At 37.6% G+C, this 115,343-nt stretch carries 98 protein-coding genes and 5 tRNA genes (2 of these 103 running past the window's edge); 62 read left to right on the top strand and 41 right to left on the bottom strand.

Annotated features, from left to right (window positions below; genetic code table 11):
* A protein-coding gene (locus ACY2A0_RS03415) for a hypothetical protein (RefSeq protein WP_461788197.1) crosses the window boundary here: on the top strand, positions 1 to 908 show its 3' portion. Its footprint begins 535 nt before the window's first position; 908 of the gene's 1,443 nt are visible here — the last part of the coding sequence; its start codon lies off the left edge, out of view; the stop codon is at positions 906 to 908.
* Positions 909 to 969: 61 nt separating this feature from the next.
* Here the strand turns inward: ACY2A0_RS03415 and ACY2A0_RS03410 are convergent, their stop codons facing one another.
* On the bottom strand, positions 970 to 2,121 hold the full coding sequence (locus tag ACY2A0_RS03410) for a hypothetical protein (RefSeq protein ID WP_461788196.1): 1,152 nt from the start codon (positions 2,119 to 2,121) through the stop codon (positions 970 to 972).
* Between the two features lie 404 nt (positions 2,122 to 2,525).
* The gene (locus ACY2A0_RS03405; protein ID WP_461788195.1) at positions 2,526 to 4,277 is read right to left on the bottom strand and encodes a lysophospholipid acyltransferase family protein; all 1,752 of its coding nucleotides are present in this window, start codon (positions 4,275 to 4,277) and stop codon (positions 2,526 to 2,528) included.
* Positions 4,278 to 4,337: 60 nt separating this feature from the next.
* Between ACY2A0_RS03405 and ACY2A0_RS03400 the strand changes: the two genes are divergently transcribed.
* From ACY2A0_RS03400 to ACY2A0_RS03270, 27 genes are all read left to right on the top strand, one after another.
* A complete protein-coding gene (locus tag ACY2A0_RS03400) occupies positions 4,338 to 5,246 on the top strand; it encodes a ComEA family DNA-binding protein (RefSeq protein WP_461788194.1) in 909 nt (302 codons plus the stop codon).
* A gap of 78 nt (positions 5,247 to 5,324) precedes the next feature.
* Positions 5,325 to 5,852 (top strand): adenine phosphoribosyltransferase, encoded by a 528-nt coding sequence (locus ACY2A0_RS03395; RefSeq protein ID WP_461788193.1) that lies wholly within the window; start codon positions 5,325 to 5,327, stop codon positions 5,850 to 5,852.
* Positions 5,853 to 6,095: 243 nt separating this feature from the next.
* The gene (locus ACY2A0_RS03390) at positions 6,096 to 7,250 is read left to right on the top strand and encodes an acyl-CoA dehydrogenase family protein (RefSeq protein ID WP_461788192.1); all 1,155 of its coding nucleotides are present in this window, start codon (positions 6,096 to 6,098) and stop codon (positions 7,248 to 7,250) included.
* A 180-nt stretch (positions 7,251 to 7,430) separates the two neighbouring features.
* Positions 7,431 to 7,625 (top strand): 30S ribosomal protein S21, encoded by a 195-nt coding sequence (gene rpsU / locus ACY2A0_RS03385; protein ID WP_461791028.1) that lies wholly within the window; start codon positions 7,431 to 7,433, stop codon positions 7,623 to 7,625.
* A 128-nt stretch (positions 7,626 to 7,753) separates the two neighbouring features.
* Entirely contained in the window at positions 7,754 to 8,638 is an 885-nt protein-coding gene (locus ACY2A0_RS03380) for a tyrosine-type recombinase/integrase (RefSeq protein WP_461788191.1), read from the top strand.
* A 13-nt stretch (positions 8,639 to 8,651) separates the two neighbouring features.
* The gene (hpf, locus tag ACY2A0_RS03375) at positions 8,652 to 8,999 is read left to right on the top strand and encodes a ribosome hibernation-promoting factor, HPF/YfiA family (protein ID WP_461788190.1); all 348 of its coding nucleotides are present in this window, start codon (positions 8,652 to 8,654) and stop codon (positions 8,997 to 8,999) included.
* Positions 9,000 to 9,429: 430 nt separating this feature from the next.
* Positions 9,430 to 9,502: transfer RNA gene (locus tag ACY2A0_RS03370), tRNA-Thr, on the top strand.
* Between the two features lie 37 nt (positions 9,503 to 9,539).
* Positions 9,540 to 9,625, top strand: a tRNA-Tyr gene (locus ACY2A0_RS03365).
* Positions 9,626 to 9,698: 73 nt separating this feature from the next.
* Positions 9,699 to 9,771, top strand: a tRNA-Gly gene (locus tag ACY2A0_RS03360).
* A gap of 87 nt (positions 9,772 to 9,858) precedes the next feature.
* Positions 9,859 to 9,930: transfer RNA gene (locus ACY2A0_RS03355), tRNA-Thr, on the top strand.
* Between the two features lie 121 nt (positions 9,931 to 10,051).
* Positions 10,052 to 11,239, top strand: a complete 1,188-nt coding sequence (gene tuf / locus ACY2A0_RS03350) for an elongation factor Tu (protein WP_113638756.1) — start codon at positions 10,052 to 10,054, stop codon at positions 11,237 to 11,239.
* Positions 11,240 to 11,299: 60 nt separating this feature from the next.
* Positions 11,300 to 11,373, top strand: a tRNA-Trp gene (locus ACY2A0_RS03345).
* Between the two features lie 113 nt (positions 11,374 to 11,486).
* Complete coding sequence (secE, locus tag ACY2A0_RS03340; RefSeq protein WP_113638757.1) at positions 11,487 to 11,678, top strand: preprotein translocase subunit SecE; 192 nt, start codon at positions 11,487 to 11,489, stop codon at positions 11,676 to 11,678.
* Between the two features lie 15 nt (positions 11,679 to 11,693).
* Complete coding sequence (gene nusG, locus ACY2A0_RS03335; protein ID WP_461788189.1) at positions 11,694 to 12,236, top strand: transcription termination/antitermination protein NusG; 543 nt, start codon at positions 11,694 to 11,696, stop codon at positions 12,234 to 12,236.
* 179 nt (positions 12,237 to 12,415) lie between these two features.
* Positions 12,416 to 15,250, top strand: a complete 2,835-nt coding sequence (locus tag ACY2A0_RS03330) for a TonB-dependent receptor (protein WP_461788188.1) — start codon at positions 12,416 to 12,418, stop codon at positions 15,248 to 15,250.
* 306 nt (positions 15,251 to 15,556) lie between these two features.
* Positions 15,557 to 15,997, top strand: a complete 441-nt coding sequence (rplK, locus tag ACY2A0_RS03325) for a 50S ribosomal protein L11 (protein WP_113638761.1) — start codon at positions 15,557 to 15,559, stop codon at positions 15,995 to 15,997.
* Positions 15,998 to 16,023: 26 nt separating this feature from the next.
* A complete protein-coding gene (gene rplA, locus ACY2A0_RS03320) occupies positions 16,024 to 16,722 on the top strand; it encodes a 50S ribosomal protein L1 (RefSeq protein ID WP_461788187.1) in 699 nt (232 codons plus the stop codon).
* Positions 16,723 to 16,724: 2 nt separating this feature from the next.
* Complete coding sequence (gene rplJ / locus ACY2A0_RS03315) at positions 16,725 to 17,249, top strand: 50S ribosomal protein L10 (protein ID WP_113638763.1); 525 nt, start codon at positions 16,725 to 16,727, stop codon at positions 17,247 to 17,249.
* Between the two features lie 68 nt (positions 17,250 to 17,317).
* Positions 17,318 to 17,695 carry a 50S ribosomal protein L7/L12 gene (rplL, locus tag ACY2A0_RS03310; protein WP_113638764.1) on the top strand — a complete coding sequence of 126 codons (378 nt, stop codon included), beginning with the start codon at positions 17,318 to 17,320 and terminating at the stop codon, positions 17,693 to 17,695.
* Between the two features lie 152 nt (positions 17,696 to 17,847).
* Positions 17,848 to 21,651, top strand: coding sequence for a DNA-directed RNA polymerase subunit beta (gene rpoB, locus ACY2A0_RS03305; RefSeq protein ID WP_461788186.1), 3,804 nt, complete (start codon positions 17,848 to 17,850; stop codon positions 21,649 to 21,651).
* 88 nt (positions 21,652 to 21,739) lie between these two features.
* Positions 21,740 to 26,026, top strand: a complete 4,287-nt coding sequence (rpoC, locus tag ACY2A0_RS03300; protein WP_461788185.1) for a DNA-directed RNA polymerase subunit beta' — start codon at positions 21,740 to 21,742, stop codon at positions 26,024 to 26,026.
* 200 nt (positions 26,027 to 26,226) lie between these two features.
* On the top strand, positions 26,227 to 27,030 hold the full coding sequence (locus ACY2A0_RS03295) for a hypothetical protein (RefSeq protein WP_461788184.1): 804 nt from the start codon (positions 26,227 to 26,229) through the stop codon (positions 27,028 to 27,030).
* Between the two features lie 17 nt (positions 27,031 to 27,047).
* The gene (locus ACY2A0_RS03290; protein WP_461788183.1) at positions 27,048 to 27,338 is read left to right on the top strand and encodes a hypothetical protein; all 291 of its coding nucleotides are present in this window, start codon (positions 27,048 to 27,050) and stop codon (positions 27,336 to 27,338) included.
* A gap of 1 nt (position 27,339) precedes the next feature.
* Positions 27,340 to 27,762, top strand: coding sequence for a hypothetical protein (locus ACY2A0_RS03285; RefSeq protein ID WP_461788182.1), 423 nt, complete (start codon positions 27,340 to 27,342; stop codon positions 27,760 to 27,762).
* Between the two features lie 126 nt (positions 27,763 to 27,888).
* Positions 27,889 to 28,197 (top strand): DUF3467 domain-containing protein, encoded by a 309-nt coding sequence (locus ACY2A0_RS03280; protein ID WP_461788181.1) that lies wholly within the window; start codon positions 27,889 to 27,891, stop codon positions 28,195 to 28,197.
* A gap of 46 nt (positions 28,198 to 28,243) precedes the next feature.
* Positions 28,244 to 28,867 (top strand): Pr6Pr family membrane protein, encoded by a 624-nt coding sequence (locus tag ACY2A0_RS03275; protein ID WP_461788180.1) that lies wholly within the window; start codon positions 28,244 to 28,246, stop codon positions 28,865 to 28,867.
* Positions 28,868 to 28,924: 57 nt separating this feature from the next.
* Positions 28,925 to 29,422, top strand: a complete 498-nt coding sequence (locus ACY2A0_RS03270) for a cupin domain-containing protein (protein ID WP_461788179.1) — start codon at positions 28,925 to 28,927, stop codon at positions 29,420 to 29,422.
* Positions 29,423 to 29,468: 46 nt separating this feature from the next.
* On the opposite strand, the gene ACY2A0_RS03265 is transcribed toward ACY2A0_RS03270, so the two are convergent.
* On the bottom strand, positions 29,469 to 30,161 hold the full coding sequence (locus ACY2A0_RS03265) for an FkbM family methyltransferase (RefSeq protein WP_461788178.1): 693 nt from the start codon (positions 30,159 to 30,161) through the stop codon (positions 29,469 to 29,471).
* Between the two features lie 180 nt (positions 30,162 to 30,341).
* Here ACY2A0_RS03265 and ACY2A0_RS03260 point away from each other — a divergent pair, with 180 nt between their 5' ends.
* Both ACY2A0_RS03260 and ACY2A0_RS03255 read left to right on the top strand, forming a co-directional pair.
* On the top strand, positions 30,342 to 31,070 hold the full coding sequence (locus tag ACY2A0_RS03260) for an acyl-CoA desaturase (protein ID WP_461788177.1): 729 nt from the start codon (positions 30,342 to 30,344) through the stop codon (positions 31,068 to 31,070).
* Between the two features lie 12 nt (positions 31,071 to 31,082).
* Positions 31,083 to 32,201 (top strand): metallophosphoesterase, encoded by a 1,119-nt coding sequence (locus ACY2A0_RS03255; RefSeq protein ID WP_461788176.1) that lies wholly within the window; start codon positions 31,083 to 31,085, stop codon positions 32,199 to 32,201.
* A 15-nt stretch (positions 32,202 to 32,216) separates the two neighbouring features.
* Here the strand turns inward: ACY2A0_RS03255 and ACY2A0_RS03250 are convergent, their stop codons facing one another.
* The 4 genes from ACY2A0_RS03250 to ACY2A0_RS03235 all read right to left on the bottom strand — a co-directional run bounded on the left by ACY2A0_RS03250 (position 32,217) and on the right by ACY2A0_RS03235 (position 37,348).
* Positions 32,217 to 33,464: a DEAD/DEAH box helicase gene (locus tag ACY2A0_RS03250; RefSeq protein WP_461788175.1), complete on the bottom strand. Its 1,248-nt coding sequence runs from the start codon at positions 33,462 to 33,464 to the stop codon at positions 32,217 to 32,219.
* 599 nt (positions 33,465 to 34,063) lie between these two features.
* The gene (locus ACY2A0_RS03245; RefSeq protein ID WP_461788174.1) at positions 34,064 to 34,633 is read right to left on the bottom strand and encodes a hypothetical protein; all 570 of its coding nucleotides are present in this window, start codon (positions 34,631 to 34,633) and stop codon (positions 34,064 to 34,066) included.
* Between the two features lie 148 nt (positions 34,634 to 34,781).
* Positions 34,782 to 35,942: a trans-sulfuration enzyme family protein gene (locus tag ACY2A0_RS03240; RefSeq protein WP_461788173.1), complete on the bottom strand. Its 1,161-nt coding sequence runs from the start codon at positions 35,940 to 35,942 to the stop codon at positions 34,782 to 34,784.
* Between the two features lie 50 nt (positions 35,943 to 35,992).
* The gene (locus ACY2A0_RS03235) at positions 35,993 to 37,348 is read right to left on the bottom strand and encodes an APC family permease (RefSeq protein WP_461788172.1); all 1,356 of its coding nucleotides are present in this window, start codon (positions 37,346 to 37,348) and stop codon (positions 35,993 to 35,995) included.
* Between the two features lie 211 nt (positions 37,349 to 37,559).
* Here ACY2A0_RS03235 and ACY2A0_RS03230 point away from each other — a divergent pair, with 211 nt between their 5' ends.
* Complete coding sequence (locus ACY2A0_RS03230; RefSeq protein ID WP_461788171.1) at positions 37,560 to 39,434, top strand: DNA topoisomerase IV subunit B; 1,875 nt, start codon at positions 37,560 to 37,562, stop codon at positions 39,432 to 39,434.
* A gap of 162 nt (positions 39,435 to 39,596) precedes the next feature.
* Positions 39,597 to 41,729, top strand: a complete 2,133-nt coding sequence (locus ACY2A0_RS03225; RefSeq protein WP_461788170.1) for an ATP-binding protein — start codon at positions 39,597 to 39,599, stop codon at positions 41,727 to 41,729.
* Between the two features lie 4 nt (positions 41,730 to 41,733).
* Here ACY2A0_RS03225 and ACY2A0_RS03220 read toward each other — a convergent pair whose 3' ends face one another.
* The 3 genes from ACY2A0_RS03220 to ACY2A0_RS03210 are packed head-to-tail and all read right to left on the bottom strand — an operon-like array spanning position 41,734 to position 50,064.
* On the bottom strand, positions 41,734 to 42,735 hold the full coding sequence (locus ACY2A0_RS03220) for a YihY/virulence factor BrkB family protein (protein ID WP_461791027.1): 1,002 nt from the start codon (positions 42,733 to 42,735) through the stop codon (positions 41,734 to 41,736).
* A gap of 50 nt (positions 42,736 to 42,785) precedes the next feature.
* Positions 42,786 to 45,083 (bottom strand): translocation and assembly module lipoprotein TamL, encoded by a 2,298-nt coding sequence (tamL, locus tag ACY2A0_RS03215; RefSeq protein WP_461788169.1) that lies wholly within the window; start codon positions 45,081 to 45,083, stop codon positions 42,786 to 42,788.
* Positions 45,067 to 50,064 carry a translocation/assembly module TamB domain-containing protein gene (locus tag ACY2A0_RS03210; protein WP_461791244.1) on the bottom strand — a complete coding sequence of 1,666 codons (4,998 nt, stop codon included), beginning with the start codon at positions 50,062 to 50,064 and terminating at the stop codon, positions 45,067 to 45,069. The genes tamL and ACY2A0_RS03210 overlap by 17 nt, the downstream gene beginning before the upstream one ends.
* Before the next feature lie 149 nt (positions 50,065 to 50,213).
* Between ACY2A0_RS03210 and ACY2A0_RS03205 the strand changes: the two genes are divergently transcribed.
* The 3 genes from ACY2A0_RS03205 to ACY2A0_RS03195 all read left to right on the top strand — a co-directional run bounded on the left by ACY2A0_RS03205 (position 50,214) and on the right by ACY2A0_RS03195 (position 54,590).
* The gene (locus ACY2A0_RS03205) at positions 50,214 to 50,708 is read left to right on the top strand and encodes a cytidine deaminase (protein WP_461791243.1); all 495 of its coding nucleotides are present in this window, start codon (positions 50,214 to 50,216) and stop codon (positions 50,706 to 50,708) included.
* Between the two features lie 375 nt (positions 50,709 to 51,083).
* Entirely contained in the window at positions 51,084 to 52,733 is a 1,650-nt protein-coding gene (locus ACY2A0_RS03200) for an amidohydrolase (protein ID WP_461788165.1), read from the top strand.
* Between the two features lie 39 nt (positions 52,734 to 52,772).
* Positions 52,773 to 54,590, top strand: coding sequence for a serine hydrolase domain-containing protein (locus ACY2A0_RS03195; RefSeq protein WP_461788164.1), 1,818 nt, complete (start codon positions 52,773 to 52,775; stop codon positions 54,588 to 54,590).
* A gap of 73 nt (positions 54,591 to 54,663) precedes the next feature.
* Here ACY2A0_RS03195 and rdgB read toward each other — a convergent pair whose 3' ends face one another.
* Together rdgB and ACY2A0_RS03185 are read right to left on the bottom strand one after the other, a co-directional pair.
* Positions 54,664 to 55,236 carry an RdgB/HAM1 family non-canonical purine NTP pyrophosphatase gene (gene rdgB / locus ACY2A0_RS03190; protein WP_461791025.1) on the bottom strand — a complete coding sequence of 191 codons (573 nt, stop codon included), beginning with the start codon at positions 55,234 to 55,236 and terminating at the stop codon, positions 54,664 to 54,666.
* A complete protein-coding gene (locus tag ACY2A0_RS03185) occupies positions 55,236 to 55,853 on the bottom strand; it encodes a hypothetical protein (RefSeq protein WP_461788163.1) in 618 nt (205 codons plus the stop codon). Before ACY2A0_RS03185 ends, rdgB begins: the two co-directional genes overlap by 1 nt.
* A 79-nt stretch (positions 55,854 to 55,932) precedes the next feature.
* Between ACY2A0_RS03185 and ACY2A0_RS03180 the strand changes: the two genes are divergently transcribed.
* From ACY2A0_RS03180 to ACY2A0_RS03165, 4 genes are all read left to right on the top strand, one after another.
* Positions 55,933 to 56,547: a hypothetical protein gene (locus tag ACY2A0_RS03180; RefSeq protein WP_461788162.1), complete on the top strand. Its 615-nt coding sequence runs from the start codon at positions 55,933 to 55,935 to the stop codon at positions 56,545 to 56,547.
* Positions 56,548 to 56,604: 57 nt separating this feature from the next.
* The gene (locus tag ACY2A0_RS03175) at positions 56,605 to 57,972 is read left to right on the top strand and encodes a peptidylprolyl isomerase (RefSeq protein WP_461788161.1); all 1,368 of its coding nucleotides are present in this window, start codon (positions 56,605 to 56,607) and stop codon (positions 57,970 to 57,972) included.
* Positions 57,973 to 57,975: 3 nt separating this feature from the next.
* Positions 57,976 to 58,938 carry an AAA family ATPase gene (locus tag ACY2A0_RS03170; RefSeq protein WP_461788160.1) on the top strand — a complete coding sequence of 321 codons (963 nt, stop codon included), beginning with the start codon at positions 57,976 to 57,978 and terminating at the stop codon, positions 58,936 to 58,938.
* 86 nt (positions 58,939 to 59,024) lie between these two features.
* Positions 59,025 to 59,405 (top strand): Fur family transcriptional regulator, encoded by a 381-nt coding sequence (locus ACY2A0_RS03165; protein WP_461788159.1) that lies wholly within the window; start codon positions 59,025 to 59,027, stop codon positions 59,403 to 59,405.
* Positions 59,406 to 59,418: 13 nt separating this feature from the next.
* Here the strand turns inward: ACY2A0_RS03165 and ACY2A0_RS03160 are convergent, their stop codons facing one another.
* The 3 genes from ACY2A0_RS03160 to ACY2A0_RS03150 form a co-directional block, all read right to left on the bottom strand.
* Positions 59,419 to 60,432: a zinc-binding alcohol dehydrogenase family protein gene (locus ACY2A0_RS03160; protein WP_461788158.1), complete on the bottom strand. Its 1,014-nt coding sequence runs from the start codon at positions 60,430 to 60,432 to the stop codon at positions 59,419 to 59,421.
* A 93-nt stretch (positions 60,433 to 60,525) separates the two neighbouring features.
* Entirely contained in the window at positions 60,526 to 61,611 is a 1,086-nt protein-coding gene (locus ACY2A0_RS03155) for a putative type IX sorting system protein PorV2 (RefSeq protein ID WP_461788157.1), read from the bottom strand.
* Between the two features lies 1 nt (position 61,612).
* On the bottom strand, positions 61,613 to 62,284 hold the full coding sequence (locus tag ACY2A0_RS03150) for an ACP phosphodiesterase (RefSeq protein ID WP_461788156.1): 672 nt from the start codon (positions 62,282 to 62,284) through the stop codon (positions 61,613 to 61,615).
* A gap of 100 nt (positions 62,285 to 62,384) precedes the next feature.
* Between ACY2A0_RS03150 and tyrS the strand changes: the two genes are divergently transcribed.
* Positions 62,385 to 63,668: a tyrosine--tRNA ligase gene (gene tyrS, locus ACY2A0_RS03145; protein ID WP_461791024.1), complete on the top strand. Its 1,284-nt coding sequence runs from the start codon at positions 62,385 to 62,387 to the stop codon at positions 63,666 to 63,668.
* A gap of 77 nt (positions 63,669 to 63,745) precedes the next feature.
* Here the strand turns inward: tyrS and ACY2A0_RS03140 are convergent, their stop codons facing one another.
* From ACY2A0_RS03140 to ACY2A0_RS03130, 3 genes are read right to left on the bottom strand one after another with little or no spacing between them, the layout of a single operon-like run.
* Positions 63,746 to 64,732 (bottom strand): LuxE/PaaK family acyltransferase, encoded by a 987-nt coding sequence (locus tag ACY2A0_RS03140; RefSeq protein WP_461788155.1) that lies wholly within the window; start codon positions 64,730 to 64,732, stop codon positions 63,746 to 63,748.
* 27 nt (positions 64,733 to 64,759) lie between these two features.
* Entirely contained in the window at positions 64,760 to 65,110 is a 351-nt protein-coding gene (locus ACY2A0_RS03135; protein WP_461788154.1) for a hypothetical protein, read from the bottom strand.
* Between the two features lie 2 nt (positions 65,111 to 65,112).
* Entirely contained in the window at positions 65,113 to 67,545 is a 2,433-nt protein-coding gene (locus ACY2A0_RS03130) for a penicillin acylase family protein (RefSeq protein ID WP_461788153.1), read from the bottom strand.
* A 190-nt stretch (positions 67,546 to 67,735) separates the two neighbouring features.
* Between ACY2A0_RS03130 and ACY2A0_RS03125 the strand changes: the two genes are divergently transcribed.
* Positions 67,736 to 70,618 (top strand): TonB-dependent receptor, encoded by a 2,883-nt coding sequence (locus tag ACY2A0_RS03125; RefSeq protein WP_461788152.1) that lies wholly within the window; start codon positions 67,736 to 67,738, stop codon positions 70,616 to 70,618.
* Between the two features lie 146 nt (positions 70,619 to 70,764).
* On the opposite strand, the gene ACY2A0_RS03120 is transcribed toward ACY2A0_RS03125, so the two are convergent.
* The 4 genes from ACY2A0_RS03120 to ACY2A0_RS03105 form a co-directional block, all read right to left on the bottom strand.
* Positions 70,765 to 72,387 (bottom strand): ABC-F family ATP-binding cassette domain-containing protein, encoded by a 1,623-nt coding sequence (locus ACY2A0_RS03120; protein ID WP_461788151.1) that lies wholly within the window; start codon positions 72,385 to 72,387, stop codon positions 70,765 to 70,767.
* A 98-nt stretch (positions 72,388 to 72,485) separates the two neighbouring features.
* The gene (locus ACY2A0_RS03115; RefSeq protein WP_461788150.1) at positions 72,486 to 74,474 is read right to left on the bottom strand and encodes a hypothetical protein; all 1,989 of its coding nucleotides are present in this window, start codon (positions 74,472 to 74,474) and stop codon (positions 72,486 to 72,488) included.
* A 141-nt stretch (positions 74,475 to 74,615) separates the two neighbouring features.
* Positions 74,616 to 75,350 (bottom strand): EcsC family protein, encoded by a 735-nt coding sequence (locus ACY2A0_RS03110; RefSeq protein ID WP_461788149.1) that lies wholly within the window; start codon positions 75,348 to 75,350, stop codon positions 74,616 to 74,618.
* A 221-nt stretch (positions 75,351 to 75,571) separates the two neighbouring features.
* Entirely contained in the window at positions 75,572 to 76,174 is a 603-nt protein-coding gene (locus ACY2A0_RS03105; RefSeq protein ID WP_461788148.1) for an OmpH/Skp family outer membrane protein, read from the bottom strand.
* Positions 76,175 to 76,339: 165 nt separating this feature from the next.
* Here ACY2A0_RS03105 and gyrB point away from each other — a divergent pair, with 165 nt between their 5' ends.
* The 4 genes from gyrB to ACY2A0_RS03085 all read left to right on the top strand — a co-directional run bounded on the left by gyrB (position 76,340) and on the right by ACY2A0_RS03085 (position 80,401).
* The gene (gene gyrB / locus ACY2A0_RS03100) at positions 76,340 to 78,298 is read left to right on the top strand and encodes a DNA topoisomerase (ATP-hydrolyzing) subunit B (RefSeq protein WP_461788147.1); all 1,959 of its coding nucleotides are present in this window, start codon (positions 76,340 to 76,342) and stop codon (positions 78,296 to 78,298) included.
* 110 nt (positions 78,299 to 78,408) lie between these two features.
* Entirely contained in the window at positions 78,409 to 78,747 is a 339-nt protein-coding gene (locus tag ACY2A0_RS03095; protein ID WP_461788146.1) for a PadR family transcriptional regulator, read from the top strand.
* A 6-nt stretch (positions 78,748 to 78,753) separates the two neighbouring features.
* A complete protein-coding gene (locus ACY2A0_RS03090) occupies positions 78,754 to 79,443 on the top strand; it encodes a hypothetical protein (RefSeq protein ID WP_461788145.1) in 690 nt (229 codons plus the stop codon).
* Positions 79,444 to 79,723: 280 nt separating this feature from the next.
* Complete coding sequence (locus ACY2A0_RS03085) at positions 79,724 to 80,401, top strand: hypothetical protein (protein WP_461788144.1); 678 nt, start codon at positions 79,724 to 79,726, stop codon at positions 80,399 to 80,401.
* 72 nt (positions 80,402 to 80,473) lie between these two features.
* Here ACY2A0_RS03085 and ACY2A0_RS03080 read toward each other — a convergent pair whose 3' ends face one another.
* The 8 genes from ACY2A0_RS03080 to mdh all read right to left on the bottom strand — a co-directional run bounded on the left by ACY2A0_RS03080 (position 80,474) and on the right by mdh (position 86,870).
* A complete protein-coding gene (locus ACY2A0_RS03080) occupies positions 80,474 to 81,400 on the bottom strand; it encodes a bestrophin family protein (RefSeq protein ID WP_461788143.1) in 927 nt (308 codons plus the stop codon).
* A gap of 26 nt (positions 81,401 to 81,426) precedes the next feature.
* A complete protein-coding gene (locus ACY2A0_RS03075) occupies positions 81,427 to 81,927 on the bottom strand; it encodes a hypothetical protein (protein WP_461788142.1) in 501 nt (166 codons plus the stop codon).
* Positions 81,928 to 82,024: 97 nt separating this feature from the next.
* Complete coding sequence (locus tag ACY2A0_RS03070; protein ID WP_461788141.1) at positions 82,025 to 83,386, bottom strand: sensor histidine kinase; 1,362 nt, start codon at positions 83,384 to 83,386, stop codon at positions 82,025 to 82,027.
* Positions 83,386 to 84,063, bottom strand: a complete 678-nt coding sequence (locus ACY2A0_RS03065; RefSeq protein ID WP_461788140.1) for a response regulator transcription factor — start codon at positions 84,061 to 84,063, stop codon at positions 83,386 to 83,388. Before ACY2A0_RS03065 ends, ACY2A0_RS03070 begins: the two co-directional genes overlap by 1 nt.
* A 104-nt stretch (positions 84,064 to 84,167) precedes the next feature.
* Positions 84,168 to 84,704, bottom strand: a complete 537-nt coding sequence (locus ACY2A0_RS03060; RefSeq protein ID WP_461788139.1) for an SRPBCC family protein — start codon at positions 84,702 to 84,704, stop codon at positions 84,168 to 84,170.
* Positions 84,705 to 84,761: 57 nt separating this feature from the next.
* The gene (locus ACY2A0_RS03055; protein ID WP_461788138.1) at positions 84,762 to 85,427 is read right to left on the bottom strand and encodes a peptidoglycan recognition protein family protein; all 666 of its coding nucleotides are present in this window, start codon (positions 85,425 to 85,427) and stop codon (positions 84,762 to 84,764) included.
* A 3-nt stretch (positions 85,428 to 85,430) separates the two neighbouring features.
* On the bottom strand, positions 85,431 to 85,856 hold the full coding sequence (locus ACY2A0_RS03050) for an aspartyl protease family protein (protein ID WP_461788137.1): 426 nt from the start codon (positions 85,854 to 85,856) through the stop codon (positions 85,431 to 85,433).
* Between the two features lie 75 nt (positions 85,857 to 85,931).
* Entirely contained in the window at positions 85,932 to 86,870 is a 939-nt protein-coding gene (gene mdh / locus ACY2A0_RS03045) for a malate dehydrogenase (RefSeq protein ID WP_113639146.1), read from the bottom strand.
* 301 nt (positions 86,871 to 87,171) lie between these two features.
* Here mdh and ACY2A0_RS03040 point away from each other — a divergent pair, with 301 nt between their 5' ends.
* Together ACY2A0_RS03040 and ACY2A0_RS03035 are read left to right on the top strand one after the other, a co-directional pair.
* The gene (locus ACY2A0_RS03040; RefSeq protein ID WP_461788136.1) at positions 87,172 to 87,447 is read left to right on the top strand and encodes a hypothetical protein; all 276 of its coding nucleotides are present in this window, start codon (positions 87,172 to 87,174) and stop codon (positions 87,445 to 87,447) included.
* A gap of 30 nt (positions 87,448 to 87,477) precedes the next feature.
* Entirely contained in the window at positions 87,478 to 88,065 is a 588-nt protein-coding gene (locus ACY2A0_RS03035; RefSeq protein WP_461788135.1) for a porin family protein, read from the top strand.
* On the opposite strand, the gene ACY2A0_RS03030 is transcribed toward ACY2A0_RS03035, so the two are convergent.
* From ACY2A0_RS03030 to ACY2A0_RS03020, 3 genes are all read right to left on the bottom strand, one after another.
* Positions 88,051 to 88,914 (bottom strand): YihY/virulence factor BrkB family protein, encoded by an 864-nt coding sequence (locus ACY2A0_RS03030; RefSeq protein ID WP_461788134.1) that lies wholly within the window; start codon positions 88,912 to 88,914, stop codon positions 88,051 to 88,053. The genes ACY2A0_RS03035 and ACY2A0_RS03030 overlap by 15 nt on opposite strands.
* 441 nt (positions 88,915 to 89,355) lie before the next feature.
* Positions 89,356 to 90,486: a 4-hydroxyphenylpyruvate dioxygenase gene (hppD, locus tag ACY2A0_RS03025; RefSeq protein WP_461788133.1), complete on the bottom strand. Its 1,131-nt coding sequence runs from the start codon at positions 90,484 to 90,486 to the stop codon at positions 89,356 to 89,358.
* A 146-nt stretch (positions 90,487 to 90,632) separates the two neighbouring features.
* Entirely contained in the window at positions 90,633 to 91,799 is a 1,167-nt protein-coding gene (locus ACY2A0_RS03020; protein WP_461788132.1) for a homogentisate 1,2-dioxygenase, read from the bottom strand.
* Between the two features lie 486 nt (positions 91,800 to 92,285).
* On the opposite strand from ACY2A0_RS03020, the gene ACY2A0_RS03015 reads away from it, so the two are divergent.
* Together ACY2A0_RS03015 and ACY2A0_RS03010 are read left to right on the top strand one after the other, a co-directional pair.
* A complete protein-coding gene (locus ACY2A0_RS03015) occupies positions 92,286 to 93,281 on the top strand; it encodes a fumarylacetoacetate hydrolase family protein (RefSeq protein ID WP_461788131.1) in 996 nt (331 codons plus the stop codon).
* Between the two features lie 304 nt (positions 93,282 to 93,585).
* Positions 93,586 to 94,473, top strand: a complete 888-nt coding sequence (locus ACY2A0_RS03010) for a flavin reductase family protein (RefSeq protein WP_461788130.1) — start codon at positions 93,586 to 93,588, stop codon at positions 94,471 to 94,473.
* Positions 94,474 to 94,604: 131 nt separating this feature from the next.
* Here the strand turns inward: ACY2A0_RS03010 and ACY2A0_RS03005 are convergent, their stop codons facing one another.
* Both ACY2A0_RS03005 and ACY2A0_RS03000 read right to left on the bottom strand, forming a co-directional pair.
* Positions 94,605 to 95,141 carry a C40 family peptidase gene (locus tag ACY2A0_RS03005; protein ID WP_461788129.1) on the bottom strand — a complete coding sequence of 179 codons (537 nt, stop codon included), beginning with the start codon at positions 95,139 to 95,141 and terminating at the stop codon, positions 94,605 to 94,607.
* A gap of 162 nt (positions 95,142 to 95,303) precedes the next feature.
* A complete protein-coding gene (locus tag ACY2A0_RS03000) occupies positions 95,304 to 96,005 on the bottom strand; it encodes an SDR family oxidoreductase (protein WP_461788128.1) in 702 nt (233 codons plus the stop codon).
* Between the two features lie 174 nt (positions 96,006 to 96,179).
* On the opposite strand from ACY2A0_RS03000, the gene ACY2A0_RS02995 reads away from it, so the two are divergent.
* Complete coding sequence (locus ACY2A0_RS02995; protein ID WP_461788127.1) at positions 96,180 to 96,734, top strand: PhnA domain-containing protein; 555 nt, start codon at positions 96,180 to 96,182, stop codon at positions 96,732 to 96,734.
* 113 nt (positions 96,735 to 96,847) lie between these two features.
* Here ACY2A0_RS02995 and ACY2A0_RS02990 read toward each other — a convergent pair whose 3' ends face one another.
* The 4 genes from ACY2A0_RS02990 to ACY2A0_RS02975 form a co-directional block, all read right to left on the bottom strand.
* On the bottom strand, positions 96,848 to 98,632 hold the full coding sequence (locus ACY2A0_RS02990; protein ID WP_461788126.1) for an aromatic amino acid hydroxylase: 1,785 nt from the start codon (positions 98,630 to 98,632) through the stop codon (positions 96,848 to 96,850).
* A 289-nt stretch (positions 98,633 to 98,921) separates the two neighbouring features.
* Positions 98,922 to 99,401 (bottom strand): GtrA family protein, encoded by a 480-nt coding sequence (locus ACY2A0_RS02985; protein WP_461788125.1) that lies wholly within the window; start codon positions 99,399 to 99,401, stop codon positions 98,922 to 98,924.
* Positions 99,398 to 101,329, bottom strand: coding sequence for an LTA synthase family protein (locus ACY2A0_RS02980; protein WP_461788124.1), 1,932 nt, complete (start codon positions 101,327 to 101,329; stop codon positions 99,398 to 99,400). The genes ACY2A0_RS02985 and ACY2A0_RS02980 overlap by 4 nt, the downstream gene beginning before the upstream one ends.
* Positions 101,330 to 101,359: 30 nt before the next feature.
* Positions 101,360 to 102,442 (bottom strand): calcium:cation antiporter, encoded by a 1,083-nt coding sequence (locus ACY2A0_RS02975; RefSeq protein ID WP_461788123.1) that lies wholly within the window; start codon positions 102,440 to 102,442, stop codon positions 101,360 to 101,362.
* 135 nt (positions 102,443 to 102,577) lie between these two features.
* Between ACY2A0_RS02975 and ACY2A0_RS02970 the strand changes: the two genes are divergently transcribed.
* Together ACY2A0_RS02970 and arsC are read left to right on the top strand one after the other, a co-directional pair.
* Positions 102,578 to 103,780, top strand: a complete 1,203-nt coding sequence (locus ACY2A0_RS02970; RefSeq protein ID WP_461788122.1) for a C40 family peptidase — start codon at positions 102,578 to 102,580, stop codon at positions 103,778 to 103,780.
* Positions 103,780 to 104,124 carry an arsenate reductase (glutaredoxin) gene (gene arsC, locus ACY2A0_RS02965; protein ID WP_461788121.1) on the top strand — a complete coding sequence of 115 codons (345 nt, stop codon included), beginning with the start codon at positions 103,780 to 103,782 and terminating at the stop codon, positions 104,122 to 104,124. Before ACY2A0_RS02970 ends, arsC begins: the two co-directional genes overlap by 1 nt.
* Before the next feature lie 40 nt (positions 104,125 to 104,164).
* On the opposite strand, the gene ACY2A0_RS02960 is transcribed toward arsC, so the two are convergent.
* Entirely contained in the window at positions 104,165 to 104,740 is a 576-nt protein-coding gene (locus tag ACY2A0_RS02960) for a hypothetical protein (protein ID WP_461788120.1), read from the bottom strand.
* Between the two features lie 103 nt (positions 104,741 to 104,843).
* A complete protein-coding gene (locus tag ACY2A0_RS02955) occupies positions 104,844 to 106,331 on the bottom strand; it encodes a glycine--tRNA ligase (RefSeq protein WP_461788119.1) in 1,488 nt (495 codons plus the stop codon).
* A 278-nt stretch (positions 106,332 to 106,609) separates the two neighbouring features.
* On the opposite strand from ACY2A0_RS02955, the gene ACY2A0_RS02950 reads away from it, so the two are divergent.
* The 10 genes from ACY2A0_RS02950 to dnaN all read left to right on the top strand — a co-directional run.
* A complete protein-coding gene (locus tag ACY2A0_RS02950; RefSeq protein ID WP_461788118.1) occupies positions 106,610 to 107,659 on the top strand; it encodes a patatin-like phospholipase family protein in 1,050 nt (349 codons plus the stop codon).
* Between the two features lie 83 nt (positions 107,660 to 107,742).
* Entirely contained in the window at positions 107,743 to 108,663 is a 921-nt protein-coding gene (locus ACY2A0_RS02945; protein WP_461788117.1) for a glycerophosphodiester phosphodiesterase family protein, read from the top strand.
* 1 nt (position 108,664) lies between these two features.
* Complete coding sequence (locus ACY2A0_RS02940; RefSeq protein WP_461788116.1) at positions 108,665 to 109,372, top strand: ATP-binding cassette domain-containing protein; 708 nt, start codon at positions 108,665 to 108,667, stop codon at positions 109,370 to 109,372.
* The gene (locus ACY2A0_RS02935) at positions 109,369 to 109,905 is read left to right on the top strand and encodes a hypothetical protein (protein WP_461788115.1); all 537 of its coding nucleotides are present in this window, start codon (positions 109,369 to 109,371) and stop codon (positions 109,903 to 109,905) included. The genes ACY2A0_RS02940 and ACY2A0_RS02935 overlap by 4 nt, the downstream gene beginning before the upstream one ends.
* 117 nt (positions 109,906 to 110,022) lie before the next feature.
* Complete coding sequence (locus ACY2A0_RS02930; protein WP_461788114.1) at positions 110,023 to 110,571, top strand: hypothetical protein; 549 nt, start codon at positions 110,023 to 110,025, stop codon at positions 110,569 to 110,571.
* Positions 110,572 to 110,689: 118 nt separating this feature from the next.
* A complete protein-coding gene (locus tag ACY2A0_RS02925; protein WP_461788113.1) occupies positions 110,690 to 111,379 on the top strand; it encodes a porin family protein in 690 nt (229 codons plus the stop codon).
* Positions 111,380 to 111,757: 378 nt separating this feature from the next.
* Complete coding sequence (locus ACY2A0_RS02920) at positions 111,758 to 112,321, top strand: hypothetical protein (RefSeq protein ID WP_461788112.1); 564 nt, start codon at positions 111,758 to 111,760, stop codon at positions 112,319 to 112,321.
* Between the two features lie 103 nt (positions 112,322 to 112,424).
* On the top strand, positions 112,425 to 113,153 hold the full coding sequence (gene gldF / locus ACY2A0_RS02915) for a gliding motility-associated ABC transporter permease subunit GldF (protein ID WP_461788111.1): 729 nt from the start codon (positions 112,425 to 112,427) through the stop codon (positions 113,151 to 113,153).
* On the top strand, positions 113,147 to 114,850 hold the full coding sequence (gene gldG / locus ACY2A0_RS02910; RefSeq protein WP_461788110.1) for a gliding motility-associated ABC transporter substrate-binding protein GldG: 1,704 nt from the start codon (positions 113,147 to 113,149) through the stop codon (positions 114,848 to 114,850). Before gldF ends, gldG begins: the two co-directional genes overlap by 7 nt.
* 34 nt (positions 114,851 to 114,884) lie before the next feature.
* On the top strand, positions 114,885 to 115,343 hold the beginning of the coding sequence (dnaN, locus tag ACY2A0_RS02905) for a DNA polymerase III subunit beta (RefSeq protein ID WP_461788109.1). It continues 666 nt past the right edge of the window; 459 of the gene's 1,125 nt are visible here — the first part of the coding sequence; the start codon lies at positions 114,885 to 114,887; its stop codon lies off the right edge, out of view.

Raw genomic sequence — 115,343 nt, 5'->3', positions numbered from 1 at the left:
ATAATGAAATCAACGGTTTAACTTTTGGATCAGTTGGTTCAGGTACTACTATCGACTACGTTGAGGTTTACCGCTCTGGTGACGATGCTTTCGAATGGTTCGGCGGTTCGGTTAACTGTTCACATTTGTTAGCTATTGATAGTTGGGATGATGATTTTGATACTGATAATGGTTTCTCAGGTAAGGTTCAGTTTGGTTTAGCTCAACGCTTAGCTAACACTGCCGACGTATCTGGTTCTAACGGTTTCGAATCTGATAACAACTCTGCGGGTACTACAGCAACACCGCAAACATCAGCTGTATTTTCAAACATGACGATTTTAGGTCCAGTAGGTTCAGGATCTTCAAGTATCAACGCTAATTTCCAACACGGTGCACAAATCCGTCGTAACTCTGCAATGAGCTTGTTTAACTCGGTAATTGTTGGTTATACTGAAGGTGTGTTTATTGATGATGCGTTACCTAACGCGACAACTTCGGTAGCAACTTCACCTAATTTAACTTCGGGTGCAATTGTGGTTGCTAATAACTTAATCTACAATAGTAATAGCAAAGGAAATCAAATTAAAGCTTCTAACGCTACTGCTTTAACTGCAATAACTGCTTTATTAACTGGTACTTTAGCAGCAAATACATTTGATCCAGCTGCTTTAGCTTCAGCTATTTTTACTGATCCTTACAAATACTCAGCAGATTTAGCTTCGGGTACAAGAGTTGGAACTCCTAACTTTACATTAGTAGCAGGTTCGGCGGCAGCTACGGGAGCTTCATTCACAAACTCAAAAGTTGCTACAGGTTTTACCAACGTAGCTTATAGAGGTGCTTTCGGCGCTGATAACTGGGCAGCAGGTTGGGCTCATTTTGATCCTCAATCATTACCTTACACTACTCCAGGTGCAGTAAAGTAATTTCAGATTTAAAATAAAAAATCAAAGGCTCTAGATTAACTTCTGGGGCCTTTGATTTTTATCATATCTTATTCTTCATTGGCTGATAAGCATAAACCACCTCATATTTTTGTTGTTTCAGATGGTCGGCCAACTCGCCAATTTTCAATTTCTTTTTTTGTGGAGTGGGTTCGCAAACCGAGTAAACCTTACCATTGTATAAAATTCCATCGCCAACCGGCTTATCAAAAGCAACAGCCATGGTGATATGCGTTGGATACAGCAGGGCAATCATCGGTAAATCATAAATTTCCTTCACTAAGTAAAAAAACAAAGCAGCTCTATCATCGCAATCACTTTGGTTATTCAACAAAGTTTGTTCAGGCGAAAAGCGTTTTTCTTTACCCATTAACCGTTCATCATCTTCGTACAAAAAGGCATATCGTGTAAACTGCATCAAGTAATCTACGCCTTTCTTGGCTGCCATACCTTTGAGGTTATCTTTCAATATTGGAATTAATGATTGATAAGTAGCCTTGCTCAAAGGAATATTGAAATAGGTTTCAAAATCTACAATAGGATAGTTTGCAAAGATTTGGGAAACTTCATCTGTAACCTTTAAATTAAAGTGGTAAGACTTATGTTTGTAATTGAAGGCTACTTGTTTTTCCTGATAGGCTTCTGGCTTAAAATCCGGCATCTTAGTCACTTTATAACTGAAAGATTTTTTCGCTTCTACTATGTTAATGTCAACCGGAATATAAGTGTCGACTTGCTTAAACAACTTTTGATAATCGTGATAGTTCAGGCACATGTATTTTTTCTCCGCAAGCATAAAATAAGGGATGTCCGAGATGTCCTCTTCACACTGAACGTAGAATATAATTTGATCATCGCCAATGGCAATTCTCGCATCGTACCCTGATTTGCACATCAAGAACCATTTATATAAGGTATAGCTGTGATAATTTTTTGCTTTCGGACTCAGTTGTTCAGCAACTTTACGCACCAGTTGGTAATAAAGCCAATCATTCAGCTGATGTTCCGTTTGATATGTTTTTAAGGACGCGATAAGCGCTGCTGCTTTGTCTGAATTATTAAGTTGCTGATAAAATTGCTTTACGTTGCTAGCATTTAGCGACTTATTGAAATTTTGCTGTAAGGAGTTGTCTGTACTAAAATTAAATGTGCTTTCATAAAATTCAATACTATACAGTTGTGCCTTTGCGATCATGACGACGCATAAATTGATCATCAAAAATGATAGGCAGTACAAGCTGTATTTCTTGAAGCGATACATCTGTTAATATTGGCTTAACATTAAATTTAAGAAATGTTAACATAAAATTGCAAGCTTTTGATGGGAAAAAGTCGAAAATTTAGGTTAGACTCATTTTCTTGTTAAGGAAATATAAAATAACCTAGGTTTTACATCGACTTAACATAGCTGCGCTACATTTGTAGTGTAAATATTTGGTTAGTATTTATCATAAAGTTTAGGTTAGTTGATGCAAAAAGCCCCGATGGATGTCGAGGCTTTTGCTTTTTTACCAATACTTTAAAACTATTGAAGAATCGACACTGAAAATTGTCTACTAGCTGAAAACTGTGAACCGAATACTGTGAACTGAAAACCGACTACAAGTTCTTCCCAATTTTCTCTAAAATATCTGCCGGGATTTTATGCGTATCTACCACTAAGAAACCATCTAAGCAGTCAGAAAACTTAGGGTCGATATTGAAACAAATGATTTTCGCATTCAAATTCATATACTGTCTTAGCAACACTGGAATTTTAATGTGGTTGTTCTCAATGTCACCAATTAAACTGTCCAAATCTTTCAAGCTTTCACTTTGCTCAATCAATAAGTCGGTATCAATAGGAGTAAGGTCGGCTTTAAATTTGTTTCTCGGTTTAACGTAGTGCGCTAACTCATAATCAAAATGGTTTTTGGTGATAAAATCCACAATCAGCGATTTGCTAAACTTTGAAAAACTGTTGCTAATACTTACCGGTCCAAACATGTAGCGATATTGAGGATTCAGCATCAGATACTTTAAAATTCCTTTCCAAAGTAAAAATAAAGGCAAAGGTTTTTGTTGGTACTCTTTGCGTATCCACGAACGACCTAGCTCAATACCTTGGCGTAGCACTGGATAAAAAGGTTCCTTTATTTTGAACAGTTCAGAGATGTAAAAACCTCTCTTGCCCATCGTATTTAAAATTTCGTCACCCTTTCCAATACGGTAAGCTCCAACAATCATTTGGGCTTCTTTGTCCCATATAAAAAGGTGGTTGTAGTAAATATCGTAATTATCAAGATCGATTTTTTTGTTTGTTCCTTCTCCAACCTGTCTAAAAGTAATCTCACGTAAACGACCAATTTCTCTTAAAATATTAGGGATAGAAGAAGTGGGAACAATAAATACTTCATAATTTTTTTCTTCCCAAACTCTGAAATCTTCCAAGCCAGCAACTTCTTGCGCCATAAGCTCTTTCGAGGTTTCCTCTACTATTTCAGCTGGTTTTTTCTTGATCTTAAAAAGATTAATGGGGTTGAAAAGTTTTCGTTCTTGTTCAATACTCGTACCTAAGGCATAAGTTCGTGCTCTTAAAAAGTCAAGCAGTTTGTTAGTGTCTTTATTATAGTTAATGTCTTCAATTTTGATTGGCTTGCCTATACGCACCTTAATTTTCAGCCCTTGCTTATTCAAAAATTCTGAAGGTAGCTTAGCGGTGCGTAAGGTTGGATGTATGAAGCTTAAGATGTTAAACAACACTCCATTATTGCCATGAAAATAAATAGGTACTATCGGAAGTTTAGCTTTCGCTACCAATTTGCCTACTACAGGATGCCACAATCTGTCAGTTATTTCTTGTTTTTCCAAGTTGAAAGTAGATACCTCGCCCGCAGGGAAAATACCTATAGGGATACCACTCTGTAAAAGATCAAACGTAGTTTTAAGGCCACTGATACTTGATGAATGCTGTACATTTTCAAAAGGGTTAACCGCAACGAAAAACTCACTTAGGTTAGGTATTTTTTTCAAAATGAAGTTAACCATCACCTTGGCTTCTGGTCTAACGGTACATAGCAATTTCACTAATGCCAAACCCTCTACACCGCCATAAGGATGGTTGGCGATTGCAATGAAACCTCCAGTTTTAGGAATGTGTTTCAAGTCATCTTCATCAAAATCGATAGATACCCCGATAGTTTCCAGAATTTTGTCTACAAATTCTAGTCCTTCAAAATGCTGGTTCATGGAAAATACCTTGTTAATGTCGTTAAGTTTCATCACTTCCATTAACAGGGCTGCCAAACCGGGTACGCCTAGCTTATCAATTTTTGTGGCTTGTGCAAATTCCTTGGTGGTAATAATCTTCATATCAAAAAGTGTAAAGCAAATTCAAAATTAAGATTTATATTTATAGTATCTATCTATTCTATGAAAAATTGGTTCATCAACAACTTCGGTTTTAGCAAACGCGAGTATAACGGACTTTTAATGCTGCTAGTATTAGTGTTGATATTAGCGGTTACGCCAAGTGTCTACAGAAATTACGTCTTATCATTTGAAAGATTGACCAATAATGAAAGGCTGGCCATCCAAAAGTTAATAATTGTAGACAGGTACGCCAGAAAAAATTATAGCGCTTATAACGATATTTCAGAAGAAGGCGTTTCCACTACAAAAGTTCAACCAAGTTATCATACTTTCAACCCTAACACCATTACTGCTGAAGAATGGCAACGGTTTGGTCTTTCACTAAAACAAGCAATGTCTATAGTGAACTATGTAAAAAAGGGAGGACACTTTTATAAGCCAGAAGATCTGCAAAAAATGTATACTATCTCCCCTAAAAAATATCAAGAGTTGCTGCCATATGTAAACATACCACAACTAGCCAAACAAGAAAATAAATCGCTGTTTACTTATGCCAAAAAGGCCCCGGTTATGGTTGATGTCAACACAGCAGATACATTAATGTTGGATGAGATTAAAGGAGTAGGAGCGGCTTTTGCCAGAAGAATAGTCAAATATCGTGAGCGTTTGGGTGGTTTTTACGCGAAGGAGCAATTGTTAGAAGTTTTCGGTGTAGATACAGCCAAATTCATTGAAATTAAAGACCAAATAAAAATAGATCCTGAAGCGATTAAAAAAATACCTATAAATTCCGTTGAATTTGATGATTTGAAACGGCATCCGTACCTCACATTTAAGCAGATGAATGCAATTGTTCAGTATCGGAAACAGCACGGTGCATATAAAAACTTATCTGATTTAGGGAAGGTGTTGATTCTAAAACCAGAAACTATAGATAAGATAGCGCCGTACTTGGACTTTAGATACTAACCGACTTTCTAAAGCCATTTAATTCATTATTTTTGATTTCAATTACATTAGTAATTTAAATCAACTTAAAACTGTAAAATGCTATCCGATAAAATCAAGCAAATCATTCGTGACGTACCCAATTTTCCAAAGCCTGGAATTATTTTTAAAGACATCACTCCAATATTAAAGAATGCAGAACTGTGCAAAGAAATCACAGCTGCACTTGCCGAACAGTTAACAGAGCTGAAGATAGATGCTGTAGCTGGAATTGAAAGTCGGGGGTTTTTGTTTGGCTTGGCATTGGCGCAACAACTTAATGTGCCCTTCGTACCTATTCGGAAAGCAGGTAAATTGCCATACAAAACCATACAACAGTCTTATGATTTGGAATATGGTTCCGCTACTTTGGAGGTACATGAGGATGCCTTTGAGTCGGGTCAGCGAGTACTCATTCATGATGATTTATTGGCAACCGGAGGTACTGTTGTAGCTGCTTCTAATCTGGTGCATAAATTGGGAGCATCAGTTGCAGCTTATTCTTTTTTAATCAATCTTGATTTTCTAAATGGGAAGCATCGATTATCAACTTATGCCGATAAAATATTTGCATTGGCAAGTTATTAGGGTAGGTTTGTGCATATAGATTCAAATAATTTTTCATCTGTGATATGAAGCTTTTAAAGCACTGCGCCCAATAATTGAACTGTTTACCAATTCGTTCGCTTAGAAAAACAGTCAAATTGCTTTGAAAGTGTAATATAATTTGCTTAATATTGTCGTCAACCAAATATAAATCTTACTAAACTGTTTAAGTGCATCAAGCTTCGAGCCCAAGTATTTAAGCAGTTTTTTCTTTTTAAGGGAAATATGACACAAACAGGAATCAATTTTAACGAAGCCGAAAACAGCACCATGATCAAAAATATGGTGCGTGATTTTGCAGAGAAAAATATCCGTAAGCAGTTAATGGAATGGGACGAGGCACAGCATTTCCCAGTGCCGTTGTTTAAGGAATTAGGTCAAATAGGCTTAATGGGCGTGTTGGTGCCTGAGGCCTATGGCGGTTCGGGCTTTGGCTATCATGAATATGTAGATGTAATTGTGGAAATAGCGAAGGTATGTGGTTCTATCGGCTTATCTGTCGCCGCTCATAACTCACTTTGTACAGGGCATATTTTGGCCTTCGGAAATGAAGAGCAAAAAGCTAAATGGTTACCTAAATTAGCTTCGGCAGAATGGATAGGCGCATGGGGATTAACAGAAGCTAATACCGGCTCAGATGCTTTGCGTATGCGTACAACGGCTGTGCTTGATGGCGATCATTATGTGATTAACGGCGCTAAAAACTGGATAACCCATGGCAAATCGGGTGATGTGGCTGTGGTAATGGTGCGCACAGGGGAAGCTGGCAGCTCAAAAGGAATATCTGCAATTGTTGTGGAGCGGGGTACGGCTGGTTTTAGTGCAGGTAAAAAAGAAAATAAATTAGGAATGCGTGCTTCTGAAACCACTGAAATGATTTTTGACAATTGCCGAGTACCCAAGGAAAACTTATTGGGTGCAGAAGGCGATGGTTTTAAACAGGCGATGAAAATTTTGGATGGTGGCCGTATCTCTATCGCAGCGCTAAGTTTAGGTATTGCAAAAGGTGCTTATGAAGCGGCCTTGGCGTACGCTCAAGAGCGAGAGCAGTTTGGACAACCGATAGCTAATTTTCAAGGGATTAGTTTTAAACTGGCTGATATGGCTACTGAAATCGAAGCAGCGGAATTGTTAATTCGCCAAGCAGCTGATTTGAAAAATCGCCATCAACCAGTAAGTAAGGAATCTGCAATGGCAAAATACTACGCCTCAGAGGTTGCTGTAAGATGCGCAACCGAAGCGGTTCAAATTTTTGGAGGCTACGGTTATACAAAGGATTTCCCTGTAGAGAAGTTTTACAGGGATGCCAAACTGTGCACTATTGGCGAAGGTACATCGGAGATTCAAAAAATTGTAATTGCCCGAGAAATTATGAAATAATTTAGCGTAAAAGCTTAACCATAGCCCGTCATGCTAATCAAGAATGTTGTGCGTTCGTTTACTTTTGCGGTTCATTAAAATAAAAAGATAAAAAACTTTCTGTTTTTCAAATAATTGGCTACATTTGCAGCCCCAAGCGCAAGCTGGTTTAAAAACACGAGAGGAGGTATTTTCAACGTTATGATTATTATTAATATTAAAGATGGTGAATCGTTAGACAAAGCGTTAAAACGTTTCAAGAAGAAATTCGAAAAAACTGGTGTATTGAGAGAACTACGTAGCCGTCAAGCATACGAGAAAAAATCTGTAACTCGTCGTACCGAAGTTAAGAAAGCAAGATATATCCAAGGTTTACAACAAGAAGGAACTTTATAGTTTATTCTGCTGGATATCATTGATATACGTGCCTCCAAGAAATTGGGGGCGTTTTTTTTGTTAAAAAAAACTTGTTTAGCTAAACTTTTTTCCTAAATTCACTCAACCACCTAATCAGCTAAATGTAAATGTCTACCAACGATTTTCTGACATATTTGAAGCATGAAAAACGTTACTCGCCGCATACGTTAACTTCTTATCAAAAAGATTTGGCGCAATTTGAAGAGTTTTTGGTAGACGAACAAGTTACAAACTTGTCGCACGTAAAGACAACAAACATTAAAAACTTTTTAGTCCATTTATTGCAGCATCATTTAACGGAAGCTGCGGTAAACCGAAAACTATCTTGCTTAAAGAGTTATTACAAGTTTTTGCAGCGTGAAGGCATCATCGAAACTAATCCCGCGAGTTTGGTGAAAGCACTAAAAACACCAAAGCGATTGCCTGTTTTTATTGAAGAAGTAAAAATGGATCAGCTCCTAGATAGCGACGAGCTATTCGACGATTCTTTCTCAGGTAAAAGAAATAAGTTGATCATTGAGGTTTTATTCGGCACGGGAATGCGTTTAGCAGAGCTGATTAATCTAAAAGATAAGGATGTGAGTTCTTACGAAAGTGTAGTTAAAGTGCTAGGCAAGAGGAGTAAAGAACGTATCATCCCATTGCATCAAACCTTACTAAAGGAGATAGAGGAGTTCATTTCGTTGAAAACTTTGCAAAATTTCGACAACAAAAGCCCTTATCTAATCGTTACAAATAAAGGCGAGCAGGCCTATCCTAAATTAATTTATAGGGTAGTAACGAGCTGTCTAAACGAAATATCGACAAAAGAAAAGAAAAGCCCGCATGTATTACGGCATTCTTTTGCTAGTAGTTTGTTAAACAGAGGCGCCGATTTAAATGCGATAAAAGAGCTGTTGGGGCACGCCAGTTTGGCCGCAACGCAGGTTTACACGCATAGCTCAATTGAAAGATTAAAATCCATTTATAAACAAGCCCATCCAAGGGCGTAAAAAAGGAGGAAAAATGAAAATCAGAGTGCAGTCTATCCATTTTAATGCAGACAAGAAGCTGTTGGACTTTATTCAGAAAAAAGTAGATAAGTTGGATCAATTTTTTGATCAGATCATAAGTGGCGAAGTGTATTTGAAGTTAGAGAATGTAGAGGATGAGGCCAACAAAATAAGCGAAATCAAATTGATTGTGCCTGGAGGAACACTGTTTGCTAAAGAACAATGTAAGTCCTTTGAAGAAGCTACCGATTTAGCTATTGAATCACTAAGGAAACAAATCACTAAGCATAAAGATAAAACGAGAGCAAAGTTAAGTGAGCATAAAACTATTTTGGCAAATGGTGAAGTAGCAGATTATTAGATTAATTTTTATTTCAATAATATTGGATTGGCGGGTGTAAACTCGCCAATTTTTTTGTTTTAAGGAATTGTACATTGTAAACATATTATCCTTTTTGTCTGATCGCTGCAAAACACGATACTTTAAGTTTTTAATATTTCTTTATAATGGCGTCAATAGCCTAAGATATATAAATATTAAATCAGCTGATTATAAGCTTGATAAGTTTTAAATCAGCTATAAACGCAAAAAAGAAGTATTGTTTTTTGAAATTTTATTTTGAAGTGAGATTTTAGTGTGTATATTTGCATTCCATTTCGGAAACGGGTTAGCTAATCCATTCAAATGGTCGTTCTGTGAAGAGTTAGAAAAAAAACAAAAAATATTGATTAATGTGTGCAAAAAGATAAAAATTTATATATTTGCGCCACATTTATCAAAAAGATAAAAAGCCTCCTTAGCTCAGCTGGTAGAGCAACTGACTTGTAATCAGTAGGTCATTGGTTCGATTCCGATAGGAGGCTCTTTTTATTTTAAAGCTTTGTGTTTTGAAGTAAAAGGGGGGAGATACCAGAGTGGCCAAATGGGACAGACTGTAACTCTGTTGTCGCAAGACTTCGAAGGTTCGAATCCTTCTCTCCCCACCATTGATTTTAGATTGTAGATTGACGATGTTAGGTTTAGGTCTTAATTCGTAAATCTTTCGGTCGTAAATCGAAAGCGGAAGTAGCTCAGTTGGTAGAGCGATAGCCTTCCAAGCTATAGGTCGCGAGTTCGAACCTCGTCTTCCGCTCCTAGAAGTTCATTGGGGATTTGTTCAATGGTTCACTAGTAGCCTAATGAACAGATGAACGGATGGATAAATGAGCTAAAGGTAAAAGCCGAAGTAGCTCAGCGGTAGAGCACTTCCTTGGTAAGGAAGAGGTCGTGGGTTCAAGTCCCATCTTTGGCTCAAAACAACTAAATAACTTTGTTTAGTCTGTTAACACAGAAAGAACAAGGTTTTTTGTATTGAAATTGTATCAAAACAATAATAAATTAAAAAATTTTAACCTACTAATAAGTATAAAAAAATGGCAAAAGAAAAGTTTGACCGCAGTAAGCCGCACTTAAACATCGGTACAATCGGTCACGTTGACCACGGTAAAACAACCTTAACAGCAGCAATTACTAAAGTATTGGCTGATGCTGGTTTATCTGAGGCACGTTCATTCGATTCAATTGACTCTGCTCCAGAGGAAAAAGAAAGAGGTATCACTATCAATACTGCTCACGTTGAGTACTCAACTGCTAACCGTCACTATGCACACGTTGACTGTCCAGGTCACGCGGATTATGTGAAAAACATGGTTACTGGTGCTGCTCAAATGGACGGTGCTATCATCGTAGTAGCTGCAACTGATGGTCCTATGCCTCAAACTCGTGAGCACATTCTTTTGGCTCGTCAAGTAGGTGTACCTGCATTAGTAGTGTTCATGAACAAAGTTGACATGGTTGATGACCCTGAGTTATTAGAGCTTGTTGAAATGGAAGTTCGTGAATTATTATCATTCTATGAATTCCCTGGTGATGATATCCCTGTAATCCAAGGTTCTGCACTAGGTGGTTTGAATGGTGATGCTAAGTGGGTTGGTAAAATCCTTGAGTTGATGGAAGCTGTAGATAACTACATTCCAATCCCTCCACGTTTGACAGATCTTCCTTTCTTGATGCCTGTTGAAGACGTATTCTCAATTACTGGTCGTGGTACTGTTGCTACTGGTCGTATTGAGCGTGGTGTAATCAACTCTGGTGATCCAGTTGAAATCTTAGGTATGGGTGCTGAGAACTTAAAATCTACAGTAACTGGTGTTGAGATGTTCCGTAAAATCTTAGATTACGGTGAAGCTGGTGATAACGTAGGTTTATTGTTACGTGGTATTGAGAAAACTGATATCCGTCGTGGTATGGTAATCTGTAAACCAGGTTCAGTAACTCCTCACACTGATTTCAAAGCAGAGGTTTATGTATTGTCAAAAGCAGAAGGTGGTCGTCACACTCCATTCTTCAACAAATACCGTCCTCAGTTCTATTTCCGTACTACAGACGTAACTGGTGAAATTTCACTAGCTGAAGGTACTGAAATGGTAATGCCAGGTGATAACGTTACCATCACTGTAAAGTTGATCAACGCTATCGCAATGGAAAAAGGTCTACGTTTCGCTATCCGTGAAGGTGGTAGAACAGTAGGTGCTGGTCAGGTAACTGAAATTTTAGCTTAATTATAGCTATAATGTAAAAATTAGCTAATTGGCTTATATGCCGATTAGCTAATTTCATCCACGGGAATAGTTCAATGGTAGAATAGAGGTCTCCAAAACCTTTGATCAGGGTTCGAATCCTTGTTCCCGTGCCAATTACTCAAATGATAAAAATGATTGAGTTATTGAATGATTAAATACGAAGCATTATTTTCGAGAAAATTTTCATTCACTCATTCACTCATTTCTTCATTCAATCATTAAAAATATGGCTAAGCTAGTTCAATTTATAAAAGAGTCGTACGAAGAAATGACCCAAAAGGTAACTTGGCCTACATGGGGAGAGTTGCAGAACTCTGCTGTGCTGGTTTTGGTTGCTTCTGCCATCATTTCCTTGGTGATTTTAGCGATGGATAAAGGTGCTAATTTCATTCTTGAAACTTTTTACAATTCACTTTAAAAATTAGATTATTAGATGAACGATCAGCTAAAATGGTACGTTGTTAGAGCGGTAAGTGGTAAAGAGAAGAAGGTAAAACAGTACATCGATGCGGAAATTAGTCGCCTGGGTGTATCTCATCTAGTTCCCCAAGTATTAATTCCTACCGAGAAATACTATCAGATGAAAGATGGTAAGAAAATCGCAAAGGAACGTAACTACTATCCTGGATATGTGTTGATGGAAGCTGCTTTAGATGGAGAGTTAGAACATGTTATCAAAGGTATAAACAGCGTTATTGGGTTTTTAGGAGATAAGGCTGGTAATCCGATACCAATGAGACAAGCCGAGGTTAATCGTATTTTAGGTAAGGTAGATGAGATGAGCCAGCAAAGTGAAACTATGAGTGTTTCTTACTTTGTAGGAGAGAATGTTAAGGTAATGGATGGGCCATTTAACGGCTTTAGCGGTATCATCGAAGAAGTAAACGAAGAGAAGAAAAAACTTAAAGTGATGGTTAAGATCTTTGGACGTAAAACGCCTCTTGAGCTTAACTACATGCAGGTAGAAAAAGAATAACTATATATAAAAGTTTCATAAAAATATTGAAAGCGGTCAGATTTTATTTGGCCGCTTTTTTTATATTTATAAGAAAATAGAAAAATCGTACAACCCTTGGGCGTACTTTTTGGTGTCGAGTGTAGAAAAGCCGTAACTTGTTGTCCATTAATTCTGAAACCTAATGATAAACAACAATTATGAGAAAATTTCTATTCTTAATTCTGCACCTTTATGTAGGTGCAAGTGCTTTTGCTCAAAGTATTAAAGGCAAAGTGTCAGACCATACTGGCGTTGGTTTGCCAGGAGTAGTAGTCTCGTTGGCAGGCTCAAATAAAAGTGTTGCCACAGATGCTAACGGTAACTATTCACTAAATTCAGGAACCGGTCAGTTTAATGTTAAAACCAGCTTTGTGGGCTTCGAGTCGCAAACACAGTCGGTAACGGTTACCGCTGGCGGAGCAACTTTAAACTTCACTTTAAAGGAAACTGTTGGCGCCTTAACGGAAATTATCGTTACAGGTACCCGTAGCGGTGGGCGCTCTAAAATTGATACACCAGTGCCAGTTGACTTGATACCATTATCTCAAGTGACGAATAATGTAGGACAGGTTGATATTAATCAAATCCTTACGTTTGTAGCGCCGTCTTTTCAGTCTTCGCGTCAAGCTATTTCGGATGGTACCGACCACGTTGACCCAGCACAGTTACGAGGTTTAGGACCTGATCAGGTACTGGTTTTGGTGAATGGTAAACGTAGACATCAGTCTGCATTAGTGAACGTCAATGGAACAGTAAATCGCGGTACAGTTGGAACGGATATGAATGCTATTCCTGCTACAGCGGTTGAAAAAATTGAAATTTTAAGAGACGGTGCCGCTGCACAATATGGCTCTGACGCCATAGCTGGTGTTATTAACATTGTGTTAAAGACCAAAGAAGGCTTGAGCGGCAATGCGTCTACGGGTGAGTATATGACCACTTACGACAAGAACTATGCAGTAAATTTTTCCAATGCAAAAAGTAAGAGTGTTAGTGTGCAGGACGGCCTAACTGCTCAATTTGGACTAAATTATGGTACGAAGATAGCAGGAAGAGGCTTCATGAACATTACTGGTGAATATGTGTCTAGAGGAGAGACCAATCGTACCGGTACCTATACTGGACAAGTATTTCCTACAGTAGTTGGACAAACTGATGATCAGGTAATTGCAAGTAAAGGACTTACACGCGATGATTTTGACATGCGTATTGGAAACTCTAAAGTTAAAGGTGGCGGTATAGTATTGAATGCCGCATATCCAGTAAACGATAACTTGGAACTTTACGCTTTTGGTGGATGGAATAACAAAAAGGGAAATGCCGCCGGTTTTTATAGATATCCAAATGGCGTGCCTCTTTTAAATGCCGCGGCTGTTGCTGCAACTGGTTTGCCGAATACAGCAGTTCGTGATAATGTTTTCAAAGTATATCCAAATGGCTTTTTACCTGAAATTAATTCGGATGTAACCGACATCTCCTTTGCAGCTGGAGTTAGAGGCAAAGTTTTTACTAACTGGCACTACGATTTAAGTAATGTGTATGGCAAGAACATTTTTGATTACGGAGTGGATAACTCGGTGAATTACACACAAGCAATTGGTACTTCAGCCTTTCAGCGTAAGTTTGATGCCGGAGGAAATTCATTTGCTCAAAATACATCAAATTTAGATTTAAGTCGTAAATATGAAAATGTGTTTAGTGGCTTGAACCTAGCTTTCGGAGCGGAGTTTAAAGTCGATAATTTTGGAACAAGAGCTGGGGAGGAAGCATCATGGAAGAACTTTAATACACAGGCAATCGGCGTGGCACTAGGTTCACAGGTTTTCGCTGGTTTTTTTCCAAAGGATGCAGGTAACTTTTCAAGAAATAGTTATGCTTTTTACGCTGATGCCGAACTCGATTTTACTAAAGCGTGGGTTGTTTCAGGAGCAGTACGTTTAGAGAAGTATTCGAACTTCAGCCAAACTCCCGTTAATTTCAAATTTGCTTCTAGATATAAATTGACGGAAAAAATAGCAGTTCGTGGAGCGATTAGTACTGGTTTTAGGGCTCCGTCATTGCAGCAAAGCCATTATTCAAAAACCAATACATTGTTTGTAACTGTAGGTGGTGTTCAAACACCGATTGAGAGTGCCACCTTGCCAAATGATAGTCAGGCGGCGAAAATTCTAGGTATACCCACTTTAAAGCCTGAGACTTCAACCAATTATAGTTTAGGAGCAACTGCACAATTAGGGAAGTTCGAGTTAACGGTTGATGCTTATCAAATTGATATTAAAGACAGAATTATCCTCACTAACAATTTTACTGCGGGTACCGATATCAACTTAGCTGCTCAATTGAACGCAGTTGGTGCTAATACAGCAAATTTTTTTACTAATGCTATCGACACGAGATCCAAAGGTTTAGAAGCGGTTGCTTCTTACGGGACGAGCTTTGGTAAACACAGCCTAAAGTTTACGGTTGCCGGAGCTTTTATAGATAACGAAGTTAAGAAAGGCGCTGATGGAAAACCGGCAATCAAAGCTTCTCAAACATTAATTAATAGCGGACAGTTAGGTAATTATTTTAACCGTGAGGATGAAAGCCGTATTGAGGTTGCAAGTCCAAAAAGTAAAATTACAGGAACGATTAACTACAAAATAAATAAGTTCGGCGCAATGTTGAGAGCGGTACGTTTTGGTGAGGTGGTTTATTTAGATCCAACTATTAACAGCTCCGCAAATTTTGTAGCCAATGCGTTTAACGGTGGTGCTTTGGAAACTCTGGATCAAACTTTTTCGCCGAAAGTAGTAACAGATGTAACTGTAAACTATCAATTAACAAAACAGTTTAATTTGGCTGTAGGTGCCAATAACTTGTTTGATGTTTATCAGGATGTGCATACTCATTCGGGAAATATGTCATCAGGAAGATTTGTGTATTCTCGACGAGTTCAACAAATGGGCTTTAACGGAAGATATATTTTTGGACGCGTTAATTTTAACTTCTAATATTTAATTGATTAGGTTTCAGGGTTCACAACATCTAAATTATAACGTTCTGGTTCATGGATGATATCTGTGGGACTGATTAATGAGGAACGGCAATTTTGTTAGAAAATTGCCGTTTTTTTATTTACCGACTGTCTAAGCATTACAAACTTCATATCACAAAATTTTTCTTAAAAACTATTGTGATACTGGAAGTTAATTTATATCTTTGCAGTCCTTTTTGCATTTAATGCATACCGAAGGAAATCTAAATGTTACATTGCTTCCAAAATTTAACATTGAGTTTTAATTAAACAAAAACAAAAAATGGCAAAAGAAGTCAGTGCACTGATCAAATTACAGATCAAAGGTGGAGCTGCAAACCCATCGCCACCAGTAGGACCTGCTTTAGGTGCTAAAGGTGTGAATATCATGGAGTTTTGTAAGCAATTCAATGCTCGTACCCAAGATAAGCCAGGTAAAGTATTACCAGTTGTAATTACTGTATATGCTGACAAGTCTTTCGATTTCATCATCAAAACCCCTCCAGTTGCTATTCAATTATTGGATGCTACTAAATTACAGAGTGGTTCTGCTGAGCCTAACCGTAAAAAAGTTGGATCGGTGACTTGGGATCAAGTTAAGGCAATTGCTGAAGATAAAATGCCTGATTTAAATGCATTTACTATCGAATCAGCAATGAGTATGGTTGCTGGTACAGCACGTAGCATGGGTATCACTGTTTCAGGTGATGCGCCTTTTAACTAATTATTTAACATTAACAGTTTACACTAGTGGCTAAGTTAACAAAAAATCAAAAAATAGCACACGCTAAACTAGAAGCCGGTAAATCGTATTCTTTAAAAGAAGCATCTGCTTTGGTAAAGGAAATCACGACTACTAAATTTGATGCATCAGTTGATATTGATGTAGCTTTAGGGGTAGATCCTCGTAAAGCAAATCAAATGGTACGTGGTATCGCTACTTTACCTCACGGTACCGGTAAAACTGTTCGCGTTTTAGTACTTTGTACTCCTGATAAGGAAGAAGAGGCTAAAGCGGCTGGAGCAGATTTCGTAGGTTTAGACGAGTATGTTGCTAAAATTGAAGGTGGTTGGACAGATGTTGACATTATCATCACTACGCCTGCGTGTATGGCAAAAGTAGGTAAGTTGGGCCGTGTTTTAGGTCCACGTAACTTAATGCCAAACCCTAAATCAGGTACAGTAACTAACGAAGTTGGTAAAGCTGTAACTGATGTAAAAGGTGGTAAGATCGATTTCAAAGTTGACAAAACTGGTATTATCCACGCTTCAATTGGTAAAGTATCATTCTCACCAGAGAAAATATACGAAAATGCGTTAGAAGTACTTCAAACGCTTTCTAAATTAAAACCTTCTGCGGCTAAAGGAACTTATTTCAAGAGCATTCACGTGTCATCTACAATGAGTCCTGGTATTTCGGTAGAAACTAAATCAGTAGCGGGGATCTAATTATGAACAGAGAAGAAAAACAAGAAGTAGTTTTAGCACTACAGGAAAAAATGCAAGAGTATGGCAATTTTTACATTGCTGATACCTCAGGCTTATCTGTTGAAAAAGTAAATAGCATCCGTCGTAAATGTTTCGAAAGTGGTATCGAAATGAAGGTTGCTAAAAATACCTTGATCAAAAAAGCAATCGAAGGATTGGAAGGTGATTCATCTGACATCTTCACTGCTTTAAAAGGTCAATCAGCTTTATTATTTTCTAAAGTAGGTAACGGTCCAGCTAAGCTGATCAAATCTCTAAGAAAAGGTAAAGGCGAAGATAAACCTCAGTTGAAAGCTGCGTACGTAGATACAGCAATTTTCGTTGGAGATAACCAATTAGATGCTTTAGTAAGCTTGAAATCAAGAGAAGAGCTTATCGGAGAAATCGTTGGTCTATTACAATCTCCTGCTAAAAACGTTGTTTCTGCTTTGCAATCAGGTGGAGGTAAAATTGCAGGTATTGTTAAAACATTACAAGAAAGAGGTTAACGAACACCTTAAAAGTTCGTACTTGAACAAACAACAATTTTGTAAAATTTTTTAAAATCTTAAATAAAATGGCAGATTTAAAAGCGTTTGCTGAGCAATTAGTAAACTTAACAGTTAAAGAAGTTAATGAGTTAGCTCAAATCTTAAAAGACGAGTATGGTATTGAGCCTGCTGCTGCTGCAGTAGCTGTAGCTGCTCCTGCTGCTGGTGGCGATGCTCCTGCAGCTGAAGAGAAAACATCTTTTGATGTAATCTTGAAAGATGCTGGTGGTCAAAAATTAGCAGTTGTAAAATTAGTTAAAGACTTAACTGGTCTAGGTTTGAAAGAAGCTAAAGATTTAGTTGATGGTGCACCTAAAGAATTAAAAGCTGGTGTTGCTAAAGACGAAGCAGAAGCTCTTAAAAAACAATTAGAAGAAGCTGGAGCTGTAGTTGAAATTAAGTAATCACTTAATTTAACGAAACTCATAAGAAAAGACTCCGACTGCAAAGTCGGAGTCTATTCCCGTTTATAAACGTTTCATTTGTTTGGTTGATGAAATGTTCCCTTTTAAAACCAAAAAATAGTTTATTCTTAAACTAAATTAAATTTAGTCCCTTGGCAAATAAAGTCGACCAAAGAGTAAATTTTGCACGTAGTAAGCACGTAATCGATTATCCAGACTTTCTGGATGTGCAGTTGCAATCATTTAGAGAATTTTTTCAGATCGAAACTACATCAGACAACCGTCATACCGAAGGCTTGTTTAAAGTATTTGCTGAAAACTTCCCAATCACTGATTCTAGAAACATTTTTGTTTTAGAGTTTTTAGATTATTTTATTGACCCACCTCGTTATGACATTCCTGAATGTATTGACCGTGGGCTAACTTACAGCGTTCCTTTGAAAGCTAAACTAAAGCTTTCTTGTAACGATGCTGAGCACGAAGATTTTGAAACCATTATACAAGATGTATACTTAGGAACCATCCCTTATATGACTCCTAAAGGTACATTTGTGATTAACGGTGCAGAGCGTGTAATTGTATCGCAGTTACATAGGTCGCCAGGTGTGTTTTTTGGCCAAAGCCGCCACACTAACGGTACCAAGTTATATTCGGCCCGTGTAATTCCATTTAAAGGTTCTTGGATTGAGTTCGCTACAGACGTTAACAACGTAATGTACGCTTACATCGATCGTAAAAAGAAATTCCCTGTAACCACGTTATTACGTGCTATTGGTTACGATTCTGATAAAGACATTTTGGAACTTTTTGATTTAGCTGACGAAGTAAAAGTTAGCAAATCAGGGTTGAAGAAGTATATCGGACGTAAATTGGCCGCTAGGGTTCTTAGAAAATGGGTTGAGGATTTTGTAGATGAAGATACCGGAGAGGTAGTTTCTATTGACCGTAACGAAGTTATTTTAGACAGGGATACTGTTTTAGAAGACGAGCATATTGACTTAATCATCGATGCTGGTGTTAAAACAATCATCTTATCTAAAGATGATGGTGCATCGCAAGCTGATTATACCATTATATATAATACTTTACAAAAAGATACTTCAAACTCTGAAAAAGAGGCTGTGGAGAACATCTATCGTGCTTTGCGTAACGCAGAACCACCTGATGAGGAAACAGCAAGAGGTATCATTGAGCGTTTGTTCTTTTCGGATAAACGTTATGACTTAGGTGATGTAGGTAGATACCGCATTAACCGTAAGTTAAAAATGGATACCCCTGATGATGTGAAAGTATTGACAAAAGCGGATATCATCGCTATTGTTAAATATTTGATCAAATTAATCAACTCTAAAGAAGAGGTGGATGATATTGACCACTTATCAAACCGTCGTGTACGTACGGTAGGTGAGCAGTTGTACGCACAATTTGGAGTAGGTTTAGCTCGTATGGCTAGAACTATTCGTGAGCGTATGAACATCCGTGATAACGAGGTATTCACCCCAACTGATTTGATCAATGCTCGTACATTGTCGTCAGTAATCAACTCTTTCTTTGGTACCAACCAGCTATCACAGTTCATGGATCAAACCAACCCATTGGCGGAGATCACGCACAAGCGTCGTCTTTCGGCTTTAGGTCCAGGTGGTCTTTCTCGTGAGCGTGCAGGTTTCGAGGTTCGTGACGTTCACTATACGCACTACGGTCGTTTGTGTACTATCGAAACTCCTGAGGGACCAAACATCGGTTTGATTTCATCACTTTGTGTACACGCTAAAATTAACAGCTTAGGTTTTATCGAAACTCCATATAAACGTGTAGTTGATGGTAAGGTAGCTGTTGATGAGAAAGTTATTTACTTATCTGCTGAAGATGAAGATGGTAAAACTATTGCTCAAGCTAATGCGCAGTATGATGATAAAGGTACTTTCGCTACTCCACGTGTTAAAGCACGTTACGAAGGTGACTTCCCAATTATTGAGCCTGAGAAATTAGACTTGATGGATATTGCGCCAAACCAAATTACGTCAATTGCTGCATCGTTAATTCCTTTCTTGGAGCATGATGATGCGAACAGGGCGTTGATGGGATCGAACATGCAACGTCAGGCCGTACCATTGTTACGTCCTGAAGCTCCGATTGTAGGTACAGGTTTGGAAGGTCGCGTAGCCCGCGACTCAAGAACTTTGATCAATGCAGAAGGTGACGGTGTGGTTGAGTACGTTGATGCTAACGAAATCGTAATTAAATACGTAAGAAATGATGACGATCGTTTAGTTTCTTTCGAAGGCGATAGCAAAACTTACAAATTAACCAAGTTCAAAAAAACCAACCAAAACACTTGTATCAACTTAAAGCCAATTGTTAAAAAAGGTCAGAAAGTTACTAAAGGACAAGTACTTTGCGAAGGTTATGCTACACAAGATGGTGAGTTGGCATTAGGAAGAAACTTAAAAGTAGCTTTCATGCCTTGGCAAGGATATAACTTTGAGGATGCGATCGTAATTAACGAGCGTATCGTTAGAGAAGATATCTTTACTTCGCTACACATCGAAGAGTTTGAACTTGAAGTACGTGATACTAAACGCGGTGAGGAAGAATTAACACCGGATATTCCTAACGTTTCTGAAGAGGCTACAAAAGACCTTGATGAAAACGGTATTATCCGTATTGGTGCTGAGGTTAAAGAAGGTGATATCCTTATTGGTAAAATTACGCCAAAAGGTGAGTCTGATCCTTCGCCAGAAGAGAAATTGTTACGTGCCATCTTTGGTGACAAAGCTGGTGATGTAAAAGATGCTTCGTTAAAAACTCCTCCTTCAATTAAAGGTGTAGTAATTGATACTAAATTATTCTCTAGAGCTAAGAAAACTTCTAAAGCAGAAGAAAAATCAGCTATTGAGAAATTAGATAAAAAATACAACATCGCTGTTGAGAACCTTAAAAACGAATTAGTAGATAAGTTGTTCCAAATTGTAAATGGTAAAACATCGCAAGGCGTTTTCAACGTTTACAAAGAGCTTCTAATTGCTAAAGGCGCTAAGTTTACTCAAAAAATGTTAGCTGATTTAGAGTATGCTCATATTAATCCATACAAATGGACTACTGATGAGGATAAAAATGAGCAAATCAAAATGTTGTTGCACAACTACGGTATTCGTGTTAACGAAGAGTTAGGTGCTTACAAACGTGATAAATTTGCAATCAGCGTTGGTGATGAACTTCCATCAGGCATTGTACAGATGGCTAAAGTTTATGTAGCTAAAAAACGTAAGCTAAAAGTAGGTGATAAGATGGCGGGTCGTCACGGTAATAAGGGTATTGTTGCTCGTATTGTACGTGATGAAGATATGCCTTTCTTAGACGACGGAACTCCAGTTGATATCGTGTTGAACCCACTAGGTGTACCTTCACGTATGAACTTGGGTCAGATCTACGAAACCGTATTGGCTTGGGCTGGTAAAGAATTGGGCGTGAAATTCGCTACTCCAATTTTTGACGGTGCTAAGAGCGATGAGGTAGAAGATTGGATTGCTAAAGCAGGTTTGCCAGCTTCTGGTAGAACTTACTTAAATAATGGTTTAACAGGCGAGAAATTTGACCAACCAACTACAGTAGGTATTATTTATATGCTGAAATTAGGTCACATGGTTGATGATAAGATGCACGCCCGTTCAATTGGACCATACTCATTAATTACACAACAGCCATTGGGTGGTAAAGCCCAATTTGGTGGTCAGCGTTTTGGTGAGATGGAGGTTTGGGCATTAGAGGCATTCGGTGCTGCTAATATCCTTCAAGAGATCTTAACCGTTAAATCGGATGATGTTATTGGAAGGGCCAAAACTTACGAAGCCATTGTTAAAGGCGAAAACCTACCAACTCCAGGTGTACCAGAATCGTTCAACGTATTGGTACATGAGTTACGCGGCTTAGGTTTAGATATTACGTTAGACTAAGGTTGAAAAGATTTAATGTTGGAATGTTGTAGGGTTTTTGCCGCAACATTTCAACCTTTTAACATTTCAACTTTCAAACAAAAGAAATATGTCTTACAAAAAGGATAATAAATTAAAAAGTAACTTCACCTCGATTACCATTAGCTTGGCTTCTCCAGAGAATATCTTGGAGCGTTCAAGTGGTGAAGTTTTAAAGCCTGAAACCATTAACTATCGTACTTACAAACCAGAACGTGATGGTTTGTTCTGCGAGCGTATTTTTGGTCCGGTAAAAGATTACGAATGTCATTGCGGTAAATACAAGCGTATCCGTTACAAAGGTATCGTTTGTGATCGTTGTGGTGTTGAAGTAACTGAAAAGAAAGTACGTAGAGAGCGTATGGGTCACATTAACTTAGTGGTTCCTGTGGCGCATATCTGGTATTTCCGTTCGTTACCTAACAAAATCGGTTACCTTTTAGGCTTACCAACCAAAAAGCTAGACTTGATTATTTACTATGAACGTTATGTAGTAATTCAAGCTGGTTTAATGGGCGAGCAAGGTATTCAGTTCATGGATTTCTTAACTGAAGAGGAATATCTTGATATTTTAGATAAGTTGCCTAAAGAGAATCAATATTTAGACGATAAAGATCCTAATAAATTTGTTGCCAAAATGGGAGCAGAGGCGTTGGAAGATTTATTGAAACGTATTGATTTAGATAGTTTATCTTACAACTTACGTCACCAAGCTGCAAATGAGACTTCTCAGCAACGTAAAAATGAGGCGCTAAAACGTCTTCAAGTTGTTGAAGCTTTCCGTAGCTCAAGATCAAATATTGAGAATAACCCAGAATGGATGATTATCAAGATTGTTCCGGTTATTCCACCAGAGTTACGTCCATTAGTTCCATTGGAAGGTGGTCGTTTCGCTACTTCAGATTTGAACGATTTATACCGTCGTGTAATTATCCGTAACAACCGTTTGAAACGTTTGATTGAGATTAAGGCACCAGAGGTAATTTTACGTAACGAAAAACGTATGTTGCAGGAAGCTGTAGACTCGTTATTCGACAACTCACGTAAAGTAAATGCTGTTAAAACTGAAGGTAACCGTGCCTTAAAATCACTTTCAGATATCTTGAAAGGTAAGCAAGGTCGTTTCCGTCAAAACTTATTAGGTAAACGTGTAGATTATTCTGCTCGTTCGGTAATTGTTGTAGGTCCAAACCTTAAATTACACGAATGCGGTTTACCAAAAGATATGGCAGCTGAGCTTTACAAACCGTTCATCATTCGTAAGATGATTGAAAGAGGTGTGGTAAAAACAGTGAAATCAGCTAAGAAAATTGTTGATAGAAAAGATCCAATAGTTTGGGACATCCTTGAAAACGTATTGAAAGGACACCCAGTGTTGCTAAACAGGGCACCTACACTTCACCGTTTAGGTATCCAAGCTTTTCAACCAAAATTAGTAGAAGGTAAAGCTATCCAATTACACCCGTTAGTATGTACCGCATTCAACGCCGATTTTGACGGTGACCAGATGGCAGTTCACTTACCATTAGGTAATGCTGCAATTTTGGAAGCCCAAGTATTGATGTTGGCTGCACATAACATCCTTAACCCTGCTAACGGTACGCCAATTACGGTACCTTCTCAGGATATGGTTTTGGGTCTTTACTATATTACTAAAGGCCGCAGAACTGATGCTCAAAGAGTAGTAAAAGGTCAGGATATGGCATTCTACTCTGCAGAAGAGGTAATTATCGCTTACAATGAAAAAAGAGTGGACTTACACGCTTGGATCAAAGTAAAAGCTAACGTTAAAGAATCTGATGGTACTATCGTTAACAAACTGATTGAAACTACAGTAGGTCGTGTGTTGTTTAACCAAATGGTGCCAGAAGAAGTAGGTTATATCAATGAGCTATTAACTAAGAAATCTTTAAGAGATATCATTGGTGAAGTAGTAAAAATGACTGGTATGGCTCGCTCAGCTAAGTTCTTGGATGATATCAAAGAATTAGGTTTCCAAAGTGCGTTCCGCGGAGGTTTATCGTTCAACTTACAGGACGTAAACATTCCAGTAGAGAAACATACTTTATTAGAGCAAGCAGCTGCTGAAGTTGAAGAAGTAAGAAACAACTATAACATGGGTTTCATTACCAACAACGAGCGTTACAACCAAATCATCGATATCTGGACTCGTATCAACAATCGTTTAACTACGTTTGTGATGAACCAATTGTCGTCAGATAACCAAGGTTTCAACTCTGTTTATATGATGCTTGACTCTGGAGCCCGTGGTTCTAAAGAGCAGATTCGTCAGTTAGCAGGTATGAGGGGCTTGATGGCGAAACCTCAAAAATCAGGTTCTGGTGGTGAGATTATCGAAAACCCTATTCTTTCGAACTTTAAAGAAGGTTTGTCTGTATTAGAGTACTTTATCTCTACCCACGGTGCCCGTAAAGGTTTGGCGGATACGGCGTTAAAAACTGCGGATGCGGGTTACTTAACTCGTCGTTTGCATGACGTAGCGCAAGATATGATTGTTAATGATGAGGATTGTGGTACTTTAAGAGGTATGTACACAACCGCATTAAAAGATAACGAGGATATTGTTGAGCCATTATACGAGCGTATTTTGGGACGTACTTCATTACATGATGTATATCACCCATTAACAGGCGAGTTATTGGTAGGTGCTGGTCAGGATATTGAAGAAGATATTGCAAGAGCAATCGAAGAATCACCGTTGGAAGGTATCGAAATTCGTTCGGTATTAACCTGCGAGAACAAACGTGGTGTGTGTGCTTTATGTTACGGACGTAACTTGGCCTCAGGTAAACGTGTTCAAAAAGGTGAGGCTGTTGGTGTAATTGCAGCGCAGTCAATTGGTGAGCCAGGTACACAGTTAACACTTCGTACATTCCACGTGGGTGGTACGGCGTCTAACATTGCCAATGAGTCACAAATCAATGCTAAGTTTGACGGTGTAATCGAATTTGAAAACTTACGTACGGTGCAAACTACAACTGAAGATGGTGTAGTAGATATTGTACTGGGTCGTTCAGGTGAGTTCAGAATTGTTGAGCCAAATACAAGAAAAGTAATCGTTAACAACAATATCCCTTACGGTGCATTTTTATATGTGAAAGAAGGGGATACCGTTGCTAAAGGTGATAAAATTTGTTCATGGGATCCATATAATGCCGTTATCATCTCTGAGTTTGGAGGTAAAATCGAATTCGATGCTATTATCGAAGGCGTAACTTTCCGCGAAGAGAGTGACGAGCAGACTGGTCACCGCGAAAAAGTAATTATCGATACTCGTGATAAAACGAAAAACCCGTCTATCAAAGTATTGGATAAAAAAGGTGAGTTGATTAGAACTTATAACATTCCAGTAGGTGCCCATATTGCTGTTGATGACGGTGATGCAGTACAAACTGGTCAGGTGTTAGTGAAAATCCCTCGTGCAACTGGTAAAACCCGAGATATTACAGGTGGTTTACCTCGTGTAACTGAGTTATTCGAGGCTCGTAATCCATCTAATCCTGCGGTTGTAACCGAAATTGATGGTGTGGTAACTTTAGGCGGTATCAAACGTGGTAACCGTGAAATTACTATCGAGTCAAGAGATGGTGAAGTTAAAAAATATCTTGTTCCACTTTCGAAACATATTTTGGTACAGGATAACGATTTCGTGAAAGCAGGTATGCCATTGTCAGATGGTTCTATCTCTCCAGCGGATATCTTAGCGATCAAAGGTCCAGCAGCGGTGCAAGAGTACTTAGTAAATGGTATCCAAGAGGTTTACCGTTTACAAGGTGTGAAAATTAACGATAAGCACTTTGAGGTAATTGTACACCAAATGATGCAGAAAGTTCATATCGAAGATCCGGGAGATACTCGTTTCTTAGAAAACGATTCTGTTGACCGTTGGGACTTCATGATTGAAAACGACGAAATTTTCGATAAGAAAGTTGTTGTTGAGGCTGGAGATTCGACTACAGTTAAACCTGGTCAGATTATCTCTGTACGTAAATTAAGAGATGAAAATTCTCAATTGAAACGTCAGGATATGAAACAAATTGAGGTGAGAGATGCTAAGCCAGCTACTGCTAGTTCGGTATTGCAAGGTATCACTCGTGCTTCATTAGGTACTAAGTCATTTATCTCTGCGGCATCATTCCAGGAAACTACAAAAGTGTTGAACGAAGCTGCAATTGCAGGTAAGAAAGACAGCATGTTAGGCTTGAAAGAGAACGTAATTGTTGGTCACTTGATTCCTTCAGGTACTGGTTTACGTGGCTACGAGCGTATCATTGTAGGTTCTCAAGAAGAGTATGATAAACTATTGGCTTCTAAACAAGAAGAAGTAGAGGCATAACAACGATAGTATCTTCTAATAAAATTTAAGCTCCGAGTTTACCCTCGGAGCTTTTTTTGCTTTATACTTTTGGAATACCGTTAAATCACCTTTTAATTTAGGGTGTTTTGTAGTGTAAAACGCTGTTGGCTGGTACATAATTTTGGGTTCATCAAAATAAAGATTGATTACTAAAATTAATTAAACCAATAACCAACAACATGAAGATTGCATTAAAATTTTTGCTGATTTTTTTCTATTTCGGAAGCTTCGCACAAGACGTTATCGTTAAGAACGATAAAACCGAAATAAAAGCAAAGGTACTTGAAATTACCGATGACCTAATTAAGTACAAGAAGTTTGAGATGTTAGAAGGTCCCACCTATAACATCAATAAAACCGATGTTTTTATGATTATTTATAAGAACGGTACTAAAGAATATATTGAGCAGCCTAAAACTGCTGTCGCTGCGCCAAAACCAACCGTGGCGGTGCAAACAGCAAATGTGGTGAGTAGTACTCCGGCACAAAAGCAAAATCAGGTCAAACAAACAATCGATTTCTATTACGCACCTAGTAGGCTAACTTGGAATTTTATTGAAGGTTACAGTGCGTCAATAAGCGGTATGGCAGATATGTTTAATAACAAAGCAAATTCACCTGATGCTACGTTATTTTCACATCTTAATTTAGGGTTACTTATAAATGGATCATTTTATGAAGATGATTACACCTCAATTACCTTAAATGATTTCGGTTTATATACCAATTTATACTTTCCAATAAATAAGCTAAGTAACGCTAAAAACATCAACGTTGGCTTGTTTCCATACGTTTACGGTGGCGCTTTGCTACGTTATTCAACAGCGAAATCTAACTACGGTTCTTCGGCAACCACATCCGATTTTACTGGAGATTTTCTACTGGGATTTGGTTTGGATTATAAATTCAGCAAGGGATTTGGTATTACCTCCAGATATGATGTCGACTATAAATTCGGCTTAGGTATAAACTTCAATTTTTAACTACAAACTAAATAATCATGAAAAAATCTAAAAGAATTGCTACCTATTTGGTGGCTATGGCAAGTGTTGTTATGATTTCTTTTACTGGTTGCGAAAAGGACAATAGTAACAGCTGTGACTGGGAAAGCGAATATCAAGCGTACATGCAGAAGGTAAATGCTTTTACTGCAAATCAATCAAGGTCTAATTGTACTGCATTAAAAGACTCGGCTTTGAAGTTAATTAATAAAATAGGTAACTGCGAACAGGGTGTAAGCATTAAAGAAGCGGCTGAAGCTTGGCGCCAGGTTGATTGCAGCGGTTTGTAGTATGAAAAAGGTTGCGTTGATCCTCGTTATAATAGTATCCCTTGCAAGCTGTAGAAAAGAAGAAGAATTTGAGCCGGAAGTAGAACAGAAAGCAGCCGTAGAAACTCGGGCAAGTTTTTATTTATCGAAGGAAGATCAGAATTATTGGGTTAGGAATGTGACAGTGGCTGGAAAAGAAATTGGCGGGGTAGTATCTACTAGTTTCAATTGCGACATTTTCGATACCAGATATTTGCTATCCGACAGTGATTTAAATAAAACTGAGTTACAGATAATTCTCCTTTACAACTATTATCCCACAAATATTTTCGGTAGGCAAATTACTTTTAACATACCGGTAAATAGATTTAAAAAAGGAGTTTGTACGCCGGTTGAAATACAACAGCAATCTGCAGGTATCTTACAATTATATATTAAGCCATAGTTTTTTTCATATGGGTTAATTAGGCAACAGGAGCAATGAGCTTCTGTTGCTTTTTTATTCCGATAAATTGTCAAATTATTATTGGGTTAATGTTCAGATGGCTACATATTTTTTTAAATTTACGCTATGGAACAACAGAACGAAAATCAATTAAATATAGAGCTATCTGAGGAAATTGCAGAAGGTGTATTTTCTAACCTAGCTATCATCACGCATTCTAATACAGAATTTGTACTGGATTTTATTAGAGTGATGCCAGGCATACCAAAGGCAAAAGTTAAATCCAGAATTATCTTGACTCCTGAACACGCGAAGCGTCTGATGCTCGCCATGCAGGATAATATCGAGAAATTTGAAGCTATTCATGGCCGTATCAAAACACAGGATGAAGCTTCATTTCCAATGGGTTTTGGAGGGCCAACAGCACAAGCTTAACTATTTTTTGAACTAAGGTAACAAGCACTAACCAAGTATAAGGTAAATGGAGAAAAAATTTTTAGCTGCCATTGCTGTAGTAGCTTGGTTTGCTTTAATTGGTCAGTTTTATTTGCAATTCAATAGTGGAGTTGCACCTAAAGCGGAATTATTGGTAAGGTTTTTTAGCTATTTTACCATCCAAAGTAATTTACTTATTGCCATAGCAAGCACATCAGTAAGTTTATTCTCTAACACTATTTTTGGAGAATTTTTTAAAAAGCATACCACCAAAACGGCACTAACAGTATATATTTTGGTAGTGGCACTTGTTTACAACGTGGTATTAAGGTTTTTATGGACATTCACTGGTTGGGGAGCTTTGGTGAATGAACTATTACACGTAGTTGTACCGTTGCTGTTTTTAATTTATTGGTGTTCGTTTGTCGTAAAGCGCTTTTTAAAATGGAGCAATTTGTGGTGGTGGCTTTGTTATCCGCTAGTTTATTGTATAGTTGTAATGCTTCGAGGTAATTATAGCGGTTTTTATCCTTATCCGTTTTTAAATATAGATAAGTTGGGCTTGCAAAATGTATTGGTTAATTGTTTAGCAGTTACTGCATTGTTCGCTATACTTTCTATTTTATTTATTGCCATTGGTAAGTGGCAAGCTAAAAAGATAGGGCATTAGTTTAAAGGTTAAAACAAAAAATACCTTTGAGGTTTTTATTAGTATTATTTTAAAAAAATGGAATCACAAAAAAAAGAAATATTTGAAAATGTTGCTCAGCGTTTAAAATTAGAAGGATTTAACGTAGTAACTAGAGATGAAAGTAGACCGTGGGGTGGTTTTTTTGTAATCGACGAAGCCCAAGCCCAACAATTCGCGGATACCTATTTTGATGGCTTAGACGTAGATACGCTAAAAATTGGCGGAAAATTGAGCCCTAAAGTTTTAATAGTAGCTCCCAATGCTAGATTGTCTTGGCAATACCATCACCGCAGGGCGGAAATTTGGCAGGTGGTAAGTGGTACAGTGGGCATTAAAATCAGCGAAACTGATGAAGAAGGAGAGTTGAAAAGTTACGTTCCAGGAAACCAGATTAAATTGCACCAAGGTGAGCGCCATCGCTTAATTGGTTTAGATGATTGGGGCGTAGTAGCCGAAATATGGCAGCATACCGATGCTCAAAATCCTTCAGATGAAGATGATATTGTACGTGTTCAGGACGATTTCGGTAGATAGGTATATTTGAAAAAAAATGCCTTTAATTTTTAAAGGCATTTTTTTGTTAAATGGAAAAGTTTTTATTCTTATAGAAAAACGTCTTTACTGTTTTTGCATAAAGTTGATAGTTCTTTGCTTGCATAAATAAGTCGATGCTCGATCCAATCATTTCTTGTATCTCCAACTCATTTTCTAAAAGGATCATTTTGGGTTGATACTTTTCCCAATTATTAGATTTTAACACCTGAAAGTCTAATCCTTCAACATCAATAGTTAAAAAATCTATTGCCCTCCCTTCAGGCAAATATTTATCTAAAATATCGGTTAACGTTCTAGTTTCAATATCAACCACTTTCTGCACATTATATATTTCCTTCTTAGAGCGTTCTTCAGCCATTTCTTTCGAAAAAGTGTTCAAAGCAGGTTCATTAAATATGTAATAGCTTAACACTTCTTTTTTGTCCGAAACCGGTATCTCTAAGTTGATGTCTTCTGGCCTAATTTTATTAAATTCAATCATGCTTTGAGGCATTGCATCAATGTTAATGCCTCTCCAACCTAGTTTGTAAAATTTAAATGTGTTGGAAAAACGCTGAGGGTGCAGCGCTCCTACGTCTATGAAAAAACCATCAGTTTGATTTTCAAATATTCTTGCCAATAACAAGTCTTCACCTTCTTGCGAATAAGATTCATTCAGAAATGGTAGATTCTGTTTTTTGCTATTAACTAAGTTTTTTATAATACGCCTTAAACCCATCAATTAAAAGATTTGCTCAAATATAGGGAATTATGTTGTTTTTGGTTGTAGCCTTAGCAATGTAAGTTGTTAGTTACTAATTAATGAACTATGTAATTTAATGGTTAATAGATAGGTATTCATCTAGTATTTGCTTAGCTTTGCAGTTTTCGGCAGTAAAATAACTGCCTCTAATTTCGTATGATCATATTATTTTTCTTTTTGGCTCACTGGTTTTTGTCGTTGTTTAGCCAAACCTTTTTCCTACACCGTTATTCGTCACATAAAATGTTTAAGATGAATAAATTTTGGGAACGTTTCTTTTATCTCATTTTGTTAATTTCACAAGGTTCCTCCTTTTTAAATCCTAGAGCCTATGCGATACTTCACCGCATGCATCATGCCTACAGCGATACGGAAAAGGATCCGCATTCGCCGCATTTTTTTAGGGATGTTTTTGGGATGATGATTGCTACCAAAAATATGTACTTGGCTTATTTACTTCACCGTATTGAACCAGAACCTGCTTTTAAAGGCAATTATCCTGAGTGGCCAATTATAGACAGGATTGGTGATTCATGGTTATGGAGATTAGCTTGTGCAGCGTTCTACATTTGGTTTTACGTTACGTTTGCTACACAATGGTGGATGTTTTTACTGTTGCCAATCCACTTTTTAATGGGGCCTATTCATGGAGCTGTTGTAAACTGGTGCGGGCATAAATACGGCTACTCCAACCACGATAATGATGACCACAGTAAAAACTCACTTCCTTGGGACTTTTTGCTGATGGGCGAGTTATTTCAAAATAACCATCATAAGAAGCCAAATTCTCCAAACTTCGCTACTAAGTGGTGGGAATTCGATCCTACTTATCCGATGATGAAAGTGATGCACTGGCTCAAAATTATTACGATAAGAAAGGTCTGATCCATCTATTTTATGAATTATAAATCATTTGTTTTATTTCAAATTTCGTTCCTGCTTTTTGTTTCTAACTCAAAAGCACAAATTAATGAAAGCAATTCATATGATGGTCCTTACGTAATTTATAAAGGGAAACAAATTCTAATAAAAGAAGCCAATCATTTGCCTAACGGGGTAACGGTTGAAGAGAAGTTGTATGATCTAAAAGAAAAGCAAAAGGTAATTGTTAAAATACGTTTTTCAAATGATCCGAAAAAGGATTTTGAAGTAAAGCTAAAATCTTCAATCAATCCAGAGCCCAGCGTTTCGCAGCAGCCTGCTAAAGTACTATTTCTTTCAGATATAGAAGGTGAATTTGATGCATTTAGAAATATATTACTTGTCAATAAGGTAATCAACGAACGTTACGAATGGACTTTTGGAACTGGGAGGTTGGTGATTTGTGGTGATTTGTTTGATAGGGGAAAAGAGGTGCCGGCTACGTTGTGGTTGCTATACAAATTGGAAGAACAAGCAAAGTCAAAAGGCGGATATGTACATGTCATATTAGGTAATCATGATATCATGAATTTAGCTGGCAACCTAAAATACTTAGATCCGAAATACTTGCTATCGGCAGAAGCAATGAGTTATCCATATACCGAACTTTATAATGAAAACACTGAACTTGGTAGGTGGCTTAGAAGTAAAAATCTAGTAGAAAAGATTGGCGATAATTTGTGTTTACATGGCGGTGTTTCTCCAGAAATCAACTCTTTAAACTTAAGCGTTGAGCAAATCAATACAATTTCTAGACCGTACATTGGCTGGAAAGATCTAAAGAATACGGTTAAAGACGATAATATTCTTAAAATTTTTAACAGTACTTTGGGTTTGTTTTGGTACAGGGGATATTTTAAAGAGCCTGCTATAGATGAAGCGATAATCGATGAAACGCTAAATCAGCATAAGGTTAAAAGAATAATAATTGGCCATACCATCACTAAAACTAACGTTGGATTTTACTTTGGCGGTAAAGTGCTTGGCGTTGATGTTAACCAACACGAAAATCAACATGAAGCGGCCCTATTCGAAAACGGTAAATGGTACAAGGTAGATTTAACGGGCGAAAAAAAACCTATTAACGTTTATTAATAGGTTTTCTGAGTTTTATCTTCTGCTCTTGTGAAATTTCTTCTTTTTGTTGCTACTAGCTGCCGCATTGCCTTTTGAATCTTTTTGTGGCTTACGGCTAACTTCTTTTTTAGCTAACATGGCTTGCCAGCTCAAAGGATAAGGATGGTTATCAATAATCGGAATTGTTCTTTTGATTAACTTTTGAATATCAATTAAGTATTCATTCTCTTCTGCATCAACAAATGATAGTGCGTTTCCATTAGCACCAGCCCTACCAGTACGACCAATGCGGTGTACATAGGTTTCAGGGATGTTGGGTAGGTCGTAGTTAAAAACATGGGTTAAATCATCAATGTCGATACCACGAGCAGCAATATCTGTAGCCACCAAAACCCTTAGTTTTCTTTCTTTAAACTCTGTTAAAGCTCTTTGTCTGGCACCTTGTGACTTGTCTCCGTGTATAGCTGCCGCCTTAATCCCATCTTTTGCTAAGTCTCTAGCAATTCGATCTGCACCGTGTTTAGTACGGGTGAAAATCAAGGTATGATCTATTTTCATTTCATCCAGTAGGTGCTTCAACAACTTTCTTTTGTCTGGTTTATCCACAAAATACACAGATTGGTTGATAGTTTCAGCGGTGGATGAAACTGGTGTAACTTCTACAGTAACTGGGTCTTTTAAGATCGTATTGGCTAATTTTTCGATTTCCGGTGGCATAGTCGCCGAAAAGAACAAAGTTTGTCTTTTAAATGGCAGTTTGCTTACTACTTTCTTCACATCGTTGATGAACCCCATGTCCAACATACGGTCGGCCTCGTCAAGAACGAAAATTTCAATTTCGCTTAAATTGATATGGCCTTGGTTCATCAAGTCGAGCAAACGGCCTGGAGTAGCCACTAAAACGTCAACTCCTTTTCTAAGTGCATCAACTTGTGGTTGTTGTCCTACGCCACCAAAAATCACAGTATTTTTTACTGGCAAATTTTTTCCGTATGCATTGAAGCTTTCCTGAATTTGAATAGCAAGTTCTCTGGTAGGGGTTAATACCAGTGCTTTAATGGCTTTTTTATTGCTTTTTAAATGCCTCATGTGCAAAATTTGCAGCATTGGTATAGCAAAAGCAGCAGTTTTTCCAGTGCCTGTTTGGGCGCAACCCAATAAATCTTTCAGTTTTAATATGCTTGGAATTGCCTTTTCTTGAATAGGTGTAGGTTGCGTGTATCCTTCGGATTCCACGGCTTTTAATATAGGCTCAATTAGCCTTAATTGCGAAAATAACATCGTTTTTTTAGTAAAAATTAAAAAATAAAAAGTAAAAAAATAAAGTATGTTTTGCACGCTTTATCCATTACTATCGAAGAAGCTAGAACAATCATTTTTGAGAAGGACTAACTTGCGAGTTGCTTTAATGATTAAAGAAATTCAGCTTCGAGCGGTAAAGATAGGTAAAATTAATTGGATTGCATTTTTAATGTTTTTGGAAACGTTTGGCAGCGTTTCATAGCAGTTTTTAGCCCCGCTTTCCACTATAGCCCTCGTACCTCGGGGCTGCCGTTGCAATCGGGTTTAATATCGAAGAAATCGAAGTTTTTAAGATTTCGGAGGTGTTAGAATTGGCTGGGCCGCTAACACTCACCATCTTTTAATTGAAATATTAAGTTAAATTTTTAATCAGCTTTAGGAAATGTTTGATTAAGGATTATAAATCCTTCGATACTGCTTCCAGATTGCAAATCTGGAAGAGCGAAATTTAAGTCTTTCGGAAGTACTTTCAGACGATATATCTGTAAAACAAAAGAGTTAAGGACTTGTAGATAAGAAATTGTAGGTAATGCTTACGAAGTTTCAAAAACTTCGCAAGTATTACTTTCATGCTTTTGTTAATCTAAAATTTCTTTTGGTATAATCTTTTCGATTAGCATTTTCATCTTAGCGTTATCAACCGTTATAAATTTCCAGTTTTTCTGATTGTCAGTTGAGCTTGCGACAATTTCTTTAGTGGCGTTTATTTTGAAAAACTCAGTACTTTTATCATACTGTACGTTTCCTTTTCCAAACTTTGCCTCAAACGAAGCTATCATAGCGGAAATTGTATTTTCATCCTTTTCAACTCCTTCAAACCGCATTTCTATTAACGAAAGGACTTTAAATTTAGAATAGTAAATATTATTAATTTTTCTAAAATCACCAATCTCCAAAATCTGAGGTATGGAAATTTTATATTGGATATTGGGCATATTGTAAACTGCCTCCATTAACTTTTTCATACCCTCCTTTGGAAATATTTCGAAGAGTTTTGGATTTAAATAATCTAAAGCGTTTTCAATCTTCTTTTCGGTAATAAGCTTACTATAGATTAAGAAATCTCTTTCGAGAGTTTGTGTGGCATTCTGCGCAGTTACGATTTTTACACTCAAAAACAAACTGACAATGAGCATTAATTTTTTCATTAGGATTAAATTTATTTTAAATAGAACTAAACTAATTATGTAATATATGATAATTTTTGATTGGCTAGCTGTAGCTTTATGATGAATGAAGTTGGGTTTTGTTTGAAACTATTCTTAATACTTGCCTACAATCTTTTTTCGCTAGTTTTTAAATCGTATTTAATGCTTGCTCCAAATCTCTAATAATATATTCAGGCTCTTCTAAACCAATATATATCCTGATTAGCACGTGTCTCGGATTATTACTATCAAAATCAGCTTTGCTAACTCCTGCTGCGGCTGGAATGATCAAACTCTCGTAACCACCCCATGAAACTGCCATGAGGATGTGCTTTAGGTTATTGCAAAAATTTTCTATCGTTTCTACGCCTGCATCTTTAAGAACTACACTAAACAGTCCGCCGCAAGCTTTCATTTGCTTTTTGGCCAAAGCAAGTTGCTGGTTGTTTGCACTAAATGGATGTAGTACTTTTTCTACTTTAGGATGCTGCTCTAAATAAGCGATTACCTTGTTGGCATTGGCTGTAATCCTTTCTAAGCGGATGGGTAAGGTGCGTAAGCTTCTCAGTAATAGCCATGCATTTTGAGGAGCCACTGAAGCGCCAATATTCATATATTCCTTTTCGAAGATTTTTTTGAGCAGTTCTTTTTTGCCAGTGACCACGCCAGCAACTACATCGCTATGGCCGGCAAGGTATTTAGTAGCTGATTGTGCAACTAAGTCAATGCCGTATTTAATAGGTTGTTGGTAAAGCGGAGAGCAATAGCTGTTATCAATCATAGTGATGATGCCGTGGGCTTTTGCAATTTTGGCAATGGCTTCTAAGTCCTGTACTTCAAAACTAAAAGTGTTCGGCGACTCAAGATAAATTAACTTAGTTTTTTCCGTTATTGCGTTTTCAATAGCTGAAATGTCACTTCCGTTTACAAAAGTGGTTTTCACCCCAAATTTTGGCAGTAAATCCTTAAATAATTTGATGGTCCAACTGTAAGGATTTTCTACGCAAACCACTTCATCGCCTTGCGCTAGTAAAGACAATACAGGAATACTGATTGCCGCAATGCCACTGCCAAAAACCAGTGCATCTTCGGCACCATCTAGCGCAGCTAATTTCTTCCTTAAAATGTCAATAGTGGGATTAAATCCTCTAGAGTACAAATTACCTTGAAATTCATCACTTAACGCTTGTCTAAAATCTTCTACGGTATTGAATTTAAAATTACTGGTTTGAATAATTGGCGGTGCAATGGCATTAAAATATTGCTCACGTTCTTCACCAAGTTCATTGAGTATGTAAGAAATATCCATTCAGTTAAAAGTATAAAGTCAAAAGTTGAAGCACCGTTCAGTGGCAAGCATTAACCTTGTTTTGTCGCTCTTCTGCTAAAAAGTTTTTGGATGAAATAAATCGCTACGAAGCCAATAAAAATATAAATCCCATTCAAGGCTGCATGAGGATCATCATTATAAATACTAATGGCAACAAATAGATAAGCCGCTATAAAAATGACTGGCATTACCGGATAGAGTTTCATCGTATAAATGGTGTTTTTATCCAGGTGAGCCGTTTTTTTACGCAAATAGAAAATAGTAGCCGCAGAAAAAATCATTCCGGCACCATCCATAAAAATAGTATAGTTTAATATTTTATCGAAAGTTTTTGCATAAAACAAAGTGAAGATGGAAAGGATGGTGAAAATGGTCAAGCTTACTACCATTACGTCATTTTTCTTGGTTTTTTTGGTGAAAGCTTTAGGGAGTGCGCCTTCTTCGCCCATGGCATACATCGCCCTTGGGTTACTCAATAAATTCACATTTACATAACCTAATACAGAAAGAAAGATCAGCACCGAAAGAATGGTAAAGCCAGTTGGACCAAATATTTGTCCTGCTAAAATAGCAGCAATACTCTGTGCGCTTTTCAGTTGCTCAAAACCAATAACTTTAACGTAAGCGTAGTTAATGGCCATGTACAAGGTGATGATGATTCCCAAACCAACCAATATGGATCTAGGAATTACGGTTTTGGCTTCCTTAGCTTCGCCGCCAAAGTTGATCGTTTGTTGGTATCCGCCAAAGCTGAAAGAAACTGCAATTAGGCAGATTCCTAGTGCTTTTCCATAGTCGCTCCAAGTAGCAGGCATTCCGCTGCCAGTACTAAAAACGGAAGGGAGCTGTTGCGTTTGGCCTCCGAAGAAAACAGCACATATTAAAGTAATTACCATTACTAGCTTAATGATGGTAAGTACGTTTTGGGTTCTGGAACTGGTTTTTAATCCAAGTAAATTAATGGTATAGAAGATGATAATACTCACCAAACCAATTAGTATGCGATAATCATTGGTTTGCATTTCTGTTGGAAAAAGCGCCTTGTTGAGGTACTCGGCACCAATTAAGGAAACGCCAGCCACCGATGCGGCATTGCTCACTACAATAATACAGTTGATGGCAAAAGCAATGGACGGATGGTAACAAACCGAAAAAATTTTGTAATAACCACCCGTTACTGGATAGCGAGAACCAATTTCCGCGTAAGTTAATGCACCACATAAAGCAACAAAGCCGCCTACTATCCAAGCTAGAAAAAACAGTTCAGGAATTTGCGCTTTTGCAGCAACGTTCACGGGAGTTCTAAATATTCCCATCCCTATCACTAGGCTTACTACAATCATCGACAAATCGAATAGGGAAAGTTGTTTTTTCTCGGAGCTCATTTGAGTTTCTAGTTTGTTGGTTTAGTGGATGCGTAAAGTTATTACAATGCCCAATTTAACAATAAAAAACTGCTCGGCAATTTCATCATCAAAAAAAATACAAGAGCACTGGCTTAAATTGTTTAAATGTGGAAATCTAAAAGCCAAAACCAATCGAAATTAATTAAATTTGTAGATTCAGCGTTACATTCAGTAAACATCGGAAAGCATTATGGCAGAACCTATCTACAACGAAGACAGTATTAAATCCTTAGATTGGCAAGAGCACATCCGCCGTAGACCGGGGATGTATATTGGTAAGTTGGGCGACGGCTCGGCCCAGGATGACGGTATTTACGTTTTGTTAAAGGAAATTATTGATAATTCCATTGACGAATTTATGATGGGCGCTGGTAAAACCATTGATATCAGTTTGCATGAACATAAAGTAATTGTACGAGATTACGGTCGTGGTATCCCCTTGGGAAAAGTGATTGACTGCGTTTCGAAAATGAACACTGGTGGTAAATATGATAGCAATGCCTTTCAAAAATCAGTGGGAATGAACGGTGTTGGTACCAAAGCGGTAAACGCGTTATCCACTATTTTTGTGGTACAAAGTTATCGTGATGGTAAAAGCAAAAAGGTAGAATTTAGCAAAGGATTGGTAACTACTGAACATCCTGAAATTGAAACTACACAGCGAAATGGAACGTCCATCACTTTTTATCCAGACGAAACTATTTTCAGAAACTACCGTTATATTCCTGATTTTGTAGAGAGTATGATTTGGAACTATGTGTTCCTTAACACAGGCTTAACTATCAATTTTAACGGTCAAAAGTACTTCTCTGAACGGGGGTTGTATGATTTGTTGTCGCGTCAAAATAAGCCAGAAGAAATCAGATATCCTATCATTCATTTAAAAGGCAATGATATTGAAGTGGCGATGACCCATGGGCAGCAATATGGTGAAGATTACCACTCGTTTGTAAATGGGCAGTACACCACACAAGGCGGTACGCACCAGGCAGCATTTCGTGAGGCAGTAGTAAAAACCATTAGAGAGTATTACAATAAGGATTATGATGCTTCCGATATCAGGGCTTCTATCATCGCTGCTATTGCTATCAGGGTGCAGGAGCCAGTTTTCGAGTCGCAAACAAAAACTAAGCTAGGTTCAGAAAGAGTAGCACCTGAGGGCCAAACTGTACGTACTTTTGTGAATGATTTCTTAAAGAAGGAACTGGACGATTACCTACACAAACATAAAGAAGTTGCTGACGCAATTGAGGCTCGAATTAAGCAATCTGAACGCGAACGTAAGGATATAGCTGGCATCAAGAAATTAGCGAATGATAGAGCTAAAAAGGCATCTCTGCACAATAAAAAACTACGTGATTGCAAAGCACATTTCAATACAAACCACGAACGCAGGTACGAAACAACTTTGTTTATTACCGAGGGTGATTCAGCCTCTGGATCAATTACTAAATCCAGAGATGTAGAAACACAAGCGGTATTTTCGTTAAAAGGCAAACCTTTGAATTGTTACGAGCTTACTAAAAAAGTAGTTTATGAAAATGAAGAGTTCAATTTGCTGCAACACGCACTTAATATCGAAGACGGTTTAGAGGGTCTACATTATAACAACATCGTAATTGCTACTGATGCCGATGTGGATGGGATGCATATCCGTTTGTTAATGATGACTTTCTTTTTGCAATTTTTTCCTGATTTGGTAAAGGCAGGGCACGTGTATATTCTTCAAACACCTTTGTTTAGGGTGAGAAATAAAAAAGAAACCATCTATTGCTACAGCGATGAAGAGCGCCGCAATGCTATAGAAAAGTTGGGCGGAAAGCCGGAGATTACCCGTTTCAAAGGCCTAGGTGAAATTTCTCCAGATGAGTTTGGTTTATTTATTGGTAAAGATATCCGCTTGGATCCTGTAATATTAAAAGAACAAACTATCAAAAGCTTGTTAGAATACTATATGGGTAAAAATACTCCAGATAGACAGCAACATATCATCAAGAACCTACGCATCGAAAAAGACGAAATCGATAAAGAAGACGTTGAAGATGAAAATTTGGAAGTGGCTTAATAAGGCCTTTCTTTTTTCAGCCGCAACATACATTAAATACGATAACTAATCCAGCCTCAGTTATCGTATTTAATTTTTTCATTAATTATATTTGCAATACTATTTACCTATTTAAAGCAACAGTTGCTTCTATGTGCTTGTGCTTTAATAAATTATTATTGCATGGCTACCAACTCAACTAAAAGCACTTTCAGATATGGGCTTACGGTAATACTAATATTGGCCCTTTTTATCGCCGCTACTTTCTTTTACATCCAAAACTATCGTGTCAGTTCACTTTCTGCAGATGTGGATGAACTTCATTCCATCGAAACAGACTATACATATTTAGATACCTGCGTGTTGATTCTCTATCGTGCAGACAATAACGGTCGCTTGTTTGAAGCAACTGGCAATGTTGCTTACATGAAACAATATTCATGTGAAATTGCTCGACTGTCGGCTGTTTTGGATAGCCTTAAAATAAGCGAGAATACTAAACAGAATTCTCAAATTATAAAAGGTTTAGTTGAACAGAAAAGATCGAAAACGGAAATTTATCTCAGGCTTCGACGCCTTACTGACAGTTTAATTCTAAAAAGTTCAGGTATCGATACGCTTAAGGAACGGAATTATATCAAAGGTTTCGAACTTGTTAAAGGCAATTTTAAAACGATGACCACCATTGATACCGTAAAGCCTAAACAAGAGGAAGCGAAGCAGAAGGGGCTTTTTGGTAGATTGGCCGCTGCAATTTCAAAAAAGAAATTAAAAAAAGATTCATCGGTAGTTTTAGTAAGGAAGGAAATTACTTTAGATACCTCGCTGTCCAGTAGAAATTATAACCAATTACAGTTGCGAAACATCAATTCCTATTTTCGCAACCTATATAATAAACGAGAATTACTTAATGCCCGAGAGATTGAAATTCTACACATCAATTCAAGAATCATCAATGAAATTGTTTCGTTGCTCCAAAATTTTAAGCAGAGTGAAGCCGCTTTTGTAGCCGATGCTAAAAGCAAGATCCACAACAATTTGGAACAAACTTTTAACAGTATTAGTAATAGCTATAGTTTAATTTTTGTGTTGCTAGTATTGCTCGTAGCGGTGATTTTATTTAATCTCCTAAGCATCTATAGAAATGAAATTAAGTTGTTTGATTACGGTCAAAAGGCCTCCCAATACGCTCAATCTAAAAGTAGGTTTTTGGCAAACATGAGTCATGAAATACGTACTCCCCTCAATTCGGTAATTGGTTTTTCGGAGCAGCTGAGTCAAGAAAATTTATCTATTCAGCAAAAGCAACAGGTAGAAGCCATCAAAACATCCTCAGAAATATTGCTAGATATTGTCAATGATATTTTAGATTTTTCTAAATATGAGATAGGCAAGATTAATTTTGATAAGGTTGCATTTGTGCCATTTGACGCTATCAACGAAGTAATTAATAGCATAGCAATACAGGCATCAAGAAAAGGTATCAACTTAGAAAAGCAGTTTTCTTTTAAGGACAATTTGATAATACAGGGTGATTCGCTCAAATTAAAGCAACTGGTAATGAACCTGCTAAGTAATGCCATCAAGTTCACAGATAAAGGATCGGTTACTTTAAAGGCTGATATGTTGACGGATTCAAAGAAAGCATGTGTTTTACGAATTCAGGTGATAGATACAGGTATTGGAATTGATGAAAAGGATATTGCATTGATCTTCGAAGAATTTGCTCAGGTGGATTATTCGTTAACGAAAAACTCACACAAAGGTACAGGCTTGGGATTGGCGATTTGTAAGAAGATAGTGGAACTACAACATGGGCATATTAGTGTAAGCAGCAAAATAGGAGAGGGTTCCAATTTTACCTTTGAGATACCTTATGAATTTTGCGAGAATAGAAATACGAGCAAAAAGGAACTAATTATTACGGATATAGATCTTCTGGCTGGAAAGCGAGCTTTGTTGGTTGATGATAATAAGATGAATGTAATGCTTGCACAAACCGTATTACGAAGATACCATATGTTTGTAGATACGGCATCTAATGGTGCCGAAGCCTATGATCTGTTCGAGAGCAACAAATACGACTTGTTACTTACCGATGTACAAATGCCGGTAATGAGTGGATTAGAGCTTACTCGCAAAGTTCGCTCATCAAATGACAACGAAAAAGCACAAACGCCCATTTTGGGCATCACTGCAAATGTTATAGAAGAAGATCGACTGCGATATTTAGCCGCGGGAATGAATGATTTAGTTTTAAAGCCTTATTCTGAAAAAGAATTGATTAATAAAATGATATGCTTTGTTAAAAAGTAATTCATTAAACTTTTTTATCTGGCGAAATTGTATCTTCTGGATGTTGCGGTGGTAGTTCAGTTACTTCCTTTTCAACAACAATGGTTTTTAAGTGAACGGCATATTTTGATGGAGAAATGCCCGTATCAAATTTTTCTGCGTAAGCTTGCGTAAATTCTGCTCCAAAGTATAATATAACCGCGGTATAGTATATCCAAACCAAAATTACAATGACAGAACTTGCTGCTCCAAAAGCAGAACCTGGATTGCCTTTTTCGATATAAATTCCAATGAGATACTTGCCTAAACTAAATAGCAGGGCAGTAAAAAGCGCACCTACTAGCGCAGGTTTCCATTTTAAATTAACATCAGGCAATACTTTAAATATAATTGCAAATATGGTAGTTACCACTGCCAAGGTTAGCGCATTGGTAATGATAATCATCAACCAACCTGACACTTCTTCAATACCAATTTTTGCAGCGTAAACATCTAATTTGCTGCCAATACCAACAACTATACTATTTACCACTAATGAAACTAACAATAGGAAGCCAAGTGAAGCAATTAGAGAGAAAGATAGGAGCCTATTGGTAAGGAGCTTTTTCCAACCTTTTTTAGGTACGGCTTTCACTTTCCATATCAAGTTAATACTGTCTTGAATTTCGATGAATATAGCCGTTGAACCGATAATTAAAGTAGCAATACCTACAATTAATCCAAAAGTACTTTTGCCTGAAAGGTTGGCATTGTCAACAAAAGCACGAAGTTGATTGGCAGCGTTCACACCTATCATTTCGCTTATTTCGCCAAATAATTTTGTATTCGGATCCATGCTGTCACCTAAAAAAAGTGACGCTGAAGAGATGATGATGATAATTAATGGTGTTAACGAAAATATGGTATAATAAGCCAATGCAGCACTCAATTTCATTATTCTATCTTCTGCGAACCCTTTTCCTGCGGCAATAAACAAACCGTAGGTGTGCACAAAAAAGTTCTTTATTTTCAAAGGTGTTTTCTTCATCATAAACTATAAACTAGATTGAAGCATTTTGGTTTTTAATTTGCTGCATTTTAAAACGGATAACCAATACCGATGTTGAGTACCAAATTGTCTCGTCTCCAATTTTTGCTTCCAAAATCAATATCATTGATAACCCAACGTTGACCACTAGGTAAAAATGGTTTACGAATTGGGAAAGCACCATCCAATCTAATGACGAAAATAGTGGCGTCAACTCTTAATCCTACACCCGTTCCAACAGCAAATTCGTTGAGTGAGTTTTTTAAACTAAATTCTGATCCAGGTCTTTCGGGATCTTCTTTCCTCAGCCAAATGTTACCGGCATCAACAAAAGCAGCACCGTGTAAAATACTCACAATTTTAAAACGAAGCTCCGAATTGAGCATCATTTTAATATCGCCACCTTGATCAGCAAAGGTTGCGTCATCTTTAATTTTGTAAGTTCCCGGCCCAAGTGATCGTGCTCTGAATGCCCTGATGTCATTGGTTCCGCCCGCAAAAAACTGACGCACGAACGGTAAAGAAGTACTTCCGCCATAGGCATAACCGTAACCTAAATTTAATCGGTTTGCCCATACTACTTTTGGAGCAACTTTGTAATAACTTCTTAAATCTGTTTCAACCCTTACAAATTGAGTAAGTTGTATGTTGAATAATCTTTTGTCGCCTTTTTCACCTTTTGGAACAAATAAACCCCATAAGTTGCCACTAGTTTCTAAACCTCCAAAAAAGTACAGGTTGTGTCGGCGTTTGTCCTGCATCTGATCGGTGTAGGTGAAATTGTAATTGCTACCAATGATAAATTGGTCTTCCAAGGTGTATTGCAAGCCCGGATTATCCCTGATCAATTGCTGATAACCGAGCGAGGTAGTATCTTTATTGGAAACTACTAAATTTACTGACGCTGGGTTTAGGTTATGCTCTTTAAACTGATTTTCTTTCCAATTGTAGCCATATTGTGCTTTAAATGAATTAAGCTTATAAACGGTGTCTCTACTTAGCAATTGATAGCCTAACGAAATAATGGTTTTTGGGATAAATGCTGCGGTACTCTGTGGCTTGTAAAAAGGAACGATAAAACGCGGTAAGGTTAGTTTTGCCTCCCCTGTTAAGGAATAGGAATTTAAGCCTTTTGACTGCCCGCTGTACTGAGTTTCAAAACCTCCGCTTGCGCTAATATCTAACTGCTCGGCACCCCTGAAAATGTTTCTTGTTGTTTGCGTGATTTTTAGCTCAGAACCCACAAAGTTGTTTGATTTGTTAGTGCCCAAAATTGAAAACGTCAATGAATTTTTCTTTAACGGAGTAAGATAGATGTTAAGGTCTAACTGGTTATTTTTAAAACTGTCTATTGGCAAAAATTCCGCTCTTACATCTTGAAAAGCGCCCAAATTTACCATTCTATTTAAAGATTGGTTGTGATCTTTCCTATTGTACCGTTCGCCCTTTTTAAAAAACACAAGGCGGTCGAAAACCCTTGGCTTATACGTATTTCTATTGTCGTAGATGTTGAAATCGTTGTATTGTAAAGGTTTCAAATTCCTTAACACGCTATCGCGACGTAGGCTATAGCTAGGATAGATGTTGATGTTCCTGATGGTATATGGCTTCAAGGATGCATCGGGAGCAATAGTTTTAATCTTTACATTAACATTCACTAGATGGTTACCAATGGTACTATCCACTTGTAAAATCAAATGCTCTGGACTAAAATAAAAATACCCGCTTTCTTTTAGGTCATTGTCAATTCTAATGCGCTCATTTTTGTACGTTTCCAAATCGTAGTAGTCACCAGTCTTCAATAAGGTTTTGTCTTTATTTGCATTGATGATCTTAGTTAGATCTCCTGTATCTGGTGGAAAAGTAACTTGGTTAATTTTATATCTTGTACCAGTAACTGCGGTGTAAATTGCCTTACCTCGCCTACGTTTTATCACTGTATCTCCAGTTACTTCTGCCTGTAAGTAGCCTTGGCTAATCAAATAGCTTTTAAGTACATCATTGTTGTATTTTAGTTTTACCTCGCTCATTAGCACGGGAGGTTCGCCAACTTTGTTACGGAGCCAGTTTCTTATTCCTTTTGGCTTTTTTGGTTGTCCTGCCAAGTTGTAAATCAACAATTTTGGCCTCAAACCTAAAAAGCTTTTGTTAGGTCTAGGTCGCGTTCTATCTTTTAAAGCACTTTTCACCTGTTTGGCATTATCAATTTTTGAATTGGAATCAGGATTGATTTTTACTTCGGCACCGATATACAGGTTTTGCCCCGGTTTGAGGTAACGCGTATTGCTACAGTTGGCAAGCAGTATACAAGCCAACATGAAAGCACAAAACTTAATTAGCTTTTTCATCTTTTGGTCTTTGTTCTGCTTCATCTCTGTATCTATTTCTACGTTTTTGGAATATTTCTTTAAATCTATTATAATCAACTACTAGGGTAAATCCTAATCCAGTTTCGATAATTTGTCCTTGCACTACACTTTCAGTTTGATTGCGTCTGTATGCTCTTAAGCGGTATCTTCCATCTCTAGAAAGTGCATATTCAACATTCACATTATCGGCAATATTGGTGGCGTTTTGGTTGGCCTGCTGCGGACCTTCCAATGCAAATGAGCTTCCTACAGTCACGGTTAAACGATCGTTAAGTAGTTTTTTAGAGATGCCAAGCTCCAAATCCGTTTTCTGCTCTAAACTGCCGGTCGAATAATCTTCTGAGGAGTTTACGCCAAAGTTCAAATCTACGCCCTGGATCAAATCGGAAGCCAAATTGTTCAACTGTTCTGTTAACAGCTTGCTTACACTCGAGCGAGCAAGTGTAGAAACACCCCCACCGCCTCCAGCTAAACTTTGGAACGGGTTGTTGGCGATGAAACGATTTAGTGCTAATAAAGCGAAAACCTGCTTATTCAATTCATTTTCATCTCTATTCACCGTTTGTAATTTGGTGTAAGCTAAACTTCCAATTTCAGTTCCTCGCTCGTTTTCAGGTAAGTCAATCTTGAAGGAGATAATAGGCTTTAGCAACTCACCCTTCATGTAAAGGTAAACCTGAAAAGGCATTTTGGTTTTAGCTTGTACCAAGTCCGGTTGATTTAGTAGATCGATTGGTGCAGCATTAACTTCATATAAAGCGGTTAAATTAATGTTTGCTTCGGTTGGTTCTCCCGTCCAAATTAAAGTACTTCCTTTAACAAGTTTAAACGGTTTTTTGCCTAAAGGTCCTACCGAAAGGCTATATGAACCATCCACCACTTCGTAGCGGCCAGTCATGCTAATTTTTCCACTAGGATCCATGGTGGCATTTAAGTCTGCGTCTCCTTTAATGGTTAGCATATCACCATTGGCTGGATCAACTACTACGTTCAGTTCTGCTTCCGGATCCACATTAATATCGGCCACTAAATTAATTCCCTTGATTGGTGATTTACTCACACTATCCGCCTTTAAATCTTTCTGTCCATTAAACGGTGGCGCATCTGCATCAATGAACTGAACAATTCCTTCTTGGTCAATTACCGATGGATCATTTACCGGCATAGCAAAATAGAACTTCGTGCCTTTTTCTATGGTGACGTTCATATTAACATCAGGTTGATTCAAGTTACCGCGTACCTTAATATCGCTACTTAAATACACCGTTCCGTAAATCATGTCGTTGTCAGCTGCGGTGGAGTTCATTGCCCTGAAATTATCAGTTTTAATGTCCAAGCCAAAGCGAATGTTGTTAAAATCACTGGTGTTGATGTTTCCATTTACACTGGCTTTATTTCCCAACGAGTCGATCAAAGTAAAATTGTTAAAACGTACTCCCTGATTGTTAAAGGCTATTTCCTGCGTTGGTATAGTAAAATAAGAGTTGATATAAGCAATCCTCATTCCAGCATCATTAAACTTTAATGCACCCAAAACTTGGGGCTGCGAAGGTGTTCCTTTAATGGTGAATTGACCGGAAACCGTTCCTTTACCTTCTTTAATTTGCCCAGCACTAACACTTTCAATTTGAGTTAAATCAATTTTGCTGATATTTACACTAAGGTCTAAACTACTTTGCGGGGCAGTGTAGTAAAATCCTTTAGCCGATAATTCGTGAACGCCTTTTAAGCTCGCATCAACTTCGAAAGCATTGGCAGTATTATTATTTACGATCGCCCTTAAATCTCCAAGTTCATCTTTTTGGTAGCGTAACTTGTTTATGGTTAAATCTGCTTCAAATTTCGGGCTATTAGCTAAGTCTTTTACATTTACTGTTCCGTTAATTGCGCCACCTATCAACGCCGTATCAGTTTCTGCAAATTTCATCAATGTTTCAATTTGGAAATTTTTGAACTCCACGTCCATAGGTGCATTTGGTTGTTCGGAGGTACTATTGATACTCAATAATTGCGAACCTTGACTGATATTGAATTGGTGCGCTAAAATTCCAGATTGGCCAAACTGAATGTAGTTGTCTTGCGCAACAGTCCATTTTTCATAGTCTAGCAATAGTTTTTGCGGATCAAGGCTAAACCTGAAATCCTTGTTTATTGACTGAAAAATACCAGCAATTACATATTTGTCTTTACGCTGCCTATCTCTTAAGAAAACATTTAAATCAAGTTTGTTATCAGCCGCTGAGCCTGATATTTCAGTATTGAACAAAGCAATTGAAGTATTTTGAATGCTGTTGACAAGTAACTTGTAATTCAGCTTTTGAGCATCGTTGTTTACATTTAACTTGATACTGTCCAAGTTAATACCATTGTAGGTTACTTTTGGGAACACGGCGTTCATCAACAGACTATCTTTTTCTGTATCAATTAAACCGTTAATTCTGGAAGGCGCAAAAGTGGTTAAAGACGGAACAAAATCCTTAAGGAATTTTGGATTATAGATGTTCGCTGTAAATCGAATACGCTGTGGCGGTATATTTGTTACCTGCCCAAATTCGTAATATTTATTGATTTGGTTGATAATTGCGTTGCCTACTTTGCTTAATTGATATTTTCCATCTACCGTAGCGCTGATCAATTCAGATTTCAGTATCAATTTATTTTCGGTAGCAGTAGAAACTGCATTTAGCTGAATGGTATCTATATTGAATTTTTTTCCTTCTTTAACTAATTGTAATCCAGTAGCAAAAACATCGCCATTAAGGTAGTCAACATCAGCAGTTTTGATGTCTGCTTTGATATTTCCAGCAAGTTTGAATTCGGTATTACTGAAGTTTAACTTTTGAAGATCAACCTGTTTTAGCGCCACGTTGGCTTTTACCGATGGGTATTTCCCTGCTAAGTTGGCGTTTGCGGTTAACTCAAAATTTGCATTGCTATCAGGCATTTTTGCTTTAACAGCCACTTTTTGATTTACGTAATTACCAGATAGCTGCAGGTTTTGGTAGTTGTATTTATTGTAAAAGGCACTCAGCACAGTAGCGTTAAACTTTGCGTTGATTTTTTTAGCATCCAATCCAGTACCGGTTACATTTGCCTTTGCAGAAACTCTTCCCAGTGTAGGTTGCCGCTTCAATAGCTTGCCAACATTAAAGTTATTAAGATTAATTGCCGCATTGTAACTCTCCTTCCCTTTAGGTCCCTTCATGTTCGCCGTAAGTGCGGCACCTCCCATGTCTGATCTTACATTTAAATTGGTAGAAAAATCACTTAAAGAGCCCGTAAATTTTCCATTGGCATCAATTACATTGGGAAGCTCAATGCTGGCTGGTAAAGATTTTTTGGGTACAACGGCAATGATATCACCCTTGGTGAGATATACTTTTTTAATGTTTAGATCTAGGAAAGCCTTGTTCACATCAGTGATGTTGTTTGCTTTTCCGTTAATATCAATTTGTGTGTTTTTTAAGCCGCTAATTTGAAGTTGTGGAATATTTAAGCGATTGAGATAGCCATTCACTTTTGCATTTACCTTTATCTTTTGATTTGCATATTGTGCAGGTAAAGCATCGCTGAAAAAAGTAGCGTCTTTTAAACCTATAGTGGTGTTTTTTAAGTTGATGGCTAACTTTACACGTTCCGGATTTTTTGTCAAATCATCCAGCGATGTAAAGTTCAACTCGGTTTCGTTCTCGATGTTTGTATTCGGAGTTTTTAGCACAAAATCACTGAGCTTAATTTGTTTATCGTTATAGATGGCATCGCCTCTCAAGGCGTTCAATACAAATCCACTTTTGTCGTTAAGTGAGCCGTTTTTAACTTTTGCAGTAATTCCTTTGCTGCTATAGTTCACTTCTTCAGCACCTAAATTGAGTCCCGTAATATTTAAATGGTTGAAGTCAATGCCCTTTTTCAGGGGCTTTGCGCCTAAGTTATCATACTGCAGATGATTGTTGATCAGGTTAATTTTTTTGATTGCCAAACCTAAAGATGACTCTTTAACATCTACGGTGTCCTTCACTTTTTCCAAATCGTTGCTAGGTGCTGGTTTAAAGGCAAATTTCACGAATGAATTTGCTAACTCTGCATTATCGGTAGTATAGCTGGCATTAGTTAAATCAACCTTTAAGTTGTTAAAATGCAATTTATTGACATCTGCAACCACATTTGTAGTGGTCAGTTGATCATCGTAGTTTACCTTAACTTTGTTGAATTGAAATTTTTGTATCTCAATGGTTGGTAGTTTTCCCTTTTCTTTTTCAGCGCTATCAACACTGTTTGTGATATGCTGCACCAATTGCGTTAGTGGCTTTTGCTGCAAATACAATAACGAAGTGTTATCTACAATGAAATCTTTAATTACATAGCGCTGGTTTTGTAAGTCGAAATCCTTAATTTTTGTTTCTAGTTTGCCTAAATAGAACTTTACGTTATTTCCGGCAACATCGTCTTTGTAGGTAATACCTATATTTTCAAAACGGATTTTATCTACAGAAAATTTAAGTGTTGAAGTGGTGTCTTTCTCCACTTTTTCTTCTGGTTTTTTTTGTTCACTAGCAAAAGCGTCAACTAAAAAAGAGAAGTTGAATGTCGTATCAGGATTAACGCGTTTAACATTTGCCCTAATATTTTTGAGTTCGATAAAATTTACTTCTACAGTATTTTTCAACAGCTTGAACAAGCTGATGTCTACTTGCAATTTTTCAGCGTAAAGTAAGGTGTCCTTATTTAAATCTTCTATGTAAAATTTGTTAAGCACTACATCCTTAGGCAACGCAATTTTGATGCTTTCAAGTCTTACTTCTGTTTTAGTCTTATTTTTTAGATAGTTAATCGCCTTATTCTTAACGAAATTCTGCACGGCAGGAATATTAAGAGAGAAGGCTACAAGTACCACCAACAGGATAATACTGGTGATAATCCATAATATGATTTTAAGACCTTTTCTAAAATACTTGTTCAATCGAGATTAAATTTTGATGGTTTATTATGTGTTAATTCGGGTTTTAAACCCATTGATTAAACAATACTTTAATAATAAAGTTTGAAGCGTTAAACAATTTGTGCACGTCAATCTCAACATATATTGTTCCAAATTTGTATGTTTAGTTTATGAATGTACTTGACTTTAAAATTACTTACGAAACCTACGGGGATATTAATGAACTTTCTTTAGAAGATAAATTGTTGTGTATAAGGGCGGAAGAAGCATTGAGTACATCTTATTCGCCTTATTCTAAATTTAAAGTAGGTACGGCAATAAAGTTGGCAGATGGCGAAATAGTATTGGGAAGTAATCAAGAAAATGTAGCATATCCCTCAGGTTTGTGTGCAGAAAGGGTAGCACTTTTTGCTATTGGAGCAAGTAAGCCAAATGCTGTTGTTAGCACTATGGCGATCACAGCATTTACCGAAAACTTTGATATCAAAAACCCTGTGACTTCATGTGGTGCATGTTTGCAAGTAATGGCCGAATTTGAACAGAAGCAACGTTCGCCCATTGCCGTAATATTTTATTGTTTGAGCGGTCAAATCATCAAAGTACACGGTATCAAAAGTTTGCTGCCTTTTGTATTTGTAGAAGATAGGTTGGCTAGTAAAGCCTAAGATTTTTGAGGGTTGCTAACGTAACTGAAGCAGTATAAATCCTAGGTTGAGAAAAGCGCTAAAAGAATGTTTTTACACAGGTAGATGCGATGCTTACATAAGCAGGTGAGAATATCTTTTGTTTTATAGGTAGATGCATAATCATATATAAAAATGATGCCATTCACGAAATCTTGGTTTTTAATAGGTATAAGCTAGTTAATCATTTTGTTAAGTGTGGAATTGAGTATTTTTTTGCCCAAATAGATGTGGAATTGTTGGGGTAAATTGTGGAATTTCGATTTATTATGAATTAAGTTTTGTGAGTATCAATAAAAATACACACATTTTAACTTCCGAAACATTTATCTTTAGCTCTAAAAGTAATTGATCAATATGACACATACAAGGATGTTGCTGCTAGCAACCTTATTGTTACTATTAAGTGCTTGCAGTAAACCACAAGCAGATCTGGTGGTATTGAATGCCAAAATCTACACGGTAGATAGCGCTTTTAGTGTTGTTGAGGCCATGGCAATCAAAGATGGAAAAGTGCTTGCTCTCGGCAGTTCCGAAGCCATAAAAAAGCAGTATCCATCAGCTGAGACTATAGACGTAGCTGGAAAAACCATTTATCCAGGTTTTATTGATGCACATGCGCATTTTTTTGGCTATGCCGAAAGTTTAAACACTGCTAATCTTTTTGAAACTCAGTCGTGGGACGAAGTTTTGCAGCGTCTCAAGACTTTCGCTTCAGAACATCCAAATGGCTGGTTAACTGGTAGGGGATGGGATCAAAATGATTGGCCGCAAAAGCAGTTTCCCACTAAAGAAAAGCTAGATCAACTTTTTCCAGATAGGCCAGTGCTTTTAACAAGGGTTGATGGGCACGCCGCAATTGCCAACCAAAAGGCATTGGATGCTGCTGGTGTCACCAAGGCGTTTGATTTAACCGGTGGCGAAATTTTGGTTGAAAAAGGGAAAATAACAGGAGTGCTAATTGATAATGCAGTAGACTTAGTAGCCAGCAAAATACCAAGCTTAACTAAGGAAGAAATGAAAGCGTTGTTATTGCAGGCGCAAGCAAATTGCTTCGCAGTGGGCTTAACCACTATTGATGATTGCGGTTTAAACTATGATGCAGTGGAAGGATTGGAAAAATTGCAAGCCAATGGTGATATCAAGATGCGATTTTACGTGATGCTTTCTGACAATCAAAAAAATTACGATTACCTTTTTAAACGTGGTGCAATTAAAACTGATCGATTGAACGTAAGCTCTTTCAAGGTTTACGCAGATGGTGCTCTAGGGTCACGGGGTGCTTGTTTACTACATCCATATACCGATATGCCGCAAAAAAGTGGGTTTCTATTGAGTAATTTGAGCCATTTTGAGGAAGTGGCGAAGAAAATTTACGAACACAACTTTCAAATGTGTACACATGCCATCGGTGATTCGGCAAATAGGGCAATTTTGAAGATTTATGCTAAAATTTTGGAGCCAAATAACGATAGACGTTGGCGTATTGAGCATGCGCAAGTGGTAGCGCCTCAGGATTTTGACTTGTTTGGAAAAGCGAAGGTAGTTCCATCCGTACAGCCTACACATGCCACATCCGATATGTATTGGGCGCAGGATCGCTTGGGTAAAGATCGCATTAAAGGTGCATATGCTTACAAACAATTGCTGAAACAAAATGGTTGGATACCTTTGGGAACGGATTTTCCAGTAGAACAAATTGATCCAATGTTAACGTTTTATGCTGCTACTTTCCGAAAAGATATTGCTAACTATCCTCAAAACGGTTTTCAAATGGAAAATGCATTAACCCCTGAAGAAACACTCCGTGGAATGACGATTTGGGCTGCCAAAGCAAATTTCGAAGAAAAACAAAAAGGTAGCTTAGAAATAGGTAAGGTGGCAGATTTTGTTATCATGGAGAATGATTTGCTAAAAGCAAACCAGCAGCAGATTTTAAAAAATAAGGTGATTAAAACCTATATCAACGGTGAAAAAGTTTATGATAAAGCCTTACGTAAAAACTAATTAAGTGTTAACTAATTTTTGAATAGAGACAATAAACTGATGAGAAAAGACAAACTGATAGCCCTAATTGCTGTTTGCTTAACGTTCCTTACTACTTTAAATGCTTGTGCACAAGATCACAAAAGAAATCAGAATCGTTTAAATATTATGAGTGATGTGGTTAAAGGCACTGTATTATTAAACAATGCACAAACCTTTATTCCTATTACAGGCCTTACAGATAAGAAAATTGTATCTGTAGATTTAGGTTATAAATATCAAATTGGCTTTGATAGTTTGCTTAATAAATATGCTGCGGTTACCACCTTAAGCGCTACTAAGTATGCAGATTCTGCTACGCTAAATGATTTAGAGGACGATGTAAAGTTTTATAATACATTATTCATCGCCCTGGATGATGTAATGGCAAAAAATGGTAAGTATGTCAATTTCATTTTAGATATCGCAAAGAGCAAAAATGTAGTGATAGCATTATTTGGAAACGGAAACGCTTTGTCTACTTTCGATAGCTTAAATGCGCCACTAGTTTGGAGTGCCCAAAATAATGAAGAGGCCGCATTAATAGCGCCGCAAATAATTTTTGGAGGAATAGCCGCTGAGCACCTGCTTCCTAAAAACTATTCAGTCAAGTATGTTAAAGGAGCCGGGTATACTACAAAGGTTACTCGTTTAAAATATACAGTACCTGAAGATGCTGGCGTAAACAGCGATGATTTAAGCGAAATTGAAGCGATCGCCAATGAAGGAATTGCTAAAAAGGCTAGTCCGGGTATGGTGGTTTTAGTAGCAAAGGATGGTAAGGTAATTTACAACAAAGCTTTTGGCTATCATACTTATGACAATGTAATGCCAGATAAGGTAACGGATATATTCGACTTGGCATCGGTAACGAAAGTAACTGCTACTACACCCAGCGTAATGCGGTTAGTGGAACAACAAAAATTAAAGTTAGATACAAATGTTGGTTACTATATTGCAAAAGCTCGCAACACGCCGATGAATGGTACATTGGTGAGAGATGTAATGTTGCACCAAGCTGGCTTTATTCCCTACATTCCTTTTCATAACTACGTAAAGGAAGGCGATTACTCGAGAGATTCTTCTGCGGCGTATCCAACCAAAGTTGCTGATAACTATTATATCAAAAAAGGATTCTTTAACGATTTCATGTGGCCTAAAATGCTTAACTCGCCAATTAAAACCAAGGGAAGTTATGTATATAGTGATATCAGCATGTACGTAATGCAGGATATCGTGGAGCACCTTTCGGAAATGCCGGAAGATCAGTACGTACAGCAAAATTTTTATATGCCACTGGGCATGCAAACTGCGGGTTATTTACCTCGTAATCGCTTTGCGAAAGAGAAAATTGTACCTACAGAAGACGACAAAGCATTTAGGAAAACATTATTAGAAGGTTACGTACACGATCAAGGTGCAGCATTAAAAGGTGGCGTTGCTGGTCATGCCGGATTATTTGGCAGTGCAAATGATTTGGCTATCTATAATCAGATGCTGTTGAATAAGGGAACTTACGGAGGCGAACAATATTTCACCCCGCAAACCGTCGACATGTTCACCACCAGACAATCTAATGTGAGCCGTAGAGGTTTGGGATTTGACAGATGGGATCCGGATACCACCAAAAAATATCCCTCTGAATTGGCCTCGCCACAAACTTTTGGCCATACTGGATATACGGGTATCGGCGTATGGACTGACCCTTCAAGAAATATGATCTATATTATCTTAACTAACCGTGTTCATCCAACGGTAAGCGAAATGTTGGGCAAACTGAATATTAGGCCTCGCATACAAGATGTAATTAACAAAGCGATAGATAAATCGAAGAAATAAGAGAAATCCCTACCACGATATAAAGAGTGAGTAGGGATTTTTGCTAAATACCGATATCATTAGCCAATATGAGCTATGATTTCAAAAACGCAATAAGTTGCTGCATCGCTAAGGCCCTGTGACTGATTTTGTTTTTCTCAGTCATGTCCATCTCCGCAAAAGTGATGTCATAGCCGTTAGGTTGGAAAATTGGGTCGTAGCCAAATCCGTTGTTTCCGCTGGGCGAAGTTCTAATTGTGCCTTCAATGGTGCCTTCAAACAAATAATTTTTGCCGTTTTGAATTAAGGAGATCACCGTCTTGAATCTCGCTTTTCTATTGGTTTGGCCTTCCATGTTCTTGAGCAGTAGTTCGAGATTAATGTTGTCATCCTTGATACCGCTATATCTTGCCGAAAAAATGCCAGGTGCATTATTCAATGTCTCAACCTCTAGTCCGCTGTCATCTGAAAAGCAATCTAAGCCAAAATTTTCATATACATATGTGCTTTTTAGTGTGGCATTTTCCGAAAAACTATTTCCAGTTTCGGGGATGTCAACTAAACAGTTGATATCTTTCAAGTTGAGAATCTCGTAATCCGGACTTAAAATTTTCGCAACCTCCGTTGTTTTATGCATATTATTGGTAGCAAAAACTAGTTTTTTTATCATAAAGTCAAGGTTTTTAAGGTTGCCCAGAGTATTTTCTTAGAAGGAATATCACTATCCAAGTCGTGTAGGTTGTGCGTGAAAATGAATTTGATGTTGTTTAGTTCATGCAACTGATGAAGCTGCATTTCATCTAATCCCAACGTGGTTGGCGCTACGCCGAATGCAAAGACCATTTTACACGAGAAAAATGAATGTAGATGCTCAAACTTAGCTTCGGTATAAGCGGCGTAATTGAGCAATGCAAAATCTGCATTTTTCAAATTAATGGATAGCACCAGTTTTCGCAACAATTCTCTCCCTTGTGCAGTGCTAACTGGGTTTTGATGATCGTTAACTAAAATTAGAATGCCTTTTTCATTTTTCCCCAAATGTTTAAAGTCGAAACGCTTAGGTGCTATTTGTTTAGGCTCTTCTAACTTTGGAATACTAATTTCGTGTATTTGTTGAGCGGGTTTGCTCTGCGTATCATAAGTATTAGCTGGCGTATTATCAATGTTTTCATTGCTAATCTTTCCGCTACTTTCCACTATGGGAATGTCGCCAACTAAATATACATCATCATTAAAGAATAAACGTAGCGCTTCTTCGTTAGTTATAAGTTGGTTGCTATTCATTTTATGGAAAAAATTTCTGTTAAAATTAGTTAAATATCTTATTATAGCACCTTAAATTATTACTTTTATCCATTAATCAATGAACGCGTCTTTTGTGAAAAAAGCTTATTTGGTTGTTTTTTTTATTGCTTTAGGAAACTTGGCCTTTGCTCAAAATGTAGCAACTATCAATGGTATTCCTATAAGTAGTAAGGAGTTTTATTGGGTATATAAAAAGAATCACACGGGAGAAGATGCTGCCTCTTTGAAAGAGCTGGCAAGTTATTTAGATTTATATATCAACTTTAAGTTAAAGGTGGCAGAAGCGAAAGCTTTAGGTTTGGACAAAGACGATGCCTACCAACAAGAAATTGCTGGTTATGAGAGTGCCTTGAAAGCACAACAAAAAATTGCATCAGATACACCGGAATATTCTTATATAATGAATGAGTATCGCGAAGGTGTTTTAATGTTCAATGTATGTGAACAGAAAATTTGGGGAAAGGTGCAGGAGGATGACGAGAAGCTGAAAACCTATTTTGCCAGTCACAGCAAAAATTACGAAGGTAAGCAGTTTGACGAAATTAGAGGTCAAGTGGTAGGCGACTATCAGCAACAGTTAGAGGCCGATTGGATTGCCAGTTTGCGTACAAAATACAAGATCAAAATTAATCAATCAGAGTTGAAAAAAATGGCCAAAGGTTCGGCATATTGATGCTTCTACGCTTAATAATTTTAACTTTGCAACTTATATTATAGATTTAGCATACTAATGAAGAAAATTTTATCAATAGCAAGCATGTTAATGTGTTTGTTCTTGAATGTAAAGGCTCAGCCTAAACCCAATTTAGACAAGGTGGTAGCCGTTGTGGGTAGCAATATCATTTTACTTTCCGATCTTAACCAGCAATATGCCATTTACCTTAATCAAGGTAATCCGGCAGATCCTAGGGCTAAGTGCTATTTTTTGCAGCAAATGTTGGTGCAAAAGTTATTGAAGCAACAAGCGGAAATAGATTCGATTGTAGTTGAGGAAAACCAAGTTGATGATGAGTTGGATAAGCGTATGCGCTATCAAATCAATCGTATGGGCGGGCAGGAAAATTTAGAGCGTTTTCTTCAAAAATCTGTTTTGCAGTATAAAGATGAAATGCGCCCTGATGTAAAAGAAGGTTTGATTGCGCAAAAAATGCAAGCCAAGATTACAGAACATACCAACGTTACTCCTTTAGAAGTTAAAAAGTATTTTGATACCTATCCTAAAGATAGCTTGCCAGATATTGGTGCCGAAGTAGAAGTTGGAGAAATCGTACTTCAGCCGAAGTTAACAAAAGCTGAGAAGCAAAAATATTACGATAAGTTAGAAGCTATCCGCCTACGTGTAAAGAGTGGTGAGGATTTTGGTTTCTTAGCTCGTACTTATTCTGAGGATCCAGGTTCGGCATCTGAAGGTGGTGATTATGGCTTTATCGATAGGCAGACCATGGTAAAGGAATTTACCGCATGGGCATTTAAATTGAAAGCTGGGGAAATGTCACCGGTATTTGAAACAGAGTATGGCTATCATATTGTGCAGGTAATTGAGCGTCGTGGAGAGCAGGCCCATGTGAGGCACATTTTGATTCGTCCGCAAAATACACCACAAAGTTTAGAGCGTACTAAATTGAAAGCGGATAGTATCTATAATAATTTGATAGACAAGAAATTGCCTTTTGCTACAGCAGCTTCATTATATTCAGATAATAAAGAAACGCAATACAATGGTGGTATGATGCTGTATGCCGATAACCAAACCGCTAGAACTACATTCGTTCCAGTAGAGAAATTGGATCCGGCAGTGTTTGTAGTAATTGACACCATGAAAGTTGGCGGAATTTCTAAACCGGTAGTATTTAACGACCAAAAAACAGGTAAAGAAGGCTATAAAATTTTCTTCCTGAAGTCTAAAATTCCACCGCACAAAGCTAGTTTAGAGCAAGATTATCCAAAGTTTAAAGAAAAAGCGCAGCAAGAAAAAGAGTCGAAAGTGATGAGCGAGTGGTTTGAAAAACGAAAAGAAACTACTTATATTAGAGTTGACGAGGAATTTGAAACTTGTGACGAATTGAAACTTTGGGTAAAAAAGAAAGATAGTAAGTAGCCAATGCAGTTTAAAAATGAGGTAGAAGCCGTTGATGCCCTGCATCAATCATTTAAAAATATACAGAACGAGATTCGAAAGGTCGTAATTGGACAAGACGAAATCGTAAAATCAGTGCTCATTGCTATTTTTAGCAATGGGCATTGTTTATTAGTGGGCGTACCAGGACTGGCTAAAACCTTGTTGGTGCAAACCGTAGCTAATGTGCTCGACCTCAACTTTAATCGTATTCAATTTACGCCTGATTTAATGCCGAGCGATATTATCGGCGCCGAAATTTTAGGAGAAGATAGGCAGTTTAAGTTTATTAAAGGGCCAATTTTTTCAAACATCATTTTGGCTGATGAAATCAATAGGACGCCACCTAAAACTCAAGCAGCTTTATTAGAAGCCATGCAAGAAAAAGCGGTTACAGCGGCGGGTGTAACCCATGGACTACCAAAGCCATTTTTTGTATTAGCTACGCAAAATCCAATTGAACAGGAGGGCACCTATCCGCTACCAGAGGCACAGCTGGATCGTTTTATGTTTAACATTTCTTTGGATTATCCTGCTTTCGCCGACGAACTGATGATTGTTAAAAATACGACAAGTAATCACTCCGTTGAACTTCAAAAACTTATAAATGCCTATCAAATTCAATATTTCCAAAAGTTAATTAGAAATATCCCGGTTACGGATAATGTATTGGAATATGCGGTGAAATTGGTAGCTAAAACAAGACCTAATAGTGAATTCGCTACTACAGAAATCAATAATTTCATTTCTTGGGGTGCTGGTCCTAGGGCATCACAGTTTTTAGTTTTGGGCGCTAAATGCCATGCTGCAATCTCTGGTAAATACGCTCCAGACATTGAAGATGTGCAGGCCGTTGCTGAAGGTATTTTAAGACATAGAATTGTTCGTAATTACCGAGCAGAGGCGGAAGGTTTAACAACTGAGCAAATCATTAAGAACTTATTTTAATAACCATTCTGTCAAGCTGAAGTATACTTTGGAAGCGTTAGTAAGCTTGTCACTATAGTTTTAGTATATTTGCATTTGCCTTAACGATGAAGATTACACGTAATACGATAGCTAAAACAGAAATCCGAAAACTAATTAGTAGTTCTTCAGTGGCGCTTTCACAGCCAGAAATACAATATGCACTAAATGATGTTTGCGATCGGGTAACGATTTATCGTGTTTTAGATCGACTGGTAGAAGAAGGTGCCATCCACCGTATCGTAAATGTTGATGGCGTTATCAAGTATGCCGAGTGTCATCAATGCGAAACGCCAAATCACCACCACAACCATGTACATTTCAGCTGTGAAAAATGCAAGGCGGTAACGTGCTTAGAAGACGTAGAACCTAGTTTTAAACTACCTAAGCAATATCAAGTGAAAGAAGTGAATTTCACGCTATCTGGCTTGTGCCCAAATTGTTCGTAATTTCGCTGCTAACTTAGTACTTTATTGCTAGCTTTCCGATTGTTGTTCCAGACTCGAGCTGTGCATGTGCTTTCTTTAAATTTTCGGCGGATAAACCTTCCAACGTATCCGTAAGCGTATGCACTAAAATTTCATCATCCAAAAGATCTGCAATTTCATTGAGGATACGATGTTGTTCAATCATATCATCAGTTTGAAATGAAGATCTGGTATACATGAATTCCCAAGAAAAACTAGCGCTCTTTGTTTTAAGTTTATTTAACGCAACTGGAGTTGCGCTGCCGGTAATAGAAGCAATATGCCCCTGCGGTTTAATGAGTTCAGCCATGGCATCCCAATAACTGTTTACATCAACAAAATCCAAAATGAAATCAACATACTGAAAACCAGCTTCCCTCACTTCTTCCACTAAGTTTTTATGGTTTACAACCACATCCGCACCCATTTTCCTGCACCAATCTACGCTTTCAGCTCGGGATGCAGTAGCAATAACATTTAATCCCGCTATTTTTTTAGCTAATTGAATAGCAATAGAACCAACGCCTCCGGCGCCAGCCAAAATAAGTACGGTTTTATTTTTATCTTTCTCTTTGCTGATACGTATCCTATCGAAAAGGATTTCCCAGGCAGTTAATGAAGTTAGCGGCATTGCAGCTGCAGCTTCATCACTTAAACTTTTTGGCTTTTTACCTACGATGCGCTCATCTATCAATTGATATTCGGCATTGCATCCAGGCCTAGTGATGTCACCAGCATAGTAAACTTCATCGCCAACTTTAAACAGCGATACTTCATTACCTACTGCCTCTACCACACCGCAAGCGTCCCAGCCAATAATTTTTGGTTCAGCTAAAGTAGTATCTTTTGCAGCATTCTGTCTTATTTTATAGTCAACAGGGTTAACAGCAATCGCTTTGATTTTAACGAGTAAATCTTTGCCTGTTGGACGGGGTTTCTCGGTTTCAAAGTCGATGAAACTTTCAGTTGAAGTAATTGGAAGTGAAGTTTTAAATCCTACTGCTTTCATTGTTTTAGCTTTTACGCAAATTTAAAATCTATCTACGTTTGAGCTGTCATGAAAAAGTGATTTAATAAAATCCAACTAACGATGAAACGTACTTTATTTATTCTCAAAATCTAGTCGTATAGAGAAAACGTTGCTATAAAGTGCATCGGAAGTATTTCCTACGTTAGTTAGCGCATAGTCAAGGGAGAATCCTTTAATCTTGATGCCAACACCCATATTTGGCTGATAAGTATAAATTTGTTTTCCAGTAAAGTCGGTAGATTTTTGGATGTTGCCAACGCCGCCACGGAGGTAAATGGTTTTTTTATAATCCACGGCTAAACCCAAAGTTGGATCGGCACTTACTGGGTTTGCACTTACCAATACATTTCGCTGTCCGTCGGTAGTTAAATTGATATTGGTTTCGGCCATTACATTGAATTTCTCGCTAATAGCGGTGGTATATGCTGCTCCTAAAACAATACGTGGATTGGTGATTTCTGTGGAGTTTTTTGGGATGTCATTTCCCGTTTGTGCAAAAACAGTTGATAGTTTGTCGGCATTGTAGCTCCACGAGTTGAATGTAGAAGTGATGTCTCGACCAACAGCGGCCAATGACCATTTCCCTTTCTTGTATTGTATGCCGGCATCAAGGCCAAAGCCCCATGATTTACCATATTCCCCAACCAAACGGTGAATTACTTTAACATTAGCTCCGTAGCTTAGTCCGTCGCCATCCCCAATTTGATTGTTCTTGCCTTTTTTACGAGCATAAGAGAAAATAAAAGCATAATCGGCGGCAGAAAATTTCTTTACTCTATCGTAATTAATGTTGCCATCTGCATCAATAAGCTCAGAAGTATCAGGAATATCGTCGACCCCGAAGCGAAGTATTGATGCGCCAACCACCGCTGTGTTATCTTGAACACTAGTAGCAAATGAACCGTAATCGTATTTTGCAATACCTGCAAAGTAATCCGAATGCATAAAGCTCACCTGTCGTGGAGTTTGCATACGAGCCAATCCTGCTGGATTCCAATAGCCGGCCGTTACGTCGTTTACGCTGGCCACAACCGAACCAGATAATCCAAATGCAGATGAGCCAACTCCTAAATTTAGGAACTCGTTACTGTATTTGCGTTGCGCTTTAATAGTAATTGCAAAAAACAATAAAGGAATAAGTAGCTGATACTTGCGCATGTTAGGTTAGCTTATTTTCTATTTCCTCAAATATAACCATAAAATCAACTTCTAATTGGTTTTTATAAAATTCCAATATCGAAATCAACTGATAGTTAGTTTTTTCAGTAAAAGGATGCTCCCATAAACGCATACATATACGTTGTAAAGCATATGCTATATTTTCAATTTTTTGGTAGCTCAGTAGATACTTGCTGGACTTGAAGCTTTTATAAAACTTAAAGAAGTGATCTACATCATCAATAGCGGCAATTTTTAAAAATCGAATGAGCGTATCTTCATCAACGGCATCTAGCTTTTCATAAAATTTACTCACATTAATTTTTCCATGGGCTATAAGTAAATGATCCAATAATAACTCTACGCCGATATGCGCTAAAAATGAAGGTCGTACAGGGCTGTCAGTTAAAATAGGAATCAGCAAGATTTTTAATTCCTGCAATTTTTGATTGAAAAATGGAGCGGAATGGAAAATACGATCTACTTCTAAATGTCTTTTCCAACCTTGTAAAATAGCGGATGTTTGAGCGTGATCAAATAAATCAGCTTTCTTTTCAGGATGGATACTCCAACTTTTGTTCGCATTTTTGAGCAAATCAGGAAGTATAGTCCCTAGCACAATCTCAGGACTGCTCGTTTGTTGTTCAAAATAGTAGTGCGAAAGAAAGTTCATTCCGTAAATATAACTCAAATGCCTCAAATCATTCGATAATTGGGTAATTAGTTAATCAGCTAATTGTTATCTTTGTGCCCAAAATCGTTAAAAAAAGATGATAAATTTTGTAGAAGAATTACGTTGGAGAGGCATGTTACATGATATTATGCCGGATACTGAACAGAAACTGAATGAAGGCATGTGCGCTGGGTATATAGGTTTCGATCCAACAGCTGATTCTTTACACGTGGGGCATTTAACCCAAATCATGACCTTGATTCATTTTCAAAGAGCAGGGCATAAACCAGTTGCTTTGGTGGGTGGCGCTACAGGTATGGTGGGAGATCCATCGGGAAAATCTGATGAGCGTAATTTACAAACTGAAGAAATGGTAGCCCATAACTTGGCTGGAATGAAAAAACAGTTGGCTAAGTTTTTAGACTTTCAAGATGAAGGCAATGGCGCTGTAATGGTAAATAATGCCGATTGGTTTAAAAATTTCAACTTTTTGGATTTCATTCGCGAAGTGGGTAAACACATCACCGTGAATTACATGATGGCGAAGGACAGCGTGAAAAAGCGCTTGGAAGGCGATAATGGAATGTCGTTCACTGAATTTAGTTATCAATTGGTACAAGGCTACGATTTTTATTACTTATGGAAACACCATAATTGCATCTTGCAAATGGGCGGTTCGGATCAATGGGGTAATATTGTAACGGGCACGGAATTGATCAGAAGAAAAGATCAAGGTACGGCGTATGCCTTAACAACACAGCTAATCAAAAAGGCAGACGGAACTAAATTTGGTAAAACTGAAAGTGGCGCCATTTGGTTGGATCCAGCTAAAACTTCGCCTTACAAATATTATCAATTTTGGTTAAATTCATCGGATAGTGATGTTAAAGCTTGGATCAGAATTTTTACCTTAAAAAGTAAGGAGGAGATTGAAGCTTTGGAGGCGCAACATGATGAAGCACCACATTTGAGGATTTTGCAAAAAGCACTGGCTGAAGATATCACCGTAAGAACTCACTCTGCCGAAGCATTGGAAACAGCGATTAAGACCTCTGAGTTATTATTTGGCAATGGTTCTTTAGCATTTTTGGATGGATTATCCGCTGCAGAGGTGCTAGATATTTTCGAGGGAATTCCGCAATTTAAAATTTCGAAAGCCGAGTTAGCGGCGGGTATGGATGCGCCAACTTTGCTAGCTGAAAAGACAACCGCTTTTCCATCAAAAGGGGAAGTGAAGAAGACAGTTCAAGGTGGTGGCTTAAGTATCAACAAAAATAAAGTAGCTGATTTGAATACAGCATTTAGCGTTGCTGATTTAATTAACGGCGAGTTTTTAGTAGCTCAAAAAGGAAAGAAAAATTACTTCTTAATAATCGCGGAATAGCATAAGAATTTAAATAGAAATGCCACATCAATCATGTGGCATTTTTTTTATTATTAAAAGTTAGCATTCCTTAGTCGCTACTGTACTAGTAAATTGCAACCTCTGATATCCGCATTATCAAATCGGCCCATAATTTCAAACTTTCCTTGTCCATGCAGTTTGCCTAAATCTTGCGTAGCAATAAATGAACAGGAGTTGATGTTGGCTAGGTCAATCACGTTAATACCGCCGGTAGTATACTTTTCATCTAAAATGCTTAACGGATCAGAAGTATCTCTCAATAGAATTTTCATCCAAGGTGGGCATTCAAATATACCTTCACCTTTCGAATAACCTTGGGAAAGCAGTTCAGTCATGCCATACTCGCTGTGGATATGTGTTACACCAAAAGCTGCCGAAAGTAGCTGATGAAGTTCAGCCCTTACCATTTCTTTCCTTTTGCCTTTCATCCCGCCCGTTTCCATTACAATAAGTTCTGGGAAATTAAGGTGGTATTGCTCAATAAAATCCAAAAGGGCGTAAGTTACGCCAATCAATATGGTTTTTTGTTTAGCTTGTTGAAGCTGTAAAAGTGTATGGTAAAGTTCCTGATGGTTGTGAAGAAAATAACCGCTAAGTGGGTGTTTACTTTGTTTCAGCAGATCATCTACCATGTAAATTAGCGACGAGCCATCACGTTCTAAGTATGATGGTAACAACGCAAGTAGGCAACAATCTTCCGCGGGTCCGTAAAACAGTTCAAAAGCCTTATTATAGCTCTCTTCATAAATCGATAAATTCTGAACTAAATGCTTGCTGGTGATTTGGCCGGTAGTTCCTGAACTACTGAAGGTAATTTGAATAGGTTTATCGCCACTAATTACCGAGTGAGATTTGAAAAAGCTGATAGGTAGAAAAGGAATTTGGCGATAATGTGTTATAGCGTTGAGGTCAACTTTAAGGTGGGAGATATATTCCCCATATACTTTACAATTTTCAGCTTGATGCCTAAAAGTAGTTAAAGCAATTTCATTAAACTGCTCCTCGTTTTCAATATAAAAAAAATGCCCTGTGTTGTTGTTCACAGGGCAAAAATACGAAGTTTTTAATGATTAATTCTTTGCTTTTGCGTGAAGTATCGCTTTTCTGAAATGATAGCCGCAAAGTCCACTGATGCCAGCGGCCAAACCGCCAATTAATGCGGTAACGGCAAGTATTGCTGGCCAAACTTTTATGCCGAACATTATAGCCACTCTGCCAGCTAGCAAGTGGTTGTTAGGGAAACTTTTGTACAAAGCCATACCCGCCCATAATACAATGATAGCTAAAAACGGCTGCCAAAAAGAGATTTTACTAGTTTTCCCAATGATGCCACAGGTAGCAAACGATAAAACGATAATTGCCCACCACGGTAAAAAGGTTTGTGCTAAAAAAGCGAGTAATAATATAACGATGAAGACCATTTCTATTTTTTTGAAATTTTGTAACGTGAAATAATTTTTCCTCCCTGATCAGTTGGGGATTGCATAAAGAATAAATCGTATAGTTTGCCTTCTGCCCACGAGTCAATCATATTGTCGTAAAAGGGGCTTCCCGGGTTGCCCGACTGTCCGCCCGGATAAACGCCGTGTCCTTTCGGTGTTTTACCTAATTCAACCACCATCCTCCAAGATGGACCATTGCTTTCGCTTAAGGCATTAACTGTACTTTTAGCACCACCAATCAATAATTTTTTAGAGCCAAATCCTGGGATTTTAGCCAAGTGAGGTACATTTGAATTTTTAAAATTACCCCATTCCCATTCTTCACCAATGGGGCCATATTTACGCTCTAAACTATCGCAAGCATATTTGAAAGACGAATTTACTAAATCCGCTAGGCTCTCCTTTTTCGAAGTTTTCACATTGTCGAACCATTTGGAATTAGGGTCTTTCTGAATCAACTCTATCGTTCTATCTCTGGATGGATAACGCATAGGCACGTCTTTATCATTAAAATCGTCGTCCCAAATTTCAAAAGATAGTCGTTTGGTCCACAAATCAAATACACTTGCCGCAATTGATTTAGCTTCGAAATACTTATTCCATTTAGCCGTGATATTAAATGCCTCTTTTTGCGTAGCATTAAGTTCGTTGCTTTTAACCAAAGGCATAATGTAAGGCAATAAGTTTTCGGCCATAATGCCATAAGAATCCATTTGTAAATTTCGCATGCTATCTGCCGTAGCATTTTTCATTGCAGTTAACCTGTCGTTAATGCGTTTGCCTCGCTCATAAGGAGCAAATTCCCAGTTAATGTAATAAGGATAACTGGGGTCGGTTGACGACTGGTTTGCCGAACTCACAAAGTTACGCGGCGGGTTTTTCACCGTTGGATTTTGAGCTGCAGGAATCCAGCCTTGCCAATCGTTACTAGGATCAGTTCCATCTAAGATAAATTTACCTTGATTTTTCCATTTCAAAGGAAATTTTCCGTTTGGTGTGATAGCAATATCGTTATCTGCGCTAGCAAAAATAAAGTTTTGTGCTGGGGCAGTAAAATAAGGCAGGGCAGTACGATAATCGTTGTAGTTTTTCCCTCGGTTCAGTAAATAAAAAGCTTTCAACTCGTTTGAGCTATCATGCGCAATCCAACGCAATGCATGACCGACGGGAACGTTTTTGGCTTTACTATAATTTGCCTTTTGCAGATAAACAATTGGGCCGTGATGCGTATAATAAACCGTATCGATAACATCTGCAGCGCCTTTGATTTTAATTTTTTCGTATCGAGGTTTAGTAGCTCGCCACTGGTTGTTATACCAATAGTTTTTGTGGCTGTTATCCTTAAATTTAATTTGATAGAAATCTAATACATCTGCCGCAACATTGGTAACTCCCCAAGCAATATTTTGGTTAAAGCCAATGATAATTCCAGGCGCACCAGGCAAAGAAACACCATAAGCGTTAACGCCAGGTGCATGCAATTGAATTTGATACCAGATGGAAGGTAAACTCAAGTCAAGGTGTGGGTCGTTCGCCAAAATTGGATATCCTGATACTGTTTTTGCGCCAGAAACCGCCCAGTTGTTACTGCCAATACCTTCCACTTTTTGCTTGGTCGCAATTCCCGTACTCATCATTTCGGTAAAAGATTTTGGCGTTGCAGGTACATCCAATGGCTTGAAATCCCATTTGGTTCCAACTGGAATAATCGGGTCTTCTTTAAAAGGATAGTCAGGAAATAGATCTTTAGTAATATCGGGTCCGTATTTTTTTAGAATATTAGTCATGTAAAATTCGTCGGAACCCATGGCCAACACTGCTGACATTTGTTTAAGCAATAGTGCGCACTTAATAGGCGACCATTGTTCCGGTTTGAAATCTAGCAACTTATATTCTACAGGTAAATTTCTTTTGTTTAAGGATTTAATGTAATCGTTAATACCCTGTGTATATGCCAAAAGCATTTCTCTCGATTCTCGGTCGGCCATCATTCCTTTTAAAGAATTCTCTGCACCGTAAACCATGCCCATACGTCTTTGGTATTTATCTACTTCTATGGCTTTTTCACCCACCACCTCAGAAATTCGGCCGGCAGCAAAACGAGTTTGGAAATCCATTTGCCAAAGGCGATGCATGGCCGTAACATAACCCTGCGCATAATACAAATCGTGGTCATTTTGAGCAAATACATGCGGGATCATCCTGTCATCAAATACAATCTCGATATCGCTCTGTGCATTCTTTAAAACGATTTTTTTCTTTTTAGCCGGGCTCATTTGTTCGGCATTTTGCCAAAATCCAGTAAAAGGATTTAAGAATTTTGCTATGGGAGGAAGGTCGCCAAATTTTGTATTTAAAATGTATCCTAATAAGATAGGAATAACAATACATAGTAGTGCTTTAACTCTGTTCATTTGGTATAAGCTTTGGTTTTTCTTTTTGAAACGAGACGAAAAGATAGCATGCAATTTAATTATAAATAACCATTAAGCTAAAACAAATTTAGCTTTTTTAGAAAATACTATGCTTGCATAAAATTTAATTTGTAAATTTTAAAAAATGTGTTAAGTTTATGTTAAAATAAACAATATAAACTGCAGAAGTATGAACAAAACTATTACTAAAGTATTTCTTATGCTTTGTGTTTTGCTGTGGACTGGGTTCTCGGCTATTGCGCAAAGCATTGTGGTTAGCGGTACCGTTACCGATAAACTAACCAAGGAGCCGATTCCTGGAGTGAGCGTTACAGTGAAGGGAAAAACGATAGGTTCTTCTACCGACCAAAACGGAAAATTTTCTTTCAGTACTACTGAAAAACCCCCATTTACACTTACAGTTACCTTTGTAGGATACAATACAGTGGAAAGAGAAGTGACTACTACTGCAAGTAACTTAAGATTTGAGCTGGAGTCAGGTGCAATTTTGGGACAAGAGGTGGTAGTTTCTGCTTCAAGAACCCCTGAACGTATTTTGGAATCTCCGGTAACCATTGAGCGCTTAGGACAAGCTCAAATTAAGGAAGCTGCAGCGCCATCTTTCTATGATGCCATCCAAAACATCAAAGGTGTAGAAATGAGTACGCAAAGTTTAACCTTCAGGTCTTATAACACCAGAGGTTTTAACGCTAATGGTAACACTCGTTTCAACCAACTAATTGACGGAATGGATAACCAAGCACCAGGGCTAAATTTTTCTGTAGGTAACATTGTAGGTATTACTGAGTTGGACGTTGATAACGTAGAGTTGCTGCCAGGCGCATCTTCGGCATTGTACGGTGCAGGTGGTATCAGCGGCACGTTGTTGATGACTTCAAAAGATCCGTTCAAATATCAGGGTGTTAGCTTTCAATTAAAAACGGGGATCAACCACGTAAACGATAATAATACTTCTGCACAAGAGTTCAGACAGTTTGATATGCGTATGGCTAAGTCTTGGAACAATAAGTTTGGGGCTAAATTCGCCTTCTCATTTTTGCAGGCTAAAGACTGGTTTGGTACCAACCAATCAAATTTTGACAGAGCGGCTAATATGCCAAAGTCTGGCACTCGTCAATCCGATCCAAACTATGACGGTGTGAATGTGTATGGTGATGAAGTGAGCCAAAATATGAGGGCGGTGAATAATAACGTGGAGGCTGCTACAAGGCAAGCTTTATTGACTGCATCTGGTGGAGCGTTCAATGCACAAGCGGTACTTAATAATCTTCCGGTAGGAACTCCTTATCCAAACTACGTTGCATTTATCAACGCAAACGTACCTGCTGCTTTAAGGCCTACAGTAATTAACCAATATCTTCCCTTTTATTATGCGCAAAGAAATACAGGTTTTTTACCTAATCAGAGCGTATCAAGAACTGGTTACAATGAAATCGACTTAGTAGATTATGATACTAAATCTTTGAAAATGTCGGGTGGTTTGTATTATAATTTAACTAATACGGTACAATTATCTGCTCAAGCAAATTGGGGTACCGGTACTTCAGTTTATACTGGATCAGATCGTTATTCTCTACGTAACTTCAATATTGGATTATACAAATTAGAATTAAAAGGGCAAGATTTTTATTTAAGAGGTTACACTACTCAGGAGCGTTCGGGTGATTCTTATATTTCTTCAATTTTGGGAAGTTATATCAATGAGAAAACTAAAGCATCTACTGCTTGGTTTCCACAGTATATTGGAACTTATATTGGCGCTAGGTTAAACCCTGCAGTTACTGATGAGCAGGCACATGCTGCAGCTCGTCAAGCGGCAGATGCTAATAGAATACAAGCTGGCAGTCCTCAGTTTAATACTTTTGCAGATCAAATCAAAAATACTTACATCAGCCAAACTAATTTAACTACCGGAGTTTATGGCGCTAAGTTTAATGATAAATCAAACTTATACCATTATGAAGGTATGTACAACTTCTCTAGATTATTCGATAATGTAGTGGAATTTCAAGTTGGAGCATCGGCTCGCCGATATGACTTAAACTCTGGCGGTACTATTTTCGATGATTTGAATCAAAGCATCGATATCGACGAATATGCAGCATTCGGTCAATTAGGTAAAAAGTTTGGAGATGTATTTAAATTAACTGTTGCCGGCCGTTTCGATAAAAGTCAAAACTTTGATGGCCGCTTTACACCACGTGTAACAGGTGTATGGACCGTAGCTAAAAATTCAAACATTCGTGCTTCATTCCAAACAGGTTTCCGTAATCCAACTACTCAAAACCAGTACATTGATTTAGCTGTAGGTGGTGGAAGTCAACGTTTAATTGGAGGTATACCATCTTTCTTAAATAAGTATAGCTTAATTAGCAATAAACCTTTTACTGAGGCTAGCTACAGACAGTTTGTTGCAGGTTCTGGTTCGTTAGTTCAGTACACTTTTGATCCTCGCGGTGTGCGTCCAGAAAGTGTTACTGCTTACGAATTAGGTTATAAAGGATTATTAGGTTCAAATTGGTTGGTAGATGTTTACGGTTTCTATAACACCTATAAAGATTTCATCACAGCCGTTAACGTATATCAGTTAAATGGTACAAGTTTCACTAAATTCGGTGTTCCTGTTAATGCAACTGGAAAAGTGAAAACTTACGGAGGTGCATTTGGTTTAGATTATGTACGTGGCAAATATACTTTCTCGGGTAATGTATCTTATAATAAATTAAACGATTTGCCTGCAGATTATAACAACGATTTCAACACACCAGAAGTTCGTTACAACTTAGGAATCAGCAACCGTGAAATTTTCAAAAATGTTGGTTTCAACGTGAACTATCGTTGGCAAGATAAATTTACTTGGTTCTCTTCTTTTGCCGGTGGCGAGGTTCCAGCTTTCGGAACAGTTGATGCACAAGTTAATTTAAAAGTTCCTTCTGTAAACTCATTAATTAAAATTGGTGGATCAAACATCTTGAACAAATACTACATCACTTCTTATGGTAACCCAGAAGTAGGTGCAATGTATTATGTGTCATTAGCATTCAATCCATAATGAAATCTTTTCGCTCTTCAAAAGATTGGAAAGGTTAATAACGACAAAGCCCCGAGAATTTCTCGGGGCTTTGTCGTTATTTGGTAATTTACACTATCAGAGGAAAAATTAAGACAGATTTTTATCCATCGAAATGACAGCATCGCTTACTTATACATTTCTGCTCTTAATTTCGCCACGTCATCACTATTAATGTACTCATCATAAGTCATCAATTTATCAATGATACCTTTTGGAGTTAGTTCGATAATTCTAGTAGCCACCGATTCTGTAAGCGCATGATCTCGAGACGTGAACAAAATTGTGCCTTTGAAATCTTTCATTCCGTTGTTCAATGCCGTAATAGATTCCAAATCCAAGTGGTTGGTAGGCTCATCAAAAGTTAGGAAGTTGGCTTGCTGTAACATCATTCTAGAAAACATACAACGCATTTTTTCACCTCCTGAAAGAACCTTTACATTTTTCAATACCTCTTCACCAGAGAATAGCATTCTGCCCAAGAAGCTACGTACAAACTGTTCGTCAGCTTCTGTGCCCGAGTATTCACGCAACCAATCGATTAAATTCTCATCCTTGCCAGCAAAATACTCAGAGTTATCGTTAGGGATATCAGCTGTGCTAATGGTTACTCCAAACTTAAACTCACCAGAAAAATCTTTATCGTTACCGTTAAGTATTTCATAAAAAGCGGTGGTGGCTAAGCTATTTTGCGACAAAACTGCAATTTTATCGCCTTTGTTTACCATAAAATTGATGTCTTTAAAAAACACCTCCCCATTTACAGTTTTGCTTAATTTCTCTACTTGTAAAATCTGATCTCCAGCTTCACGAGCGCCATTGTTGAACATAATAGCTGGATACTTTCTGCTAGAAGCTTTGATTTCTGAGATGTCAATTTTATCCAACGCTTTCTTACGTGATGTAGCTTGTTTTGATTTGGAAGCATTGGCGCTAAATCTGCGGATAAATTCCTGTAGTTCTTTTACTTTGTCCTCCAGCTTTTTGTTCTGATCAGCACGTTGTTTCAACGCTAACTGCGAACTTTCGTACCAGAAAGTGTAGTTACCGGTGTAAATGCTCATCTTGCTGAAATCAATATCCACAATGTGCGTACAAACGGCATCCAAAAAGTGCCTATCGTGACTCACAACTAGTACAATATTTTGGTAATCGGCCAGGAAGTTTTCTAACCAAGCGATAGTTTCAATGTCCAAATCGTTGGTAGGCTCATCCAGTAGTAAAATATCAGGGTTGCCAAATAAAGCTTGTGCCAATAACACACGTACTTTTTGGTTACCATCCAGTTCTTTCACTAGTTTGTAATGAAATTCCTCTTTAATGCCCAAGTTACTCAACATCGTAGCGGCGTTGCTTTCCATGTTCCATCCATCCATTTCCGCAAATAGATTTTCTAGCTCGCCTGCACGCTCACCGTCTTTTTCAGAGAAATCTTCCTTCATGTAAATGGCATCTTTCTCTTTCATGATGTCGTACAGTTGCTTGTGGCCCATCATCACGGTTTCAATTACCGAAAACTCATCAAACTCATAGTGGTTCTGCTTAAGCACCGCCATACGTTCGCCTGGCGTAAATGCTACTGAGCCGCTTGTTTGTTGTACATCGCCACTTAAAATTTTTAAGAATGTAGATTTACCGGCACCATTAGCGCCAATTACACCATAGCAGTTGCCGTGGGTAAATTTTAGGTTAACATCCTCAAAAAGTGTACGTTTTCCGTAACGTAGCGATAGGTTTGAAACTGAAATCATATTGCTGAAAAATAAGCCGCAAAGGTAGTTAAAAAAGGTGGAAGCTGAAAGGTTAGAGGAAGCTATGTTATTGTAACCTTCATACCATCTATTAAAAATTAATGTTCAGTTTGACTTAGAAGCATGCCGTTCTCATCAAATAATTGGCATTTTTCTTTTACATTAATGTTTCTTGAAGACGTTATAGCTAAGACATTATTGTTTTTTAATAGGATGTATCGAATATAGGTTTGGTCGTAGAAATCTATATAAGTAGAAATTGCATTGTCGAAATCTAGCTTTTCTAACAATTGTGCTGGTACTGCTTTAGTCGTGTAATTTTTGTGATCCGTAAATGATTTGTCGTTTGTAAATTCAATATGTAGTATGTTTTTTTTGTTTTTGTCCAATTGTTGTCGCAAAAAGTAACTTTTGCTCACAGCCAGTTTTAAACTATCCATTTTAAGAATAAAGTTGTTTAAAGGCGTTATTTTCTCTCCTATTGGCATAGTTAAATCATACACGATTTGTCTAGAGGTATTTCTCTCTGTCAATTTCGCTTTCCAGCATTTGCCACCATAATTATAAGAATAAATGTCGCCAACGGTTGAAGAGAGGATATCGAATTTTTCTAAGAGCTTTTGCTCTCCATAAAGCATATCTGTTAGTAGTTTGTTCGGATTTTCTATTCTTGATTTTATCTCCTTTGGGAGAAATGGAATAAGCTTTTTTATTTTATGATTGAGTTCATTGACTTTTAAAGTGTCTTTTACAAAGTGTTTGTAATTTGAAATGGTATTGTAGAAATGCAGTTTGTTAAAAGAATCAACTGCTGGATTTTTAATGATATCCTCTACTATTTGTTCAAATTCTTTTTGCTTTCCTTTATCCAGATTAGCATAGGCCTGTGCAATTTTAGATCCGTCGGAAAAATAATGTGTTTTGCTGGTATCAGCAACTCTCAAATTTGAGCCTATGAGTAATTTGTTGATGTCTACATTTAATCTAGCAAGATCCTCAACGAAAGTTTTTTTACTTTCCGAGGCTATGTTGCTATTTGCAACTCTCGACACGTGGTCGTTGAGTATATTGAGTGTTGCTTTAATATATAAACTCCAGTTTGACGTTTCCGCGGAAAGAAAGGCTATATTTTTCAGCTGATACAACGGCCTGTCGTCATAACTACAAGTGCCAATCATTTGTTGTTGCCTAAGTAAGTTGAGGCTTATTTGTTTAGGAAATATCACCAAAGCTAGTTTTTCTAAACCTTCGTTCGATACTGAGTGGCTATCTGCATATAGTAATGCACTGTCGAGTATTTTTCTAAATTTAGCATCATTTCGGTATAAACTATCAGCAAATTTTTTATGTTGACTATCCCATTTTTTCATTTTTTGGAGTGATAGTTTGTCATCAGATCCGTAAACATACTTTGGTTTGTTGGTATGGGTGTTAAAGTAGTTATTTAGGGTGTCGAATACGTCTGTTTTAAATTTCAGTCTTTCAATTTGACTTGTCGATTTTGATAGGAAGATTGGCTTTTCAGGCTCAATTAATATGTCGTTGTAATTTACCCAATCTGCATATTGATGTGGTATTTCCTCGACTTTAAATTTTGCATTTAAATAAAATCCACTGATGGTAGTTTTTCCCTTATAACTGTAACTAACGTAAAAATATTTCAAATCATTTTTAGCTAAAGAGTCGGTATAATTCAGCGATATGCTATGATCTCCGCCATTTCCTATGCCGAAGCTACTGAGGTCAATTTTACGTGTTTTAGTGTAGTCCAAATAGGTGTTTTTAATAACTAGCAAATCCTTGTCTATCAAAAGGTTTGGAAATGAGTCCACCAATGCTTTGAAATCTCTGGTTTTTTTAAGAACGACAAGGAATGCTTTTGGATTTTGAGTGGTTATTTCAAAATAGCTTCCGGTAGTTTGAGGAAATGATTTTATGATTTTAGGTTTGCTTTTCTTGTATTTATCTTCCAGCAAAGCAATTTCCGCGTTTAACAAATTTAATTTTTTATCGCTTAAGGAGAGGTCTTGCGCCAGACTTTTGAAAGTGATAATTAGAAGTAGAGCAGTTGATACGATTTTGAACATTAATTAACCTTTTGGTTTAAACAATTATTTTTCTGAACGATGTCTGCTCGCAATGAAATCCATAACAAATTTTATTTTTATAATCTTGATAAACTATCAAATGCTAATTTATGAAAAGTCTAACTATTAAGACCTGAATCATTATTTTAAATCACTTTGCGTCAATAATCTCATCCTGTAGCACATCATCGCCGTTTTCCCCAATTTTTTTATCAACTGATAATTGGCTATGGCGCCAACTGCTGCCCCAACTACAGGCAATAGCTGCGCTAATTTAGCTAAGTCAATGTAGTCCCGGTATTGTTGCTGAAAGGTTTGCCAATCGAAGCCATCGCCATTTTCAGGCAGTAAAAAAAGCTTTTCATCCCAATTCTCTAACTGCTTCAGTACTTCTTGCGATCCTTTTTTGCTTGAAAAAGCAAGTTGGAAAATATAAAGGATGTACAGTCTTTCTCGGAAGTCGCTGGTGTTGAAGCCATATAAGGCCGCAATTTCATATAGCAACTTTATTTTAATGGCAATCAAAAGTGGGAAATCTGCCAAGCTCATTAAAAATCCTCCGGCGCCAGTTATACCACCTTCAGCTGCCCCAGTTTTACAATAACTTTCTATTTTCGATTTTACCAAAGCTTCTCGGTGTATGAAACTCATTTCGTTCGGCGCCACGTTGGAACTTGTAACTTCTGAGCCAAATAGTACCGCTTTTACCATTTGCCTTATTGCTAAAGTGATGGCATCATGCACCTTTTGTGGGATGTAACCGTTGATTTTTCCTTGAATCTTATAAGTGATGTTGTCAGTGAACGATGGTTTTTTCATCACTTCCATTTTCCAAAATTGAAGCGCTATTGCTGCCTGTTCTTGGTATTTATCCATAGCTATTAGTTAACAACAGCTTAGAGCCGGAAAAGTTAGGCGATGTTACAGAGATGATAAATAAGTGGTTGCTTAAACGAATAATGCTGTGTTCGGATCAAACTATGTGAGGTTAGGTCTGTTTGATTCAGGAATGTAAATGTCATTAAATTAACGTTTACGGAACGGAGTAAAATAAAAAAGTCCCGCATTTGCGAGACTTTTAAAGTTGATAGCAGAACTTATTTCTTTTCTTTGTTGTAAGCTTCATTTAGGCCTTTAATCACCTCGGTAGTTACATCAAGGCTTTCATCAGCAAAAAGAATATCGCCCATACCTTTTTGGTATTTTAACACCATTTTGTAGCCTTTTTCTTTAGCATAAGTTTTCAAGTAATCGGCAACTTTATTATAAAGTGCTTCTTGCTCTTTGGCTTGCTCGTTTTGAAAAGCTGCACCAGCATTTTGCTGATAAGCTTGTAATTCTTGTTGTTTACGAGATAATCTCTCTTCGGTAGCTGCTCTCTGCTCAGCAGTCATGCCATTAGCTTGAGATTGATATTGTTGCATGTCACGTTGGAACGCTTGGCCTTTAGCTTTAAGATCAGCATCAGCTGCTTTTCCTTTCGCTTCCATTTTGGTTTTTAGCACTTTAAAGTACTCGTATTGGTTTAAAAGCGAGTCCGAATCAACGAAAACGATTTTGTCCTTATTTGCATCAACAGATACTGTAGGCTTTGTCGATGTACCTTCTGTTTTTGTCTCTTTGTTTCCGCAAGCGCTCATCACAGAAACGATGGCAATTGCAGTAGCTATACCGCTAATTTTTACTGTATTTAATTTCATTCTGTCGTTGTAAATTTTAGCAAATATAAAAATCAAATCCGACTATCCTAAAACTGTGATTTTTTTATGCTAGATAAAGCAATTTTAACAGTCGAATAGTTATCCACAATACCCTGAAATCCATAAATTTTGCGTATTTTTGATTCTTAAATTTTCAAATAAAATATGAGCGAAGAAAAAAATCCAAACTCAAATTATTCGGCCGATAATATACAGGTTTTAGAAGGTTTAGAGGCGGTTCGTAAGCGCCCTTCAATGTATATTGGTGATACCGGCGTTAAAGGTTTGCACCATTTAGTTTATGAAGTTGTAGATAACTCTATTGATGAGGCTTTGGCCGGTCATGCAGATACAATCTATGTTAATATTTTAGAAGGCAACTCTATCAGGGTTGAGGATAACGGTCGTGGTATTCCAACTGGTATCAATAAAAAAGAGAATAAATCGGCGTTAGAAATTGTAATGACCGTGTTGCACGCTGGTGGTAAATTTGATAAAGATACCTACAAGGTTTCTGGAGGTTTACACGGTGTGGGTGTAAGTTGCGTTAACGCTTTATCTACCCACTTAAAAGCAGAGGTGCATCGCGAAGGCAAAATCTGGATGCAGGAGTATGAAATTGGTGTTCCACAATACGATGTTAAAGAAGTTGGTACAACCGATAAAAGGGGTACAATTGTAACTTTTAGTCCGGATCCAACTATTTTTACGCAGACTACCGAATATAAATATGATACGCTAGCTGCTCGTTTACGTGAGTTGGCATTCTTAAACAAAGGAATTAAGTTAACTTTAACAGACGAGCGTGAGGTTTTGGAAGATGGTACTTTCTTTTCGGAAGTTTTCCATTCTGACGGAGGTTTGAAAGAATTTGTTGCCTTTTTAGACGGAACTAGAGCATCTTTTTTACCTGAACCAATTTATGTAGAAGGTATCAAAAATGGTATCCCCGTAGAATTGGCTTTTCAGTATAATGATAGTTATTCTGAAAATGTACATTCTTACGTAAACAATATCAATACTCACGAAGGTGGTACCCATATCGCTGGTTTCCGCCGTGGTTTAACACGTACTTTAAAAGCATATGCTGATAAATCTGGTTTGTTGAAAAACCTTAAAATGGAAATTACTGGTGATGACTTTAGAGAAGGTTTGACCGCAGTGGTTTCTGTTAAGGTTGCTGAGCCTCAATTTGAGGGACAGACTAAAACCAAGCTCGGTAACAGTGAGGTGATGGGTGCTGTTGACGTTGCAGTAGGTGAAGCTTTAGGTAATTATCTTGAAGAAAATCCGAAAGAAGCTAAAATGATCATCAACAAGGTGATTTTAGCGGCAACAGCTAGGGCGGCAGCTCGTAAAGCTCGTGAAATGGTTCAGCGTAAGAGCGTAATGGGTGGTTCTGGTTTACCAGGTAAATTAGCCGATTGTTCTGATAGTGATCCAGAAAAATGCGAAATCTTCTTAGTAGAGGGCGACTCGGCAGGTGGTACTGCTAAACAAGGTCGTGATCGTAACTATCAAGCTATTCTTCCTTTAAAAGGTAAAATCTTGAACGTGGAGAAAGCCATGGAACATAAAATTTACGAGAACGATGAGATCAAGAATATGTTCACTGCTTTAGGCGTTAGTATCGGTACTGAAGATGATGACAAGGCGTTGAACTTGACCAAGCTTCGTTATCATAAAATCGTAATCATGACGGATGCTGATATTGACGGTTCGCACATTACAACTTTGATTTTGACGTTCTTCTTCCGTTACATGAAACCACTGATTGAGGCCGGTTATGTTTATATCGCTGCTCCACCGCTTTATCAGGTTAAGAAAGGTAAAGATTTTGAATACGCTTGGAATGATGCGCAACGCGATGCTGCTATCCAACGTTTAAAAGGTGCAGGTAAAGAAGATAGCGTACATGTACAACGTTACAAAGGTTTGGGAGAGATGAATGCTGAACAGTTGTGGGAAACTACACTAGATCCGGCTCGTCGTACCTTGATGCAAGCAACAATTGAAAATGCTGCAGAATGTGATCATACTTTCTCTATGCTAATGGGTGATGAAGTAGCACCTCGTAGAGAGTTTATTGAGCGTAATGCTAAATATGCAAAGATAGACGCGTAGTCGTAAGCTAATCATAAAATTAAACCCTCCCTGCGTTGTGCAGTGGAGGGTTTTTTATTTTTATATATATAAATTTCTTATGTATATAAGAATACTTTATATTTGCACTTATGGCAGTGAATACAGAGCTTTTCAAAGGAACCTTGCAAACCATCATTTTAAAGATGTTGTCTGAAAATGAGAAAATGTACGGTTACGAAATTACACAACGGGTTAAGTTAATAACCCAAGGAGAACTCATACTAAAGGAAGGAGCGCTTTATCCGGCGTTACATAAAATGGAAGCGGAAGGATTATTGGAGACCAGCACCGAAATAGTAGACAATAGGGTGCGGAAGTATTATTCGCTATCTAAAGATGGGGGTAAAGCTGTTGCTAGTAAATTGGAAGAAGCTAAAGCATTTATTAGTCAGTTGGAGTTATTGTTGAAATTAAAGCCTAGTTACTAGTATAGCATGAAGAAATTAGATAAAACACAAATCGACTATATCAAAAATTATATCGTTAAAAAAGGGGTTAGATATGTAGATGTTCAAATGGAAATACTTGATCACGTAGCTAGTGCAGTGGAAGAGAGCATGAGTTTGAATGAAACTTTAACACTGGATGAAGCGTTGAAAGAAGTACATCAATCATTTGGTATCTTTGGATTTTCAAGTTTGGAGGATGCGATTGTAGATGCGATGAATAACAAATACAATAGCATCTTTTGGGCCAACTTCAAATCTTTTTTTAATTTTAAGTATCTGATATTACAACTTTTAACCGGTGTTTTATTTTATAAGTTGATACAGTTTACCGGAAATTCTGATATGGTTTTAGCTATTACCCTAGTCTTAATTTTTGTTGTTATGGGAACAATTATCATTTCAAATCTGCTAAATAGAACTTATAATAAGTTTTTAGCTTTTCGTGTATCAGCTTCATATTTTGCTTATATCGGCTCATTCTTTTTATTTTTTAAGATGATATTAAAAGATGTGCCTAACGTTGAATACTTAGGAATTAACATCAATGTATTTTTAATCACCATCTTGATGGTAGGTTTAGCCATCTATGTAATTTCGGGTGTTAATACTGCTAGACTGGGAAAGAGAGAAAGTAGGCTTTTAATGGAAAAATATGCAATTTTAGATCAGGCGTAAAAAATAAACCCTCCCTGCATTGCCTAAACTTGAGTCGGAGGGTGTTTTGGAAGCTAGTACAAAAGTAGTAGATAATCGGTTGCGAAATTATTATTCACTATCGAAAAATGGCTAGAAAGAAGTGGTTAATAAACTACAGGAAGCCAAAGATTTTATCGACCAGTTACAATTATTGTTAAACTTAAAGCCTGCAACTTAATATCTGTTTGTTACTAACGAATAATACAAATGATTTGAGTTATGGCTATTATGAATCTATAATCAAAATTAAAAGCCTAGGATGAAACTAACTAAAATACAATTAGAAAAAATAAGAATCTATCTAGATGAGAATGGATTTAAATATCTAGATATTCAAATGGAAATTTTGGATCACATTGCTTCTGCAGTAGAAGAAAAGATGACAGAAGATCCTACGTTAACATTTGAGGATGCAGTAAACCAAACAAGAATATCTTTTGGAAAGGCTGGCTTTATTAATATAGAAAAATCAATTGTAAAAGGATTGAGCAATAGGTATAGGAAACTTTTTTTTCGACATTTCTTTTCGTTATTTGGTATTAGGTTTATTTGGATGCCTTTTCTCTTAGTTTTTGGATTGTATCAGTTGCAAAATATAATATCCAATAAAGATAATTTGTTTACGGCGGTTATTATAGTCTATATTTTAGTTTTCTTGGTGATGGCTTACAGAAGTCTAAAGTCTGCAGCCTATAGAAAATATATGGTTTATAAAGTCTCAGGTGGATATATGGGTTATTTAGGCTTATTCTTAATGATGGTTTTTCAGTCTATCAATTATTCATCAACAGATAAGTTATTTGGCTTAGATAGAAGCTATCTAATGGTATCTATTTTAGGTGCCCTTTTTGTCATGTATTATATTGCTGCGCTTAAAACGGAAAAAGCTGGTATTTTAGAGAGCAAAGCTATGGCTGATAAACTACAACTTATATAGCTCGTAAAAAATAAACCCTCCCTGCATTATGCAGAAGAGGGTCTTATAAAACAACATCAAAAAACTAGCAATTTAAAGGATATAGTAAGAGCCAACAGGCGCCATATCCGCGTGAGCTTTGTCCTCAAATAATTTGTTGTCATCCAACATCTGACAAAGGTCTTTTTCAATAGTCCTACAAATGGTTGTGGTAGGGGTATCGGTGGGTTTATTTTCAAAGGGATCTTGCAGGTGCACAGCCATCTTCTCTACTAGTAAGAAGAATACAGAGATAGAAACTACAACAGGTATTTCCATGAAACCAAAATATTCTATCAGTCCAAAAGGCAACATCATGATGAATAGAAATATCGACATGTGGATGTATTTACTGTAAGTAACCGGAAAGATGGTCTTTTTAATTCTTTCGCATCCACCCATGTGGTTACAAAGTGCATTCAAAGTTTTATCGATCTCTATTTGCTGATATTTATTGATCCAGCCTTCTTGCAAAGCCTTTTTCAAATCCATTGCATGTAATTCTAAAAGCGCTACAGTGACGTTGTTTTGCCTTTTGATAAATGCAAATTCATCGGCCTCTAAGTAACGATCTAAACCTTTTGACGAACTAAATCCTCTAAGCGATTGGCTAAGCGCATAACACCAGGCAATTTGCCTTTTAATAAATTTGCGTTTAAAAGTTTTGGTATCATCGGGTGCGTAAGCGCTATCTACAAAAGACAGAATTTGTCTGGCCAATGACCTCGAATCGTTTACAACGGCACCCCATAAAATTCGGGCTTCCCACCATCGATCATAAGCTTGGTTTGACCGAAAAGCCAATAAAAGTGATATGATTGTTCCTAATAATGCCGGTACAGCAATTGGAATGGAGATGCGTGTGACATGGAAATTATGATATAAAATTACGACACTCACCGAGTAAATTACAACGAAGAGCAACTCTTTTTTGATCTTTCCAAAAATATAGGTGATGGGTATGTTATTTCGTAAAAGCATGATATCGTGTTTTTAGTTAGGAATTTTTAAGCGGACACTGAATTGGTGCGCTTTTCATTTAGCATCTTAGTTTCGAACAGCTCTTGTTCTTGTGCAATTACACGTGTATCTAGCTCTAATACTTGGCAACCACTACGTGATGTTAAGTATTTAGGGTCTACGCTATATCTATTGATTGGGTTAAAATTATAGTCCTGTTCATACACAATCAAATCTATCTTTAAACCTTCGATCAAGTTCTTAAATGCTGCGACAGTACTTCCGTAAAAAAACTCAATGCCTATTGCTTTTACTTTGCCTTGGTATTTTGCAGTATACTGATCAATTTTCTGATAAAATTCATCACTAACATTTTGATAATCTCTACTTCTTCTGCTCAACATCAACATGCTGGTAATGGAGTCTGAGAGTTTGAAAGCGTGTAAAAAGATTATGGTTACTTCTTTTAAGTCAGGCTGCAAAGCGATAGCATCAATTATCTTTGTGCTTTCTACTTTAAAATCTGTTGGAACTAATATTCTTTTCATAACCCTAATTGTTAAATGATCAATTAATTATTTGATACAATATTAGGGCAGGCAAATTATAGCCACTTAAGAATAAGATTAGAATGAGATTAGAATTTTAATTAACTGGTAGCATCACCTTAATTTCGGTGCCCAAACCTTCCTGAGATTTGATCCCAATACTGCCGCGGTGTAACCTGATGATGTTAAGAGAGAGCGGTAAACCAATGCCATAACCATTAAAATTGCTGGTGTTGGATGCCCTGAAAAATGGCTCAAATATGTGCTGTATATCGTCTTGCGGTATACCAATACCTTGGTCAATTACTGCAATAGACAAAAGGTTTCCGTTGCTTTCCAGCTTTACTTTTACTGGCTTAAAGTCTGAGTATTTGCAGGCATTGCTCACAATATTTGTAACTGCTAGTTTTAGCAAATTCTTATTGGCTTTCAGGGTAACTGCGGCTTCGTCTTCAGGTAGTTTACTTAAGTCTAATTCAATTTTGCTTTCAGGATGCACTTGATAAACTGCTGCTTTGATTTCCCATAACAATTCATCCACTCTTACTTCTTCGCGTGGCTGAACTTTTCCATTGAAGCCAGATTGTGCCAAGCCCAGCAAGCTAGCAATGATGTTTTCCAAACGTTCGGCTTCTGACTTAATTTTATTTAACGTTTGTAGGTAGTCTTGTTGCTGCAAATTGCCATGGCTTGCCAATTCCACTTCTCCAGTAATAATTGTTAGAGGCGTACGCAGTTCGTGGGAAGCATTGCTGATGAAGTTATTTTGCGTTTCGAAAGCTGTCTCCAACCTATTGAGCATGTTGTTAAAGGTCTGTGCCAAGTCAGACATCTCGCCGCCACCATAGCTTTTCACGTCCAGGCGTAGGTGAAGGTTTTCTGCCTTGATTTTTTTCATGCTCTTAATGGTTTTTCGGAGCGGATCAAGGGCGTATTTAGAAAAGCGCCAGCCCACTAAGAAGGAGAGAAACACGGAAAGAAAGAATCCAGCAACTAATATTTTTTGTAGATTTTTAAGCTCCTTGAAACCAAAAGGGTCATTTGCGGTGATAATAACGATGTATCCTTGTCCGCCGCTTTCAAAGTACTTGCCAGCATAAAAGTGGTTTTCTTTACGGTAGCGAGCCATTTTACCTTCATTGATACGCTTGTAAAAACTTTTTGGAAGTTGATCTTGAGTGTTAACTTCAGGATGTGTATTGGTGTCTGTTTTTACGATGTATTCTTTTTCGGAAGGAAGTCGCTCTAAATATTGGGCCCGCATTTTTGCGTAAGCATTGTTGTTTTCATCTTTAACAAGCTTGATTTGCGCCGCAATGTTTACCCTTGCCTCCAAACGTTTGTAAAAATCTTCAAAGGCAAATTCATTGGAAAAGTACCACACAAATCCACTTAACAAGGAAATGATAACTGCCGACAGTATGGCAAATAGTAAAGTGATTTTTTTCGCTAATTGCATTAACTTTCTTTCAAAACGTAACCCAAACCTACCGCTGTATGAATCAATTTCTGATCACTGTTCTTATCGATTTTCTTTCGAAGATAATTTACATAAACATCAACTACGTTCGTGCCCAAGTTAAAATCGATATCCCATACATTCTCTAAAATATCAATTCTGGAAAGAATTTTGGATTTATTTTTTGCAAGAAATTCAAGTAAGCGATACTCAGTAGCGGTAAGCGTAATTTCCTGATCGGCTCTTTTTACGCTTTTGGCTGTCACGTTGATTTGTAAATCAGCAATGTTAATGGTTTGATCCAGGCTGATAATGCCGCTGTATCTGCGTAGCAACATACGGATGCGAGCGAAAAGCTCCGCGAATTTGAAAGGTTTGGTTAAATAATCATCTGCACCATTATCCAGACCATTCACTACATTTTCTGTAGAGTCAAGTGCTGTTAGCATAATAATGGGAACGTTAGGCTTTTCCTTTTTGATGATTTTGCATAGTTCTAAGCCGTTGATTCCGGGTAGCATGATATCCAAAATAATCAAGTCGAAATTACCAGAAAGCGCCATTGTTTGGCCAATATTGCCATCTGGGGCTACACTTACATTGAACCCTTCTGCGCTAAGGCCGCGTACCACAACTGATACTACGTTAGGTTCATCTTCAACTAATAGCAAATTCATCAAGGCCAAGTACTTCAAAAAAAGGGATAAAAAAAAATATATCCCTTCTTTTAGTTAAATTTTACTGTTTGATAACGAACAGCAAATGCAAAGTATTTGTTTGATTATTTCTTTTCGGACATCTCCTTTAAGGATTGAAGGCCGCTTTCGAAATCTTTCCCGATCATTTTATCCATGCCACCCATTACTAAGCACATCCATCTGCCAATGATATTATTGTCGCCGCTCATTGTCCAAGTCACTTTTGTTCCTTCCGCTTCTTTTGAAAGATCGAAGGTAACGTTAGCTAAGCTTTCAAAAGGTTTGATGAATTTCAAATCCATCTTGATTTGCTGGTATGGAGTTACACCTGTAATGCTCATTTCCCCTTCGCCTGATTTTTCTCCCGCCCAATGGTATTGATGTCCAACTTGTTCGGGAACACCTTTTAAATCGTATTTAGAAGTAGGATCCATTTTGGACCAAGTGTTCCATTTCAAGAACTTATTTAGGTCGGCAATGTTTTGGTAAACTACCGTGTCCGATGCGGCAACATTGATTGATCTGCTTACGGAATAGGTTTTTGGAAGTAACATTCCTCCAATAAAAAAGATGGCTATTAGTACCACTAACACCATCAAAAATACTTTTAAAAACTTCATGTTGTATTTGTTTGATTCACATAAAGTTACTTAAAATTGGGATAAGTGGAAATTTTCCTATTGGTTTGCTACACCTTTCAGTTTTAAATCCTTTACATTGTTGCGGATGTTTAGCATAAAATCTGCACCGGGATCGTTTTTACCAGTTAGATAGTTAGGATTGGTTTCTTTCCAAAGTGGTGTGTTTTTAAACTTTGCGTATTCGTAATGGCCAATCAAATATTCGATATTGTATTTTTTGCAAAGGTACCGCACTAACATTTCATTGGCTTTCAGTTGAGCATCAGTTAACGGAAAATCTGCGCTACCTACATTTTCAACTCCTATAGCGCAGTAATTTAAGCCAATTACATGTCTAGCAAAATAATTTTCTGGCATTAACCTGTAAATTGTTCCATCTCTATCAATTAAAAACTGCGATGATGTATTGAGTGAACTTACTTGGGCAATATCTTTTCTATCACCATTAGGAAGCTTTGCAGGATAAAAAGCATTAAAGGTTGAGGAGAAGGTTTTTGCAGCTGTCCAGTGCAATACGATTATTTTAGGAACAATGGTAGGTGTGTTTTGTATGATCCCATGTCTTTCTTTAAGGTATTGTAAACTTAAGTTAATTCTAGTGGAATCATAGGAAATAGGCTTGTCGACAATTTTAATTTGCTGCGCTTGAACTGCGGTACAAATAATAAAAAGCAGTAAAAATAAATTGATTTTTTTGAGCATCGTTTAGTCTTTGTAAAAGGTAAGCACTTGTTTTTTATAGTCAATTTTACAGTTGAACTGCACTAAAATATCTCCGCCAATAATACCAGAAATAGAGGGTTGTCCAAGTTGGATATAAGTATCAGAAACGCTTTGCAGGTCGATAGCTACACTATCGTAGTTGCTCAGTTTCAAGTTGCCAATTTGCAGGAGAGGAATGGTGCCCTCTAAGGTAGTTGCACTGCTAAATATGGTTGCTGCTTGTTGCTCTTCATTTTCAAGTAGTTCTGGCAAATGTTTTTCCATAAGCGTTTTATCAAATACCGAACGCGATGCTCCGGTATCTACTACCGCAAATAGATTTTGCCCAAAAACAACAATTTCCACTAAGATGTGGAAACCGTTGTCTTGTAAGTTTACTAAAATTAAAGGAACCTTAATTGTTCTCATTAAATTGTTTATTCATTTAAATAATGTAAAAGATTTACCGTTATGATGTTTAAACGATTAATCAGTTAACCAAAATTACACTAACTTCATTTCAGCTAGCACATTGTTCATGCCGCGTACCGCATCTGCACTTTTGTTGAAAGCCGCTTGCTCTTTTTCGTTAAGGGTATAGTCGATAATTTTTTCCCAACCATTGCGACCAATAATTACTGGAACGCCTAGGCAAATATCATTTTGACCGTATTCGCCTTCTAATGACACACAACAAGTGAATAGTTTTTTCTCGTCTCTAACGATTGCTTCTACCAATGCTGCGCCTGCTGCTCCTGGTGCATACCAAGCGGAAGTTCCAATTAAGCCAGTTAAGGTAGCTCCGCCCACCATGGTATCTGCAGCCACTTTTTCTAAGGTAGCTTCATCTAATAGCTCCGATACGGGTAAGCTTTGGTAAGTGGCATATCTGGTTAAAGGGATCATTGTGGTGTCGCCATGGCCACCAATTACAAATCCTTGTAAATCGTTAGGACTGCAATTTAAGGCCTGACTTAGATAATATTTAAAGCGTGAGCTGTCCAATGTACCGCCCATGCCAATAATTCTATTTTTTGGTAAGCCTAATGATTTAAGTGCAAGGTAGGTCATCGTATCCATAGGGTTAGAAATTACGATGATAATGGCTTCTGGAGAATACTTTAAGATGTTTTCAGCAACACCTTTTACAATGCCAGCGTTAATGCCAATCAATTCTTCGCGGGTCATCCCCGGTTTACGAGGCAAACCTGACGTAATTACCGCTACTGCAGATCCAGCTGTTTGACTATAATCGTTAGTTACACCTTTAATTTTTGTATCGAAACCCAATAGGGTAGCGGTTTGCATCATGTCAATGGCTTTGCCTTCAGCAAAACCTTCTTTAATATCTAATAATACGAGTTCTTCTGCTAATTCTCTTCGTGCAATGTTATCTGCACAAGTGGCACCAACGGCACCTGCACCTACTACTGTTATTTTCATATCTACTTTGGTTTTTAGTAATTGGTGAAGCTTAAAAAGCTTCTTTTATCAATTTGTGTTATTATATTAAAGATCTTTCACAGAACTAAGGTATAGAATTGTATCAGCTAAACAAATATTTTTTGCATTTGGATAATGCATTATGATTTTTATTTGATGAAGGCGGTTTTTTTGCCGGAGCTAAATACCTGTTTGTTTAATTAAGTTGTTGATAGATAGAATTTTAATTTAATATTTTGATGCTAGGTAGAACTATTTTCCAGCTTGTGTTGTTTAGCATTTAAACTAAAAAAATTGCATCATGAATATTAAGGAGCTATTATTAAATGGAAAGGCGTTTCTAACCATTTTAAGTGATTTTGCTATCGAAGCGAAAAATGTCATTATTCAAGATGAAGATATGCTCTTCAGAAATATTGGCGGAGCTAAAAATCCAATATTGAAAGAAACCGTTTGCATAGAAGGTAAAAATGAAGAGGGTATTTTCAATTTTTTTGGCACGCTACACTTCAATTGGTTGGACAAGATGGCTGTATTTGAAATGCAAGGTTTTGAAAAAATCGCTCCCAAGTCATAAGGTATATTGTAGGTTAATAAATTTCTTGAGATGAAAATATTTTCTTTAGTTACAGGTTTGTTTTTTGTTGCGCAAGTGGCTAGCGCTCAGGTTGCGCCTACATTTCAATTCGGATTGAAAGGCGGTTTTAATCTATCTAAATTCAGTACAGAAAATACTTTTGCCAGCGAAAATAAGGCTGGTGCTTACGGTGGTGTTTGGGCAAGAATTGGTGGTGCAGGAATTCACCTACAGCCAGAGTTGTATCTTTCTGGGAAAAATACTACGCTACAAAGTAGCGCTGGATTACAAAATGAAGTTACTTTTACCAGTTTAGATGTACCTGTTTTGGTTGGTACTAAAATTGGGGCAGCCGGTGTTGGCATACGTTTAAACACTGGTCCTGTTGCATCATTTGTAATTAACGAAAAGCAAAGTTTCGACCAAGCTGCTTCCAATGTTTTTAACGGAAGGTTTAAAGATCAGGCATTTGCGTGGCAATTTGGAACAGGTTTAGATTTGGGTAAATTAAGTGTTGACTTGCGTTACGAAATGGGACTTTCGAAGCTTAATTCTACTGGTTATCCGGAAACTAAATTGAATATATTTATGCTAGGCTTGGGACTAAGATTGTTCTAAATCATCGCCTTTTTCAATAATTTGAGTTACCTCTTTAAGTTCGTACGTATAAGCTCCTTTAATGGGGCGTATATTTAACTGTTGCTGCTCGCTTACTATTTTAATGAAGCATGCTCCGAAGTAGAAAATCAATGAAGAGTAAAACACAAACAGCATTACTAGCACAATTGATCCTGAAGCCCCATAAATATTCTCAATATTGCTTAAAGGCAGCATAATACGCAGAATATATTTTCCTAGATTGAATAATATACCAGTTAACAGTCCTCCCTGAAATGCGGTTTTCCATTTAGGGCGAGCATTAGTTAAAAAACGAAATAGGATAGTAAACCAAACGGTTACTATAAGAATAAAAAGGAGTTGATTTAAACCCCAAAGTAAATATTTGCCAAAGTTTGGGGCCGAACTGTTGAGGTAGGTGCTCACGAAAGCTTGAACACTGTCAGTCACTAAACCTACAAAGAATAAAATTCCGGCTAACAAGATAATGATCATGGAACGCCCACGTATTTTCAGCGTGAATAAAAATCCTTGTTTATCTTCTTGCGCAATATTCCATATTTGTTCCACCGAGTTTTTGATTACGTTGAATAAAGTAGTGGCTACGAAAATGAAAAACACAAATGTTAATACCGTAGCCCACCAGTTATGGTCAACGCCCCTAATGTTTCTAAGTGTTTCTCGGATTTGATTGGTGCTGCTTGGAATTAATATCTGCGAAATCCGCTCAAATAACTGTGAGGCTAGAAATCTTCTATCAACAAAAAAACCAAATAAGCGTATAAGGATCAATAAGATGGGAGGTATAGCGAAATTGGCGAAGAAAGCGGTAGCTCCGGCTAACCTCAATGGGTCGTTTTTTTGAAATAGCAAAAAGGCATTTCGTAAGTGTTTACAAAATAAAAATAGCTTCGACTCTTTCAGTGTAGATGTTATTCCCATTAGCGAATTTCAAAAATAACAAAATATGCCAAAGGATGTTTGTTGTTGTTATGATTAATGAAAGATTTGTGGTTAAAAATAGAAACTTTCAAACTATTACCTTTCCAGTTGGTTATGATAAAAAACTAAAGGAGATAAGCCATGAACAATTTTTTTAGAACAGCTATAGCAGGCTGGGGAGCTTGGAAGTTAGGCGGAGGTTGCCTATCAACAATTGTGATTTTTGTAGCTTTATACTACTTGTTGGGCCATTGCTAACATTAATCATCACCATTTCATAAAATAAGCGCATGAAGAAATCTTAGTTATTTTAGAGTTTCTCCATGCGCTTGAAATGAGAAGCGTATCTTACAAATTGCCTCTCAACGCTTGTTCTCTTTCGATACTTTCGAAAAGTGCTTTGAAGTTGCCTGCGCCAAAGCTTTGTGCGCCTTTACGTTCAATAATTTCAAAGAATAAAGTAGGTCTGTCTTCTACTGGTTTAGTAAATATTTGAAGTAAATAGCCTTCTTCATCACGATCCACTAAAATACCCAATTCCATTAACGGAGCTAATTCTTCGTCAATTTCACCCACACGGTCGGGCATCATATCGTAATACGCTTGTGGAGGTGCGCTTAAAAATTCCACGCCGCGAGCTTTTAATTCTTTAACTGTTTTTACGATGTCTTTGGTGGCTACTGCAATATGTTGTACGCCTTCTCCTTCGTAAAACTCTAGATATTCCTCAATTTGTGATTTCTTTTTGCCCTCTGCAGGTTCGTTAATTGGGAATTTTGAGTAGCCGTTACCGTTGCTCATTACTTTACTCATCAAAGCTGAATATTCGGTATTGATTTGCTTATCATCGAAGGTAAGGATATTAACGAATCCCATCACTTCTTCGTACCATTTAACGGTTTCATTCATGCGGTTCCAACCAACGTTGCCTACACAATGGTCAATGTAAAGCAAACCAGTATCAGTTGGATTGTAGTCGCTAATCCATTCTCTATAACCTGGCATGAATACACCATTGTAGTTCTTACGCTCAATGAACATGTGAATGGTTTCGCCATACGTATAAATTCCAGACATGCGTAGTTCACCATGCTCATCTGTGAGTGTTTGAGGTTCTAAATAGGGTTTTGCACCACGTTTAGTAGTTTCCTCGAAAGCACTATAAGCGTCATCAACCCAAAGCGCCAATACTTTAACGCCATCGCCATGTTTTTTTACATGTTCAGCTATCGGATGTTCAGATTTTAAAGCGGTAGTTAAAATCAATCGTATTTTACCTTGTTGTAGTACGTACGAAGCTCTGTCTTTAACTCCGGTTTCAGGACCTGCATAGGCTAAAGATTGGAATCCGAACGCAGTTTTATAATAATGCGCCGCTTGCTTGGCATTTCCTACATAAAATTCAATATAATCTGTTCCATTAATAGGAAGAAAATCAGGTGCTTTAGCTATTTTTTCTGCAAATGTTTGTGTGCTCATTGTTTTTTATTTTGTCCGAAGGCGAATAACCGATGTCGGATGTTATAACTTTTTAATTAGTCCGGAAGTCGGAAAGTCCGTAAGTTTTAGTGTTTTTTTGAAGTTAATGCCAACTTAAATCTTTTCTGACTAAAAGCTTCTGACTACTACTCTACGTTTATCTGCCAACTTTTATGATAGCTTTCATCCTCAATGGAAATGGCATCTTCAGTAAGCATTAGCGGTCTAAAAGGATCTATCATTACTGCCAGCTCTTCTGTTTTTTCCTGGCCGATTGATTTTTCAACCGTTCCTGGGTGTGGCCCATGAGGGATACCGCCTGGATGCAGTGTGATTTGTCCTTTCACCACACTTTTACGACTCATGAAATCACCATCAACATAGTAAAGCACTTCATCACTATCTACATTACTATGGTTATAAGGCGCTGGTATCGCTAATGGATGATAATCATACTTTCTTGGCACAAAAGAACAGATCACAAAATTATGTCCCTCAAAAGTTTGATGCACTGGAGGCGGTTGGTGCAGGCGTCCAGTTATGGGTTCGAAGTTGTGGATAGAGAAAGCCCAAGGATAATGAAAACCGTCCCAGCCTACAAAATCAAATGGATGCGTTCCGTAGGTGTACGGGTACATGATTCCCTGCTTTTTAATTAGCACTTTAAAATCTCCTTTTTCATCAAAAGTTTGAAGATTTTGCGGTCTTTTAATATCCCTTTCACAAAATGGAGAATGCTCTTCCAACTGCCCGAAAGTGTTTCTATACCTTTTCGGGGTGCGTATTGGACTAAAGCTTTCTACAATAAATAGGCGATTTTTTTCGTTATTAAACTCCATTTGATAAATGGTGCCTCGTGGGATAACCAAATAATCACCGTATTCAAAAGCAATTTCCCCAAATCCTGTCTTAAGTTTTCCCGATCCTTCGTGAATAAAAATTACCTCATCAGCCTGACTGTTCTTGTAAAAATAATCAGTCATTGATTGTTTAGGTGCAGCAAGGGAGATATGCAAATCGCTATTTACTAGTACTGGCTTGCGACTTTTCAGGTAATCGTCCTCAGGTTTGATGTTGAAACCAATTAAACTGGTATGGCGGAGGTGTTTTTCCCTAGCAATTTTGGGTTCTACGGAATAAGGTTCGCCAATTGCTTTCACAATAGTTGGCGGATGGCAATGATATACCAGCGAATATAAGCTAGAAAAGCCTTCCGTTGAAACTAGTTCCTCCGCATATAAATCGCCATCTGGCTTGCGGAAAACGGTATGTCTTTTAGGAGGAATACTCCCTAAAGTATGGTAAATAGGCATATTATAAGATTAATTTGGTTAGAAATTATTATAATAACGAATAAAGGTAGAGAACGTTTACTGTACGTTCATTTAAGTAGAAGTTATTAAAAAGAATATTGTGCAAATATCAGTTTGGAAAGCATAGCATATCTGTAAGCGGAAAAAACTTCAGCTACACAGTGGTTATGATATGGAAAAATTTCGTTCATATTTGTTGCTGTAAAAATAGCTTTTTTGCCGCAATGTTTCAAGCCTCAAACTATACAATTTTATTACCAATGATTTTACCACGTTAGACTCTTAACTTCACTCTAGAGATTTGTTGTCTTAAATTAATGTGAGCTAAAAGTGCCTCATGTGGTTCAATAAATATAACCTGATGCAGGTTTTGGAAAACCCATAATGCTTTCATAGCTTTGAACCATCCAATTATAAACCTTCTCCAAGTTGCGTTGTTGTTTTATTGGGTATTATTTTTGACATCGCTAAAACTTATTAATAAAAATGAAGCTTGTATCCTACAAAACAGAAGATAGAGAGCACCTAGGTGTATACGCTAATGGGCATATCTATAACCTTAACTCGTGTGATAAATTGATTCCTGATAACATGAATGCTTTTTTAGAAGGTGGCGAGGCGCTGATGGAAAGAGCAAAAAGGGTAAATCAAGATATTTTAACGGGTGCTTTGAGTCCAAAGGAAGAAGTTTTTTATGAACTTTTGGCGCCAGTTCCTCATCCAACTTCGTGTAGAGATGGGTACGCATTTAGGCAGCATGTGGCTGCGGCACGTAGAAACCGCAAGGTAGACATGATTGCAGAATTTGACCAATATCCAATCTTCTATTTTACCAATCATAACGCTATTCAAGGTCCTGGTGAAATTGAATGTATGCCTGATCACTTCCAAAAGCTTGATTTTGAATTGGAAGTTGCCATTGTAATTGGAAAAAAAGGAAGGAATATCAAGGCAGCGGAAGCCGATGAATATATTGCTGGCTATATGATCATGAACGATATGAGTGCCCGTACGCTGCAAATGGAGGAAATGTTATTGAATTTGGGTCCGGCAAAAGGTAAGGATTTTTCTACCATAATTGGCCCTTGGCTGGTTACTCCTGATGAATTGGCTTCCTATAAAGTTCCTGCAAAGGATGGCCATGTAGGTAACAACTATAACTTAAAGATGACCTGCAAGGTGAATGGCATTGAAGTATCTAGCGGCAACATGGCTGATATGGACTGGACTTTTGCCGAAATTGTGGAGCGTTGCGCCTACGGAGTTGATATTTTGCCAGGTGATGTGATAGGATCGGGTACGGTAGGCACTGGATGTTTCTTAGAGTTAAACGGTACAGGTTTGTTGAACGATCCTAACTATCAGGTGCAATGGCTACAACCGGGTGATCATGTAGAAATGGAAATCACCGGCCTTGGAGCGCTAAGCAATACCATTACTAAAGCAGATACTGATTTTTCGATATTAGCGCTTAAAAAATAAGACTTGAAAAGCAGGGTTCGATGTGCTTAGGTTATGAAAGCCCTGCTATTCGCTTTACTGCGTGCCGCTGCTATCAGGTTTAGCTTACATAAGTACATTTTTCTATGCTACAACTTACAGCATTGATTATGAAGCTTTCCTTTTAGATAGATTCCTCCTAACGTCGGAATGACAAGGTGTACAAATAAGAAGCGAAACTAACATTTCAATCTTTCCATTTCCACCCTTGCACCCTTAAAACTTAAAACTTTCTAACCTTCCAACTTTAAAACTTTCCAACCTTTCAACATTTCAACCCCGTACCATGCTTACCTTAAACTGCGAAGAACTTTCACCAATGCAATTGCAAAACTACTTGCAATATGCCATAGCGCCACGTCCAATTTGTTTGGCTTCAACTATTGATGCCGATGGAAATGTGAACTTAAGCCCTTTCAGTTTTTTTAATTTATTTAGTACCAATCCGCCGGTTTGTATTTTTTCACCTGCACGTAGGGTGAGAGATAATACCACGAAACATACCTTAGATAACATTTTAGAGGTGGGAGAGTGCGTAGTGAACATCGTAAACTATGCTATGGTGCAACAAACCAGTCTATCGAGTACCGAGTATGGGAAAGACGTAAATGAGTTTGAAAAGGCTGGTTTTTCAATGGAGGTTTCCCATTTGGTGAAGCCGCCAAGAGTAGCGGAAGCGCCTGTACAGCTAGAATGTATAATTAGTCAGGTAATTCCTTTGGGAGATCAGCATGGCGCTGGAAATTTAGTTTTGGCTGAAATTAAATTAATCCATATCAAGGAAGATATTTTAGATGCTGAAGGGAAAATAGATCAACAGAAAATTGATTTAGTGGCTCGCTTGGGCGGAAATTGGTATAGCAGGGTTACACCTGAAAGTTTGTTTACGGTACCGAAGCCGCTAACCACGTTGGGTATTGGCGTAGACGCTTTGCCTTTGTCGGTGCGCCAATCCAGAGTGTTAAGTGGAAACGATTTAGGTTTACTGGGGAATCTGGAAGTGTTGCCAAGCGATGAGGAAATTTCAGAAATGCAGTGGAATACCAATGTGAAAGATATTCTAGATGCTACTATTGGAGACGCTACCAACCGAGAACGTGAGCTACACGAATTTGCAAAAGAATTAATTGTCTATGGCAAGGTAGCTGATGCGTTGAAAGTACTATTGCTTTGATTAGTAGCGAAGTTGGTAGGCAGAAGATTAAAGTGAGGTAGTTAATAAGCGTAAAAGCATAGTTTGAAATAAATGGAATAGGCTAATGACTAATCCCTGATTCCTAATCCCTAATCCCTGTCCACTACTATTTACTCTACTACCGTTACTGCCTTCAAAAAGCGATTTTTATAGTATCCTTCTAAGTCGGTAATAGTAACACCTTTGGCTTTTCCAGAAGAAGAATGAATGAACTTGATGTTGCCATTTTCATCCTTGGAATAGATAATGCCCACGTGTCCTGGCCTTCTCACACGAGAATTAGTACCTGTAAAAACTAAAATATCACCAACTTTTGCGTCTGCTAGTTTCACCACTTTACCTTTATTGGCAAAGTCGGCAGATGAGCGTGCACCACTGAAACCAAATTGCTTATAAACATAGCTCACAAAACCAGAGCAGTCAAAGCCAATTTCGGGATTACTTGAAGCATAGCGGTACCTGGTTCCAATCAATGATTTTGCAAAATCCATGATTTTATTTGACGTGGAGTTGGCTACTTCTGGAATGCGGTTAATTACCTTTTCCATCATTTTTTGATATTGCACCGTTAACGATACGTTATCTTGTGCTTTTGAGCTAAAAGCGATACTTGTGAGCAATAAGATGGCGAAAAGTGCTTTCTTCATTATTTCAAACTTAACTAACTAGAACTAAAGCACCAAGGAATGTGGAAAACTTGTTGCTGAGTTTGTTAGTTTTTTAGGTGGTTAGTTGTTTGATTTACAATGCTATATCGCTTTGTTTTGGTGCTCAAGTAAATCGTAATTCGTAAATCTGAAATTGTCAATTTATGGCGTTGTCACTGCAACAGGCAATACTTTTCCATTGAAAAATTTATGCCCAGTTTTAGCAAAATCAGCAACATATTTGCCCATTTCAAATGCCAGTACCGGACTTTCATAACCAGGGAAAGCCGCTTCTAACATTTCTGTTTGTGCCGAGCCCAACGCTAAGCAGTTAATCTTAATGCCAGTAGCGCTAAGTTCTTGCGCCATACATTCTGTTAAAATATGTAGCGCTGCCTTACTAGCCGAGTAAGCCGCTAATCCGGCAAACTTCACACTTCCTTGGAAACCACCCATACTTCCAATGTTAACGATATGCGCACCAGTACTCATAAATGGTAGCATATAACGAGTCATCTTAAAGTGGCTCATCACATTGTGTTCTAACATCGTTGCCAAATCATTTTCAGTAGTTTCTAGCAATGGCTTATTGATTAAGGAACCAGCATTATTAACTAATATGTCCACCGTTCCTAGTCGTTGCTCTATAAAAGGCACCAATGCATTGTAATCATCATTAACCAAGTCGAATGCAACTGGTAGGAGCGTACATTCTGGCGTGATACTTTTCGCAATTTCATGTAGTTTACGCAGTTTGTCTGCTGATCTTGCGATGCAAACTACTTTGTTTTTAGTATCTAAACTAAATTCTAAAGCTGCTTCAAAGCCTATTCCGCTACTTGCTCCAGTGATAATGATGTTCATGGCTACATAAATTAAGTGGCGGCAAAGATAAGTAATTTACGTGGCGTAATAGGAAATTAGCTTTCTTGAAGTTCATCGGCTAATTGCTTTATATTTTGAGGTATTTTGATATTCGTCATTTCTTACAAAAGCCAAGAGTTTATAAGTACCTTTGGCGCTTGAATTCAAACAAACATGTTAGATAAATTAAAAGAAAGAAGCGAAGGTTTATGTGAATTATGCAGTAAAACCGAAGCTACAACTGCTTACACGGTAAGTCCTAAAAATGATGATACCATCGCAAATCAGGTGGCACTTTGTAACGATTGTTTGCAAAATATTGATGCAGAAGATCAAGGTTTTTACTGGCGTGTAGTGGAAGGAAGCATTTGGAATCCTGAACCAAGCGTACAAGCTTTGAGTTATCGCATTCTACAAAGATATAAGGATGAAGACTGGGCTAGTGGCGTATTGAATATGGTAGATTTAGATGAAGATGTAGTACAATGGGCGTTAAGTGGCTTGGCAGTTGCCGATGTACATCAAGATGCTTTTGGAAATGTGCTTGAAAACGGAGACACAGTTGTACTTACGCAAGCCTTAGATGTAAAGGGAACTAATTTCAGTGCGCCAAAAGGTACTGTGGTGAAACGTATTAGGTTAGTGCATGACAATCACGAGCAAATTGAGGGAAAGATTAATGAACAGATGATTGTGATATTGACAAAGTACGTTAAAAAGAATAATTAAAAAGGCCTTATCGTACTTTGCAAAGATTGAATATATTAACTTTACGAAGTTTTCAAAACTTCGTAAAGTTATCTGTATTTAGCTTTTTGTTAATGATTGAGGCTTAAAGGATGTTAATCCTCTACGGTAATCAATTGCGTCACCGGATTAGCAATAACATGAAAGCCATCGTTAATTAGCTTTGTAAATTCTTTTTCGTTAGCTGCTTTCATTTCTAAGTAAATCCTTATTTCGCTTTCCAATGATGGATTAGCAGCAGAATGATGTAGAATTTCTACAATTTGTAACGCACACAGCCAGTCATGACGATAATTGGTCTTCAATTCTGAAAATATACTCTCTAGATTTTCTTGACCTTCGCCACTTTCCCTTATATCCCTTACTTGTTGGTACAAGGCATGTAATCGTTTGGTTGCATCGTCGTAAACGACTTTGTGTGTAAGTTGATCGCTCACATGTGTCAATTCCTCGTACGCGTCTTTGTCGGCAGCACCATTAAATACCGAAATAATTTTTTCGCCAACGGCCATATCATAAGTTCCCCACTCAGGTTGGAATAATACGTTTCCATTGTTCTCTTTTACAGTACAGTCTTCAAAGGCAATTAGTATGGTTTTATCGTTTTTACGGATGATTTCTTTTACCGTGCCGTTTACTTCAATACCACTTTCGAAAGTTAGTTGCGCAGTTGATCCAACGTGAATTCCTAAGCTTGATAAATCTTCAAAATTATGGTCTTCCAAAGCTTTGTCAATGTTTTTCAATTTGCCAACAGGCGATGAAAACCCATCTTTATGATAATGTTTGCTATGTCCCAGCAGCTCTTTGTTGTCAAATGCTAACGCCGATTGTCCGGTGGTTTTGATAAAGGTTACTTCATCGTCCTTACTGATGCCCACATCGGTGAAAACACCAGTAACTTGTAAGCCAGAGCTATAAACTGCTGTGCTTGGGTTTTTACATTCTATCGCTTTAAGTACACTTTCTGCTCCACCACGTCTAAAAGCCATTGTGTTGGCAAACGTTTCCAAAACGTCAATCAAATTCTGGAAAGTGGGGGTGACGAAAAGCTGCGGCTGCTCTTGGGTAATATCATAGCTATAATTAACCGTATTGATGTCGTACCACAGTTTTTTAATTTTAGGATCCATGCAAGTGGCACTTTCTCCAATAGAAGAAAGCAACCCTGCGCCGTAAATTTTTGGGTTTTCGAGCGTTCCTATCAAGCCATATTCTACCGTCCACCAGTGTAAACGTCCTAGCAAAGCCATTTCCGATGGTTCACCCATATTTTCGGAAATAAATTTTAATTCTTTTTCTGCTTTTGCAATTTCGGCTTCATCAACATTTGAAGCTTCCTTTAATATGGATAGTCTGCGGATAGCTTCGTAAAGTTCAAAATCTTTACTGCTGAACATGGCTTTTGCGCCAATTGATCCGAAGTAGCTCAAATAATTGTTGTAGTCGGTATCAGCAATAATAGGTGCATGACCAGCACTTTCGTGGATAATATCTGGCGCTGGTGTGTATTCAATATGGTTAATCTGGCGGATATCTGCCGCAATAACCAACACCCTGTATGCTTGGTATTCCATAAATGCAGCTGGCGGAATAAATCCATCAACGGTAACGGCGCCCCAACCAATTTTGCCTAAATTGTCGTTCATCGTTTGCAGATCAGGAATGTACTCGATACTTAAGCCGGCTCTTTGCAAACCTTTGATGTAAGGATAATAAGCTACGTGCTTTAAATAACTATAATTTTGGCGCATTACGTAACGCCAAACCGCTTGATCTATTGGCGTGTATTTCTCGTAATTTTGCTCTACTATAAATTGCCTTAAATGTCTAGGCAATTTGGCAACTTGCTCGTTATTAAAGTCGTTAAAATCGCTCATTTATACATTGTGTTAATTGCACTAAATTAGCTTATTTGGGCTAGCAATGCAAGAAATTACCGTTGTTTGGATGTAATTTGTTTTTTATAACCATTTAAGATTTTGGATGATATTGTTTACATATTTGTGTTTCGATAATAAGAGAAACATTTACCATGTAAGGCATATAAGGTCATTGAAGGTTTGGATGGTGCTGTTTGTTGATAATGGAAGTGCTTTTTTAATCACATAAGGATACAGGCTGTGTAACCTCTGGATAATTCTATGTGCCTATGTGTTTAAAAAAAAGTTACACATTCTTTTTAACCCGGAAAGAAAAATATTTCTGGGAGAAATAGCTAAATACTGCTAAAACTATGGTGATTAGCGCCTTTGCAACCGAGGGATAAAACTGAAAGCCCTCTACTAAAATTTTCATCAAGGCATAGTTCAGCAAAATATTGGTGCAAACAACCGTACCGTACCTAAACAACTGTATTCTTCCTTTTAAATCCGATTGTGTAAAAACTAGATACTTGTTTAAGGTGAAGCCAATTAAAAACGTAATAATCGATTCTAAAACAAGTGCGGCAATGGGAGCTGTAACTAGATATTGTCCAACATGCACATCTTCTTGATGAAGAATATAATTATATATCACAAAATAAGCTACAATGCCTGAAGCCGCGGTTATACCGCCACTGGCCAAATACCTAAAAGTGTTGATCGCAAACCAATTTTTAAACGGCGGATAAAAGAAATCAATAAATTTCAGCGCTAATTTTCTCAATTCTTTTTATAAGTTAATTGGTTGTTAATCATTCGGTTATTATACTGTTGTACAAATGCTTTAAGCTTTTCTTCTAGTTGTACCTTAACTTCTGGTTGCTCTTCTATCAAATTTTTTAAGTTGCGCCTATCCTGTTTTAGGTTAAACATCGATAAGCTTTTTTGTCCGTCGCTAGTTAACTGGTAGTCTCCGTAATAAAGGTTAAAGGTTCCATCGTTATTATTAATCGCAAAGTTATCAGTTTTATTGTCGAAGGCATTGAAACCAAATGCAAAGTAAGCTTTTGGATAGTGTAAAAAACTAAGTACCGATGGCATAATATCAATTTGTTGTATGATTTTATCGGTTTTGCCTTTCAATTCGCCACCGGGGAAATAGAACAGAATTGGAATGGAGAAATAACCTGCAGTAGTTTGATAATCTGGTAAGTAGGAAACTGTAGCATGATCAGCACAAAGCACAAATAGCGTATTTTTATACCACGGCATTTTCTTCGCAGCGCTAAAAAAATTACGGATGGCCATATCTGTGTAGCCCAAAGGTTCTTGTATGGGCAAATTTCCCTTAGGGAACTTACCTTGATATTGTTGCGGCACCTTAAACGGATGATGAGACGACACAGAGAAAAACGCGGAGAAAAATGGCTGTGGAAAGGTATTGATGGTTTTGGCCATGTACTGCATAAATGGATCGTCCCAAATGCCCCAAATTCCATCAAAATCAGCATCATTGTTGTACTCAGTTTTGCCGTAGTAATGTTTAATTCCCGCTAAGTTGGTATAGGCTGAAAACCCCATCGAGCCATTAGGGGCACCATGGAAAAACGCAGTGTAATAACCTTCATCACCCAATAATTTAGCGATACTCGTAGTGTTATTGCTGGAATACTGCGAAAGCACAAAAGGTTCTTTGATAGAAGGTATACTTGAAATTACAGATGGAAGCGCATCGATTGATTTGCGGCCGTTAGCGTAAGTATGCGCAGAAGTAAAGCTCTGACCTACCAAACTATCTATAAACGGAGTAAAACCTTTGTACTTGCCATTCAATTGATCTTTATTAAGTGCTCCAACGTGTTCTTTCCCTAAACTCTCGATGATTAGAAACACAACATTTAGTTTTTTAAAGCTGTTGGTGTCGCTTGGTAAGTGTATTGGATTATAAATTCTATTAAGGCTCGCTTCATCAAAATAGTTTAAAGGTTTTAGCTTTGAAGAACCTAACGTTTTCATGATGCTAAAAGGCGTGTTAAGCACCAAGCTCATATCACCGGGAGCTTTAACATAATCTCCGGCATTACTCAATGTAATTGGTCTGGTACTGTGTCTCCATCCGCCTCTAACACCTCCAATGAAAAGAAATGCAATCAATAACAGTGCTGCGGTTTGAACTACATAAGTTTTCCAACTAAACTTTGGTTTGTCGACTGCCTTAAATAGTTGACTTAGCTTTGCAAAAGCCAGTACAAATAATACAAAAACTATTAAAAGGTACCAGTATTCTATCAGGAAATCGACGGTTAATTTCAGCTTGTTTTGCTCGTTACTGAATTGTGAGAAAACACTTCCAGTAGTACGTTTAAGCGTGAATTTGTAATAGGCAAAATCAATGAAATTGGCTAAAAAACCTATGCAGTTAGTCACTATAAATAACCATTTCAAAAATTTTTGGTAATTGGGTTTGTATTTAAAAGGGAATGGTACGGCCTGTAAAACAATGTACAAGGAGTTGATGTACAGCAAGGCTACAATGTCAAATTTAATTCCACCTAAAAATGTATATGCAATTTCGCCGCTGGTTAAATGTTTAAATAACGACTTATTAATCATAAAAAAACCTAATCTGCATAGTGCATATAGGGCAAGCAGCAATACAAATTGGTAAATTAGGATTAGGTATACCGATTGTTGACGTTGTTTTTGGTTCATTCGAGTGCTTACCGTCACCCATCTTTTGTCCTAAGGAACAATAGTGGTGAACAAGTAGGAGGCGAAAATAGTTAATAAAACTACACCTTGCAATATATTGGTTTTTCCGGAACCTAAGGATAGCATGAGGGTTAATTGGGCTAATAGTAAAAGTACCATTGATTTGGTATCGATTCCTAACGTGATATTTAAGCCCGCAACTAAGGATACCACGGCCACTGCTGGTATGGTAAGCCCAATGGTGGCCAGTGCCGAACCCAGTGCCAAGTTTAAACTGGTTTGCAAACGATTTTTTCTAGCTGCATTTAAGGCAGCGATACCTTCTGGCAGCAAAACTACAGCCGCTATAATCACACCAACCAACGATTTTGGCGCTCCGGCGTTAATCACAGCACTTTCGATATCTGGCGCAAGTGCTTTTGCCAATAATACCACAATGCCAAGGCAAACCAACAGTAAACCTAAACTACTCAACGCAACGGCTTTGGTTGGCGGCGCTGCATGAACTTCTTCGTTGCCTGGGTTTATCGGAGGTAAGAAGAAATCTCTGTGCCTCACGGTTTGTACCAAAATAAAAGTGCTATATATAATTAATGAAATGATGGATACAAAAATAAGTTGTGAGTTGTTGTACGATGGCCCCTTTACACTTACCGTAAAGTTCGGCAAGATAAGCGTGAGCATCAAGATTGCGGTGAGCGCCACCAAAGGCGCCTTCACGCCATCAAAGCTAAAACCTTGCTGGTTAAATTTTAGTCCACCGAATAGTAGGCAAATACCAATCATTCCCGTTAAAATAAGCATCACTGCGGCAAAAACAGTATCTCTCGCTAATTCCTCGGTTCCAGGACCACCAGTAAGCATTAATGATACAATCAACGACACCTCGATGGTGGTAACAGCCAAGGCTAAAATTAGCGTTCCAAACGGTTCGCCCACTCGATGTGCTACTACTTCAGCGTGATGCACTGCAGCCAATACACTACCAATTAACATCACGACTAGTAAAGCTATACCTAATCCACCTAGGTTATTAACTGGTGCGAAATAAGCTACCCAAGCTAGTAGAGGAAGAGCGACGGTCCACAATGGGAGAGGTAATTTTTTTAACATGCGATTTAATTAGGTGATCAACTGGATGATTAGCAAGAAGAGGGTTTTAAAACGTCTTCTGTAATGGTTTAATTACTTACTAAAAGCGAAGTAAAGAAGTTAATATGTTGTAACTTTAGCCTCAAAACAATTGATATGAGAAAATGTTTTTCTTTTTTGGCGATGCTTTTGTTGGTTCAAATTGCAAAAGCGCAGGTAGATACTGCGGCTTACAGGACTATTGCAAATGCCATTCAAAAAAAATATGCACCAGATAAGCGGTCTGTTTATTTTAATGTGAGGTTCAAGGCCGATTCGGTTTTTGTAGAGAGTACATCGCAACAAGCCATCACTTCTTTCGAAAATTCTTTTCCATCTGCTGAAAAAGCAAAACTAATAGCTTCTTTATTGCCGGCACAACAATTAAATGGGCAAGTGTACGGCGTAACAACAATTTCGGTGGCTAACAATCGGAGTCAGCCTTTTCACGGTTCCGAGTTAATGACACAAACTTTGTTGGGCACACCTATCCAAATCCTTAAAAAACAAGGTGGATTTTATTTAGTGAAATCTCCTGATGGCTATTTGGCCTGGACTGACGGTGGTGCTATCGCCTTGATGGATGGTGCGAAATTTAAGGCCTGGCAAGCGGCAAAAAAGGTTGTTTTTATTGCCGATTATGGTCATGCTTTTATATCAGCTTCTAATTCGGCAGCTAGAGTTTCCGATTTGGTTGCTGGAAATATCCTGAAGTTTATTTCCGCTAATGGAGGCTTCACTAAGGTTGGTTTTCCTGATAGTAGGGAAGCTTACGTTCCAACAGAACAACTTACCGATTATGCCACTTGGGTAAAACGACCATTGCCAACTGCCGATGCCATTTTGAAAACCGCACAAACATTGGTTGGTGTTCCTTACTTATGGGGCGGCACTTCCATAAAAGGAGTGGATTGTAGTGGCTTTACTAAAACTGCTTTCTTTTTAAACGGAGTGATTATCCCTCGTGATGCTTCGCAACAGGCTTTAGTTGGACAGGCATTGGACGTTTTGGAAAACGATTCCATTAGCGTAGAAAAATGTCTTAAAAATCTTAAGCCCGGAGATTTAATGTTTTTTTCGGCGGCAAAGCGCAGAGGCATTAATGGCGGCAGGGTAAGTCACACCGCAATATATATGGGAGATGGACAGTTCATCCAATCGGCCGGGATGGTAAAAATCAGCAGCATTTTACCAACAGCTGCCAATTACGATGAATATCAGAGCAAAACTTTAGTAGGAGCAAGAAGGATGTTAACGGAAGTAGGTAAGCCAGAAATCACTAAAATAGAAAATCACAATTGGTATTTGAGCAAGCAATAATGATCATTAAAATTTATCACAATAACAGCTGCAGTAAAAGTAGAATCGCTTTAGCAGAGTTAACAAAAAGCGGTGAAGATTTTGAAGTCGTTAATTACCTGGAAAATGTACCCAGTGTTGAAGAATTGAAAGATATTGTCCAAAAACTTGGGATACGTCCTTTTCAGCTTGTACGCACTACCGAAAAAATTTATAAAGAGAAGTTTGGGAACCTGAATTTATCTGATGAAGCCTGGATTAAGGCAATGCATGAAAATCCAATATTAATACAACGACCGATTTTAGTTAAAGGAGATGTCGCGGTAATTGGAAGATCAGAGGAAGCGATTGATAGTATTGTTTAAGCTTGTCTTCTCGCAATGACTTGCGAACGAAGAGTAGCCACTACCTTATATAAATCTTAGGCCTGCCATCATCTTCTTCCTCTTTCTTCGGAGGATTTACGGTTTTAATAGCCACTACCACAAGTCGATCTTTCTTTTCCGATAGATGAGGATAATTCTCACTATCCACCACCCTCACGTGCTTAATGGCATCAATAGCAATAAATGCACTGTCAGGTTGTCTTTGCCATTCATCATCTACACTAAATAAAATATTTATTTCTTTTAACTTACAATATTTCTTGGCCAGTTCATGCAAACTGATGATTTCTGGTTTTTCTATCTTGTATTTTATGACAAGGCTTCTTGTAGCTTCATCGATCTTTAAATCTTCAACATTACTATAATTGATAATAATTGGATTGACCGTAAGGACGCTAACTTTCGAATTGAACACCCAAGTAAGATGATTTTTGTTATGGTCATGCGTCGTCGGCTGTGCATCCCTTATTACTTTCACTTTAGGTATTTCAGGTACCAACTGAGGTTTTAACGTAGTATTTAATTTTGCTTCTTGCGCCACCATCACATTAAAACAAAATAACGAGAATACGATAAGGAGTATAGCTTGCTTCATTATTCAAATTTTGTTTAAGGATGATTAAGAAACCATTTTCCATAAAAATGCCCCCAATAAGTGTCTAACTTTTTGGGGGCAGTCTATTTAGGTCGGGATTTTTTTATGATTGACTCAGCAAATTTCTCCAGCTTACTTTACTTTCGATAGTCCAGTGCAAATCTTTAATCGCAATACGTTGTTGCTCCATTGTGTCGCGGTGGCGGATGGTTACCGTATCATCTTCCAACGTTTGGTGATCTACCGTAATACAGAAAGGTGTTCCTACAGCATCCTGACGACGATAGCGCTTTCCAATGGCATCTTTTTCTTCATAAATACAGTTGAAATCAAACTTCAGCGAATCCATAATTTCACGAGCTTTCTCCGGCAAACCATCTTTTTTAGTTAACGGGAAAATAGCTGCTTTAATTGGCGCCAATGCAGGGTGCAAACGTAGTAAAGTTCTGCTATCCTGTTTTTCTGGCGTGCTTAAATCTTCTTCTTCCAATGCATTAATCATCGTAAGCAAAAACATCCTATCCAAACCAATCGAAGTTTCAATTACGTAAGGTACATAGTTGCCATAAGGTTTTCCGTTTTCGTCCAACTCGGCGTCAAAGTATTGCATTTTTTTGCCGCTATACTCCTGATGTTGGGTTAAATCAAAATCAGTTCTACTGTGTATGCCTTCAACTTCTTTAAAGCCAAATGGGAATTCAAACTCAATATCCGTAGCGGCGTTAGCATAGTGAGCCAACTTCACATGATCGTGGTAGCGATATTTTTCGGGAGATGTTCCAATAGCTTTGTGCCATTTCAAACGAGCTTCTTTCCAATATTCAAACCACTTCTTGTCTTCTCCAGGGCGTACAAAAAATTGCATTTCCATCTGTTCAAATTCACGCATACGCATAATGAACTGACGGGCTATTACTTCATTTCTAAAGGCTTTTCCTATTTGTGCAATACCGAAAGGAATTTTCATTCTTCCTGTTTTTTGCACATTTAAGAAGTTTACAAAAATACCTTGCGCAGTTTCCGGACGAAGGTAAACTTTCTCGCTTCCATCAGCCATGGCGCCAAACTGCGTGTCAAACATCAGGTTAAACTGGCGTACATCGGTCCAATTTCTGGTCCCACTAACCGGGCAGGCAATTTCGTGTTCTTCAATCAATACTTTTAAACGAGGCAAGTCTTCCGCTTTCAAAGCGTCATCCATATCAGCTTGCAATTTTGCAGCTTTTTCGGTTTTGCCGTCCTTCTCGTATTTCGCAATTTTATCTTCTAATAATTGGTCGGCACGGTAGCGTTTTTTACTGTCCTTATTGTCAATCATCGGATCATTAAAACCATCTACGTGTCCGCTGGCTTTCCAAACTTTAGGATGCATAAAAATGGCGGCGTCAATACCCACAATGTTTTCGTGCATCTGCACCATTGCTTTCCACCAATAGGTTTTGATGTTGTTTTTCAACTCGGCACCTAATTGTCCGTAGTCGTAAACAGCACTTAAACCATCATATATTTCGCTGCTTTGAAATACAAAACCATATTCCTTGGCATGCGATATTACATTTTTAAAAATTTCGTCGTTATTTTTCTGAGCCATAGTGGCGCCAAAGTTAAAAGTTAAAAGTTAAAAGTTATAAGATAAGCGCTTTAAAATGTTTTGAAAAGCAAGGCAAGTGGCTCATCGGTGCCGATAGTCCTGCACTTTGTTCCAAATCCTCTCCCAATTTTTTATTGGGATGCGGGTTTTCCACGTCGTTCAGGTTTATTTTACAAAAACTTTTGCTACTAGTTGCGTACCGCTAAACGTTTAAAATTGCATAGCTCAACAAAAACACTTTTATTTTTCGCTACATTCATTAACTTGCAATTTAATAAATGAAGAGAATACTTTCAATAGATGGGGGCGGCATCCGTGGAATAATTCCAGGGATGATCCTAGTGGCTTTAGAAGAGAAAATTCAGCGGGCCACTAAAAATCCTAATGCTCGTCTAATAGATTATTTTGATTTTTTTGCGGGAACCAGTACAGGTGGAATTTTACTTTCTATTTTGTTATGTCCAGATGATCAAGACCCATCAAAGCAAAAGTATACTACTAAGCAGGCGCTGGATATTTATTTGCAGCACGGCGTAGAAATATTTTCGGCCAAGCCTTGGCGTAGGTTTCTCAATAAATTCGGTCTTTTGAGCGAGCTGTACGATGCCACGATTTTAGAGAAAGTACTGAAAAGTTACCTTGGAGATAAGAAACTGAGCGAACTGTTGCGCCCCTGTGTCATTACCGCTTATGATATAGAATTGCGTAAAAATCATCTCTTTAGGCAGCAAAAAGCCATATCGCACGGCGATTCCAGGGATTTCTACCTTAAAGATGTGTGTAGAGCTACCGCTGCAGCACCAACTTACTTCTCTGTTGCTGAAATTTTCTCCATTGCCAAAACACGCTACCCTTTGGTAGATGGAGGTGTATTTGCGCATAATCCATCTCTATCTGCGTTGTTGGAAGTCATCAAAAGCTACAAAACATATAAAATTGATGATGTTTGGATACTTTCATTAGGAACAGGCCTTTCCAAAATATCTTATAAATATGAAGATTTTAAAAAGAAAAGAGCTATTTCCATTGGTCCAGCATTGGTAGACATCATGAGCAGTAGCTCTGCAGAAAGCACGGATTATTTTTTAAAGCAGCTATTCCGCTCCGTCAACGAAAAAAGTAACTATATCCGTATTGAGCCCAGCAATTTATCTTCCATAGATCCCTCGATGGACGCGGCGACCAAAACTAACATTCAGAAAATAGTTTCCCTGGCAGACAAATTGGTTAGCGAAAACGAGGAGTTGTTGGATCAGATTGTAGCGGGACTTATTAGGGATAAGCCCTCCAAAAAAGATGATTCCATATGGAACTTCCTAAAAAAATAGAAAGCATATAACTAAACGCCATTAAATTTTTAAGCTGATTAAACAAAACCTACCTTTGCTTAACACAAAGGAAAGTCAATTAAATGAAAAAAGTTCAACTCTTACTTGTTGCGTTTGGTTTATCAGCTCTTGCTTTTATCACTCCAGTAAAACACCATTACATCAGCTTTAAAACGGCAAAGGAGTTCCAAGATTTTTTAAATCACAAAACCGAAAGATACCCTTTGCTAAGTGCCCATAGAGGCGGTCCAATGCCTGGCTTCCCTGAAAATGCCATCGAGACATTTGAAAATGCAACTACCTACCAACCGGTAATTATAGAATTTGATGTAGCGTTAAGTAAGGATTCGGCTTTAGTGATTATGCATGATGATAAGTTAGACCGAACTTCTACAGGTACTGGATTGGTTTCATCTTACATGTACAGCGAATTACAAAAGCTAAACCTTAAGGATGACGACGGCAAAGTAACTAATTTCAAAATTCCTACCTTGGAACAGGTGCTTGCATGGGGCAAAAACAAAGTGTTATTTACTATTGATTTAAAAAAAGGCGTGCCTTATCAAAAAATTATCTCGGCGGTTCGCAAAACTAAATCGGAAACAAACTCCATCATAATTACTTACAACGCCAATCAAGCCGCGGAGGTGCATCAACTTGCCCCCGATTTAATGATCTCGGCGACAGTAAAAAGCAAAGAAGATTTGGATCGACTTAATAAAATGGGTGTTCCTAACGATAAAATTGTGGCCTTTGTTGGTGTTGCAGAGCCCGATAAATCGCTTTATGAATTTTTGCAAAGTAAAGGGATCAGTTCTATCTTAGGTACTATGGGTAACTTAGATCGGAGTGCTAAGGCAAACCCCAATAAAATGGTCTATCGCCAATTGGTAGCAAACGGTGCTGAGATTTTATCAACAGACGATGTTGCACTAGCCGGACAGCAATTAGATCAATATCGTAAAGAGAAGAAAATGAACTTTAAAAACCTAAAATTGAAATAAATTGAGCATCGAAGTACAACATTTATCAAAACACTACGGTGAACAAAAAGCGGTAAATCAAATTAGCTTTAAAGCAAATGCTGGGCGAATATTGGGATTTTTGGGGCCAAATGGTGCTGGGAAGTCTACCACCATGAAAATGCTAACTGGTTATTTAAACCCCACTTCTGGAAAAGTGGAGGTGAATGGCAAAAATGTACAAGAAGAGCCAATTCAGGTTAAACGATTGATCGGTTATCTTCCGGAGAACACTCCTTTGTATGCCGACATGTACGTACGTGAATTTTTAGCTTTCGTTGCCGAAACTTACGGACTAAAAGATATTGCTCAAAAAGTAGAAGAAACAATTAAGCTGGTTGGTTTAAATCAAGAGCAGCACAAAAAAATTGGAATGCTTTCAAAAGGTTACAAACAGCGTGTAGGTTTGGCTCAAGCCATTATTCATCAACCTGAAGTGCTGGTTTTGGATGAACCAACTTCAGGTTTAGATCCTAACCAGCTCTCGGATATCAGAGCGCTAATTAAAAATTTGGGGAAGGATAAAACGGTAATTATTTCTACACATATTATGCAAGAAGTAGAGGCATTGTGCGACGATATCATAATTATTAATAAAGGTAGTTTAGTGGCCAATTCATCTATGGAACAATTAAAAGCGGCACATACTAATTTATCTTTAGAAGAGATATTTAAAAAATTAACTAAATGACGAACAGGTTTTTTATCGTACTTTTTTTAACAATATCATTTGCAGTAAATACGCATGCGCAACTGGTTAAAATCAGTTTAACACCTGAAATTAATTTTCCAACTGGAAACGCAGCTTCATTGAGTGGGATTGGTTTTGGAGCATCATTAAAAACGGAGTTTAACATTTCCGACAGATATGCTATCACTGCAAGCGGGGCATATAACTTATTTATCACAAAGAATATTTTGGGATATAGGATTGAAAACATCAATGCCGTGCCCGTTAAATTAGGGTTTAAACGCTATGCCAGTCCCGATTTTTACTTAGAAGGGCAGGCAGGGGCAGCATTTAGAGTGGGGAGCTCATCTGGAACTTCGTTTGTTTGGTCGCCGGGATTTGGAACCTTAATTAAAACATCAGGCTCGGGAAAATTGGATTTCGGTTTGCGTTACGAATCTTGGTCAAATGCGAGCTATGGTTCAAGTGCTATTGTAAAAACTACAAGTTTCAATTTCATTGGATTAAAGTTAGGTTACATATTTGGCTTATAATCATTTTAGAATAAAATTAATTCGCTTGTTTTCATGGATTTGTGATTTTTTTTTGTGTTCGTTAAAACACTGGCAATATTGTTGTGTTTGCCTGCCCGACATTAAAAATTAAAACACATGAAAAAACTATTATTATCATTAGCTATGGTAGCGGGTTTAGGTTTAGCCGCTAATGCACAAACTAAAGATCCTGCAATGAACGGATCAAAACTTGGAGTAGGTGCTGATTTTGCCTTTCCAATGGGTGATTTTGGAGACGTATACAACTTTGGTATAGGTGGCTCTTTAAATTTACAGGCACCAATTGCTAGCAAATTAAATTTTGTAGGAGAAGCAGGCTATTTGAGCTTTACAGGTAAAGAATATACTTCAACCTTTGCGGGCGTAACTGTAACAGGAAAAGCACCTTCAGTAGGATTTGTTCCACTTAAAGCAGGTTTGAGATACTTTTTAGCGGAAAATTTTTATGCTCAAGGTCAATTAGGTGCAGCTATCTCAACAGAAAGTAATGGTGGTGCTGCATTTTTGTACGCTCCTAGCTTAGGTTTCGAATTTCCAGTGGATAATAAATTGGCTATCGATTTTGGTGCTCGTTACGAAGGCTGGTCTAAAAATGGCACATCTTCATTTATTGGTTTGAGAGCAGCTTTAAACTTTGGTCTATAACCTTTAAATAAACAGAAATATAAACTCCTAGTTTTCTATAAATTAGGAGTTTTTTTTATCTACTAAAATATTAGTTTTGCAACTAATTAGTTAACAATCAAATTATATTTAAATTAACATGAAAAAAATCTTTCTATTATTAGCGCTCTCAGCAGGATTAGGCTTTGTAGCAAATGCTCAAAACAAATCGGTTACTTTCGGCGCAAAGGCTGGCCTAACATTCCCTAAATTAGCTACCTCAGGTGAAGAGGCGGCAGAGTTTCCAGATCCTCAAGCTAATCCGTCATTTTTTGTAGGTGGTTTCGCCGATATCGCCATCTCTTCTCAATTTTCTATTCAACCAGGTTTAACTGTTTTAGGCAAGGGCGTGAAGTATAAGGAATCAGGAACTGAGGTTATTGATGGAGATTCATATACCTATTCTGGTTCAGCTACAGTTAGCACCTTATATCTTGAGGTTCCAGTAAATATTGTAGGTAGAATATCAGCTGGTTCTGGAAATGTATTTGTTGGAGCTGGGCCGTACCTAGGTTATGCACTTAGCGGAAAAACAAAGTCTAAGGTATCGGTGAGCGGTGGCGGTATGAGCTTCTCCGATTCTAGCGAAGAAGACATGGAATTTGGATCTGGAGAGGATGAGATGAAACGCATCGAATTTGGAGTTAATTTTCTAGGCGGTTACGAATTAAAAAACGGACTTAGCGTTAATTTTGGTTATGGCTTGGGTTTAAGCAACTTGGTGAACACCTCTGGAGATGGCAAAGCGTCTAACAGAGTAATTTCAGTTGGCTTGGGCTTCAGGTTCTAAAATCAATCTCAGCGATTTAACTCTTTATTCGCTTATTTAAGCGGAGCAAGAAAATGTAAATAAAAAAAAGCTTCTTTGATAATCATTGTTTCCCGTACAAGTGGAACTGATTGAAAAAATAAGTTTTTACAAGAGCTCGGTAAGCTACCGGGCTCTTTCCATTTTAGCCTGTTTTTAACTGAAGTTATTCGTAATAATCAGTAGCTAAAATTTGCTAAAAATACTTGATTTTTAAGGCTTACTCCCTCAATGTTTAAGCTTAATTTTCTGTTAATCAATTGATTGTATTTTTTTGATTGGCGCTGTGCTGTAGTTTCATTTCTCTTCTGTTAATTGCGCCATTATTAACAAAAAAAACACATTTAAATTTGAAAAACAATGAAAAAATTAATGTTATCATTCGCTCTTGCAGCATTTTTGGCGTTCTCGGTTTCTAACGTAAAAGCACAGTCAACAAACTACAAACCTTTTAAGGTTGATTTTGCATTTGGTTATGCAGTTCCAGCTGGCTCTGGTAGTAAAGGCGGAGTAGTTTTTGCTATGGAACCAAAGTATGCTGTTAGTAATTCACTTACTGTAGGTTTAAGATTGGAGTCGGCATTAACCGCTAGCGCAATTGAAATTGATGGGGAATCGTTAGTAGGAAAAGTAAAAGCAACTGGTTCTTATTTACTAACTGGTGATTACTTTCTTAAAGAAACAGGATTTAGACCTTTTATCGGTGCTGGCGTTGGTTTGTACAGCTTAGCCGGGATTGAAATTGGTGACGAAGATCTAGAAATTGGCTCTAAAACAAAATTTGGTTTTGCTCCAAGAGTAGGTTTTGAAACGGGTCACTTCCGTACAGGCATCGAATATAACTTTGCTGGTAAAAACTTAGGTGCTAACTACAACTATTTAGCCTTTAAAATCGGATTTTTCCTAGGCGGTGGTGAAAAATAATCCACAGTTAAATAATTTACCGGAAAAAGGCTTCTCCATTATTTGGGAGAGGCCTTTTTAGTTTTACATATATTGCATAACTTCGGCAATCCTATACTACGGCATGTTAGCAGTATTTAAACGCGAATTATTTAGTTTTCTAAATTCCTTAATGGCCTACATTACCATTGGCATTTTTTTGTTGGCCTGCGGTTTAATGTTTTGGTTTTTTCCAGACACTTCTATTTTGGAGTATGGATATGCCGAAATGGACGGCTTTTTTTCCTTGGTTCCATATTTATTTATGTTTTTGATTTCTGCCATATGTATGCGTTCATTTGCAGAAGAACGCAAGGAAGGTACTTATGTGTTACTTGCTACTAAACCGTTAACTGTCAACCAAATTATACTTGCGAAATATCTTGCTTGTGTATCGTTGGTGATATTCGCATTGCTTCCTACCACAATTTATTACTACAGTATCTCGCAGCTGGGTATGCCTAAAGGCAATATTGACACTGGTGCTGTTGTTGGATCATATATCGGGTTGTTTTTACTTGGAAGTGCTTTTGCTTCGATAGGTATCTTCGCTTCTTCAATTACCAAAAATCAAATCATTGCATTTGCAGTAGCTGTTTTTCTGTGTTTCTTTACTTACGCAGGATTTAATTCTATAAGCAAAGTGAGTGCACTCGGCACTATCGAAAATTTGTTGCTTAGCTTCGGTATTGCCGAACACTATCAGTCTATAGGCAGGGGAGTTGTTGACAGCAGAGATGTGGTTTATTTCTTAAGTTTCATTGCTGCATTTTTAAGCTTAACCAAAGTAGTGCTAGGAGGAAGAAAATGGTAAGTGCAGAGAAAAATAAGCGACAAAAACTGAATAAATGGGCAAAATTTGCAGTTTTTTTAACGGCATTGGTCCTGATAAATTTTTTAGCTCAATTGGTATACACCCGATGGGATTTTACAAAGGAGAAGCGATTTACACTCAGCCAGAAAACAAAAGATATTTTAATAGATAACCGTCACGAAGTTATCGTTACCGTTTTTTTAGATGGCGATATGCCAGGCGCTTTTAAACGCCTACGGAATGCGACCAAAGACTTACTCAGTGACTATAAATCGTATGCTAAGGGCAATTTTAAGGTTCTATTCGTTAACCCTATAGAGGGTTTGTCTGCAGATGAACAAAATCAAACTATACAAAACTTATTGGAGTTGGGCATTAGGCCAACAAATATCAATATAAAAACTGATGCCGGCTTTGCGGAAAAATTAGTTTTTCCAATGGCATTGATAGAAAGTAATGGCAAGCGCATGCCTGTAAAGTTGCTTCAAAATCAAGGCGGTGAAGCAATAAGTTACGATGAAAGCATTAACAATTCCATCAAAAATTTAGAATATATATTTACCTCCTCAATTAAGAAAGTAATATCGGGCTATAATCCACGTATTGGTTTTACGGAAGGAAACGGCGAACCTAGTACAAGATACCTTTTTGATGCCATTAACTCGCTATCGGACAGTTACGTAGTTGGAAGGGTTAACCTCGATTCAATTACTAAACAGGGGCTCGATAGCTTGAAAATGTTGGTGATTGCCAAGCCGTTAAAACCTTTTACCGAAGCACAGAAATACAAAATCAACTATTTTGTGATGAAGGGTGGGCATGTCTTATGGTCGCTAGATCAAGTTCGTATGGAGTTGGATAGTTTGCGAAACGGACGGTCGTTTTTAGCGGCCAACAACTATCTCAATTTAGATGATATGCTTTTCGAGTATGGTGCTCGGGTAAATTACAACATCATTGCTGATGTCAATTGCGCAGAAATACCAGTAGCTACTGCAGGTGGGCCTGGTGGCAATATTCAGATGGCTCCGTGGCTATATTATCCTGTTTTATTGCCAGACACTACAAATGCCGTGGTAAAAAATTTAGATAACATTAAAGCTGAATTTGCAAGTACAGTAGACACTATAGGAAGTAAAAATGTTAATAAGCATATTATTTTAAGTACATCTCCTTACAACAAAATTTACACGTCGCCAAAAATGTTTAACCTGCAAATGGTAGAGCAGGAACCCACGCAGAAAGACTTTACGAGTACGCCTAAAAGTGTTGGAGTGTTGTTGGAAGGGAATTTTAAGTCTGTTTTTTTAAACCGACCTATTCCTGAAGGGATTACAGAAAAGTTTGATGTGCCCGAAAAAGGTAAACCGGCTAAAATGGTGGTGCTGGGTGATGGAGATATTTTTAAGAATCAGGTTTCTGCTGACGGTTCTCCATTTCCTCTGGGTTTCGATCGATATACACAACAGAATTACGGAAATAAATCGCTGCTTCTAAATATCGCAGATTACTTTACCAGTGTTGATAATCTTATTGCACTAAGAAATAAAGAGGTGACAGTAAGACCGCTTGATAAGACGTTGTTGCGCACTGAAAAAAACAAATGGCAATTAGTTAATACTGTTGTTCCAATTCTATTGTTGATATGTTTCGCAATTTTTCAACATTATTACCGTAAAACTAAGTATGCAAAGTAAATTTTCATACTTTTGATATCATATATAACAAACTATGAGATTTATAGTATCAACATCAACGTTATTAAAACATTTACAAACAGTTAATGGTGCTTCAAGCAGCAGCACGGTATTGCCTATTTTAGAGAATTTCCTTTTTGAGATCAAAGAAGGCAACTTAACCATATCGGCTACAGATTTACAGACTAGCATGACTACGTCTTTGGCTGTAGAATCTAAAGAAGAAGGTAAAGTGGCGGTACCATCAAGGATTTTGTTGGATACTTTAAAAACATTGCCAGACCAGCCAATTACTTTCCATGTAGACGATAACAATTTCTCTATCGAGATCAATGCCGGCGATGGAAAGTATAAACTAAGCGGTGAAAATGGGGATGATTTTCCTAAAATTCCTGTAGTTGACAATGCTTCATCGGTTAATATTCCTGCTTCAGTTCTTAGCGAAGCGATAACTAAAACCATTTTTGCAGTTAGTAATGATGAATTGCGTCCA

It is taken from the genome of Pedobacter sp. (assembly GCF_965249885.1).
Lineage (GTDB): Bacteria > Bacteroidota > Bacteroidia > Sphingobacteriales > Sphingobacteriaceae > Pedobacter.
Note: the sequence above shows the minus strand (reverse complement) of the source record. Positions and strands in the feature narration are given on the sequence as shown.

Excerpts from the sequence above, each read along its gene's own strand:
- ACY2A0_RS03410 (WP_461788196.1), bottom strand. The coding sequence starts at position 2,121 with ATGATCGCAAAGGCACAACTGTATAGTATTGAATTTTATGAAAGCACA.
- ACY2A0_RS03405 (WP_461788195.1), bottom strand. The coding sequence starts at position 4,277 with ATGAAGATTATTACCACCAAGGAATTTGCACAAGCCACAAAAATTGAT.
- ACY2A0_RS03400 (WP_461788194.1), top strand. The coding sequence starts at position 4,338 with ATGAAAAATTGGTTCATCAACAACTTCGGTTTTAGCAAACGCGAGTAT.
- ACY2A0_RS03395 (WP_461788193.1), top strand. The coding sequence starts at position 5,325 with ATGCTATCCGATAAAATCAAGCAAATCATTCGTGACGTACCCAATTTT.
- ACY2A0_RS03390 (WP_461788192.1), top strand. The coding sequence starts at position 6,096 with ATGACACAAACAGGAATCAATTTTAACGAAGCCGAAAACAGCACCATG.
- rpsU (WP_461791028.1), top strand. The coding sequence starts at position 7,431 with ATGATTATTATTAATATTAAAGATGGTGAATCGTTAGACAAAGCGTTA.
- ACY2A0_RS03380 (WP_461788191.1), top strand. The coding sequence starts at position 7,754 with ATGTCTACCAACGATTTTCTGACATATTTGAAGCATGAAAAACGTTAC.
- hpf (WP_461788190.1), top strand. The coding sequence starts at position 8,652 with ATGAAAATCAGAGTGCAGTCTATCCATTTTAATGCAGACAAGAAGCTG.
- tuf (WP_113638756.1), top strand. The coding sequence starts at position 10,052 with ATGGCAAAAGAAAAGTTTGACCGCAGTAAGCCGCACTTAAACATCGGT.
- secE (WP_113638757.1), top strand. The coding sequence starts at position 11,487 with ATGGCTAAGCTAGTTCAATTTATAAAAGAGTCGTACGAAGAAATGACC.
- nusG (WP_461788189.1), top strand. The coding sequence starts at position 11,694 with ATGAACGATCAGCTAAAATGGTACGTTGTTAGAGCGGTAAGTGGTAAA.
- ACY2A0_RS03330 (WP_461788188.1), top strand. The coding sequence starts at position 12,416 with ATGAGAAAATTTCTATTCTTAATTCTGCACCTTTATGTAGGTGCAAGT.
- rplK (WP_113638761.1), top strand. The coding sequence starts at position 15,557 with ATGGCAAAAGAAGTCAGTGCACTGATCAAATTACAGATCAAAGGTGGA.
- rplJ (WP_113638763.1), top strand. The coding sequence starts at position 16,725 with ATGAACAGAGAAGAAAAACAAGAAGTAGTTTTAGCACTACAGGAAAAA.
- rplL (WP_113638764.1), top strand. The coding sequence starts at position 17,318 with ATGGCAGATTTAAAAGCGTTTGCTGAGCAATTAGTAAACTTAACAGTT.
- rpoC (WP_461788185.1), top strand. The coding sequence starts at position 21,740 with ATGTCTTACAAAAAGGATAATAAATTAAAAAGTAACTTCACCTCGATT.
- ACY2A0_RS03295 (WP_461788184.1), top strand. The coding sequence starts at position 26,227 with ATGAAGATTGCATTAAAATTTTTGCTGATTTTTTTCTATTTCGGAAGC.
- ACY2A0_RS03290 (WP_461788183.1), top strand. The coding sequence starts at position 27,048 with ATGAAAAAATCTAAAAGAATTGCTACCTATTTGGTGGCTATGGCAAGT.
- ACY2A0_RS03285 (WP_461788182.1), top strand. The coding sequence starts at position 27,340 with ATGAAAAAGGTTGCGTTGATCCTCGTTATAATAGTATCCCTTGCAAGC.
- ACY2A0_RS03280 (WP_461788181.1), top strand. The coding sequence starts at position 27,889 with ATGGAACAACAGAACGAAAATCAATTAAATATAGAGCTATCTGAGGAA.
- ACY2A0_RS03275 (WP_461788180.1), top strand. The coding sequence starts at position 28,244 with ATGGAGAAAAAATTTTTAGCTGCCATTGCTGTAGTAGCTTGGTTTGCT.
- ACY2A0_RS03270 (WP_461788179.1), top strand. The coding sequence starts at position 28,925 with ATGGAATCACAAAAAAAAGAAATATTTGAAAATGTTGCTCAGCGTTTA.
- ACY2A0_RS03265 (WP_461788178.1), bottom strand. The coding sequence starts at position 30,161 with ATGGGTTTAAGGCGTATTATAAAAAACTTAGTTAATAGCAAAAAACAG.
- ACY2A0_RS03260 (WP_461788177.1), top strand. The coding sequence starts at position 30,342 with ATGATCATATTATTTTTCTTTTTGGCTCACTGGTTTTTGTCGTTGTTT.
- ACY2A0_RS03255 (WP_461788176.1), top strand. The coding sequence starts at position 31,083 with ATGAATTATAAATCATTTGTTTTATTTCAAATTTCGTTCCTGCTTTTT.
- ACY2A0_RS03250 (WP_461788175.1), bottom strand. The coding sequence starts at position 33,464 with ATGTTATTTTCGCAATTAAGGCTAATTGAGCCTATATTAAAAGCCGTG.
- ACY2A0_RS03245 (WP_461788174.1), bottom strand. The coding sequence starts at position 34,633 with ATGAAAAAATTAATGCTCATTGTCAGTTTGTTTTTGAGTGTAAAAATC.
- ACY2A0_RS03240 (WP_461788173.1), bottom strand. The coding sequence starts at position 35,942 with ATGGATATTTCTTACATACTCAATGAACTTGGTGAAGAACGTGAGCAA.
- ACY2A0_RS03235 (WP_461788172.1), bottom strand. The coding sequence starts at position 37,348 with ATGAGCTCCGAGAAAAAACAACTTTCCCTATTCGATTTGTCGATGATT.
- ACY2A0_RS03230 (WP_461788171.1), top strand. The coding sequence starts at position 37,560 with ATGGCAGAACCTATCTACAACGAAGACAGTATTAAATCCTTAGATTGG.
- ACY2A0_RS03225 (WP_461788170.1), top strand. The coding sequence starts at position 39,597 with ATGGCTACCAACTCAACTAAAAGCACTTTCAGATATGGGCTTACGGTA.
- ACY2A0_RS03220 (WP_461791027.1), bottom strand. The coding sequence starts at position 42,735 with ATGAAGAAAACACCTTTGAAAATAAAGAACTTTTTTGTGCACACCTAC.
- tamL (WP_461788169.1), bottom strand. The coding sequence starts at position 45,083 with ATGAAAAAGCTAATTAAGTTTTGTGCTTTCATGTTGGCTTGTATACTG.
- ACY2A0_RS03205 (WP_461791243.1), top strand. The coding sequence starts at position 50,214 with ATGAATGTACTTGACTTTAAAATTACTTACGAAACCTACGGGGATATT.
- ACY2A0_RS03200 (WP_461788165.1), top strand. The coding sequence starts at position 51,084 with ATGACACATACAAGGATGTTGCTGCTAGCAACCTTATTGTTACTATTA.
- ACY2A0_RS03195 (WP_461788164.1), top strand. The coding sequence starts at position 52,773 with ATGAGAAAAGACAAACTGATAGCCCTAATTGCTGTTTGCTTAACGTTC.
- ACY2A0_RS03185 (WP_461788163.1), bottom strand. The coding sequence starts at position 55,853 with ATGAATAGCAACCAACTTATAACTAACGAAGAAGCGCTACGTTTATTC.
- ACY2A0_RS03180 (WP_461788162.1), top strand. The coding sequence starts at position 55,933 with ATGAACGCGTCTTTTGTGAAAAAAGCTTATTTGGTTGTTTTTTTTATT.
- ACY2A0_RS03175 (WP_461788161.1), top strand. The coding sequence starts at position 56,605 with ATGAAGAAAATTTTATCAATAGCAAGCATGTTAATGTGTTTGTTCTTG.
- ACY2A0_RS03170 (WP_461788160.1), top strand. The coding sequence starts at position 57,976 with ATGCAGTTTAAAAATGAGGTAGAAGCCGTTGATGCCCTGCATCAATCA.
- ACY2A0_RS03165 (WP_461788159.1), top strand. The coding sequence starts at position 59,025 with ATGAAGATTACACGTAATACGATAGCTAAAACAGAAATCCGAAAACTA.
- ACY2A0_RS03160 (WP_461788158.1), bottom strand. The coding sequence starts at position 60,432 with ATGAAAGCAGTAGGATTTAAAACTTCACTTCCAATTACTTCAACTGAA.
- ACY2A0_RS03155 (WP_461788157.1), bottom strand. The coding sequence starts at position 61,611 with ATGCGCAAGTATCAGCTACTTATTCCTTTATTGTTTTTTGCAATTACT.
- ACY2A0_RS03150 (WP_461788156.1), bottom strand. The coding sequence starts at position 62,284 with ATGAACTTTCTTTCGCACTACTATTTTGAACAACAAACGAGCAGTCCT.
- ACY2A0_RS03135 (WP_461788154.1), bottom strand. The coding sequence starts at position 65,110 with ATGGTCTTCATCGTTATATTATTACTCGCTTTTTTAGCACAAACCTTT.
- ACY2A0_RS03130 (WP_461788153.1), bottom strand. The coding sequence starts at position 67,545 with ATGAACAGAGTTAAAGCACTACTATGTATTGTTATTCCTATCTTATTA.
- ACY2A0_RS03125 (WP_461788152.1), top strand. The coding sequence starts at position 67,736 with ATGAACAAAACTATTACTAAAGTATTTCTTATGCTTTGTGTTTTGCTG.
- ACY2A0_RS03120 (WP_461788151.1), bottom strand. The coding sequence starts at position 72,387 with ATGATTTCAGTTTCAAACCTATCGCTACGTTACGGAAAACGTACACTT.
- ACY2A0_RS03115 (WP_461788150.1), bottom strand. The coding sequence starts at position 74,474 with ATGTTCAAAATCGTATCAACTGCTCTACTTCTAATTATCACTTTCAAA.
- ACY2A0_RS03110 (WP_461788149.1), bottom strand. The coding sequence starts at position 75,350 with ATGGATAAATACCAAGAACAGGCAGCAATAGCGCTTCAATTTTGGAAA.
- ACY2A0_RS03105 (WP_461788148.1), bottom strand. The coding sequence starts at position 76,174 with ATGAAATTAAATACAGTAAAAATTAGCGGTATAGCTACTGCAATTGCC.
- gyrB (WP_461788147.1), top strand. The coding sequence starts at position 76,340 with ATGAGCGAAGAAAAAAATCCAAACTCAAATTATTCGGCCGATAATATA.
- ACY2A0_RS03095 (WP_461788146.1), top strand. The coding sequence starts at position 78,409 with ATGGCAGTGAATACAGAGCTTTTCAAAGGAACCTTGCAAACCATCATT.
- ACY2A0_RS03090 (WP_461788145.1), top strand. The coding sequence starts at position 78,754 with ATGAAGAAATTAGATAAAACACAAATCGACTATATCAAAAATTATATC.
- ACY2A0_RS03085 (WP_461788144.1), top strand. The coding sequence starts at position 79,724 with ATGAAACTAACTAAAATACAATTAGAAAAAATAAGAATCTATCTAGAT.
- ACY2A0_RS03080 (WP_461788143.1), bottom strand. The coding sequence starts at position 81,400 with ATGCTTTTACGAAATAACATACCCATCACCTATATTTTTGGAAAGATC.
- ACY2A0_RS03075 (WP_461788142.1), bottom strand. The coding sequence starts at position 81,927 with ATGAAAAGAATATTAGTTCCAACAGATTTTAAAGTAGAAAGCACAAAG.
- ACY2A0_RS03070 (WP_461788141.1), bottom strand. The coding sequence starts at position 83,386 with ATGCAATTAGCGAAAAAAATCACTTTACTATTTGCCATACTGTCGGCA.
- ACY2A0_RS03065 (WP_461788140.1), bottom strand. The coding sequence starts at position 84,063 with ATGAATTTGCTATTAGTTGAAGATGAACCTAACGTAGTATCAGTTGTG.
- ACY2A0_RS03060 (WP_461788139.1), bottom strand. The coding sequence starts at position 84,704 with ATGAAGTTTTTAAAAGTATTTTTGATGGTGTTAGTGGTACTAATAGCC.
- ACY2A0_RS03055 (WP_461788138.1), bottom strand. The coding sequence starts at position 85,427 with ATGCTCAAAAAAATCAATTTATTTTTACTGCTTTTTATTATTTGTACC.
- ACY2A0_RS03050 (WP_461788137.1), bottom strand. The coding sequence starts at position 85,856 with ATGAGAACAATTAAGGTTCCTTTAATTTTAGTAAACTTACAAGACAAC.
- mdh (WP_113639146.1), bottom strand. The coding sequence starts at position 86,870 with ATGAAAATAACAGTAGTAGGTGCAGGTGCCGTTGGTGCCACTTGTGCA.
- ACY2A0_RS03040 (WP_461788136.1), top strand. The coding sequence starts at position 87,172 with ATGAATATTAAGGAGCTATTATTAAATGGAAAGGCGTTTCTAACCATT.
- ACY2A0_RS03035 (WP_461788135.1), top strand. The coding sequence starts at position 87,478 with ATGAAAATATTTTCTTTAGTTACAGGTTTGTTTTTTGTTGCGCAAGTG.
- hppD (WP_461788133.1), bottom strand. The coding sequence starts at position 90,486 with ATGAGCACACAAACATTTGCAGAAAAAATAGCTAAAGCACCTGATTTT.
- ACY2A0_RS03020 (WP_461788132.1), bottom strand. The coding sequence starts at position 91,799 with ATGCCTATTTACCATACTTTAGGGAGTATTCCTCCTAAAAGACATACC.
- ACY2A0_RS03015 (WP_461788131.1), top strand. The coding sequence starts at position 92,286 with ATGAAGCTTGTATCCTACAAAACAGAAGATAGAGAGCACCTAGGTGTA.
- ACY2A0_RS03010 (WP_461788130.1), top strand. The coding sequence starts at position 93,586 with ATGCTTACCTTAAACTGCGAAGAACTTTCACCAATGCAATTGCAAAAC.
- ACY2A0_RS03005 (WP_461788129.1), bottom strand. The coding sequence starts at position 95,141 with ATGAAGAAAGCACTTTTCGCCATCTTATTGCTCACAAGTATCGCTTTT.
- ACY2A0_RS03000 (WP_461788128.1), bottom strand. The coding sequence starts at position 96,005 with ATGAACATCATTATCACTGGAGCAAGTAGCGGAATAGGCTTTGAAGCA.
- ACY2A0_RS02995 (WP_461788127.1), top strand. The coding sequence starts at position 96,180 with ATGTTAGATAAATTAAAAGAAAGAAGCGAAGGTTTATGTGAATTATGC.
- ACY2A0_RS02990 (WP_461788126.1), bottom strand. The coding sequence starts at position 98,632 with ATGAGCGATTTTAACGACTTTAATAACGAGCAAGTTGCCAAATTGCCT.
- ACY2A0_RS02980 (WP_461788124.1), bottom strand. The coding sequence starts at position 101,329 with ATGAACCAAAAACAACGTCAACAATCGGTATACCTAATCCTAATTTAC.
- ACY2A0_RS02975 (WP_461788123.1), bottom strand. The coding sequence starts at position 102,442 with ATGTTAAAAAAATTACCTCTCCCATTGTGGACCGTCGCTCTTCCTCTA.
- ACY2A0_RS02970 (WP_461788122.1), top strand. The coding sequence starts at position 102,578 with ATGAGAAAATGTTTTTCTTTTTTGGCGATGCTTTTGTTGGTTCAAATT.
- arsC (WP_461788121.1), top strand. The coding sequence starts at position 103,780 with ATGATCATTAAAATTTATCACAATAACAGCTGCAGTAAAAGTAGAATC.
- ACY2A0_RS02960 (WP_461788120.1), bottom strand. The coding sequence starts at position 104,740 with ATGAAGCAAGCTATACTCCTTATCGTATTCTCGTTATTTTGTTTTAAT.
- ACY2A0_RS02955 (WP_461788119.1), bottom strand. The coding sequence starts at position 106,331 with ATGGCTCAGAAAAATAACGACGAAATTTTTAAAAATGTAATATCGCAT.
- ACY2A0_RS02950 (WP_461788118.1), top strand. The coding sequence starts at position 106,610 with ATGAAGAGAATACTTTCAATAGATGGGGGCGGCATCCGTGGAATAATT.
- ACY2A0_RS02945 (WP_461788117.1), top strand. The coding sequence starts at position 107,743 with ATGAAAAAAGTTCAACTCTTACTTGTTGCGTTTGGTTTATCAGCTCTT.
- ACY2A0_RS02935 (WP_461788115.1), top strand. The coding sequence starts at position 109,369 with ATGACGAACAGGTTTTTTATCGTACTTTTTTTAACAATATCATTTGCA.
- ACY2A0_RS02930 (WP_461788114.1), top strand. The coding sequence starts at position 110,023 with ATGAAAAAACTATTATTATCATTAGCTATGGTAGCGGGTTTAGGTTTA.
- ACY2A0_RS02925 (WP_461788113.1), top strand. The coding sequence starts at position 110,690 with ATGAAAAAAATCTTTCTATTATTAGCGCTCTCAGCAGGATTAGGCTTT.
- ACY2A0_RS02920 (WP_461788112.1), top strand. The coding sequence starts at position 111,758 with ATGAAAAAATTAATGTTATCATTCGCTCTTGCAGCATTTTTGGCGTTC.
- gldF (WP_461788111.1), top strand. The coding sequence starts at position 112,425 with ATGTTAGCAGTATTTAAACGCGAATTATTTAGTTTTCTAAATTCCTTA.
- gldG (WP_461788110.1), top strand. The coding sequence starts at position 113,147 with ATGGTAAGTGCAGAGAAAAATAAGCGACAAAAACTGAATAAATGGGCA.